Below are 98,329 nucleotides of genomic sequence, written 5' to 3'. Positions count from 1 at the left end.
TCATGGACGCACCCTGAAAAGGCGGTATCCCGCCTTAATTCAGATGCTCTGGTAACTCAGTTGCCGAGTAGTTCACAAAATATTAATCAATTGTTTGACTTCTGTTTGTGAAAAAACAAAAAGAATACGGTATAATAATGCAAAACAGAACAGGCAGAGGAAATCTGGGCGTAATCTTCTGCCTGAAAAAATATAAAAAGTGGGGAAAGAGTATATGAACGCTTTTCTACAGCCAATACAACCTCTGGACGGGGAAATCCTGCTCCAGATCCAGCAGCATCTGCGGGTGGATCCGCTGACTGCAATTATGAAATTTTTTACATTTCTGGGAAACGGAGGGTGGTTCTGGATCGTATGCGTGATAGTACTTCTGTGTATTCCGAAAACAAGAACAACCGGATGTGCGGCGGCTTTGTCGCTGATCTTCGGATTTCTGGTGACGAATCTTCTTCTTAAAAATCTGGTGGCAAGACCGCGTCCGTTTGCAGAGATTGAAGCGTTAATTCCGCTGATAGCAAAGCCCACGGACTTTTCTTTTCCGTCTGGACATACAACGGCTTCCTTTGCGGTAGCGTTGGTCATGGTGCGGATGCTGCCGAAGAAGATCGGAGTACCGGCAGTTGCTGTGGCAGCACTGGTAGCTTTTTCCAGGCTGTATCTGGGTGTACATTATCCGACAGATGTGCTGGCAGGCTTACTGGTAGCAGCAATAGGAAGTTCATTATCTGTGTGGTTTATGAGGAAAAAATCTGAGACAAAATTAAAGTCTTAGTGAGCAGTTAGTCAGTTACTGATTGTAGAATATGAATTGCTGCAGCAGATGTTTTCAATGTGTGTAGTAATACTTACTTACGTTAAATAAATAAAGCATTGACATCTAAAGCTGTAAAGGGTTACACTTGATATAATAATCAGTAAATACTGAGAGGAAATTTACATAAATCTAAACAAAAGGAGCGATAACCACCATGATATCAGAAAAAATGAAACCCTATGTACAGAACAATTCCGCCATCCGCATGATGTTTGAGGAAGGCAACCGTCTTCGTGCGAAATACGGTGCAGATAAGGTATTCGATTTCAGTTTGGGAAATCCCAGCGTACCGGCTCCGGACAGTGTCCGTGAAGCGATCATTGAGATCACCAATAATACAGATCCTACAGTGCTTCATGGATATATGAGCAATGCCGGATTTGAGGATGTACGTCAGACAATCGCAGAATCCCTCAACAGACGTTTTGATACAAAATTTGCTGCAAAGAATCTGATTATGACAGTTGGTGCAGCAAGTGGATTGAACGTAATTCTGAAGACAATCCTCAATCCTGGGGAAGAAGTGATTGTTTTTGCGCCTTATTTCCTGGAATATGGTGCATATGTACGTAACTATGATGGTGTTCTTGTGGAAATCTCTCCGGATACGACAACCTTCCAGCCGAATCTTGCTGAATTTGAGCAGAAGATCACATCAAAGACGAGAGCTGTCATTGTCAACACGCCGCACAACCCGACAGGAGTTGTATATTCAGAAGAAACAATCAAAAAACTTTCCGCAATTCTGGAAGCAAAACAGAAGGAATTCGGTACCGTGATCTATCTGATCTCTGACGAACCGTATCGTGAACTGGTTTACGACGGAGTTGAGGTTCCATACCTTACGAAATATTATGACAACACAGTTGTAGGATACTCCTACAGTAAATCACTTTCTCTTCCTGGTGAGCGTATCGGATATCTGGTAATCCCGGATGAAGCAGACGGAAGTGCAGAGCTGATCACAGCAGCAACGATCGCCAACCGTACACTTGGCTGTGTCAATGCGCCGTCCCTGATCCAGAAGGTGGTTGCAAAATGCGTGGATGCTAAGACAGATGTGGCAGCTTATGACAAGAACCGTCTTGCTCTTTATAACGGACTGACAGAATGTGGCTTTGAATGCATCAAACCACAGGGCGCATTTTATCTCTTCGTGAAGTCTCCGGTTGCCGATGAAAAAGCCTTCTGCGAGGCCGGAAAGAAGTATAACATTCTTATGGTACCGGGAAGTTCTTTTGCATGCCCTGGTTATGTAAGACTTGCATACTGTGTATCCTATGATACGATTGTGAATTCTCTGCCTGAGTTTAAGAAACTTGCTGCAGAGTATGGCCTGAATAAATAATAGAATAAGCAATATAGCTGAGAAAAAGCATAAAAAAGATTCCTGCACAGTTTGAAGAATATGTTGGCAGAACATATTTATAAACTGGTGTCAGGAGTCTTTTTATGCTCTGGAAATTGTAATAGTATGAACGAATAAAAAGCCAGCCGGGAGTATCATAAGCTCCCGGCTGGCTTCATATAAAGGGGGTGTTCCACAGGTTATTTATTTAGCTTTTTTATCTTCTTTCTTTGGAGCTTCGCCGTAGTAAGCTTTGAGATAGATCTCTTTCAGCTCAGATACAAGCGGATATCTCGGGTTAGCGCCGGTGCACTGGTCATTGAAGGCCTGCTCGGACATCTCATCCAGAGTCTCCAGGAAGTATTTCTCATCTACGCCGTAGTCACGGATCGTCGGAAGGATCTCGATAGTTCTCATAAGTTCATCCAGCTTTGCAAGAAGCTTCTCGAATACTTCAGCATCGTCTTTGCCTGTAAGACCTACATAACGTCCAATCTCAGCATAACGTGCAAGTGTCTTTGGATACTGATACTGTGGGAAGGTACCCATCTTAGTAGGAACCTCGGCACTGTTATAACGCATAACATCCAGAAGAACTACTGCATTAGCGATACCGTGTGGCAGGTGATGGAAAGCACCAAGCTTATGAGCAAGAGAGTGGTTTACACCAAGGAAAGCATTGGCGAATGCAAGACCTGCCATGCAGGAAGCGTTAGCCATATGATCTCTGGCTTCTACATCATTGCCGTCTTTATATGCACGTGGCAGGTAGTCGAATACCAGTTTGACAGCCTTCAGCGCAAGTCCGTCTGTGTAGTCAGAAGCCATCATGGAAACATAAGCCTCGATCGCATGTGTCATAACATCGATACCGGAAGCACGAGTCAGTCCTTTTGGTGCACTCATCATATTGTTGGTATCTACGATCGCCATATCCGGAAGGAGCTCATAGTCAGCCAGCGGCCATTTTACGCCGGTATCCTGGTCTGTGATGATGGCGAACGGTGTAACCTCAGAACCTGTACCGGAAGAGGTCGGGATCGCTACGAAATAAGCTTTTTTGCCCATTTTCGGGAAAGTGTAGATTCTCTTACGGATATCCATGAAATCCATGGACATGTCGGAAAAGTCAGCATCCGGATTCTCGTAGAGCATCCACATAACCTTGCCGGCATCCATTGCGGAACCGCCGCCGAGAGCGATGATGCAGTCTGGCTCAAATGCTGTCATAGCTTTTGCACCTGCTTTTGCGGAAGCAAGAGATGGGTCCGGAGCAACATCGGAGAAGCATGTGTGTACAATGCCCATCTGGTCCAGCTTATCCTCGATCGGTTTGGTGTAACCATTCTTGTAGAGGAAAGAGTCTGTTACGATGAAGCAACGTTTTTTGCCCATAACAGTACCGAGCTCATCCAGAGCAACCGGCATGCAGCCTTTTTTGAAGTAAACCTTTTCCGGTGTTCTCATCCAGAGCATATTCTCTCTCCTTTCAGCAACGGTCTTAGTATTGAGAAGATGTTTCACACCAACGTTCTCGGATACGGAGTTTCCGCCCCAGGAACCGCAGCCAAGTGTGAGGGAAGGAGCAAGTTTGAAGTTGTAAAGGTCTCCGATACCACCCTGGGAAGAAGGTGTATTGATGAGGATACGGCAGGTCTTCATAGCGGCCTCGAATTTATCCATCTTCTCTGTCTCGTTTACATTGATGTAGAGAGAGGAGGTGTGTCCATATCCGCCATCAGCAACAAGGCGCTCAGCTTTTGCGATAGCATCGTCGAAGTTCTTGGCCTTGTACATGGCAAGTACAGGGGAAAGTTTCTCATGTGCGAATTCCTCGCTGATATCTACGGATTCAACCTCGCCGATAAGGATCTTGGTATCAGCCGGAACTTTAACACCGGCCATCTCAGCGATAGTAGCAGCTTTCTGTCCTACGATCTTGGCGTTCAGTGCGCCATTGATGATGATTGTCTTTCTGACTTTTTCGATCTCATCTTTCTTGAGGAAGTAGCAGCCTCTGTAGATGAATTCGTCTTTTACTTTTTTATAAATGCTCTCGAGAACAGTTACGGACTGCTCGGAAGCACAGATCATACCATTATCGAATGTCTTGGAATGAATGATGGAGTTAACCGCAAGACGGATATCTGCGCTGTCATCAATAATTACAGGAGTGTTTCCGGGTCCTACACCTACGGCTGGTTTACCGGAAGAGTAAGCGGCTTTAACCATTCCAGGACCACCGGTAGCAAGAATGATATCGGAATTCTGCATAACCATGTTGGTCAGCTCCAGGCTTGGAACATCGATCCAGCCGATGATTCCCTCTGGTGCGCCGGCAGCAACAGCTGCTTCGAGAACGACCTTCGCTGCTTCGATGGTGGATTTTTTCGCACGTGGATGTGGGCTGATGATGATAGCGTTTCGTGTTTTCAGTGAGATAAGAGATTTAAAGATTGCTGTAGAAGTCGGGTTGGTAGTCGGGATAACTGCTGCAACCAGTCCGATCGGCTCAAGGATCTTCTTGATTCCGTATGCTTTATCTTCTTCTACAACGCCACATGTCTGAGTATTCTTGTATGCATTGTAAACGTACTCTGCTGCGTAATGGTTCTTGATAACCTTGTCTTCCATGATTCCCATGCCGGTTTCTTCAACGGCCATTTTCGCAAGGGGAATACGCATCTTGTCAGCTGCGGTAGCAGCAGCCTTGAAGATCTTGTCGACCTGCTCCTGTGTGTAGGTAGCGAAGATCTTCTGTGCTTCTTTCATTGCAGCTATTTTCGCGGTCAGGGCTTCTGGAGTGTTGATGATGGTTGGGATAGTCTCTTTCTTTGCCATGTGGAATCCTCCTGTTATTCATATGATAATGAGTCTGTGGTGCTGTCGGCATATTTTTTTGTCAGCCGGCAGATGCTGCAGAGCTTTTTTGTGAGTCCCCGCACTGCGTTACTGATTCAATCTGATTGAATTTTCTGTTTTGATACTGATATAGTAACAAAATTCAGAAAAAAACGCAAATTCATGGAATTGCCGCTATGGGCAAAATGACGAATCCGAAAGTGTGGGAAAACACGGTAAAAGTTACTTTGCAGTAAACTGAACCTCTTGAAAATCCTTTCAAAAAAATCTTGAAATTCAGCACTATGCACAAAATACATGTTAATTATTTGTCAGTATTGACAATAAACACGCATACATATGAGGGACAGGCAAAAGATAAAACGCTTCAACTGAATAACAAACACACAATTATTCGGTTAAAATATTAACGTTAAACTTTTGTCAAGCGATCATGAACACATTATAGTTTAGCCTTTGCCAGACGTCAATAGAAAAATTCGATAAAAAATTAACAAAAATAATTCAAAAATTTGATAAATAATTCACAAAAACATCATATCGCGTTAAAGTGGAGAATTGAAACATAATATAAAAAAACTGCCACACAGGAAATCTCTTAATCTCCTGTATGACAGTTCATGTCTGATATAATGCAATGATTCATATACCGGAAGCAGAAGCATATGGCAAGAGAACCTTGTAATGTCTGCTTACTTCTGCAATATGAATTTTCAGCTGTACCAGCAGTGCCGGATTATCAGCTCTTACGGAAAGCAGCACGTTTTCTGTCTCTGGAATCCAGAATACGCTTACGGATACGAAGGCTTGTAGGTGTTACCTCAAGAAGCTCATCCTGGTCGATGAATTCGATGGCCTGCTCAAGACTTAAGATTCTTGGCGGAACAAGCTTCAATGCATCGTCAGCGGAAGAGGAACGGGTGTTGGTGAGGTGCTTTGTCTTGCAGACATTAAGCTCGATATCCTCAGCCTTACCGTTCTGTCCGATAACCATACCGCTGTAAACCTTCTCGCCAGGTCCTACGAAGAGTGTACCACGCTCCTGAGCGGAGAAAAGTCCGTAAGTAACAGTCTCGCCAGCCTCGAAAGCGATAAGAGAGCCCTGTTTACGGTATGGAAAATCTCCCTTGTATGGTGCATATCCGTCGAACATTGTGTTCAGGATACCGGTACCTTTGGTGGAAGTAAGGAACTCATTTCTGAATCCGATCAGTCCACGGGAAGGAATTGCGAACTCAAGCCGTACAGTACCATCGCTTGCCGTGCTCATGCCCTGGAGTTCACCTTTACGCTCGCTGAGCTTCTGGATGATCGTACCGGAAAATTCCTCCGGAACGTCAACATATGCGATTTCCATTGGCTCCAGTTTACGTCCACGTTCGTCTGTATGGTAAAGAACCTCCGGTTTGCTGACTGCAAACTCATATCCCTCACGACGCATGTTCTCAATAAGAACGGAGAGATGAAGCTCACCACGGCCGGAAACCTTGAAGCACTCAGTTGTCTCAGTATCTTCTACACGAAGGCTGACATCGGTGTTCAGCTCACGGTAGAGACGATCGCGAAGGTGACGGGAAGTGATATATTTACCTTCCTGTCCTGCCAGCGGGCTGTCGTTAACCAGGAAGTTCATGGACAGTGTCGGCTCGGAGATCTTCTGGAATGGAATTGCTTCCGGGTTGTCTCCTGCACAAAGTGTATCACCGATATGAATATCTGAAATACCGGAAATTGCTACGATAGCACCGATTGTTGCACTCTTGACCTCAACCTTGTTCAGACCGTCAAATTCATAAAGTTTGCTGATCTTTACGCGCTCATGTTTGTCAAGATCATGATGGTTCAGAAGTGTAAGGTCCTGGTTTACGGAAATGGTTCCGCGCTCAACCTTACCGATACCGATACGTCCTACATATTCGTTGTAGTCAATGGTGCTGATAAGAACCTGTGTATCTCCGTCCGGATCACCCTCCGGAGCCGGAATTGCTTCAAGGATGGTTTCAAAAAGCGGAGCCATATTCTCCGGCTTGTCGTTCAGGTTACGGACTGCATAGCCGGCTTTTGCGGAAGCATACAGGAATGGGCAGTCAAGCTGCTCATCAGATGCATCCAGATCCATAAGAAGCTCCAGAACTTCGTCAACAACCTCTTCCGGACGTGCTTCCGGACGGTCGATCTTGTTGATGCAGACAATAACATGCAGATCCAGTTCGAGAGCTTTACGAAGTACAAACTTAGTCTGAGGCATGGCACCCTCGAAGGCGTCCACAAGAAGAATAACGCCGTCTACCATCTTCAGCACACGCTCTACCTCGCCGCCGAAGTCCGCATGACCTGGAGTATCGATGATATTGATTTTTACATCCTTATAATGAACTGCGGTGTTTTTGGAGAGAATCGTAATGCCGCGCTCACGCTCAATATCGTTGGAGTCCATGACACGTTCCTGGACTTCCTGGTTTGCACGGAAAACACCGCTCTGTTTCAAAAGCTCGTCAACGAGTGTAGTTTTACCGTGATCGACATGGGCGATAATGGCCACGTTACGAACATCTTCACGCTTGGTCTTCATATAATCAAAATCCTTTCTTTCCATATATAAGTAATCTTTTTGTTAAAAACGATGTCCAAATTTATAGTCTATCATATTTTCGGAAGATTACAAGAGATAAAAAAATATTTTTGATTTTTGATTTTTCAGACATAATACGGAATACGGGCTCATAAACTTTCTGTATAAATGAAATACACCGCGAGGAAGGAGAGCTACATATTATGGCAGATAAAATTATTGAAAACAATCAGGTATCGGTTATGGGACGCATCGCAACAGGTTTTACTTTCAGCCATCAGGTCTTTGGAGAAGGCTTCTATATGATGGATATTCTGGTAAAACGTCTCAGCGATTCCGAGGACAGGATTCCGGTCATGGTCTCCGAACGTCTGCTGGATATCACGCAGGATTATGTAGGAGAATACATTGAGATCCATGGACAGTTCCGGTCTTATAACCGCCATGAGGAAAAAAGAAACAGGCTGGTGCTTTCTGTTTTTGCGAGGGAAGTGCAGTTTGTGGGAGAGGAAGAGGATTCAGCACCTGTAAACCAGATTTTTCTGGATGGTTACATATGTAAACCGCCTGTATACAGAAAAACTCCTCTCGGAAGAGAGATCGCAGATCTTCTGATGGCTGTAAACCGTCCATATGGAAAATCAGATTACATACCCTGCATATGCTGGGGAAGAAATGCCAGATATGCTTCTGCTTTTGAGGTTGGCGGTCATGTGCTGATCTGGGGCAGGATCCAGAGCAGGGAATATATGAAGCGGCTCAGTGAAACAGAGACGGAAAAAAGGATCGCTTATGAGGTTTCCGTGAGCAAGCTGGAATATGTGGAATGATTTCTGTGTATGGCAAAGTGCATCGCCGGTCATGGAGTGAGCTGTATTGGAGCGGCAAGGTACCACTTGCATTTCTATCCAATCTGCGGTAATATAAAAAAAATTGAAAAAATGGGGAATTACCGGTTTTACTAACAGTAAGAGGAAGAATCATGGAAAGAGAAATAACAGAGGTTTATTACGGGAACGGGAAGGGTAAGACAACACTGGCACTTGGCCAGGGTCTGCGCTTTGCAGCACAGGGAAAAAGTGTGATCATCATACAGTTTCTGAAAGGCAAGGAGCGCAGGGAGCTGGACTTTCTTGAGGACCTGGATAATCTTGATTTCAAGATTTTCCGTTTCGAGAAAATGGACACCTGCTATAATGACCTGAATGAGCAGGAGAAGGCAGAAGAGAGAACCAATATTCTCAATGGCCTTAATTTTGCACGGAAGGTAATTGCTACCGGAGAGTGTGATTTTCTGCTGCTGGATGAGATCCTCGGTCTTATGGATAAAGGAATCGCTCCAGTTGAGACGATCATCGATATGCTTAAGCAGAAGGATGAAAGTATGCACATAGTTATGACCGGACGGTGGCTTCCGGAGGCTCTGAAGCCATATGTGGACAGCGTTACCACACTGACAACAGAGATAACGGACCAGGAACGGGAATAAGAAATATTTTTACAGAAGAAATAAGGAGGAAGACAAATGGCAATTTTTAAAGGGGCAGGCGTTGCGATCGTAACACCGATGCACGAAGACGGTAAGGTAAATTATGAGAAACTTGAGGAGCTTCTGGAGGAGCAGATCGCCAACAGCACAGATGCCATCATTATCTGCGGAACAACAGGCGAGTCTTCTACTCTGACTCATGGAGAGCATCTTCAGACGATCAAGTTTGCAATCGATAAAGTCAACAAACGTGTGCCTGTAATCGCAGGAACAGGTTCTAATTGTACAGAGACAGCAGTCATGATGGCTAAGGAAGCTGCTTCCTATGGCGCAGATGCACTTCTTGTTGTAACACCTTACTACAATAAGGCTACACAGAAGGGTCTTATTGCTCATTACACAGCAATTGCCAATGCAGTTCCGGAAACTCCGATCATCATGTACAATGTTCCGAGCCGTACAGGCTGTAACATCCAGCCGGCTACAGCCGTTACACTTGCAAAGAATGTGAAAAATATCGTGGGAATCAAAGAAGCGACAGGAGATCTTTCCCAGATCGCAAAGATGATGTCCATGGCTGACGGAGCTCTTGAGCTTTATTCCGGAAACGATGACCAGGTAGTTCCGATCCTTTCTCTCGGCGGACTTGGAGTTATCTCCGTATTGTCCAACGTTGCACCGAAATACACACATGACATGGTTATGAAATTCCTTGACGGCGATACCAAGGGTGCAGCAGAATACCAGCTTAAGGCAATCCCGCTGATCAACGCGCTGTTCAGCGAGGTTAACCCAATCCCGGTAAAAACAGCCCTGAACCTTATGGGAAAGAACGTAGGACCACTTCGTATGCCACTCTGTGAGATGGAAGACACCACAAAAGCAGCACTTGCAAAAGCGCTTGAGGACTTCGGTATCAAGCTTGCCTAAAGGAGAAGAATACTATGGTAAAAATTATTATGCACGGCTGCAACGGACATATGGGCCAGGTGATCAGCGATATCGTGGAGAAAGATCCGGACGCTGAGATCGTGGCAGGTATCGACATTGCAGACCAGGGAAAAAACAGCTATCCGGTATTTACAGACATTGATACATGTCAGGTAGAGGCAGATGCGATCATCGACTTCTCCTCTGCAAAAGCAACAGACAAGCTTCTTGCGTACAGCGTAGAGCGCCAGATTCCGGTGGTTCTGTGCAGCACAGGCTTAAGCGAGGAGCAGCTTGCAAAGGTTGAAGAAGCTTCCAAGAAAGTAGCAGTACTGAAATCTGCAAACATGTCTCTTGGTATCAACACACTTCTGAAACTGGTCCAGGACGCAGCCAAGGTTCTTGCGGCAGCAGGTTTTGACATGGAGATCGTGGAGAAGCATCATCGTCTGAAATTAGACGCGCCGAGCGGTACAGCTCTTGCACTGGCTGACAGCCTGAATGAGGCTATGGATAACCAGTATCATTATGTATATGACCGCAGCCAGAGACGTGAGCAGCGTGACGACAAGGAAATCGGTATCTCTGCAGTCCGTGGCGGAACGATCGTAGGTGAGCACGAGGTGATCTTTGCAGGTCAGGACGAGGTCATTGAGTTTAAGCATACAGCATACTCCAAGGCAATTTTCGGAAAAGGTGCTGTAGAGGCAGCGAAATTCCTTGCAGGCAAGCCGGCAGGACGTTATGATATGAGTGACGTGATCGGCTGATCCAGCTGATAATATATGGACGTGGGGAACACGTCATTACATAGGACCGGGGTTCGCAGAAGCGGAGCCCGGTTTTTTGAAAAAGAGGTGAAAAATGGTCACCATTAAAGAAATAGCGAAACGTTGTAATGTTTCTATTGCCACAGTGTCCAATATTATAAACGGAAAGCCTAATGTGGGCAGAGAAACCAGGGAAAAAGTACTTAAGACAATAGAAGAGCTGAACTACACACCCAATTATATTGCGAAAAACCTTAAAACAAGACGATCAAAAACGATTGGTGTTGTTGTGGAGGACATCACGGCATTCTGTGCACCGGATATTGTAGACGGAATCACGAAATGCTGCGAGGAAAAAGGCTATCATATTCTGCTGACGAATCTCCGGCTTTATCGGAAATTCGGTGAAAGCTATTATGAAAACGAGAAGTTTTTTCCGATGATCCAGAAAGAAATAAAGGAGCTTATTGCGAAGCAGGTGGATGGTATTGTCTATGTGACCACACATGAGAGAGTGCTTAAGTGCTTTCCGAAAGAACTGAACGTTCCGGCAGTTATGGCTTATGGCTATACAAGATCTCCGAAATATCCATCGATCGTGGTAGATGACCGGAAAGGTGCGGCAGAGGTGATCCGGTATCTGTTTTCCATGGGGCACAGAAGAATTGGAATTGTCAGCGGACCGGTCAGGAGTCTTCATACCAGAGAACGTCTGCTGGGAGTGCAGGACATATTTACAGAGCAGGGAATCCCTTTTGAAAAAAAATGCGTGGTTGAAGGTGACTGGAGGCGTGGGAGTGGATACCGTGGGACGGATTCTCTTCTGGAACAGAAGGTTACGGCAATCTTCTGCATGAGTGATATTATGGCAGGCGGTGTTTATGACAGACTGGGCGAACTGGGTTTGATCCCGGGAAAGGATATCTCCGTTGCCGGTTTTGATGACCGGGAGCTTTCTACATATTATAAACCGCCACTTACGACCACAGCACTGCCGCTTTTTGAGATTGGCTATACAGCCTGTGAACATGCGATCCGGAAGATAGAAGGCAGTGACTGCGGGGAGGTGCCGGAAGAGCTTCTTGAGATAGCCAGGAGCTGCAGCCTGACAGTGCGTGACTCAGTGAAGGATATTCGGATTCAGTGATGGGGAGTAAGTTTTGTACAAAAAAAGATAGCTGAATTTGTAAGAAATTTATAAAGTTAAACGTTTTATTAATGAGATATTGACGGTGAAATTTAAACGTGGTATAAGAAAGATAACGAAATAAAATAAGACATTACGGAAAAGCAGAGATTGTTTTTCCGTAAATATTTACCCTTTAAGTTAAACGTTTAACTAAAGAAAGTAAGCTATCTGCGAAGTAGAAAAAAGTAATAATAAGAAGAGGGTGCTTATCTGATTTAGTTAAACTGCGAAACAGTTATTTGTTTATGCAGGAGGAAAAAAAATATGGGAAGAGCAGCAAATTCAAGTATTGATCTGAAAAACATCCACATCACAGACAGTTTCTGGAACAAATACGTACATCTGGTAAAGGATGTGATCATTCCATACCAGTGGGACATTTTAAATGACCGTCTGGAGGACGTGGAGACCAGTCACTGTATTGAGAACTTCAAAATTGCAGCAGGAGAAAGCGAAGGCGAATTCCAGGGAGCCGTTTTTCAGGATACGGATGTTGCCAAATGGCTGGAAGCGGTTGGTTTTGCGCTGAGCTGGGAGCGGGATGAGAAGCTGGAAGCACTTGCAGACGAGACAATCGACCTGATCGGACGGGCACAGCAGCCGGACGGATACCTGAACACTTATTTTACGATCAAGGAACCGGGACTTCGCTGGACGAATCTTATGGAAGGTCATGAGCTTTATACAGCCGGGCATATGATCGAGGCTGCAGTGGCATACTACGAAGCAACCGGAAAGAAGAAATTTCTGGATATCGTCTCCAGATTTGCTGATCTGATCTGTGACACCTTCGGAGCAGAGGAGGGCAAGATTCACGGTTATCCGGGGCATCAGGAAATCGAGCTTGCACTTGTGAAGCTTTATCGCGTAACGGGAACACGTAAATATCTGGAGCTTGCGAAATATTTCATTGATGCCCGCGGCGAGGGTGAAAACTATTTTCTGAATGAAGAAAAGAAACCTGCATTTAAGCGGATCTTCCCGGATTTTCATGATTATAACCCGGCGTATTCCCAGTCACATCAGCCTGTAAGAAAGCAGAAAACAGCAGAAGGTCATGCGGTTCGTGCCAATTATATGTATTCTGCAATGGCAGATCTGGCCTGCGAATATGAGGATGACAGACTGAAAGCGGCATGTGAGAACCTGTGGGACAATATGGTGCACAAAAGAATGTATATTACAGGAAGTGTCGGTTCATCCGGAATTCTGGAGCGTTTTACAACGGATTATGATTTGCCCAATGCCAGCAACTATTCAGAAACCTGTGCATCGATCGCACTTGCCATGTTCGGAAAGAGAATGGCAGATATGGAAAAAGATGCTTCTTATATGGATGCAGTGGAGAGGGCTTTGTACAACACGGTTCTTTCTGGAATCGCCATGGATGGAAAAAGCTTTTTCTACGTAAATCCACTGGAGGTATGGCCTGCAAACTGTATTCCGAGGACTTCCATGGAGCATGTGAAGCCTGTAAGACAGAAATGGTTTGGGGTTGCTTGCTGTCCTCCGAACATTACAAGAACCCTGGCATCACTTGGACAATATGTTTATTTCCAGGAAAAAGATCAGATTTATGTAAACTTATATATTGCAAATGAGACAGAGGTTCAGATCGGCGGAAATCCATTTAAGATCACTCTGGAAGGTAATTTCCCATGGGAAAATAATCTGCGGTTCACAGTGGATGGAGAGTGTGAATCAGAGGGTATGATCGCATTTCGTGTGCCATCCTATGCGAAAAATTTTTGTATTTTACATAACGGCCAGAAGGTTGAGATAAAAACGGAAAAAGGTTATGCGAAGATTGCCGGAAAATTTTCTCATGAAATTTTTGAGATCAGCTTTGAGGCACCGGCAGTATTTGTACATGCAAATCCGCAGGTAAGAGCGGACGCAGCAAAAACTGCTGTAGTAAAAGGTCCTCTTGTGTATTGCCTTGAGGAAGCTGACAATGGAGATGACCTTTCTGCACTCCTGATCGATACAGCACAGACACCGGAGGAGATTTATGATGACCAGCTTCTGGGAGGCTGCAGCGTGGTTCATATTTCCGGAAGAAAAATTTCCGGTGAGGGATGGAATGAGCATGTTCTGTATCAGGAAAAGCCGGTCAGCCTTGAAGATGTGAAGCTGACGCTGGTGCCATATTGCTACTGGGGCAACCGCAAGGCAGGAGAGATGCTTGTGTGGATGAAGGAGAGCCTGTAAAAAAATTTTGCTGTTTTTTCATAAGTGATTTTTTCCAGCTTTTTCCGGGATAGAACACCGGAAAAAAGGCCATATTATGAGTACAGAATTTTTTAAAAAAGGAGAAGATCACATGAAAAAATGGAAAGCGATATTTTTCGGAACCCTGTTGACGCTGTCCTTATGTACATTTACAGCCTGCGGTACAGATGTAAACAATGCCGATGAGACGGTGGATGAGAAGGAAAATAATGCAGCAGATAGCAAGAATGATGCTGCGGCTCAGGATGAGATCACAGAGAATGAAGCAGACAACGACGGTGTGATGGATAACGGAGATATTGTGGAGGATTCCGGAACAGACAACAATGAGATGGCCGGAGGAAATGCCACGGTAACACCAGGTGGAAATGCCGCGACAGTGACTCCGGGTACAGGTGATGCCAACGGAAACGGCAATGACGGGACAGTATCCGGTGAGCTGGGAGACAGTGTGAAGGATCTTGGGGATGGTGTCGGAAATGCGGTGGATGATATCGGAAACGCAGTGGGAAATGCTGTAGAAGGACGATAGGATATCTGGCAGAAAAATCCCGGCGTTGCACAAAAATGCCGCGAATGCTATTATCAATGTATGGAAAGAAAACGGAGGATAAATGACTATGAAATTCAGACCATGCATTGATATACATAATGGACAGGTGAAGCAGATTGTAGGCGGAAGCCTGAAGGATCAGGGAGATCAGGCAGCAGAGAATTTTGTTTCTGAGCAGGATGCGGCTTTTTATGCAGAGCTTTACAGGAAATCCGGCTTAAAGGGCGGTCACGTGATCCTACTCAACGGAAAAGATTCTCCTTATTATGAAGCAACGCGTAAGCAGGCGCTTCTTGCACTGGGAAAATACCCTGGCGGACTCCAGATCGGAGGCGGCATCAATCCGGAAAATGCACCGGAATATCTGGAAGCAGGTGCCAGTCACGTGATCGTTACCTCTTATGTTTTTAAGAATGGCGTGATTTCCTGGGACAATCTGGAAAAAATCCGTGACACAGTTGGAAAAGAACATCTTGTGCTGGATTTAAGCTGCCGCAAAAAAGATGGCAGCTATTACATTGTCACAGACAGATGGCAGAACTTTACAGAAGAGATCGTAACTCCTGAGCTTATGAATAAACTTGGAAGCTACTGTGATGAATTTCTTGTTCATGCAGTGGATGTGGAAGGAAAGGCCCATGGTGTGGAAAAAGAGCTCGCCACGATTCTGGGAGGGTACACAGCACATCCGGTTACCTATGCAGGCGGAGTTGGTTCCATGGAGGACATTGAGGTGCTGCGCGAGGCAGGGCAGGGAAGGCTGGATGTGACGGTTGGCAGTGCACTGGATATTTTTGGCGGAAGCATTCCATTTGAGACTCTGGCAGCGATGAAATAGAGGGAATAGTTGCGCATTCATGACAAAAAGATCTTTTTGCAGGAATATAAAGAATGAATTTAGAAAAAATTTGTGAAATTTTTGAAAAGTGATGTTAAAATTCAACTTAATGTGTTATAATAGGCACATAAAACAGCAAAGGGGATGGAAGTCATGAAATTTATTATTAGTGGAAAGAATATAGCAGTAACAGAAGGACTTAAAACAGCTGTTGAGGACAAGCTTGGAAAGCTTGAAAGGTATTTCACTCCTGAAACTGAGATTTCAGTAACCTTAAGTGTTGAGAAGGATCGCCAGAAGATCGAGGTAACAATTCCTGTGAAAGGTAACATTATCCGTTCCGAGCAGGTAAGCAATGATATGTATGTATCCATCGATCTGGTAGAAGAGGTAATTGAACGTCAGCTTCGTAAATACAAGAACAAGATCGTCGACAAACAGCAGGAATCCACGAACTTCCAGAAAGCATACCTTGATAAGGATTATGAAGAGGATGAGGAAGTTAAGATCATCCGTACTAAGAAATTCGGTATCAAACCAATGTATCCGGAAGATGCATGCGTACAGATGGAACTTCTCGGACATAATTTCTTCGTATTTTTCAATGCTGAGACAGAGCAGGTGAATGTAGTTTATAAGCGTAAAGGTAATACTTACGGACTGATCGAGCCTGAGTTCTGATTGTTACATGATGAACGTAAAGTTCACAGATCAAAAAACTGAATATTAAGCGTGTGGCTCCGGAGATTTATATGAAAAACTGTAAATTTCCGGAGCTTTTTAATATGCAGAATAATACCTGCTTTACAGCAATAATTTGATATTTTATAATAAAATCAACAGATAAAGGGAGGAGAAAAACGATGACTCTGGCGCAGCTTAGATACACCATTGCAATTGCAAAAGCCGGATCAATGAATGAGGCGGCAAAAAATCTCTATATTTCGCAGCCCAGTCTTTCTACTGCGATCCGTGAGCTGGAAACGGAGACTGGGGTTGAGATTTTTCGAAGAACGAATCGGGGAATTGCAGTAACACCGGCAGGAGAGGAATTTTTAGGATATGCCCGGCAGGTGGTTGAGCAGTACGAGCTGATGGAGGCAAAATACATTTCCAAAGAGCAGTCCCGCAAGAAATTCAGCGTTTCCATGCAACATTATACATTTGCGGTAAATGCTTTTGTGGAGCTGGTGAAGCAGTTCGGTATGGATGAATATGAATTTGCGGTTCATGAAACGAAGACTCATCAGGTGATTGAGGATGTGAGAAATTTTAAAAGTGAGATCGGAATTCTTTATGTGAATGATTTTAACCGCAAGGTACTTACAAAAATGTTTCACGAATATGGACTGGAGTTTCATGAGCTCCTCAACTGCAGGATCTATGTATACATGTGGAAAGGTCATCCGTTGGCAAAGCAGGAGAAGATCACGCTTGAAGAGCTGAAGGAATACCCATGTCTGTCCTTTGAACAGGGAGAAAATAATTCTTTTTATTTTGCAGAGGAAGTTCTGAGCACGTATGAATACAAACGTCTGATCAAGGCAGATGACAGGGCAACGATGCTGAACCTGATGGTAGGACTGAATGGTTATACATTATGTTCCGGTATTATCTGCGAAGATCTGAACGGGTCAGATTACTGTGCGGTGAAGCTGGATTCGGATGAGATCATGACGATCGGCTATATAGCGAGAAAGGGTGTCAATATCAATGATTTGGGGCAGAAGTATCTCGAGGAAATTTCCAGATATAAGGATAAAGCATTGGAATAATATGGAATAATAAACTCCGCCTGGAAACGCGGTGCATATTACATGAACAGATTGTGTATGTAATATGCCCTGTGGTTCTGGCGGAGTTTTTTGGTCATTGTTGAGTTGTGGGGTCCGGGATTCTTGTGCAGATCACACGCGGATCACAAATCCGTCCTTACGAGGTTTGGCCTGCGGATACTCGCAATCGCGGTAGCCCAGAACACAGTGACCGATACCTACATATTCCTCCGGAACGCCCCATTCTTTTTTGAGCGCCTTGCCTTCTTCGGAGTCAAAAACTTCTCTTGCACGGTGGATCCAGCAGGAATCAATATCAAGAGCGTGTGCTGCATTCATAAGATTTCCCATCACAAGACTTCCGTTCTCCACACATGTGCCCATTTTGCTGTCTGCAAAAACAATGATCACGGTTGGCGCACCATAGAATGGATCAGATGTGGAACCCATGACTGCTGCGTTCATTTTTGAGAGCTTTGCCACAAGGTCAGGATTCTGCGTTACCACCATAAGTGTGCCCTGCTGGCCCATGCCGCTCGGTGCGTACTCACCGGCTTTCAGAATTGTATCCAGTGTTTCCTGTGGAACCAGAGCCTTTTTGTAGGCGCGGATGCTTCTGCGCTCCAGCATGTTTTTGATACTTTCGTTCATAAGATTTACCTCCTTAGATAGTGTGGCTTTTTGGCTTTTGTAAGAAATATTATAGCGCAGATAGGTAGGGTTTGCAAAGAGTCTGGGAGTTATGTATAATTGGAACCAATAGGGACGGGGAAAAGTGGCTTTTTCAAGGTGAACGTTATAAATGAATGGAAATCGGAACTATGGGGACAGTAAAAGTGCCAGAAAACACCGTCCCCAATGGAGGTGCCAGATGGAAAAAATTCGAAAACATTTTTATTTTTCAGGAAGAGTTCAGGGAGTGGGTTTTCGCTATCGCTCTTATTATATTGCACAGGCCATGGGAGTGACCGGCTGGGTGCGGAATCTCTGGGATGAACGTGTGGAAATGGAAATACAGGGAACCAGGGACGAGATCCGGGAGATGGTAGAGCGGCTTTCCCAGCAGAATTTTGTGGAGATCGAGGGAATTGAAGCGAAAGAGATTCCGCTGGAAGAGGAGAGTAGCTTCCGGATTCGTGGATAGTGTGCAGGCGTTCTGTCTGATGAATCTATTCCATTTCCAGTGCCAGATATAACAGAACAGCGTCCCGGAACTTGCGGGGATTCAGACCACATTTTTTATAAATGTGGTTTAATTTATATTGGAGAGTATTTTTATGGAGAAAAAGCTCCTCAGCGGTATCGGAGAGTGACATTTCCCGAGAAAAATATGTGCGAAGCAGATCTTTTTCCTGAGAGGAAAGATCACGTATAGTCTTTCTGGAAAATTCTTCACGGTTTTCTGAAGATACAGAGGAAAGCACGATCTCCAGGGAAAGATCATCAAATACTACAAAATGTTCTGAAATTTCATTATCAGAAAGCCTTGTATGCAGACTCCGCAAGGCGTTTTCCGATGTGCTAAGTGAAAGACTGAGCTGATACAGAGACACAGCTTTTCCGACTGCAATATCCAGTGCACCAACATATTTTATGGCAAAACGGCGTAACTTTTCGGAAATCGCAGAGAAAGAGGCGTTGTCTGCAACTGCGAGAAAATCGCCGGGATAGCGGAAGGTATACAGAGAGGTTCCTATATCTGCAAAAAGGTTCCGGATAGAATATTCGGAAACAGTAATTCCTGCGCCGGATTCCCCTGCATCGGATGTTGATTCTGATGAATCCGGCAGTTTAGAAAAAGATTTCTGGGATTTCAGAGATATCGAGGAGGTGCGGAAAGCCTCTGTGGAGACCGTAGTTCCTGAACTGGAATATGTCCGGATAAGGATCAGTCGTTTTGGCGTATCCGGGTCAATCTGGAATTCTTTTAGGCATTTTTGAAGATATTCCGGATTCTGGGTATCGCCGTGGAGCAGTGTATTGATGACGAACTGTTTTTTATCTGCCTGGTGACGGCTGTACTGACTTAATTCCTGTTCGCGTATCAGAAGACTGGTGATGCGCTGTGCCAGAAAAGCATATTTGCGAACTTTTTCCGGTGCACCGGTGATTCCGATCACAGCCAGAAGCTGATCTTCGTGATAAAGAGGCATATTGATGCCTTGACGGGTTCCGGTAAAGCTGTCAGACTCTGCAACCTCGATAGAGGTTCCGGTAACGGCTGCTTTCCGGCCAATCTCATGAAAAGTACCGATACGGGATGCGTTGGTGCTTGCGATGATGATGCCGGATGGATTGATGAAGTTGATGTCGTAGCTGCAGACATCCTTGATCGTGTTGACGATCTGCTGGGCAAGATTGTTGGAAATGCGGGTTATCATATGGGGACCTCCGGTGGATTTTTTTTGTAAAAAAAATTTAAAATGAGTATTTTTTTGGTTGGTGCTGCTTTGGAAGCAGCGGGAATTTTGCGAGGGGGAAAAACGGGCTTCGCAACTCTGAGAGCTTTCCCCCTCGCAAACTGCCCTACGCTAAGTAGTTCAACTGAAAGGACTAAATTAAAAAAATAATAACATCTATCATCACAAATAACAATTAATAATGAAAAAACATATAAAATATGTTATTCATACCATATACTTTTAGAAGAAATTCCATCATAATAGAATACAGAAAATTTTTTCGTGAAAACAAATTTTATGATTCAGGAGGATAAAAAGATGAAAGTAGTAACCGCAATCGACTCTTTTAAAGGCAGCATGACATCCATGGAAGCCGGTGCAGCCGCAGCAGAGGGCATCCGCCGTGTAGATGCAAATGCCGAAATCAGCATAAGACCACTTGCAGATGGTGGAGAGGGTACCGTAGAAGCTCTTGTGGCAGGAATGAACGGGAAGACAGAGCGTGTGAAGGTTACAGGCCCTCTTGGTGAGCCGGTGATCTGTGAGTATGGTATTATTGAGAGCACGAAAACTGCTGTGATCGAGATGGCAGGAGCAGCAGGAATCACACAGGTTCCGGATGAAAAAAGAAATCCTCTTTATACCACAACCTACGGTGTCGGCGAGGTGATCAAGGATGCGATCGAAAAAGGCTGTCGCAGATTTATCGTAGGAATCGGCGGAAGTGCTACCAACGATGGTGGTGTGGGAATGCTTCAGGCACTTGGATATGCTTTTCTTGATAAAGACGGAAAACAGGTTCTTCCTGGAGCAAGAGGTCTTAAAGACATCACAGAGATCACAGATGCCTATGTGATCCCGGAGCTTGCAGAATGCAAATTCCGCGTTGCCTGCGACGTGACCAATCCTCTTTGCGGAGAACTGGGCTGCAGTGCGATCTACGGACCGCAGAAAGGTGCAACACCGGAAATGATCAAAGATATGGATCAGTGGCTTGGCGCTTATGCAGAGCTTGCCAAAGGACGTTTTCCGAAGGCAGATCCGGAGTATCCGGGAACAGGAGCAGCCGGTGGAATGGGCTTCGCATTCCTTACCTTTACAGATGCGGTTCTGGAATCCGGTATTAATATCGTTCTGGACGAGACGAAGCTTGAGGATTATATTAAAGACGCAGATCTTGTGATCACAGGTGAGGGCCGCATGGACGGTCAGACTGCCATGGGAAAAGCTCCGGTTGGTGTTGCAAAGCTTGCGAAAAAGCACGGCAAAAAAGTCATCGCTTTTGCAGGTGCGGTACAGCGTGACGCAAGAGCCTGCAACGATGCAGGAATCGACGCGTTTTTCCCGATCCTCCGCGGTGTGGTAACACTGGAGGAAGCCATGAAGAATGAGAATGCAAAACAGAACATGGCAGATACTGTGGAGCAGGTTATCCGTTTGATGAAGTAAGCCAGGGTTGATAAATACTGTATGATGCACGATTTACCAGGAAGCGTGTTCAGAAAGTAGACAGTAAACCGACTGAAGATATCAGTTTTATATGCAGAAAAAAGCCAGACACATTTGAGATGATAAGAATCTTATTTAAAGATTCTGCTTACAGTCTCAGTGTCTGGCTTTTTCAGGTTTATAATTTGTGTTCAGACAGAAGTCTCAGTAAATATTTATCCTTCGATCGGCTCGAAGTCAACAGCCCCATGTTTGCACAGCGGGCAGATGATATCTTCCGGAAGCTCGTCGCCCTCATAGATATATCCGCAGACTTTGCATACCCAGCCTTTTTTGCCTTCGGTCTGAGGCTTCGGTTTTACATTTTTCTGATAGTAGGTGTAGGTCATAGTTTCCTGATCACTCATGACGCGGGCCTCTGTAACGCTGCAGATGAACATTCCGTGTGTGCCAAGATCCACATAATTTTCTACTTTCAGAGACATGAATGCGTTGATATATTTATCCAGGAATACCAGTCCATTGTCAGAATGATTCACTTTCTGGCCGGCAAACTTATCTGCGCTTCTTCCGGACTGGAAACCAAATTGCTCAAAAACAGAGAACGGAGCGTCCACGGAGAGACAGTTTACATTCATAATACCGGTCTGCTGGATCACATGATGAGAATAGTTGGCTTTGTTGATATTGACAGCTACGCGGTAAGGATTGTCAGTAAGCTGTGTAACGGTGTTGACGATAAGACCGTTGTCTTTTTTGCCATCGTTTGAGGTTACTACATAGAGACCGTAGCCGATACGGAACAGTGCAGTCATATCATTTTTGTTTGCAAGACTGTCGTTTTTTGCGATATATTCCTGGCAGAGCTCATCAGCCATTACATCCATCTGTTTGCGGTTTTCCTCGTTTACTGCAGACATGATCTTTACAGTAGTGTTCAACCAGTTGATCTTTTTGCATTTGGAAAGCATTTCTTTCATAACCTTGGCGGCCAGTGGTGCCCAGCTTCCATTTTCGATAAGACCTACGGTACGGTTCTGGAAATTATGCTCCACCAGACGGGTAATAAAATCATTCATAAACGGATAGATGCTTGCGTTATAGGTAGTGGTTGCCAGAACCAGCTTGGAGTAGCGAAAAGCATCGCTGAGTGCCTGGGACATGTCATCTCTTGCCAGGTCATAGATCAGCACTCTCGGACATCCTTTGGCACGGAATTTGTCGGCAAGCTGCTGAACCGCTGTTCTTGTGTGTCCGTACACGGAAGTATATGCGATCACGATTCCGTCATCCTCCGGTGTGTAGGAAGACCAGGTATCGTAAAGCCCGATATAATGTCCGAGGTTTTCATTAAGAACCGGTCCGTGAAGCGGGCAGATGGTCTGGATATCCAGAGCTGCAGCAACCTTGAGAAGCTTCTGTACCTGTGCGCCGTATTTGCCGACAATGCCGATAAAATATCTTCTTGCCTCATCATCCCATGGCTCATCCACATCCAGAGCACCGAATTTTCCGAAACCATCTGCGGAAAAAAGTACTTTATCTGTGCTGTCATAAGTAACCATAACCTCCGGCCAGTGTACCATCGGGGCGAATACGAAGGTCAGGTTATGATTTCCCAGAGAAAGGCTGGAGCCATTATCTACGACAATTTTCTGACCTTCCAGATCCAGATCAAAAAAGTTCTGGATCATAGCAAAAGCTTTCTGATTGGAGACAACAGTAGTATCTGGATAAACCTTCATGAAGTTTGCAATATTAGCTGCATGATCCGGTTCCATATGCTGTACGATGAGATAATCAGGTCTTCGGTTTCCGAGAACCTGCTGGATATTATCCAGCCATTCGTGGGTAAAATTGGCATCTACAGTATCCATGACTGCGATCTTTTCGTCTAGGATCACGTAGGAATTGTAGGACATGCCGTTTGGCACTTTATACTGTCCTTCAAAAAGATCGACCTGATGATCATTAACGCCTACATATTTGATAGTATCTGTGATTTTCATGAGCATTTCCTCTTTTCTTTCTATGGTGGATTTATGTGAGCTGTTTTATTTGCTGTTTTTGACTTGATAAAAATATAACAGATTTTACGAAATAAAACTGTTGCAAATACAACAAAAAGTAAAAACATGGAAATTAACTTAATCAGGTAAGTTCCCTGCGGAAGGCGAAGAGTAATGAACTGTAGATCGAACATCTTTACAATTCATATTCGCTGGTATAAAATCATGAACAGAAAATACGCAGAAACAAAAAATTCTGCGTCTGATCAGGAGATGAAAGATGGAACACATCACATTATTTACAGATATTTTGCCCGAAGAACAGGAAAGAATGCGTGTCTGCTTCAAAGTCAGGGAGGCGGTTTTTCAGAATGGGGAGACGATCATGGAATATGCCAGCTCCATGAAGAAGATTGGACTCATACAGGAAGGACGTGCAGTTCTTTACTGCTGTGATGAGGATGGAAACGAGTATGTGATCGATGAACTGAATAAAGACAGTGTATTTGGGGAACCTTTCCTTCTTCCGTCGGATTCCCAGCATTATTATGTATGCGCCACTACAGAGACGAGGGTGCTGTTCATGGATTATGAACATGTGATCAAGCGCTGTGAGAATGCCTGTCACCATCACAGCCAGATGGTCAGCAATTTACTGCAGATGACAGCACTCCGTTCCAGACAGCAGACAGACCGGATCTACATGCTTTCCAGATCCACCACCAGGAAAAAACTGATGGCGTATCTTCATGCGCTGTCTACTGAGAAAAATGAGGAAAAGTTTAAGCTGCCGATGTCGTATACAGCACTGGCACAGTACCTCAGTGTAGATCGCAGCGCCATGATGCGCGAGCTGAAAAATCTGGCAGACGAAGGTGTGATCCGGCGTGACGGGCGGAATATAGAATTGACCGGGATAAAATAAAAGTGAGCCAAAACAGCGAAACTTAATGGTTACAGATGGGATTCCCGAAAAAAGCAGCAGATATAAGAAAGCTTTACAGAGAGGAGTGAATTATCATGAATATCACAGTAAGAAAATATGAGGAAAAAGATCTCCCGGATCTGATCCGGATCTGGAATGAGGTCGTGGAGGATGGCGTGGCTTTTCCGCAGGAGGAGTTTTTGAATACTGAGACGGGAAGAGATTTTTTTGCGGAGCAGACGTATACAGCTGCAGCAGTTGATGAGGAGAGCGGTAAGGTCTATGGCCTTTACATTCTGCATCCGAATAATATCGGAAGATGCGGGCATATCTGCAATGCCAGCTATGCAGTGAGCAGAGATTCCAGGGGACTTCACATCGGAGAAAAACTGGTATCTGACTGTCTGGTTCAGGGAAAGGCGCATGGTTTTGGTGTTTTGCAGTTTAACGCGGTTGTGGCATGTAATGTTCACGCAAGACATCTGTATGAGCGGCTTGGTTTCATGCAGCTGGGGGTGGTCCCGAAGGGATTCCGGATGAAGGATGGTCATTACGAAGATATCTGCCCGTACTATCATGAACTGTAGGAACGAATGCGATAAGGAGAAAAATCAGAAATGAAAAATCTTCAGATCACTGCGTATACGCAGCATTTTATCCGGCAGCAGGTCATGCCCGGAGATCTCTGTATTGATGCCACTATGGGAAATGGTAATGATACTGCACTTTTGAGCAGGCTCGCGGGTGAGAAAGGTAAGGTGCTGGCTTTTGATATACAGGAGTTTGCGCTTGTACATACGGAAGAACGTTTGAAAAGAGAAAAATGTCCTGAGAATTACCGGCTGATACTGGATTCACATGAAAATATGGCATCCTATGCGGAACCGGAAACTGTGTCCTGCATTACCTTTAATCTGGGGTATCTTCCAGGCGGAGATCATCACATTGCAACCAAGGCAGAGAGCAGCAGAAGAGCAGTAGAAAGCGGGCTTACACTTCTGAAAAAAGGCGGTCTTATGACACTGTGTATTTATAGTGGCGGGGATACTGGATTTCAGGAAAGAGATGAAATGCTGGAATTTATTCGGGAACTGGATCCACATCAATATCTGGTGATTCAGTCTGAATATATAAACCGGCCGAACAATCCGCCGATTCCGGTGTTGATCATTAAGCTGTAAATTCTGGATGTGTCATAAATTCGCAACATGCGTTTATGTGTCTGTGAACATTTTCTTTGTGATTCAGATCTGGAGATACTGTTTTTTTGATACATTAAGTTCGTATGATACAGTCCTGAATATGGGATAGTAAACGAGGAAAGATCATGAATAATTACGTATATTATTATCTGCTGGCCGTTAATATCCTGGCCTTTGTGCTCTTCGGTATTGACAAGCAGAAAGCACGACGCAATGCCTGGAGGATCCCGGAGAAAACGCTGATCCTGAGTGCGGTTATCGGCGGCAGCGCAGGAGCAATACTCGGCATGCGCTTTTTTCGCCATAAAACCCGAAAACCGAAATTCGCAGTGGGTGTACCTGTGATATTGCTGGTACAGATTGCTGCGGTGTGGCTGGTAAGTTATAAATTATAAAAAACAGCTGCCCAGGGCAGTGGAGCTTAATACTCCACGCCTGCGGCAGCTGTCATTTTTTCCATAAAGAAATGATTGAAGATAGCAACAACACGCCCGACGGCAAGAACTGCGATAACAGTTCCTATGCCAATTCCCACCAGTCTGTGGGCAAAGATCAGGCCAATTGAAGCTGTAAGACAGATATTGCAGAGATCAAAGCAGTTTTTGGTAAGACCGACAGGTTTTCCAACACAGTCAGCGATAGCCTGCACGATTCCGTCTCCTGGATTGGGGACGATACGCATATCCAGTGACATGGCAGCACCGATTCCAGTGAGGATGATTCCGGCGGCAAGAAAGAGAAACTGGGCTGCGATATGTCCGGAAGGATCCGGGAGCAGCGCAGAAAACAGATTCATAAAACGCGTAAATACAAGACTCAGGGGCAGCTGCAGAAGATCCATGATGATCACCAGCTTCAGATCCCGGTGTGCGGCAGGTGCAACTGCAGCGTTGGCTGTCCGGGAATATCTGCGGTTTCGAATAATATGAAGAATAATCTCTGCCACAACAAAAACAGCATATAAAAGGAAAGTAACATTTCCGAAATTTGTTTTACTTATGATAGAAATACTGTAGGCCACCGAGATGATCGCGGAAACACCAAGCCCTGATTTGGTATTAAGCATAATTCCCATTGCCAGGATCAGAAGACTGGCGATATAAAAAAATGCCCGTAAAAAAGTTTGTTTTTTCATTTTCTGTTATTCACTTCCTGTAAAAAATCTATAATTTATCATAGCACAAAGTTTCCAATATATACAATACGCTGGACAGTAAATGCGAAACATCTATCAATCCGGCAAAGATATTTATAATTCCCGGAAATGATTTCCGGGAAAATATTCTACCTTGACAAATGGTTTTATAATGATATAATTTGATAATCAAAATATTTTAAGGTAAATATAATTCAGAGGACAGCAGTACAGATTACATCAGAGCTGTCCGGTACAGATATATGGAGAAAAATATGACAGGTAAAATATGTGGAACAGGCTCCTGGGCACCGGATAAAGTGTGGGATAACAATGATCTGGCGCAAATGGTAGAAACCAGTGATGAATGGATCCGGGAAAGAACCGGTGTGGTGAAAAGACACATTGCAGAAGAAAAAGAGGATACGGTAACGATGGCTGCAGAAGCAGCGCGGAGAGCGCTGGAGGATGCAGAAATAAAGGCAGAAGAGATCGACCTTATCATTGTTGCGACGATATCGCCGACAGAGATCATGCCATGCGTAGCATGTGGAGTACAGGAACGCCTTGGTGCAGACAATGCAACCTGTTTTGATCTGAACGGAGCCTGCACAGGTTCACTTCTGGCTCTGAATACAGCCCAGGTTTATCTTGCCCAGAGCATATATCAGACGGCACTTGTGATTGGTGCAGAGAAGCTGTCCGGTTTAACGGACTGGACAGACAGAGGCACCTGCATTCTTTTCGGGGATGGAGCCGGAGCAGTTGTACTGAAAGCTGCAGAAAACGGAAGATATGCCCAGATTACACATTCCATTGGAAAAAGAGGTAGCGCGCTTACTTTGAAAAGCAGAAATCAGGTCTGTTATGAAACGGATCCGAAAGCGAAGGAAACCTACATACAGATGAATGGAAAAGAGGTTTTTACATTTGCCGTATCAAAGGTGCCGGAAGCAATAAAAACACTTCTTAAAAGAGAAGAGATTTCCTGTGAAGACATTCGTTATTACCTGCTTCATCAGGCGAATGAAAGAATTATCCGTTCTGCGGCAAGACGGATCGGGGATGACATTTCCAAGTTTCCCATGAATATGGCAGAATACGGAAACACCTCTTCGGCCAGTCTTCTGATCCTTCTGGATGAGGTGAAAAAAAGCGGAAAGCTGAATCGAGGTGACAAGCTGATTCTGGCAGGATTCGGCGGTGGACTGACATATGGAGCAAGTCTGATCGAGTATTAAATGAATATTGCAAGGAGAATCATAAATAACCGATTTATTATAGAAAAGTCCTCTTTAATGGACTGATAAAATTTTTCCGGAGGTAAAACAATGAAAACAAGAGTTACAGAATTACTTGGAATCGAATATCCGATCATCCAGGGCGGTATGGCCTGGGTGGCAGACCATCATATTGCAGCAGCTGTATCAGAAGCTGGCGGACTTGGACTGATCGCAGCAGCCAATGCACCGGCCCAGTGGGTACGTGAGCAGATCCGTGAGGCGAAAAAGCTCACGGATAAGCCTTTTGGTGTAAATATCATGCTGATGAGTCCAAGTGCAGATGAGGTTGCGAAGATCGTGATCGAAGAAGGAATCAAGGTTGTAACAACAGGTGCCGGAAGCCCGGAAAAATACATGGAAGCATGGAAGGCAGCCGGAGTAAAAGTCATTCCTGTGGTTGCATCTGTAGCACTTGCAAGAAGAATGGAACGTTGCGGTGCAGATGCAGTTGTGGCAGAAGGAACTGAATCCGGCGGACATATCGGAGAGACAACAACCATGGCACTGGTACCGCAGGTGGTGGATGTTGTGAAAATTCCGGTGATCGCAGCCGGAGGAATCGCAGACGGACGTGGAATTGCAGCAGCTTTTATGCTGGGTGCAGAGGCTGTGCAGATGGGAACCCGTTTCGTTGCAACAAAAGAGTGCAATGTTCATGAAAATTACAAGCAGTTTGTACTGAAAGCAAAAGATATTGATACCAGAGTGACCGGCCGTACAACCGGACATCCGGTGCGTACCTTGAGAAACCCGATGACAAAAGAATATCTGGAAAAGGAAGCAGCAGGGGCTTCCTTCGAGGAGCTTGAACTTCTTACTCTTGGTGGCCTTCGAAAAGCAGTTGTTGAGGGCGATGTGAAAACAGGAAGTGTGATGTCCGGACAGATCGCAGGAATGGTGAAGGATGTACCGACCTGCAAAGAATTAATGGAAAGACTGGTCCGTGAGACAAAGGAAACAGTTCGAAGAAATCAGTTTCTTGAAAAAGAATAAACAGTTACGAAGGGAATATCAAATGGGAAAAACAGCATTCATCTTTCCTGGACAGGGTGCACAGAAAGCCGGAATGGGAAAAGATTTTTATGAAAAATATGATACTGCAAAAAAGGTTTTTGATTCTGCCAGCGAGTGGCTTGAACTGGACATGAAAGCCCTCTGCTTTGAGGAAAACGACAAACTGGATCTCACGGAATATACACAGGCAGCTCTTGTTACGACCTGTCTTGCAATGGAAAAGGTTGTGGAGGAAATGGGACTTCATCTGGATGTAACTGCAGGATTAAGCCTTGGAGAATACTGTGCTATTGAAGCAGCGGGCGGCATGGAGCTTAAGGATGCCATTACCACAGTGCGAAAAAGAGGAATCCTGATGGAGCAGGCTGTTCCGGCAGGGAAGGGCAGCATGGCAGCGGTAATGGGAATGGAAACAGAGAAGATCGAGGAAGTGATCCGGGATATTCCGGACGTGAGCATTGCCAACTATAATTGTCCGGGACAGATCGTGATCACAGGACTTGCAGAAGCAGTAAAGGAAGCCTCCGAAAAACTGAAAGAAGCCGGAGGAAGAAGAGTGATTCCGTTAAATGTCAGCGGTCCTTTTCATTCCGCAATGCTGAAGGATGCAGGAAAGGAACTTGCAAAGGTTCTGGAAAAGGTTACACTTTCTGAACTTCAGATTCCATATGTGACGAATGTAACCGCAGAGTATGTAGAGAGTACAGACGAAACAAAGGCACTTCTGGAAAAACAGATCTCATCTTCCGTGCGCTGGCAGCAGAGTGTAGAGAAGATGATCGCCCAGGGAGTTGATACCTTTGTGGAAATCGGTCCGGGAAGAACGCTGGCAGGCTTTATGAGAAAGATCAACAGAAATGTAAAGGTATATAACATCCAGACAACAGAAGATGCAGAAAAAGTCTGCCAGGAACTGGTATAAAAGAGAAAGGAATCCATATGTCAGATAAAAAAATCGCAGTAGTAACAGGCGGTGCCCGCGGAATCGGAAAAGCTATCGCCCTGGAGCTTGCAAAAGCAGGAAATCTTGTAGTGATCAATTATAACGGATCTGCAGAAAAAGCAGAGGAAACAAAAAAAGAGATCGAGGTGGCCGGTGGCGAGGCAGCGGTCATGCAGTGCAATGTGGCCGATTTTGGCGCATGCGAGGATTTTTTCAAAACCATTGCAGAACGTTATGGACGGGTTGATATTCTGGTAAACAATGCCGGTATCACAAAAGACGGACTTCTTATGAAGATGAGCGAAGAGGATTTTTCCAGAGTAATTGAGGTCAATCTGAAAGGCGCGTTCAACTGCATCCGTCACGTGTCCAGAATGATGCTGAGACAGAGAAGCGGCAGGATCATCAGTCTTTCCTCTGTTGTCGGTTTAAGAGGAAATGCAGGGCAGGCCAACTATGCAGCGTCCAAGGCAGGAATCATCGGACTTACAAAATCTGCGGCAAAGGAGCTGGCCTCCAGAGGAATCACAGTAAATGCCATTGCACCAGGCTTCATTCAGACCGATATGACAGATGTACTTTCTGATAAAGTAAAGGAAAATATCGCAGCCTCTATTCCTATGGGAAGTATGGGAACTGCAGAGGATGTGGCAAAGGCAGCTGCATTTCTGGCATCGGACGGCGCACGCTATATCACAGGACAGGTACTCCGCGTAGACGGCGGAATGGCAATGTAGAAAAGACTCCCGGGAGTCAGGAGGAAGATCGATGAAGAGACGAGTAGTAGTAACAGGACTTGGTGCAGTGACACCTATTGGTAATGATGTGGAGAGCTTCTGGAACGGAGTAAAGGAAGGCAAGGTGGGAATCGGACCGATCACCCGTTTTGATACAACTGGCTATAAGGCAACACTGGCAGCAGAGCTTAAGGATTTTGTGGCAAAGGATCGTATGGATCCTAGAACAGCAAGAAGAATGGAGCCGTTTTCTCAGTATGCAGTGGCGGCTGCACTTGAGGCAGTGGAAAATGCAGGACTGAACATGGAGACAGAGGATCCGTATATGGTAGGCGTGATCATTGGCTCCGGTGTGGGAAGCCTTCAGGCTACAGAGCTGAATGAGAAAAAGCTTGTGGAAAAAGGACCGGCAAGAGTAGATCCGCTTCTTGTGCCGAAGATGATCACAAATATGGCAGCCGGAAATGTCTCCATTGCAATCGGTGCAAAAGGAAAATGCACCAACGTGGTAACTGCCTGTGCCACAGGAACACACTGTATCGGAGATGCGTTCCGTGCCATTCAGTACGGAGACGCGGATGTGATGCTGGCCGGTGGTACAGAAGGTGCCATCTGCCCTATCGGAATCGCAGGCTTTTCCAGCCTGACAGCCTTAAGCACCAGTGAGGACCCGCTTCGCGCCTCCATTCCGTTTGATAAGGACAGGGGCGGCTTTGTCATGGGCGAGGGAGCAGGCGTTGTTGTTCTGGAGGAGCTGGAGCATGCGAAAAAGAGAAATGCCAATATCCTTGCAGAAGTTGTGGGATATGGTGCGACTGCAGATGCTTTTCATATCACTTCTCCGGCAGAGGACGGAAGCGGCGCTGCACGTGCCATGGAAAATGCCATGAAAGAGGCTGGTGTGGCACCGGAGGAAATTGACTATATCAATGCACACGGAACCGGAACACATCACAATGATCTTTTTGAGACAAGAGCCATTAAGCTTGCATTTCAGGATGCTGCAAAAAATGTGAAGATCAACTCCACAAAATCAATGGTAGGACATCTTCTGGGAGCAGCAGGAGCTGTGGAATTTATCGTATGTGTGAAATCCATTCTGGACGGCTTTATCCATCAGACAGTGGGAACCAGGGAAACAGAGGAAGAACTGGATCTTAACTACATGATCGGTGCACCTGCAAGCCAGGAGATACGTTATGCGATGAGCAATTCCCTTGGCTTTGGCGGCCATAACGGAACATTGCTTGTGAAGAAGTATGAGGAGGACTGAACATGGAATTTAACCAGATCCTTGAGCTGATCGATCACGTGTCAGCATCAGAGCTTACTGCTTTTACATATGAGACTGCAGATCTGACCTTAAGTATGGAGCATGGAAAACCACAGATTATCCAGGGTGTTATGGGGGAAACTGTGGAAAACATTCCGGTAGCAGGAAATGCAGGTGGAAAAGTCCACAGCGCAGCAACAGTGCCAACTGTAGCAGAATCTCGGAGCGGACAAGTAGCATCTGTACAGTCAGTTCAAACAGAAGAACCTGCTTCGGCAGCTATATCAGAGAAAGAGGACCAGTCCGGCAACTTTGTAACTTCTCCGTTAGTGGGAACTTTTTACGCGGCACCATCCCAGGATCTTCCGCCATATGTACAGGTAGGCGATAAAGTAAAAAAAGGTCAGGTTCTTGCTATTGTGGAAGCCATGAAGCTGATGAATGAGATCGAAAGTGATTTCGATGGAGAGATTGCGGAGATTTATGTGGAGAACGGAAAACCGGTAGAATACGGACAGAAGCTTTTTCGCATTAAATAAGGCTTATAAAAAATAATAACAGATACAGCTTCGGATAAAAAGCATAACGGTCTTCAGACAGGCTGTTTTACCCGGAGCTTTTCAGGAGGATATGAAATGAGACATCTTGATGTGAAACAGATCGAGGAGATCATCCCACACAGACATCCGTTTCTGCTTGTGGATTATATCGAAGATTATGAACCGGGAGAATTTGCTGTGGGATACAAATGTGTGACTTTCCGGGAGGACTTTTTCAGAGGACATTTTCCACAGGAGCCGGTAATGCCGGGAGTTCTTATGGTGGAAGCACTGGCACAGGTTGGTGCGGTTGCGATCCTTTCCCTGGAGGATATGAAGGGAAAAACAGCGTATTTCGGCGGTATCAATAAATGTAAATTCCGCAGAAAAGTAATTCCGGGAGACAAGCTTCGCCTGGAAACAAAGATCATCCGCAGAAAGGGACCTGTAGGAATTGGTTCCGCAGTAGCATCTGTGGACGGAGAGGTTGCGGTAGAAGCAGAGCTTACATTTATGATCGGGTAAGGTGATTGTATGATTCGAAAGTTACTGATCGCCAACAGAGGCGAGATCGCGGTGCGTATTATCCGTGCCTGCAGGGAAATGGGAATTGCAACGGTGGCTGTTTATTCAGAGGCAGATGAGGAAAGCCTTCACACGCAGCTGGCAGATGAAGCGGTCTGCATCGGACCGGGACCTTCCGCGCAGAGTTATCTGAACATGGAACAGATTATCAGTGCGACAATGGTTTCCGGGGCAGATGCCATTCATCCTGGTTTTGGGTTTCTCTCTGAGAACGCCAGGTTTGCAGAGTTCTGCGAAAAGTGCGGCATCACATTTGTGGGACCGCCATCGAAGGTTATCCGTATGCTGGGAAACAAGCAGATTGCAAGAAGCACCATGATCGCGGCAGGTGTGCCAGTAATCCCCGGAACCGATGGCTCAATCGATGATATTGAGACAGGGCTTAAAGAAGCAGAACGGATCGGATATCCGGTAATCATCAAGGCGGCTCTTGGAGGCGGCGGAAAAGGCATGCGTGTGGCAAACACACCGGAGGAATTTCCGGAAGCTTATGCAACCGCCAGAAAAGAAGCTGAGATTGCTTTTGGTGATGGTACTATGTATATCGAACATTTTGTGGTAAATCCAAGACATATTGAGTTTCAGATCCTTGCAGATAATCAGGGAAATGTGATCCATCTGGGAGAACGTGACTGTTCGATCCAGAGAAATCATCAGAAGATGATCGAGGAATCACCAAGTGCAGCTGTTTCTCCGGAACTCAGAGAAAAGATGGGTCGTGCAGCGGTAACAGCGGCAAAAGCAGCAGGCTATGTCAATGCCGGAACCATCGAGTTTCTTCTTGAGCCGGACGGAAAATTCTGGTTCATGGAGATGAACACCAGAATCCAGGTGGAGCATCCGGTAACAGAGTGGGTCACAGGAATCGACCTTGTGAAAGAGCAGATAAAGATTGCATCCGGTGAGCCACTTACGATCACCCAAAAGGATGTCCACATTATGGGACATGCGATCGAGTGCAGGATCAATGCAGAAAATCCCAAAAAGAATTTCCGGCCGTCACCGGGAATCATCAAAGGAGCACATTTTCCGGGAGGAAACGGGATCCGTGTTGATACCTGTGTGTACAACGGCTGCAAGATCCCACCGTATTACGATTCCATGCTTGCCAAGCTGATCGTTCATGCAGACAACCGGAAGGAAGCCATTGCACGTATGCAGAGTGCGCTTGGTGAGGTGATCATTGACGGAATCGACACCAATATCGACTATCAGTATGAGATTCTGAAAAATGAGGATTACCAGTCAGGAAATTTTGATACCGGCTTTCTCGCAAGCCATACCATTGCAGGAGTGAAGATCAATGAGAATTAAGCACATGTTCAAAAAGACTATCATGGATATCCGGGGAGAGGAACAGGAAAACACACCCGAGGTTCCGGATGGACTGATGCGTAAATGTAATGCCTGCAAGGCAGCAGTTTTTGTAGATGAGGTAAAACGGAATCATTATATCTGCCCGCATTGCGGAAATTATTTTCACATGCCGGCCTATAAGCGGATCAAAATGCTTGTGGACAAAAACAGCTTTGAAGAGTGGGATGCCCATATGGAAGAGAAGAATCCGCTTTCGTATAAGGGCTATGGAGAAAAGCTTCGTGCACTGCGCGAAAAAACAGGACTTGACGAGGCTGTAGTCACAGGAAAGGGCTTCATCATGGGAATGCCTGTGGCGTTAGGTGTATGCGACTGCCGTTTTCTGATGTCCAGTATGGGTGAGGTCGTAGGGGAAAAGATCACCCGCGTTTTTGAACGTGCAACGAAAGAACAGCTTCCGGTGATCCTCTACATCTGTTCCGGGGGTGCCAGAATGCAGGAAGGCCTGGTATCTTTAATGCAGATGGCAAAAACAAGCATGGCGCTCAGAAAACACAGTGATGCAGGACTTCTCTATGTACCGGTTCTGACAGATCCTACGACCGGTGGTGTGACAGCAAGCTTTGCCATGCTGGGAGATATTATTCTGGCGGAGCCAAAAGCACTGATCGGTTTTGCAGGCCCCAGAGTCATCGAGCAGACCATAGGCCAGAAGCTGCCGAAAGGATTCCAGAGAGCAGAGTTTCTTCTGGAGCATGGATTTGTTGACAGGATCGTGGAGCGGGAAGATCAGAGGCTTGTTCTGGCAGATATTCTGAAACTGCATCAGCCGGAAGAAAGCAAAGACCATAAAAACGGACAGTCCAATAAACTGGACAGTAACGATGGAGATGCCGGAATCCGAAAGACAGATATCTGGCCGGAATTTACACCATCCGATGAATTTACGCCCTGGGAGCATGTGCAGACGGCCAGAGCCAAAACACGTCCCACGGGGAAAAATTATATCGAAGAAATTTTTGATGATTTTATGGAATTTCACGGCGACCGTCACTGTGGTGATGACCCGGCTGTGATCGGCGGTGTGGCATTTTTCCATGGAAAACCGGTAACAGTTCTGGCACAGGAAAAAGGCGAAGGCACAAAGGAAAACATTGCCCGGAATTTCGGTATGGTATCTCCGGAGGGCTACTGGAAATCCCTGCGTCTGATGCAGCAGGCAGAGAAGTTTCACCGTCCGGTGATCTGTCTTGTGGATACGCCGGGTGCTTTCTGCGGCCTGGAGGCAGAAGAACGGGGACAGGGCGAAGCAATCGCAAAAAATCTCTACACACTGTCCGGCCTTAAGGTTCCGGTATTGTCCATTGTGATCGGAGAAGGCGGAAGCGGCGGAGCCCTTGCGTTTGCAGTGTCAGATGAAGTATGGATGCTGGAACATTCCGTCTATTCTATTTTGTCTCCTGAGGGTTTTGCGTCGATTCTCTGGAAAGACAGTAAAAAAGCAAAAGAGGCTGCAGCTGTGATGAAGCTGACAGCAGGTGATCTTCTGGAAATGGGGATGATCGAGCATGTGATTCCCGAAACAGAGCCGGTAAGCCGTGAGAATATGGCAGAGGTTTCGGAATATCTGGAAAAGGGAATTGCAGATTTTCTCGGGAAATACAGTGGAAAAGCATGCGAAGAGCTTCTGGAACACCGTTATGAACGCTTCCGCAGAATGTAAAAAACGAAACATTTCGTGTACGGTTATGGATAATATTTCGCACCTGATAAGCAAAAATCCAGTGGAAAAAATATAGTATTTATGTTACGATGACTTCATACAGAGAATCGGAGAAGAATAATAGTCTCCGGAGAAACAGGAGCGGGGTAGGAGTGGACAATCGGGAAGTTATAAATGACGTGCTGGTGCATCTGTTCAATGAGATCCTCCGGCTGGAGGAAGAAGCCATCATCACAGATAAATATAAAGATATTTCCAACAATGATATGCACATTATCGAGGCAGTGGGACTTGGCGGGGGAAATATGTCCTCTATCGCAGCCAAGCTGAACATTACAGTGGGATCTCTTACGACTTCCATGAACAGTCTTGTGAAGAAAGGCTATGTGAAGAGAGAACGAAGCGAAAAGGATCGCCGTGTTGTCTTTATCCAGCTTACCAATAAGGGACGTATGGCATATCATCACCATGCGGAATTCCACAGACAGATGACAGATGCAGTGCTTGCAGAGCTGAACGAAGATGAGGCAGATGTACTTGTGAAGGCACTGGACGGACTGCGTAGATTTTTCAGACAGTATCACGACCAATGAAAAATAAAAGCATCAGGATCGATCGAACCTCAATAGTAAGGCAGCGACCGATCCCGGTGCTTTTTGTGTTTCAGAGAAATGTTTTATTCATCCCATCCATCCTGGAAACGGATATTGACGGAAATATTGCGGACAACATCGCCTTCTTTCAGATCCAGATCGCTTTCCTCGGAAACAGGAGGAAGCTTGCCCTCGAACTCCATAAGCTCTGTGTAGATCCAGTCATAGGCAGCTGCATTGGCATTCTCAATGGCATCATCCAGAGTATCACCTTTTGCTTCGCAGCAGGCAAGATCCGGGAAAAAAGCGTTGTATTTTTTGTCCTCGGTGGGACGGAAAACTGCGGGATATATAAATTTCATAGGTTCAGGTTCCTTTCTTTTCTGGAATGGGATAAGTTTCGGACATTATCAATAACAGGATTCTGCCCGGATGAAATTAAGTATATACCAATTTCAGGATGAGGGCAAGACTGCAGGATTCGATATAAGAAGAAATGATAGACATATAAGAGTTATTGTCCTTGTGGGAAAGACAGTCAGATGATATAGTATATTAACAGAGTACAAAAAAGATTGCTGTAAACGGAGTAAACAGTGATCATAACGGCGGTTCGGCGGAACCGGACGGGAGGCGCGGATATGATTTATACAGCTTTGACGAAAAAAGCTATGAAGGTGGCATATGAGGCACATCATGGACAGACAGATCGAAGCGGGGTTCCTTATATTTTTCATCCTTTTTATGTGGCTGAGCAGATGGACGATGAGCTCAGCACCTGTACGGCACTTCTCCATGATGTTGTAGAAGATACGGAAATTTCTTTTGAGGATTTGGCGAGAGAATTTCCGGAAGAGGTTGTGGAGGCTCTGCATTTTCTCACGAGAGATAAGAGCATGAATTATTTTGACTATATCCGGAATCTCCGGAAGAATTTAATTGCAAAAAAAGTGAAGCAGGCTGATCTGCTCCACAATTCTGATGTAACACGTCTCGCTGACTGTGAAAATATATCTGACCGACAGATTTCCCGTTTACAGGGAAGATACAGACGGGCACTTGAGATTCTTTCTGAGTCCACGTGATTTCAGACATCATTGTGGACATTTTTAGCGGAAGCAGTATGGGTATCTTCCACACATCTCCATGTAGCTTCTAAATGCTTCTTTCAGAAATTCTTTGATTTTTCTCATTTTGTTTTCCTCCTCTTTTCTTTAACTTACAAATGCATTATAATAAACCCTTGGTAACATTACGTGCCAAAAATACAGAAAAAGTAGCCAAATCTTGCAGGAGATAAAAAAGACATGCTTCCAATATACGAAGAAAAAAAGAAGGATCTGCATATTCATCTTAAGACATCTGCACATGCTTCGCCCCATCTTCACAACTCTACGGAATTTATTTATATTACCGAGGGGAGTCTGGAGCTGGGAATGGGACAGGAGCTTTTTCACATGGAAGAGGGAGATTTCGCAGTGATCTTTCCGGATGTGATCCATCACTATCAGGTTTTTTCCCAGGGAAACAACAAGGCCTGCTATCTTTGGGCGAAGCCTGCACTGAATGGACAGTTTACGGAGATCATACAGAACAGCTGCCCGGAAGACCCGGTGATAAAGAAAGAAGATGTACATCCGGATATTGTCAATGCAGTCAGCTGCCTGCTGGCAAACCGGAAGGCGAAGGACGATGATTTTGCCGTGGAGCAGGCTTATGTGCAGATACTGCTGGCCAGAAGCATTCCGCATTTTCAGCTTACAGAGAAGAGCCGTGTGGAAAGCAATGATATTATTTATCAGACAGTGTCCTATATAGCTAGGCATTTCAAAGAGTCAGTTTCGCTGGAAAGCATGGCCCGGGATCTGGGAATCAGCAAGTTTGCATTGTCCAGAGTTTTTTCCGGAACCTTTCACCGGAACTTCAATCAGTTTCTGAATGAGCAGAGACTGAATTATGTGGTCGTTCATCTGGAATGTACAGAGGACAGCATTACGGATATCTGCATGGATGCCGGATTTGAAAGCCAGAGGACTTTCAACAGGGTATTTCGCGAGCGGTACCGGATGACGCCAAGAGAATACCGGAATTCATATAAAGAAAAATACTTACGAGAGGAATTAACATGATCACAGTAGAGCTGGAACATTTCAGCCTTGACAAAATATGCGATTCCGGACAGTGTTTCCGGATGCAGAAGCTTGGAAACGGACATTTTTCCATGGTAGCAGGAGATCAGTATCTGGAAATGCACCAGGAAAAAGGAGTTGTGGATTTTTACTGTTCGCAGGAAGAGTTTGTCTGTTACTGGGTGCGGTATTTTGACCTGGATACAGATTATGAGGAGTATATGAAGGTCGCCAATCCGCGGGATAAATATTTAAATGCAGCCATAAAAGCAGGCGACGGGATACGGATCCTGAGGCAGGATCTGTGGGAGATGATCGTCACATTTCTGATATCACAGCAGAATAATATCAAGCGGATCCGGAAATGTATCGAGACGATTTGCCGCACATATGGGGAGAAAAAAATCTCTTCAGGAGGCGTGGAATATTATGCTTTTCCGACTGTAACTGCGCTAAGCGGAGCCACAGAGGAGGAACTGCGGGGGTGTGGTATGGGCTATCGTGCGAAATATATTGCAGTGACAGCGCGGATGATCGAATCCGGAGAGGTTTCTCTGGAAAAAATTTATGATATGCGTTATCACCGGGCAAAAAAAGAGCTGTTAAAGCTGTGTGGTGTGGGAGAAAAAGTGGCAGAGTGTATCTGTCTTTTTGCACTGCACCATATGGACGCTTTTCCGGTGGATACCCATATTCATCAGGTAATGGCAGCGCATTATAAGAGGGGATTTCCCAACCGGAGATACAAGGGGATGCGTGGGATCATGCAGCAGTATATTTTTTACTATGACTTGTACTCATAAGCGGCGGATGCTATCATAGGTGAAGACATAACAAAACTTCGCGGAGGTGAGAAAAAAATCAGAAAGCATTTACTGAGACTGAGAAGACCACACATAAAAAAGAAAGAAAACAGCTATTATATCCTGGGATATAAGGGAACGGAAGTGATCATCCGTACAGATCATGAGATCCTGAAGCGGCTGCATTATGAACGAACCTGTGTGAAACACATCCGGATCATGGCGAAATATAATACAGAAACAAAATATATATACACAAGAAAAGGAAACAGACGAAGCCGTCAGATCATCATTCCGGGAATACCGGAAAAAAATGAAAATACCATGCCGCGTGCTGTAAAAACGGTTCTGCAGGCACTTTCCTACGGAGGGATCGAACTGGAAGCCTCCAGAAAGCTGGCAGATATCAAGAAGATGGATCCAATGAGGATCTTTTACAAAACCCTGGATGCGGAAGTTTATAATGGAGATTATAAGGTTCCGATCCGGCTGTTCTTTCCAACAGAGGAGGCCATGGAAAACGGGGCCGCCTCCGGCAAAAAGCCTTCGGTCATTCTGTTTTTTCACGGGGGTGGCTGGGTCACAGAGAGCGTGGAGAATTACGAACGTGTCTGTGCCAGAATGGCACAGTCCACAGGACAGATCGTGGCGTCTGTGGAATACAGGCTGGCACCGGAGCATCGTTTTCCGGTGGGATTAATGGACTGCTATGCTGCGGCGAAGGTTTTTTATACGAACCGTTTTCTGCTGAATACAGATCCGGACCGCATCACCATCATGGGTGACAGCGCAGGTGGCAATCTGGCATCAGCGGTGTGCATGATGGCCAGGGACAGGGGAGAGTTTTTTCCAAAGAAGCAGATCCTGATCTATCCGGCACTGAATAACTGTTATACAGAGGCGTCCCCTTTTGAATCTGTGAAGACGAACGGAACAGGCTATCTTCTCACTGCGGAGAAGATGGAGGATTATCTGAAGCTTTACGAGAGAACTCCGGAGGACCGGCAGAATCCGTATTTTGCACCGATCCTTGCGGGAGATTTCCGGAATATGCCGGATACACTGATCCTCACGGCGGAATTCGACCCGCTGCGTGATGAGGGGGAAGCATTTGGCAGGAAACTTGCGGAAGCAGGCAATTACGTGGAGACGCACCGTATCGCAGGTGCTTTTCACGGATATTTTGCACTGGGGATCAAGTTCCTTCATGTGCAGGAAAGCTTCGAATATGTGAATCGTTTTCTTGAGAGAGAGGAAGCAGGAAGAAGGTAATTAGTATCATGAAGAACGAATATGCACAGTGGAGAAAACTGGATAATGCAGCACTGGCTTTCCCTGCGGCAACAGGAAAAAATGACACCAGGGTATTTCGTTTTTACTGTGAACTGAAAGAAGAGATAAAAGAAGAAACATTGCAGGCAGCACTGGATCAGACCCTGGAAAAATATCCGCTGTTCCGTGCAGTCCTTAGAAAGGGACTGTTCTGGTTTTATCTGGAGCGGCGGGATATTCCGGCCATTGCGGAAAAGGAGAAGGGAGCACCATGCAGCGGACTTTATATTCCGGATAAAAAAACGCTTCTTTTACGGGTGAGTTATTATAAGAACCGGATCAATTTCGAGGTATTTCATGCGCTTACGGATGGAACCGGTGCTATGCATTTTCTGATGGAGCTTGTGAAAAATTACATCAGGAAGGCTCATCCGGAGGCCGATCTGCCGGAGCTTTTTTCTGAAGAGAATGTTACAGGCAGAGATATGGAGGAGGACAGTTTTTCCCAGTATTATTCCTCTGATGCGCCACGGAAACGTGAATCCAAGAAGCCAGCCTTTCAGCTGAAAGGCGAGAAGCTCCGCCAGGAGGATATGAGCATCACGGAAGTCTGTATTCCGGTGAAGGAGATCCATTCCAGGGCAAAAGCCGCCGGGGTATCGATCACGGTTTTTCTGACCGCTGTCATGCTGTGGGCGATTCATGAGGAGGTGCCGAAAAATCAGGTGAAAAAACCGATCGGCCTGATGATTCCGGTAAATTTAAGAAACTATTTTCCTTCACAGTCCATGGCGAATTTTTTCGGCTGGATCGAGATCAGCTGCTATTTTTATCCAGATACCACGTTTGAGGATATCCTGAAATCAGTAAAAGAACAGTTCGAAAAAGAACTGAGCAGGGATGTGATCGCCGCGAAGCTGAACGATCTGGTAAGCCTGGAAAAAAATCCTGTGCTGCGTCTGGTGCCGTTGGAGATCAAGACACCGTTTCTTCTGGCAGGAACCACGCTTGGGGGAAGATCCATTACTGCGATTTATTCCAATGTAGGTATTATCCGGATGCCGGAGGAATACCTGGAATATATTCAGCGATTCGGACTTTTTGCAAGTACGGACAGTCTGCAGTTATGCTCCTGTTCTTTCGGGGATGAAATGGTATTAAGCTTTACATCGAAGATCCCCAATGGAAATATTGAGCGGAATTTTGTGGAAAAACTGAAAAAAGAGCAGGTGTCCTGTGAGATCCGTGAGAATGATTTTCCGGGACAGAAAGAGGAGCGGAAGCAGCCGGTGAAGGTTTTTGAGAGCTTTACGTTTCTGTGCATTCTGCTTGCGGTTGTCTGCAATCTGGTGGATTTTATGACAGATAAATGTATCGAATGGGCCTGGTTTGTAACTGCCGGAGCATTTTGCAGCTGGCTGATGGTTTCGGTGGCTTATGTGAAACGAAGGAATCTTCTGAAGAATGAGATGTGGCAGCTGGTGATCGTAGCGATTGCCGGAGTTCTCTGGGATGTGTTTACCGGCTGGCGTGGCTGGTCTGTAGATTATCTGCTTCCTCTGGCAGCGCTTGCGGTGATCTGCTCCATGTGGGTGATCACGGCTGTGCAGAAGCTTGAAACAGCAGAATATATGATCTATCTTCTGGAAGCAGGAACGTTTGGACTGGTGCTTCCGCTGATCTTAAGTGTGACCGGTGTGGTAAAGATTCTGTATCCGTCACTGATCAGCATGTGCGTAAGTTTTCTGATGCTGGTGTGGCTGCTTCTGTTTAAGCGCAGGGATACGATCCGGGAGATGCAGAAGAAGTTTCGGGTTTAAAACCCGAAATCTTCATAATCTTCTGGGGTGAATTTGTGATAGATCATATGCTCACCTTCAAGAGAGAGACAGTACCGGTAATCGTCCGGGATTCCGTCTTCAAAATATACGAGATAATCAAAGCCAGTGCCGGTAGTTTTTTCCATGTGTACATGCTTGGAGTACGCGTGAAAAACTTCCATCACTTCATCCAGCGTACAGCCATGGCGGGCTACCGTATTTATGAATCGTACCAGAAATTCACTGGGTTTCCGGTTCTCGTGAACATAGTCGGAGGCCTGTGGAGGCAGTGTGATGCAGAAACGCTCGTTTTTGGAAGAAGCTTTTATTTTTCCGAGGCGTTCGCAGGCATAGTCGGAGAATTTCTCCATTGCGTGAAGCATTTCGGATTCGCTGAGCTCTGTGCCCAGAAGACGGTTCAGAGACTGCAGCGGATAATAGAAGCGGGTCACACCACTCATATATCCGATCTTGACCTGCTGTTCCTGGATCATGTCCAGAAGATTATTTTCCAGTTTTTTGAAATTCATAAAGTTAGTCCTTTCCGGAATCTGGCTCAGGTCAGATTCCATTTTTTTCGCAGATATCCTTAAGACAGCAGCGGTCGCAGTAAGGCTTCGTCCGTGCTGTACAGACTTCTCTTCCATGATAAACAAGGCGGTGGCAGAGATCGTTGCCTTCTTCCGGCGGAATGATCTTCCACAGCTCCATTTCTACTTTTTTCGGATCCTTCAGATCATGGACAAGACCAATGCGGTTGGAAAGACGGATGCAGTGGGTATCGGTTACGATAGCCGGTTTGCCGAAAACGTCTCCCATAATGAGGTTGGCACTTTTTCTTCCGACACCGGGAAGCTTGAGAAGCGCATTGAAATCCTCCGGAACCTTGTCATGATACTGCTCGTGGAGGATACGCATGCACGCGCTGATGTCACGGGCTTTACTTTTTCCCAGGCCGCAGGGGCGGACAATTGCTTCAATATCCTCCGGTTCGGCAGCTGCCAGTGCGGCAACATCCGGATATTTTGCGTAGAGATCCTGGACAACAACATTGACGCGGGCATCGGTACACTGTGCTGCCAGACGGACGCTTACCAGAAGCTTCCAGGCATCGTCGTAATCCAGAGTGCAGTCTGCGTCAGGATATTCTTTTTTTAAACGGCTGATGACTTCATAAGCCAGTTCCTGTTTTGTCATTTGTATATCACCGATCCTTTCGATGGATTATTATCACAAAGTATTTCTGGTAGGATGATACCACAGTAAATAAAGAATTACAACAATCCAATCCCCCCCAGGGGCTTGTTAAAACAATGACGATTTGATACATTAAACGTAACCCATGGGGGTATAGAAAGAGTTAGGAAAACCTTACCGGAAAGTCCCCTGAAGAAATAAAAAAAAGCGGAGGAATCAACTTGGAAAAACTTCTTGATGAAATCGAATCTTACTGGAGTACCCGCACGGAAGGGTATTCCGAGGTTAATCATAAAGAGCTAGCGGGAACACAGAAAAATGCCTGGCTTAAGGTGCTGACCAGTCAGTTTCCGGATAAACCGAAGGAAGAGATCCGGATACTGGATATCGGAACAGGTCCAGGATTTTTCCCGGTGATCCTGGCAGAAGCCGGATACAAAGTAGATGCTGTGGATTACACAGAGGGAATGCTGGAAAAAGCAAAGGAAAACGCGGGAGAACTTTGCCGGAACATTCACTTTCAGCGCATGGATGCACAGAAGCTGGATTTTGCAGACAATACCTTTGATGTGGTGATATCACGAAACCTTACCTGGAATCTGGAGCATCCGGAGGTGGCTTACAGAGAGTGGGTACGAGTATTAAAAGTAGGCGGAAGACTTTTGAATTTCGATGCCAACTGGTACGGCTATCTCTATAAGGAGGAGCAGAGAAAAGCATACGAAAATGACCGTAAAAATGTGGAAAGCAACAGCCTGGATGATCATTATCTCTGTACAGATATTGAACGTATGGAGCGGATTGCCCTGCAGGTTCCGCTGTCAAAGATCCACCGTCCGCAGTGGGATGTGAAAACACTTCGTGAGGCAGGACTTCTTGGGATCCGTACAGATACAGAAATCTGGAAAACGGTGTGGAGTGAGGAAGAAAGACTGAACTATCAGTCCACACCAATGTTCATGGTAACTGGTGTGAAACCGGATCATTTCCTGAATCTTCCGGTGGCAGAAGGGGAAAAAACAGAAGGCTTTCTTGAAATCGGCGATGGAGAGTTTTCCCTTCCTGCGACCATTATCCGCGGAAAAAATCCGGGAAAAACCATTCTTGTCACAGCAGGTCTCCATGCAGGAGAATATGTAGGAATCCAGACACTGATCGAGCTTTCCAGGAAACTGAAACCGGAAAAGGTGAACGGTCAGCTGGTTCTGGTAAAGGTTCTGAATCGAGAGGACTTCGAGAAGCGCGCCGGCAGTATCAGCTGGGAGGATGGAAAAAATCTGAACCGTGTTTTTCCGGGCAAAAAAGACGGTACAAGGATGGAACGTCTGGCAGCAGCCATTACAGAATCCCTGATCCGCAAAGCAGATTATTATATTGATCTCCATGGCGGAGATGATTATGAGGAGCTGACACCTTATGTATATTTTGCAGGTGTGGCGAAGCCGGAGGTTTCGGAAGCCTCCCGGAAAATGGCAGAGCAGGTTGATGTCCCATATATGGTACAGTCAAATGTAAGCACAGGAGGCGCCTACAATTATGCGGCAAGTGCCTGTGATATTCCGGCAGTTCTTCTGGAAAGAGGCTGTATGGGAACCTGGCAGAGAGAAGAGGTAGATTCCATGCGCCGCGATGTGCGGAATATCCTGTGCAGTATCGGAGCATACAACGGAGTTCGTTCCCACAGCACGTACTATCCGCTGAAGATGGATGATGTGCGTTACCAGTGTGCCAGCGTTAACGGCCTCTGGTATCCGGTGAAAAAGCCGGGCGATATTATCCAGAGAGACGAATACCTGGGTGAGATCCGTGATTATGAGGGGAATGTGCAGGAAATCTGCCGTGCAGACATGGATGGTGTGATCCTGTATCAGGTGTCCAGTCTTCAGGTCGTGGAAGGCGGACCTGTTGTAACCTACGGAAATATTGTCCGCGAAAAAGATGAGCGAAAAACAAGGATTGCGGAATACTGGACGAAACGAAGTGACAGCTTCTTGGAGCAGAGAAGAGCAGAGCTTCACAGTGCGCTGGCAGGAAGATGGATGACAGAGCTTAAGAAACATCTGCCGGAGAAAAGGAAGCTTAGGATCCTGGATGTGGGATGCGGAACAGGATTTTTTACCATTCTTCTTGCAAAAGAAGGCCACGAGGTAACCGGTATCGACCTGACACCGGATATGATCGCCCATGCAAAAGAGCTTGCGGAGGAAGAGAACACGGTCTGCCGGTTTGCAGTGATGGATGCTGAGAATCCGGATTTTCCGGATGAGGAATTTGACGTGATCGTATCCCGAAATCTGACCTGGACGCTGCCGGATGCAGAGCATGCTTATCAGGAGTGGTTCCGTGTGCTGAAACCAGGCGGAGTGATGATCAATCTGGATGCCAACTACGGTGCAGCAGATTTCGCAGATACTGCGGATCTTCCGGAAAACCATGCACATCATCAGATCCAGGATGATCTGATGCAGGAGTGTGAAGACATCAAACGCCAGCTTCCCATCAGCTCGTTCCTTCGCCCTGCCTGGGATCTGGAAACTCTGGGACGCATGGGAGTTGAGGAGTTTTCTTTTGACCTGGGAATCAGTAAACGTATTTATATAGAAAAAGATGAGTTTTACAATCCTACCCCGATGTTTCTGATTTTTGCGAAAAAACAGGGGTAGAAATATGCTGAATATAAAACAGATCCAGTATTTTGCAGCCTGTGCCAAAACAGGTTCTTTCAGCCAGGCTGCGGAACTGCTTTTTACGACCCAGTCCAATGTAAGTAAGGTGATCCGCTCCATGGAGGATGACATGCGGACTCAGCTTTTTGTCCGCCATGCAAAAGGTATCGAGCTGACTCCGGAGGGAGAGCGTGCATATGGTCATGTGCAGAAGATCCTGGAAAATATGAATGAACTGGAAATGCAACAGCAGCCTCTTGCAAAAAGCAGTCTGAGTGTATGCTTTCATCCCAGTTCCTGGTTTGCGGATACTTTTGTAGAATATTATGAAACACACAAAAAGGACGATCTCCATTATCAGGTTTATGCAGCAGATACACACGAGATCGTAAGAAGAGTGAAATCGCGCCAGGATGATATGGGCTTTGCTTATGTGATGCAGAACCAGCTGGCAGCCTTTCAGTATTTTCTGTTACGGAATTATCTGGAATTTGAACCGCTGACTGAGACGGAGGTAAATATATATACCGGGAAAAAAGATTCAGCGTCAGAGGTGGGAGAGTTTAAGATGTCCCAGCTGAGACTGATACAGAGATTCCCGGATGAATTTTCATCGGATAATTATCGGAATCTTGTGGAGGAAAACGGACATTCCGCAGTGGAAGCAGAGATGGTAGTGGTGACCAACAGTGATTATATCGTAGAACGTCTTCTGGGTTCCGGTGAGCTGTGCAATATAAGTGGAGCCGATCTTTCAGGCCGTGATCCCGGGTATTCCAGAGTGAAGTATACATTTCCGGGAGAAGGCCAGAGACTTGTTTATGGATGTATCAGAAGACGAGGTGAGACACTCAGTGACCAGGGAAAAGATTTCCTGAAATTTGTAAAGGGAAGATTTTAAACGTTATAAGCTGCAATAAAAATAAAGAAAAGACCAGCCGGGATTTTTCTGTGCAGAATAAGATTCTGCTGCAGGAAGATGCCGGCTGTTTTGTGTTTAACGGTATGGCATAAGAAAAATTGAAATGCACATCTATGCCAAACCCGACTGTCCCAATATCCCCATACCGGGGTTGTTCAAATATCATTAAATGATAAAATAATATCAACAGCACAATCCGTGTGCTGCATATAAACACTGTAATGCACACAACCTCCGCGCACTCCTGTTTGTGCATACAAATGTTTTGTCGAATAATAACACGACCCTTTCAAAAGCAGTTATGGTTTTTGATACCATAACTGCTTTTGAAATATGAACGTAAATCGCGAAGCGATTGCGTGCGTGAGCATGCAGCAGAATGGAATGAGAATATCTGTCTCACATGTAAGTAATGGGACGTGGGAAAGGGAAATTATGAACAAAGGAAATAAGATAGGTGCCCGGATCCTGAAACGGATCATTTTGCTTGCAGTAGTTATGTTTCTGCTGTCTGTCGTGGTTTTCTGGATGGCAAGACTTGCGCCGGGAGATCCTCTGCAGTCCTTTTACGGGGATTCTCTTGAGATGATGACCAGCGAAGAGATAGCTGCTGCCAGGACAAGACTGGGACTTGATCAGGGAATCGCAGTACAATATGTAAAATGGCTTACCAATGCAGTTCATGGAGAGTTCGGACTGTCTTTGAAGTACAGGCAGCCAGTCATGAATGTGATAAAACCGCTGATCGGGAATACTCTGGTACTGGGAGGAGTCGCCTATGTAGTGATCTTTACACTGGCAATCCTGATCGCAATATTCTGTACTCTTCATGAAGATCAGTGGATCGACCGTCTGATCTGTAAGATAGGAACAGTAGCCTTTTATGTGCCGGCTTTCTGGCTGGGGGTGGTATTGATACTGATCTTCAGCGTAAATCTGGGATGGTTTCCGAGCAGTGGCGCTTATGATGTCGGAATGGCAGACAGCATTGGCAATCGTATCAGACATATGGTACTTCCGCTTGTGGTTATGATCTTAAGTCATCTGTGGTATTACGCATATATGATACGGAACAAATTTCTGGATGAGGTACGGAAAGATTATGTATTGCTTGCCAGGGCCAAAGGGCTTTCCAAAAGAAAAATTTTGTGGAAACACTGTCTCAGAAATGTAATGCCTACCATTGTAAGTATTATGGCGGTTTCAGTCCCTCACGTAACCGGTGGAACAGTGACGGTCGAGGCAGTATTCAATTATGCAGGTATTGGAAATCTGGCAGTGGAATCTGCCAAATATCATGACTATAATCTTCTGATGATAGATGTGCTGATCACGGGCTTTATCGTATTTTTAAGCAGTTTTATTGCACAGACTGTTAATGAGGAGATTGATCCGAGAATGAAGGATTCAGAGGTGAGAGTATGGTAGATAACAGTATGATTTCCGAAGAAGAGCTTTTCCAGGTGGTAGGTTCTGGGTGGAAAACGTATGAAGTTCAAAAAAGAAAGATAACATTCAGGGAAAAGCTCAAAGGAAAACCGGTTTTCTCCATGATCCTGCTGCTGATAGTTGTGTTGGGATGTGTATTTGCGAATCTTGTAGCAAATCATGATCCTTCAGGATTTTATCTCCGGAATCTGAATACACCGCCTGGAAGGGAATTTATTTTTGGAACGGATTCTCTTGGAAGAGATATCTACTCCCTGATCTGGTATGGAGGAAGAGTATCTCTGGTGATCGGAATTTCAGGAGCAGCGATCATTACTGTGATCGGTGTTACCTACGGATGCATCAGCGGAACTGCAGGACCAAAGGTTGATTCGGTCCTGATGCGATTTACGGAAATGTGTGGAAGCATTCCGACACTTCTTATGATACTGATCTTATCTGCTGTTTTTCAGGCAGATGATGTGATCGGCATTTCCGTTATCATTGGTATTACCGGATGGTTCGCACTGGCCCGTATCGTAAGAAGTGAAGTGCGGCAGATACGGAACAGCGATTATGTGATGTATGCAAGACTCTGCGGAGGAGGCTTTGGATATGTGATGTATTATCATCTGATACCGAATTTTGTTTCAGCGATCATGTTTGTGGTGATCTCATCTGTCAGCAGCTGTATCACTATGGAATCTACTTTAAGCTTTCTGGGACTGGGACTTCCGGCAGATGTAGTTTCCTGGGGAAGCATGCTTTCCCTGGCTAATAAAGCACTGATCATGAATACCTGGTGGGTGATCGTGATACCGGGAGTTTTTCTGGTGGTTACTCTGATGTGTATTACCAATGTGGGAAGCTTTGTAAGAAGCGAAGTGAATAATAAATACAGCAATCTTTGATGGAAAATGATGTGTGGAATGGTGCCGGTATCTGACAGGATATGGATAAATCCAGACGAAGTGTGGATAACCGGTTCGAAAATAAGGAAAGATGAGGAAAACAAAAATGAAAAAGAGAACAGGGAACAGTTACGGAAAGAAATGTGCAGCAGTAACGCTTGCGGCAGTGACAGCAGTATGTACAGGAGCTGTAACAGGGGGAACAATAACTGCATTTGCAGCAGAAGAAAACAAAACACTGGTTTATGCAGGAGAGTCGGAAAGTACGATCAATCCGCTTTTGAACAATCATGATGAGCTTCCGGATCTTATTTTTTCCGGGCTGATGAAGTATGATGCAAATGGAAAACCTGTAGAGGATCTTGCAGAGAGCTATACCTTTGATAAAGATACCAATACTTATACTTTTAAACTTCGTGATGGTGTGAAGTGGCATGACGGAGAAGATTTTAATGCTGAAGATGTTGTATATACTTACAAAGAGCTTACAGAGGATGAAACTCTGGGTGCAAGCATTACCAGCAATTATCAGGATATCACAGATATCGAGGCACCGGATGATAAGACCGTAGTATTCACCCTTGACCAGTATGATGCGGCAATGCTGGATTATTTTACCATGGGAATCCTTCCGGAGCATCTTCTTGAAGGTGAAGATATAAATACAACATCTTTTAACCAGAATCCGGTAGGAACAGGACGTTATAAATTCGAAGACTGGGATGCCACAGGTGGAATGATCACATTGAAACGAAATGAAGACTACTATGGAAAAGTTCCGAATATTGAAACAGTAGTATACCGTACCGTATCTGATGAGACTACCAAGGCAACTATGCTCCAGTCCGGAGAAGCTGATCTTGCATGGCTGAATTCCAACTATGCTTCCCAGTTTAAGGACAAGGACGGATATAATTACTGGGAGTTCACAACAGCAGATTACCGTGGAGCTGCCATGGATATGAGCACGGATTTCTGGAAAGAAAATGGAGATTCCATTGGCGTTCTGAACTATGCACTGGATAAAGATTCAATTATCGCGGGTGTTCTGGCAGGTCAGGGAGAGCCGGCGTACAGCCCGATCCAGAGAAATCCTCTTGGAACTGACAAAGAAGCAAATATTTATTCCTATGATCTGGATACTTTTGCAAAGAAGATGGAAGAGCTTGGCTGGAAAAAAGGTGATGATGGCATCTATGAGAGAAACGGGCAGAAATTCCATTTCACTATTCAGGTCCGTGACTATGAAGAGGAGCGTGTGGATATTGCCAATGTTATGTCAGATATGCTGAAACAGGCTGGCGTGGAGATGGAAGTAAAACTGGTGACAAAATTTGACTGGGATGCAGGATATAATGGATTCCTTGCAGGCTATTCAACACAGTTTGATCCGGATATGGCATATGTAAATTTTGTGACAGATGCAAGTGGAAACAATATGCATTATTCCAATGCAGATGTCGACAAATATCTTGAAGAAGGACGTCACGGTGAAACAGAGGAAGCACGAAAAAAATCCTACGGTGAGTTTGAAAAGGCTTATGCGCAGGCACCTGGAATTCTTCTGGTAGCTTATCTTCAGGGTGATTATGTAGGTGTTTCCGGAATTTCCGGACTGGATACCACACGTGTTCTCGGACATCATTCCGTAGGTGTTATGTGGAATATTGAAGACTGGACTATTACAAAATAAGGGAAAAAATATGCAGGAAACCGTTTTGGAATTAAAAAACTATTCGGTAAGCTTTGACACACCGGACGGCGAGGTACAGGCCGTCCGGAATGTGGATCTTTCTGTGAAAAAAGGAGAGATTCTTTGTATCGTAGGTGAATCCGGATGCGGAAAAACAGTGATGTGCCGCAGTGTGATGAAACTGTTGCCGCCAAATGCCAGGGTGAAAAATGGAGAAATCCGGCTATGCGGAGAAAACATTACAGATTATAAAAGAAAAAAGATGGAGAAGCTGTGCGGAAGCAAGGTAAGTATGGTGTTTCAGGATCCTATGCTGACTCTGAATCCTACGATCCCTGTCGGAAAACAGATCACAGAAGCGATCATCAAAAATCAGAAAGTATCCAGAGGTAATGCTGAAAAGAAAGCGATAGAAATGCTGAAGCTGGTAGGAATTTCAGATGCAGAGCAGCGATATGGACTTCAACCTCATTTTTTTTCAGGCGGAATGAGACAGAGATGTGTTCTTGCTATTGCGCTGGCATGTAATCCACAGATTTTGTTTGCGGATGAAGCTACCACAGCTCTGGATGTAACTGTGGAAGCCAAAATCCTGGATCTGCTTCTGGAAATTCGGGAAAAAACAGGAGTCAGCATCGTATTTGTATCACATGATCTGGGAGCTGTTGCAAGGATCGCAGACAGGGTTGCCGTAATGTATGCAGGAAAGATCGTTGAGATCGGAACAGCAGAAGAAGTTTATTATGATCCAAGACATCCGTATACATGGGGACTTCTTTCTTCCCTTCCATTTTTTACAAATGAAAAAGGTGTGTTGAATCCTATTCCGGGAATGCCACCATCACTTCTGAATCCCCCACAGGGGGATGCTTTTGCTGTCCGGAATTCTCAGGCACTTGCCATTGATTATGAAAAAGAGCCGCCGATGTTTAAGGTCAGTGAAACTCATTATGCTGCGACATGGCTGCTGGATGAAAGAGCTCCGAAAGTAGAAAACCCTTCATTTCTGAAAAAAAGACAGCAGGAGCCTTGCGCCTATGTTCAGGATAACCGGACATGGGAAAAAGCAACGCCTGATTTAAAAAGAAAAGATTATGCGCAGAAGGAAATACTCATAGAAGCTAAAAATCTGAAACAATACTTCCAGGTTCGTTCAGATTATACTATACGGGCAGTAGATGATGTTTCTTTTGGAATCCGGGAAGGCGAGATCATGGCACTGGTTGGCGAGACCGGATGCGGAAAATCCACAACAGCCAGAACCCTGGCTGGAATTTATCACCCCACAGGTGGAGAACTCTTTTACAGGGGAGAGGAGCTTTCGGATAAAAAAAGTCCTTTCGGACTGAGGCGAACAGGTGACAACGATATCAGAAAACGGATGCAGGGAGAAATCCAGATGATTTTTCAGGATTCTGGTGCGGCTTTAAACCCAAGAATGAACATCCGGCAGATCATGCTGGAACCGATAAAAATCAGCCGAAGGATCAGGGATCGGGAGCTTCTGGAAAATAAGCTTCAGGAAATTCTGAAAGAAACCGGACTGGATGAAAGCATCCTTTCCAAAAGATCCGGAGAGCTTTCCGGAGGCCAGAGACAGAGAGTGGCGATCGGAAGAAGCCTTCTTATGGAGCCACGCCTTATTATTGCAGACGAACCAATTGCCTCTCTGGATATTTCCATTCAGGCGCAGATCGTTATGCTGTTTAAAAAGCTTCAGAAAGAAAAGATGTTTTCATTTTTGTTTATTGCCCATGATCTGTCGATGGTGCGGTTTTTGAGTGATACGGTTGGTGTAATGAAAAACGGGAAACTGGTTGAGATGGCACCAACGGAGGAGCTTTTTGGAAATCCGTGTCATCCATATACAAGATCTTTGCTTTCGGCAATACATGTTCCGGATCCGGTGTCAGAGCGTGGACATGCACTGATTGAATACAATGAGATACAGAGGCAGGAAGAAAACTGGCTGGAAATATCACCGGGACACAGAGTACGAGGTGAAGTATGCAGTGGAGCAGAATGTTATTCGTAAAAAAGGAATACATATACATGACAGAATGGAATAGGTGAAATCCCCCCACGGGGGTTGTGACAGAGCAGGAGGATTGTTAAACTTTTATTATCTGAACATTTAAAATGCGGAAAGGAAGAAAATGAGAAGATATATTTTTAAAAGACTTCTGCAGCTGATCCCGGTCCTGATCGGGATCACATTTCTGTCTTTTGCCATGATGAGGCTGGCCGGTGGAGATGCAGTGACGTATATGTATGAAAATGCAGGCTCTGCAGTATCACAGGAAATTATCGATAAGACAAAGGCGGAATATGGTCTTGATAAGCCGTTTCCTGTTCAATATGCAAACTGGTTTGCAGGGATGGTCACAGGTGATATGGGAGAGAGTTATGTTTCCCACAGAGATGTTTACGAAACTTTCACTTCAAAGCTTCCGGCAACGATCATGCTGACATTGTCATCTATCATTCTAACTGTTCTTCTTGCGGTTCCCCTTGGAATTTTATCAGCGGTGAAACATAATAAATGGATCGATTATGTGATCCGGTTCTTAAGTTTTGTGGGAAATTCCATGCCGAATTTTTTTGCGGCAATGGTTCTGATGTATTTTTTATCTGTTAAACTGGGAATTTTGCCGGTAGTGACGAATTCTGATCTTGGACAGAGCATCATCCTTCCTACACTGACGCTGGCTGTTTCCATGGCTGCCAAGTATACAAGGCAGGTACGTGCCACAGTTTTGGAAGAGCTGAACAAGCCGTATGTGATGGGGGCAAAGGCTCGGGGAATCAGAGGAAGCGTGATCATATGGAAAAGTGTTATGAAAGCATCAATGCTGACGATCATCACTCTTCTGGCCTTATCCATCGGAAATCTTCTGGGAGGAACAGCTATTGTAGAGAATATTTTTATGTGGGACGGAGTTGGAAAGCTGGCTGTAGATGCCATCAATATGCGGGATTATCCCATTATACAGGCTTATGTGGCATGGATGGCGGTTATTTATGTACTGGTAAATCTTGTGACAGATATCGTTTACCACTATCTTGATCCGAGAGTAAGGCTTGGAGGTGACAGAGCATGAGTGGAGAAAAGAAGATAACTGTCCGGAAACAGAAGATCAGGAAAAATCATACCAGGGCCAAACTGATATTTTTTCTGATACTGACTGCAGTACTTTTGCTGATCGCAGCGTTCGCAAAATATCTTTGCCCTTATGATCCTTATGCGCAGGATCTGACACTGGCACAGAAGGCACCATGCCCGGAGCATCTTCTGGGGACAGACCGTTATGGCAGAGATATGCTGTCAAGAGTGATTACAGGAAGTACTGTGAGTATTTACGGAACATTGATCCTGGTAGCTGTGATCACGGTTGTGGGAACTGTGATCGGAATTTTATGCGGCTGGAGAGGCGGAAAAATAGAGGCAGTCCTTATGCGTATTTCCGACCTTTTTCTTGCATTCCCGGGACTTGTTTTTGCACTGGCAGTAGCTGCTGTGCTGGGAGGAGGGATCCAGAATGCGATCATCGCCCTGGCTGTGATCAGCTGGCCGAAATTTGCAAGGCTTGCCAGAGGACTTACTCTGACACAGAAAGCTTCTCCGTATCTGATGGCAGCGAAGCTTTCCGGCAGCAGTACAGGAAAACTTCTGATAAAACATATTTTACCCAATATTGCAGGACCGATTCTTGTGACAGCAGTTCTTGATATCGGAACCATGATGATGGAGCTTGCAGGACTTTCCTTCCTGGGACTTGGAGTGAAGCCGCCAATGGCTGAGTGGGGAAGTATGATCAATGACGGAAGAAGTATGCTGCAGATCGCACCGTGGATGGTGCTGGCTCCGGGAGCCGCGATTTTTATTACAGTTATGATATTTAATCTGCTGGGCGATACAGTCCGGGATTATATGGATCCAAGAGAACGGAACAGAGGAAAATGACATCAGAGTAAAAGAAAGCGAGAGAGAAAAAATATGAAGAAAAAAATAATGGCAGCGACACTTGCGGCAATGCTGGTTATGGGCATGACAGGAGTGTCTGTAAATGCGAAAAGTGAAAATAAGGATAAAACAGAAGGGACAACTTTTGTTTACGGAACAACCGGATACAGTGAGGAGATGGGAGATGCAGGCCTGAACCCACATGATAATTATTCCGGCTGGAGCTGCCTGCGTTATGGTGTAGGTGAGACCTTGTTTAAGTATAATGACAACATGGAGATCGAGCCGTGGCTTGCTACAGATTATGAATTTACAGATGATAATACTGTGAAAATTACGCTTCGTGATGGCGTGAAATTTTCCAGTGGCAGAGATATGGACGGAGAAGCAGTTAAAGAATGTCTGGATGATCTGATCGCGAATCACGACCGGGCACCGTCAGATATGAAGATTGACAAGATCGAGGCAGACGGAATGATGGTGACGATCCATACAACAGAAGCATGTCCTGCGATCATCAATTATCTTGGAGATCCATATGGGGCTATCATAGATATGGATTATGGTGTGCAGGGAGAAGGCGGTTCCGCCAATGTTGCAGGTACAGGACCTTTTATTGCAACAGAGGTTTCCCCTACAGAAATTAAGCTGGTGAAGAATGAAAACTACTGGGGCGGAGAGGTAAAGACTGATAATGTGATCGTGAAATCTTTTTCTGACGGAAGTGCACTGACAGCAGCTCTGCAGACAGGAGATATCCAGGGAACTTACGGACTTCAGTATGACAATTATGCCTTATTTGACGGAAATCCTGATTATCAGATCAGTTCTGTTGCAACAAGCCGCTGCTTTTTCGGTCAGTTTAATATGGAATCTGAACTGATGCAGGATAAGAATGTAAGGGAAGCCATAGAGATGGGAATTGATAAGGACGGCTTCTGTAACGTGATCATGGAGAATCGCGGCGTTCCGGCAGTGGGAGCTTTTCCGAGCAGCTTTTCTTATGGAAATGATGCAGTGAAAGCACCGTCCTATGATCCGGAAGAGGCAAAAAAACTTCTTGAGGAATCCGGATGGAAGGATACAGATGGTGATGGATATGCAGATAAGGATGGAAAAAAACTTTCTATTACATGGCTGACTTATCCGACACGTCTGGAACAGCCGAAGCTTGCTGAATATGCACAGTCTACTTTAAAGGATATTGGAATTGAGGTTAATGTAAATAATACGGCAGATCATGCAACCTATGCGAAGAATGGAGATTTTGACGTATATGTAAGTTCTCTTACAACTGCACCGACCGGTGATCCGGAGTACTTTTTCACAAGCACAGTTGTATCCGGGGCAGCAAAGAATTATGGCAAATACAGTAACTCAAGTCTGGATGATATCATAGCAAAAATGCATGAGACCTTTGACGCAGATGAGAGAGGAAAGCTTGCCATTGAAGCACAGCAGACAATTCTTGATGATGATGCGTATTTCTTTGTTTCTCATCTGAATATGGGACTGGTATCAAAATCCAATGTGTCAGGGCTGACTGCACATCCATGTGATTATTATGAGATCACGGCGGATCTGGAAGTGAAATAACGGCTGGGAGATTTTAAATGGAAGCATTGCTGAAACTTGATCATGTGACGATCTGTTATAATGGAGAACCGGTTGTTCAGGATATAAATCTGGAGCTGAATAAAGGAGAGATCCTTGGAGTGGTAGGTGAATCCGGAAGTGGAAAAAGTACCATTATTAAGGCTGTTATGGGACTTCTGGGAAATGAAGGCATGGTTACGGAAGGTGATATCTGGTACATGGGAAGGAATGTAGTGGATATGTCGGAAAAAGAACTCCGAACACTCCTGGGACCGGAGATCGCCATGGTTTTTCAGGATTCCGGTGCTGCGCTTTGCCCGATCCGTACAGTTGGTGATCAGATTTACGAAAGTATGCGGGAACATGAAAAGATCAGCCGCAGGGAATGTGAAGAACGTACAATAGAAATGATGGAAAAGATCGGGCTGAAGGATGGCAGGCGTGTCCTTAGGAGTTATCCTTTTGAACTGTCCGGTGGTATGAACCAGCGTGTGGGAATCTGTATTTCCATGCTGCAGCATCCATCTCTCCTGCTTGCAGATGAGCCGACCAGTGCTCTTGATGTGATCGTGCAGAAACAGGTTGTTGAGGAAATGCTGCTTCTGCGTCAGGAATATCATACAGCCATGATTATTGTCACGCATAACATCGGAGTAGTTGGAAAAATGGCAGATAAGGTTCTGGTGCTGAAGAACGGCAAAGTGATGGAATACGGAGATACCAGGCAGATACTGGACGATCCGCAGGATCCTTATACAAAAGAGCTTATGAATTCTGTGCCGCGTCTGAACAGAGGCAAGCTGGAGAGCATTTGTACAGGCTGAAACAAGGAATGGAGAGAAGAAGTGGCAGAATATATACTGGAAGTACGTCATTTAAAAAAGAATTTTATATCAGGGAAAAAATCCTTTACAGCTGTGGAAGATGTGAGCTTTTTTCTGAAACAGGGAGAATGTCTTGGAATCGTAGGTGAGTCCGGATCAGGAAAAAGTACGGTTGCAAAGATGATCACTCATCTGACGGAACTGACCGGTGGAGAGATTTTTCTTCTGGGAAAAAATATTACACAGGTAAAGGGAAAAGAACTGCGGGAAACGTATAGAGAAATCCAGATGGTATTCCAGACTCCGGGAGAATCCTTTGATCCAAGATGTACACTTGGGGATGGAATCGGGGAAAGTCTCCGGAATATGGGGATAAGTAAGAAAGAAACCAGGAAACGTGTGGAAAATCTTCTTATTAAATATGGACTGAGTGCAGATTATGCAGACCGGTATCCTCATCAGGTCAGCGGCGGGGAATGTCAGAGAGCAGCCATTGCGAGAGCTTTGGCTGTGGAGCCGAAAATTCTGATCTGTGATGAAGCCACCAGTGCTCTTGATGTGACTGTACAGAAACAGATTATGGAGCTTCTCATGAAGCTGAAAAAAGAAAAGAATCTGGCGTTTATTTTTATCTGCCACGACCTGGCTCTTGTTCAAATGTTCTGCGACCGGGTGATCGTGATGCACGACGGACATGTAGAGGAAGAAGGAACACCGGAGGAAATCATTGAGAGACCGAAGACGGAGTATACGGAGAGGTTGATCGAGTCGGTGTTGTGAGACGTTAAAATTAATTTTCAGTGAGAAGTATATTGCTCTGCCTCAAAGCACATGCTATAATGCCAACAGGCAAAAGAAAGAATAAGTCTGGCAAGACGAAAGAATGAAGCCCTCAGTAGCGCGAATACTGGGGGCTTTTCGATATCTGGCTATTTATCTCACCTTCTCTCGCTGCCGGGTTCCGGATGGACAACATCGTCAGCATATTACAGTTTACGATAAACTGGATTATAAAAAAAGCCTGAGGTTGAACGTTGACGCATTTTCATTCAGCCGATATAATTAAAGAAATATTGATTTTAAAAGATTGTATTAGTTTCAGGAGGAAATATACATGGCAGAGAATTTACAGATCAGACTGGCGCATCCAGAAGAAGCAGACAGGATGGCCGAGATCGAGGCAATCTGTTTCCCGCCGGCGGAAGCAGCAAGCCATGAGGATGTAGTGAACCGTATGGGAGCATTCCCGGAGAATTTCGTAGTAGCAGTGAAAGATGATAAGATCGTAGGATTTATCAACGGAGGAACCACAGATAAACCGGTACTTCCGGATGAATTTTATCACAACATCACACTTCATAAGAAAGACGGAGAGATCCAGACTGTATTCGGACTGAACGTGATCCCGGAATACCGTCATCAGGGAATTGCCGGAGAGCTTGTGGAATACTTCAAGGATCTTGCGAAAGAACGTGGAAAAAAAGCTCTTATCCTTACCTGCAAGGAGCATATGATCCCGTTTTATGAAAGCCACGGAATGAAGAAACTGGGAGTTGCAGATTCCTGCCATGGCGGAGCCACCTGGTATGATATGCAGATCTGGTTTTAAGAACTAATGAGATAACCTGAGAGAAAAACTGCTGCCGGGAATGCAGCAGATAAACAGAAAACCAGAGGGAAAGTAAATGAGAATACGAATGTACAATGTAGGATTCGGAGACTGTTTCTGCATCCGCGACAGAAAAAGCAGCCTGCTTGTGGATTTCGGTGCAGCAAACAGTAAGATCGAGGGAAGACCGCGAAGGGAAGTTTTTGACGTGATCATCTCAGATCTTACCACCATCCGCAAAAAAAATCTCCTTCTCACACATTTTCATCCGGATCACGTATCCGGGCTTCTTTATATGATGAGATACAGGAGAGATGCCTACGAATTTGAAAAAATTTATCTCCCGGATGTATTTTCAGATCCGGAAATGAAATATACATTGACACTGCTTCTCCTTGCAGATGTCACGAAAAAAGCCAGCCTGCCGGGAAGACGTGTCAGCCTTTTTGCCCTGGCAGAGGCACTTTGCGCTAGAAAAGTGAAGATCGATCTTCTGTCAAGAGGATCAGAGTTTGAAGGGAAATATACAGCACTCTGGCCGGATGTGAGAACTGTGAGCAGTGAAACAGAGGATGTGTTTAACTCTCTTATTGAAAACAATGAAAAAGCCATGACCGAGCTTGTGAATATCGCAGAGGAAGTACGTCAGCTGTTTATGTCTATGACTGAGGATGAAAATGAAGCAGACGTAAACCTGGGAGCAGAGAAAGAAGTTGTGGATGCAGCTGGAAAGCAGACAGATAGTGACAGTGCAGGAAGTGTGCAGGGAAATAATGGCACACAGGAGTATGCACAGGCAGAACTCCGGAACCGTCTGAAACCAGAAAAACTGGAAAAGAAATTCCGCGAGCTTCAGGCGACAGCGGAATTTCAGGCATTGCTGGAATGTGCGGAAAAACAGGGTCATCTTTTACGCCAGTTCCGCCACAAGATCAGTCTTGCATTCCAGAATACAAGAGACGGAGAGCTGAACCTTCTGTTTACCGGAGATGTGCAGCCTCAGTACATGAAGCTGATCGTGGAAGATTATGATGGAAAGATTCCGCTTCATGAGCATTACTGGTGCATCAAGGTACCTCACCACGGAACGGAATCACATTTCTTTGATTTCAGCAGATTTTCCCCGGAAAACATGATGATCCCGAATGGTGCCTATTACGACAACAGCAAGAAAAAATCGAAAAATCAGCGGACATCCATGCAGTACGGCGGACTGTTTTATATCAGCGATGCACATATGTACTGCTCCAACTGTGACTGCTGTGACAGCTATGAAAACGGCTGCTCCTGCAGAGAATATGATGTGATCTCACCGTCCTATTATAAGGACATCTGACAAAAGTGCTCTTTGAGAGAAAAATAAATCTCTTAAAGATGATTTCCAACGTTCGATTATCCACGTATCCTTTTGAAAAAAGGAGTGGAATACGAATGAAGGATAGATTATTGGGCGATACGATCCGGCAGGCGCGGATGGACAATAAGATGACTCAGGAACAGCTTGCAGAAGCGATCAACATCAGCCCTACACATATGAAGCACATTGAAAGTGAACACAGGAAGCCATCTGTAGATGTACTTTTTTCTCTGGCTGATGTGCTGAATTTTTCCATGGATGCCATGCTCATGGAGACGCAGTCCACTGACCATGCGAAACGGGTGAATGAAATAAATCTTATGATGAGCAAATGCACCGACGAGGAGCTGGACGTGTTCCTGGCTGCTCTGCGGGAGCTGATGAAGCAGAAGAGGTGAAGAGAAATCCCCACGACATTTCTTTGGAGTGTCGTGGGGATTTGAGGTTTGGAATCACAAATCAACAGACCATATCTTGACTTTCGAAAAAAAATCATATATAATCCACTCATTAACGCAGACAAAGGAGTCTATAAATTCCTTTGCCTGCGTTTTTTTATTTGGACAAAATTAGTAAAGACTAACAGGAGGAAAAGGAGGAAGAAACAATGAGACTTACCCCGAAAGAACAGGAAAAACTCATGCTCCATATGGCCGGAAATCTGGCTAAGGAGAGGAAGGAACGCGGACTGAAACTGAACTATGTGGAAGCACTGGCGTACATAAGCTCCGAGCTTCTGGAGCTTGCACGTGACGGGAAGACCGTTGTGGAGCTGATGCAGCTTGGAACAAAGATCCTCACAAAGGATGATGTGATGGATGGCGTGGCTGATATGCTTGGCGAAGTGCAGGTAGAGGCAACTTTTCCTGATGGAACAAAGCTTGTGACTGTACACAATCCGATTCAGTAAGGAGGAATTGACATGAAGATTGGTGAAATCATTCCCGCAGACAGAGAGATCGTACTTAATGAAGGGAAAAAGACCACAAAAGTTCTGGTTGCCAACAAAGGTGACCGTCCTGTACAGGTAGGCTCTCATTTTCATTTTTTTGAAGTAAACAAATGCCTTTCATTTGACCGCGAGGCTGCGTATGGATATCATCTGGATATTCCGTCCGGTACATCTGTGCGTTTTGAGCCGGGCGAGGAAAAAGAAGTACAGCTCACGGAGATGGGCGGCAGAAAACGCGTATTTGGTCTGAACGACCTGACAAGAGCAAGAGCAGCAGAGGACACAAAGAAGGCCTCCATGGAAAAGGCAGCATTAAAGGGATTCTTATAAGGAGGGACACAAATGAGCGTAAAAATTTCCGGTGAAAAATATGCAATGATGTACGGCCCTACAGTTGGTGACAAGGTAAGACTTGCAGATACCAGCCTGGTAGTAGAAGTAGAAAAAGATTACACCACATATGGCGATGAGGTGAAATTCGGCGGCGGCAAAACTATCCGAGACGGAATGGGCCAGTCTGTAAAAACCTGCAGCCGTGACGGAGATCTGGATCTTGTGATCACAAACGCCCTGATCGTGGATACCACAGGTATCATAAAAGCAGATATCGGAATCAAGGACGGAAAGATCGCAGGCATCGGAAAAGCAGGAAATCCGGATATCATGGATGGGGTAACTCCGGGAATGACCGTAGGAGCTTCCACAGAAGCACTTGCCGGAGAAGGTCTGATCCTTACAGCCGGCGGAATCGATACCCATATCCATTTCATCAGCCCGCAGCAGATCGACTGTGCACTGTACAGCGGTGTGACAACTATGATCGGAGGAGGAACAGGGCCTGCAGACGGAACAAATGCCACAACCTGTACTCCGGGACCATGGAACCTTAAGATGATGCTGAAAGCAGCAGAGGAATATCCCATGAACCTTGGTTTCCTTGGAAAAGGAAACTGCTCCGATGAAGCTCCGCTGATCGAGCAGGTAAAAGCAGGAGCTATGGGACTGAAGATCCATGAGGACTGGGGTGCAACACCTGCAGTTATCAATCACTGCCTGAATGTTGCCGATGAGTACGATGTGCAGGTTGCTATCCACACAGATACTCTCAATGAAGGCGGCTGTGTAGAGGATACCCTTGCAGCCATCGGTGGAAGAACAATCCATACTTATCACACAGAGGGAGCCGGCGGCGGACATGCACCGGATATCATCCGTGCGGCAGCAGCAGGAAATGTTCTGCCGTCCTCCACAAACCCGACCATGCCATACACCGTAAATACACTGGATGAGCATCTGGACATGCTCATGGTATGCCATCACCTTGACAAAAAGATCCCGGAGGATGTGGCTTTTGCAGACTCCCGTATTCGCCCGGAGACCATCGCGGCAGAGGATGTTCTTCATGACATGGGAATCTTCAGTATGATGAGCTCTGACTCTCAGGCCATGGGTCGTGTAGGCGAGGTCATCACACGTACCTGGCAGACAGCCAGCAAAATGAAGGATGAGCGTGGTGCCCTTCTGGAAGATGAAGGCAAAGGAAATGATAATTTCCGTGTAAAACGTTACATTGCCAAATACACCATCAATCCGGCCATCACACACGGAATCTCCAGCTATGTAGGCTCTGTGGAAGAAGGAAAGCTTGCAGATCTTGTTCTGTGGAATCCTGCATTTTTCGGCGTAAAACCGGATATCATCATCAAAGGCGGAATGATCATCGCCTCCAAGATGGGAGATGCCAACGCGTCCATTCCGACCACACAGCCTGTTATGTACCAGCCGATGTTTGCAGCTCATGGAAAAGCAAAGAACGAGGCATGCCTTACCTTCGTTTCTCAGGCTGCATATGAAGCAGGAATCAAAGAGGCTTATGGTTTGGAAAAAACAGTAGTTCCGGTAAAGGGCTGCAGAAATATCGCAAAGAAGGATATGGTATTTAACAACCGTACACCGAAGATCACCGTTGATCCGGAAACATATGAGGTAACAGTAGACGGTGAAACTGTCACATCAAAACCTGCGGAAAAATTGCCGCTTACTCAGCTGTACAATCTGTTCTGATAATTATACTGGCAGCGAAAATTGTAATAACTGAAAAAAATGAAGATCAGCAGTCCGGTAAACGGTGTGTCCGTTATTCCGGACTGTTGTAAAAGATAAAACTGAAAAACGAGGAGGAAGACAGATGCTGGGAGTATGCCTTTTATTTGTGGGAATCGTACTGATCAACAACGGAATGTGTACCTTATATAATGTAGATGGAAAATCGGCAGCTGTTATGAATATTTTTACAGGCGGCCTGTCACTGTTTATCAATTTTGTAAATCTGGTTCAGGGTAATTACTATGCAGCAGGAACAGGGCTTCTGTTCTGCTTTACATACCTGTTTGTAGCTTTTTCCAAGATTCTGAAGCTGAATCCGATCCCTTTTGCATGGTTCTCTACTTTTGTGGCGGTGAATGCACTTGTATTCGGAACGATTGAAGGCTTTCTGGGAAGCACAGCACTTGGAATCACACCGGATATCCGCTGGGCAGGGATCTGGTATCTCTGGGCAATTCTCTGGGGAACTTCTTTTGTGGAAGATATCATGGGGAAAAAACTGGGCAGATTCGTACCGGTGCTTCAGGTTGTAGAAGGAGTCATCACGGCATGGATCCCTGGTGTGATGATGCTTCTTGGAGTATGGTAAAAACAGAGGAGAAGAATTATGCTTTGTGAAAAAATTCTGGGAAAACTGAAAAGTTTTGACCTTACCGGAAAAACCGTGGAATATGTGGACATCGAGTGGCATGAGGCCTTCAAAAAGATCCACAGAAAGACAACAGATAAAGGTCGTGAAGTCGGGATTCGCCTGGATGATTCGGTACTTACGAGAGGACTTTTTCAGGATGATGTGATCTATGAGGATGACGGATTAGTGATCGCGGTAAATACACCACCCTGTGAAGTGATCGAGGTATCTCTTGAGCCGGGGCATGAGAAATATGTGGCAAAGGTCTGCTATGAGATCGGAAACCGCCATGCACCGCTTTTCTGGGGTGACCGGGAAAATACTTTTATTACGATCTACAACGAACCGATGATGATGCTGCTGGAAAAACTCCATGGAGTAAAAGCGGAGAAAAAGACCGTTAAACTGGACTTTGACCGCAGGATCTCGGCAGCGATCCACAATCATCATCACTGAGGCTGTGATATGGATAAAAAGAATGAGATCCGCCGTTTTTTTCTTCTGCAGGTAAATGATGCTCTTTTTCCCATAGGAGGATATTCACACTCACAGGGACTTGAGACCTATATCCAGCAGGGACGCGTGCACGATGAAAAAACAGCGGCAGAATATATCAGAAAAAAACTGAAGTACAATCTGGCTTATACGGACCTTCTGGGAGTGCGCCTGGCCTATGAGTATGCGCTGAAGGAAGATGTAAATGCACTGGATATGCTGGAGGAAATCCTGGGGGCGTCCAGGATTCCCATGGAGCAGAGAGAAGCATCCAGAAAAATGGGCTCCCGTTTTACCAAGACGATCCAGAAACTTCCTGAAAAAAAGCTTCCTATGAAAAAGAAGGAAATTTTTGACGGATACATGGAAGCACGTAAGGGCAAGCCTGTCAGCCATTGCTGTGCGTATGGCGTATTCTGTGCGGCACTTGGACTGGAGGAAGAAGAGACGCTTTCACACTATCTCTATGCCCAGACCTCTGCCATGGTGACAAACTGTGTAAAGACGATCCCCTTAAGTCAGAGCGCAGGTCAGAAGCTTCTCTGCGGATGTTATGAGGAATTTGAGGAGATACTGTCCCATATCCGGGACTATACGGAAGAGGATCTCTGTCTGTCAGCACCTGGATTTGATATCCGTGGAATTCAGCATGAGAAGCTTTATTCCAGACTTTATATGTCGTAGGAGAGGAGATTTTTTTATGTCATATGTAAAAATCGGTGTTGCCGGTCCGGTAGGCTCCGGCAAGACTGCACTGATCGAAGCCTTGTCAAGAAAAATGGCAAAGGATTACAGTATCGGCGTTATCACAAACGATATCTATACAAAGGAAGACGCGCAGTTCCTTGCAAAAAACAGTGTTCTTCCCATTGAGCGTATCATCGGTGTGGAGACTGGTGGATGCCCTCATACAGCCATCCGTGAGGATGCTTCCATGAATCTTGAGGCGGTGGATGAGATGATGGAGCGCTTTCCGGATATTCAGCTGCTTTTTATTGAAAGCGGCGGAGATAACCTTTCCGCAACTTTCAGTCCGGAGCTTGTGGATGCTACCATTTTTGTGATTGATGTGGCTGAGGGCGACAAGATCCCGCGAAAAGGTGGCCCGGGAATCACAAGATCGGATCTTCTGGTGATCAATAAGATTGATCTGGCACCTTATGTAGGCGCAAGTCTTGAGGTTATGGACCGTGATTCCAGAAAAATGAGAGGGGAAAGACCTTTTGTTTTCACAAACATCCGTGGTGATGAGCATGTGGACACAGTTGTGGAATGGATCAAAAAGAATGTACTCCTGGAGGATATGTAGGAAAGGTGGTTGACCAGTGGCAGAAAATAAATTCGGAAAGCTTTCCAGGCTGTCTCTGAAAACCGGCCTGCGAGATGGAAAAACGATCATAGAAGATATTGCTTTTACAGCTCCCTATAAGGTTATGAATCCTTTTCCGAAGAAAAACGGGGGAATCTCGGTAATGCCTCTGTGTGCTTCTGCAGGGATCATGGAGGGGGACAGACAGGAATTTGATTTTCTTGTGGCAGAAGGGACAGAGCTGGAATTTCTGTCTCAGTCCTTTGATAAGGTTCATAAGATGAAAGAAGGGGAGGCTGTCCGCCATGTGAAAGCCTGTGTGGAGAAGAACGCAGTTTTTTACTATTATCCTCAGCCGGTGATCCCATATGCACAGTCGGCTTTTGACAGCACCATGGAATTTGCCCTGGAGAATGAACACTCCGGGCTATTCCTGCTGGAGATCATTTCCTGCGGAAGAAAAGCTTCCGATGAGCGTTTTCAGTATCGAAGATTTTCTTCCAGAGTGAACATCCGCCGTGGCGGAAAACTGATCTACAGGGATAATACCCGCTATGAGCCGGAGAGGATGGGTATGGAAGGGATTGGCATGTATGAAGGCTACACGCATATGGCCAATATTTTCTTAAGCGCTCCGGCGAAGGATATGCAGGAAAAGATATGGGAAATCCTTGAGATGGAAAAAGAATGTGACGGTGGCGTGACAGAACTGGTTCATGGAGATCTTGCTGTCCGTATTCTGGGACAGCGGGCACAGAAGCTGCAGGAAGTGGCAGAGAAGATCAAGGCGGTGTTTGAGAATAACCGTGAGGAGACCAGGTTAGAAAACCAAAGTGAATAAGCGAGTCTGTTTTTGGAAAAAGGAGAATCTCTTATGCGGCAATGCTGTTTTATCTAAATGGCATTGTCTGGTGAGGGATTCTTTTTTTGACTGTACAGGATGTTTGTGGGAAATTATAATACAGATACAGAGTGATATTATGGCAACTCGGAAATAGTGTTTTGGAGGAAAAAAATTGAAGCAGATCGCAGATTTACACATACATTCCAGATATTCTATGGCAACAAGTAAAGACGGTACACCAGAGATGCTGGATCTCTGGGCGAGAAAAAAAGGAATCTCGCTGATCGGTACCGGAGATATGACGCATCCCGTCTGGCGGCAGGAATTAAAGGAGAAGCTGATTCCCGCAGAGCAGGGGCTGTTCCGGTTAAAAGACGAGTATGTTTTGCCGGAGGCGGGGCGTTATCCGGGAACTGCACCTAGATTTGTGCTGTCTGGGGAAATCAGTTCTATTTATAAAAAAGGCGGAAAGACGAGGAAGGTGCACAGTCTGATCCTGCTTCCCGGATTCGATGAGGCGGATGCTTTTGCCGCAAGGCTGGAAAAAATCGGAAATATTCATTCTGACGGACGTCCAATTCTGGGACTGCCCTGTCATGATCTTCTGGAAATGATGCTGGAGGTCAGCGAAGAGGGAATGTATATTCCGGCACATATCTGGACACCACATTTTTCCCTGTTCGGGGCGAAGTCCGGATTTGATACGATAGAAGAGTGTTTTGAGGAGCTGACGCCGTATATTCATGCGCTGGAGACGGGATTGTCCTCGGATCCGGTGATGAACTGGCAGATCTCTGCTCTGGATGGGTATCAGCTGGTGTCACATTCCGATGCACATTCTCCGTCAAAGCTTGGCAGGGAGGCGGATCTTCTGGATATCGAGCTTTCCTATCAGGGATTATTTCAGGCAGTACAGAGTGGCAAAGGTCTTAAAGGAACCATCGAGTTTTTCCCGGAGGAGGGAAAATATCATTATGACGGGCACCGGAAATGCGGTGTGTGCTTAAGCCCGCGGGAAGCGGAAGAATATAAGGGCATCTGTCCGGTTTGTGGAAAGAAGCTGACTATGGGCGTGGATCACAGGATCCTGCAGCTTTCTGACAGGGATGAGAGTGAGGTTTCCATGCCGGAGAGCGGACGCCCCTACGAAAGTCTGGTGCCGCTGCCCGAGGTGATCTCAGCCTGTGTGGGATTTTCCACAGCAAGTAAAAAAGTTCAGGGGCAGTATGAGCGGCTTCTTGAGAAGCTGGGAGCGGAATTTTCCATATTAAGGGAAGTGCCGGAGGAAGATATCCGGGCAGCAGGCGGTGAAGTCCTGACAGAGGGAATCCGGCGGCTGAGAGCCGGTGAGGTGGTACGGAAGCCTGGATTTGACGGAGAGTATGGAAAGATCGAGTTGTTTTGAGGAAATCTGGCAATTATAGAATTTATGATAAGAGGGAATAAAACATGAAAGAAAAAATCGGTATCATATCAGACACCCACGGTCTTCTGCGGCCGGAGGTTCTGGAAATCTTAAAGGACTGCAAATACATCCTCCACGCGGGAGATGTGAACAAAGATGAGATCCTGGATAAGCTGCGTGCCATGGGAAATCTTTATGTAGTCCGCGGAAATAATGATAAGGACTGGGCGGAAAATCTGCGGACCAGTCTTCGATTCACTATTGGTGGCGTGAGATTTTTTATGGTACACAACAAAAAAGATGTGGACTGGGAGCTTGGAGATACCCAGGTGGTAATTTTCGGGCACAGCCATAAATATTTTGAAAAAGAGATCGATGGCCGGCTGTGGCTGAACCCGGGCAGCTGCGGAAGAAGCCGTTTTGGCGGAGAAGTGACCATGGCGGTGATGACTGTGGAGGATGGAAGCTGTCAGGTGGAAAAAATAATTCTGCCGTAAATTAACGGACTTTCTGCTCATTTTTACGGGAATACGCTGGTGTATAAAAGGATTTTTTGTATTTTATGAGAAACAATCCTTGTAATTTGGGATATGGAGCGTATAATTAGAAAACGTTTAAAACAAAAAGTGGTCTTACCACTTTTGAGAACGGAGAATATAATTATCCGCTTAAAATGAGTCAGGAGGGATGAGACATGAAGTATGTACAGCAGTTCAGCATCATCCTGCTGATTTCCGTCATTGGCGAAGTGCTGAAAACCTTTCTTCCGCTTCCGGTACCGGCCAGCGTATATGGTCTGGTGATCATGCTTGTGGCACTGCTTACAGGTATCTTGAAGCTGGATCAGGTAAAAGGCGCGGCAGATTTTCTGGTTGAGATCATGCCGGTAATGTTTGTTCCGGCAGGTGCGGGACTGATCACCGCGTGGAGTACACTGAAACCGATCTGTGTGCCGGTTCTTGTTATGACGTTTATCAGTACGGTGATTGTAATGGTAGTTACGGGAAAAGTAACACAGGGAGTGATCCGAATGGGAAAGAGAGGAACTGAAAAATGATGGAATTCATAAAAAACTCCGCATTTTTCGGAGCGATGATAAGTCTGATCGCTTATGAGATCGGTCTTATCCTGAAAAAGAAATTCAAAATGGCAATCTTTAATCCTCTTCTGATCTCCATCATCTGTGTGATCGGAGTTCTTCTGATCTTCCATATTGATTATGAAGATTATAATGAAGGCGGAAAATATATCAGCTATCTTCTGACACCGGCAACGGTCTGTCTGGCAGTTCCTTTGTATGAGCAGATCCATCTGCTTAGAAAGAATCTCAAGGCAGTGGCAGTGGGAATCATTTCCGGAACTCTGGCCGGACTTTGCAGCATTCTTCTGATGTCAAAGCTGTTCGGCTTTAATCATCAGGAATACGTTACCATGCTTCCGAAATCGATCACAACAGCCATTGGAATGGGCGTTTCCGAGGAACTTGGCGGTATCGTGACGATCACAGTTGCAGTGATCATTATCACAGGAGTGCTGGGAAATATGATCGCAGAGGTTGTTTATAAGATCGCAAAGATCGAGGAACCGATCGCAAGAGGTCTTGCGCTTGGAACCTCCGCCCATGCCATCGGAACAGCAAAAGCCATGGAGCTTGGTCCTGTAGAGGGAGCCATGAGCAGTCTTGCCATCGCGGTAGCCGGTCTGCTTACAGTTATCGGTGCATCCGTATTTGCTGGAATGATGTAGAAAAGTTAAAAATCCATAGAAATAAAATGTGTGAAAGGTCTGTCGTTTACGGCAGGCTTTTTTAGTTTCGCTTTTATATAAGAAGACTCGAACGTATTTTTGTATAAAATAAACAAATGTTCGAAAAACGATTGTTTGTACCGTTTTATCGGACTTAATATACGATATAATACCAGTGAATCGAAAATATGTTTGGAAAATATGTTCGATAAATCGTGAGCCGGACATATGACAGGGAGGAAGATCTTATGTGGAATACAGAGAACAACAGGAAGGCAGTACTGGCAGATGGAAGATATGTGGAGACAGAAAGCAGGCATTCAGGGAAACAGAAGCTTTCTTCGGGCATGGCCATGATACTGGGGGCAGTTCTTACCTTGGAGATTATGATCGGCGGAGCAATGCTTTTTAATTTTGATTTCCACGGAGCAGATATCATTGCTGTTGTACTGGCTTTCATGGTATTATATTTTGCAGTAGTAGCATCACTGACGGATAAATAGGAACGGAGGAATCGGGATGCCGAGGGTTTTTAACCAGAAAATAAAAATTTTATATCTTATGCGTGTTTTTCTGGAACAGACCGATGAAGAACATCCCATGTCAGTGAAGGAGCTGATTACCTATCTTAATAATCTGGGGATCAGCGCAGAGCGGAAGACCGTGTATGATGATATTGAGACGCTGCGGAATTTCGGAATGGATATCCTGAATCGCAGGGAGAAACCGGCAGGGTTTTATCTGGCCAGCCGGGAATTTGAGCTTCCGGAGCTGAAGCTATTGGTAGATGCAGTGCAGTCCTCCAGATTTATCACCAGCAGGAAATCCCGACAGCTGATCGGGAAGCTGGAGAGTCTTGCCAGTGTTTATGAGGCGAGACAGCTGCGGCGGCAGGTTTTTGTGGAGAACCGGATCCGCACCATGAATGAGAGTGTATATTATAGTATTGATGAGATCCAACGGGCGCTGAACGAAGACAGGCAGATCTCTTTTCAGTACTGTGAATGGACTGTGGAGAAGGAATTACGGCTGAAGAAGAACGGGGAACGTTACCTGGTCAGTCCATGGGGACTGGTATGGCAGAATGAGAATTACTATCTGGTTGCCTACGATGAGAAATGCGAAAAGGTGAAGCATTACAGAGTAGATAAGATTTTGCAGATACAGATCGAGAACCAGCCCCGCGATGGTAAGGAGATCTTTAAGAATTATGATACAGGAGAGCTGACATCCAGAACCTTCGGGATGTTTGGCGGCAGAGAAGAAACGATATGTCTGGAGGCACATAACCGGCTGGTGGGAGTTGTGTTGGATCGTTTTGGCAGAGATATTATGATACACAGGAAGGATTCGGAACATTTCAAAACGCTGATTCGTGTAAACGTCAGCGGTCAGTTTTTTGGCTGGATAGCCAGTCTTGGACCGGATGCTGTAATCGCGTCACCGGAGGAGGTGCGCGAGGAGTACCGGGAATTTCTTGAGAAAAGTCTTTCTAATTACAAATGATAAATAATAAATAATAACAGATTACAGGCAATTTTCATATCAGATATACAGGAATGATAGGGGAATTGCCTTTGTGATAACGGTTTTTGATAATATAAATGAGAAAAAATGAATAACAATGACTCTGGAAATACAAAATTGATATGGAAGATATATGTAAAAAAGATAATAGACATCGCGACGTTTAAGTGCTATAATAGCTCACGTCTCTTAGAAGGGAACATTTTGCCGATAGAAAAAACGGCGGAACATGGACGGTGAAGATATGACTGTAAAAGCAAGAATGCTGAAGCTTCTGGAGCAGCACGAGAATGAGCTGATATCCGGAGAAGCGGCAGCAGCAGAACTGAATTGCACAAGGGCAGCCATCTGGAAAGCTGTGAAATCCCTTCGGGAAGAGGGATATACCATAGAAGCAGGACCAAACAAGGGTTATGTGCTTCGGGGTGGCAGCCGGTTATCCGAAGAAGGGATACGGCTTTACCTTGAGCATCCGGATGTATCGGTAAAGATATACCGGGAACTGGATTCTACGAACAGAGCAGCCAGGGAGGCTGCATTTTCCGGAGAAGCAGGTCATGGTGCACTGATACTGGCACGCAGACAGAAAAGCGGAAGAGGCCGCAGAGGCCGGAGTTTTTATTCCCCTGAAAATGCAGGAATCTATATGAGTATCGTTCTAAGACCAGAGCGGACTTTAAAGGAGGGACTCCTGATCACAACGTCAGCAGCAACTGCGGTACATCGTGCAGTGAAGAAGATCTGCGGGATCGACCTGGGTATTAAATGGGTCAACGATCTGTACTTTCATGATAAGAAAGTATGCGGGATACTGACAGAGGCTTCCACAGATTTTGAGAGTGGAAACATAGAGTTTGCGGTCGTTGGAATCGGACTGAATCTGTATCAGCCGGAGGGAGGCTTTCCGGAGAATATACAGGAAACAGCCGGAGCATTGTTTGGAAGCAGGAAGGAAGCGGAACATATAAACTGTAGTCTTCTTGTGGCGGAGATCGTCAATCAGCTTCTTGTGGAAGTGGAAACTCCGGAACTTTCCAGAGAATATACAGAAAATAATATCATTCCTGGAAATATGATCGTCATTACAGACGGACAGCGTACACGTGAGGCTTATGCGAAAGAGATCGCCTCTGATGGGCGTCTGCTTGTAAGAGAACAGGATGGCTCAGAAACCCTGCTTTCTTACGGGGAAGTATCTGTACGCAAAAAGTCCGAATAGGAACTGTCAGTACTGAATTGTCTATTTTGTATAAAAAAAACATTCTTTTTTGTGCAAAACAGGCAAAAATAATATTGACATTCTGGAAATGCGGAGTAAAATAAAGTCAACTACAAGGCGTGGTCATACCAATTATAAAAAGATGCGATCAGCGCCAAGAGAAAAGGAGGGAGAAAAACGGGAGATTTATCAAGTACACTGGCAGAAGAACTAAACAGTAAGACAGCCTTCACCATTCCGGCGTTTGGTGGAATACCAATTGCAGAATGCGTGGTAGTCACATGGGTCATCATGGCGGTTCTTGTGATTCTGTCTCTGATCTTAGTTCGGAATCTCAGTGTGGAAAATCCGGGTAAGAAGCAGCTGCTTCTGGAGACCGGGGTAAGTTTTCTTCAGGATTTCTTCATGGGTATCCTTGGAGAAGAAGGCAAACAGTATGTGCCTTATTTGATGTCAACCGTAATTTACATCGGAATAGCCAATATCGCAGGCGTATTTGGTTTTACACCACCAACGAAGGACATGAACGTTACCATTGCGCTGGCGCTGATGAGCATTATTCTGATCGAGTATGCAGGCTTTCATAAAAGGGGACTGAAGGGTTTCCTGAAAAGCTTTGCGGAGCCGGTTCCGATCATGCTTCCGATCAACATTCTGGAAATAGCGATCAGACCTACATCTCTCTGCATGCGGTTGTTCGGTAATGTTCTGGGAAGCTTCGTAGTTATGAAGCTGCTGGAGTTTGTTTGTCCGGCCATTCTTCCCATACCATTCAGCCTGTATTTTGATTTCTTCGACGGATTCATACAGGCGTATGTATTTGTATTCTTAACATCCTTGTTCATTAAGGAAGCAATTGAGTAGTGAAGCGGAAGATCCGCTTGATCTAAAAATGAAAAAAATGTATTTTACAGGAGGAAAAAACTATGTTAATCGCAATTGGTGCAGCTATCGCAGTTCTTACAGGTATTGGAGCAGGTATTGGTATCGGTCTTGCAACATCTAAAGCAGTAGAAGCTATCGCAAGACAGCCAGAGGCAGAGAGCAAGATCAGTAAAGCACTTCTTCTTGGATGTGCTCTTGCAGAGGCAACAGCTATTTACGGTTTCGTAATCGGTCTTCTGATCATCATCATGCTTGGCTAATAGGTAAAGACGAGATACTAATTCAGGATTAAGAGAGGCAGGTGGACCAGGTGATTAAAATTGATATCAACCTTGTCTTTACTATTATAAACCTGATCGTTCTTTATCTTTTAATGAAGAAGTTCCTTTTCGGCCCGATCATTGGTGTTATGGAGAAGAGAAAAGCCATGATCGATGAGCAGTTTGCTTCAGCAGAGAAGACAACCACTGAAGCAAACCAGCTGAAAGGACAGTATGAGGATGCACTGAAATCTGCGAAGGAGGAATCCTTCAGTATTGTAGAGCAGGCTAAGGACGAGGCAAAAGTACAGGCAGACAGCATCGTGAAGAGAGCTAATGATCAGGCTGGTCAGATTCTTGAGAAAGCAAGAAGAGATATCAGCACTGAGCAGGAAGCTGCTATGAAAGCGATGGAAGGCAAAGTGGCTGAGCTGGCAATGGATGCAGCATCCAGAATCATGGGAAAAAAGAACGACGAAGCACAGGATATGTCCCTATATGACCAGTTTTTAGAAGGAGCAGGTGATCCTCATGACAGAGACGTCCATTAATTATGCAAAAGCATTATACGGTCTTTCTGTCCCGGGGGAGGCAATCTGCGAAACAGGAAGGATTTTTAAGAATACACCTGAGATAGGTAAGATGCTTGAAAATCCACTTGTTTCCCTCAAAGAAAAAGAACAGGTAATAGAGCGGATTTTTCCGCAGGAAATGAAGAGCTTTCTTAAAGTAACGTGTAAGTATCAGAAGATTGACAGAATCGGAGAGATCCTTGAAGCTTATGATGCTTACAGCCGGGAACAGAAAGGAATTCTCAAGGCAGAGCTTCTTTATGTAACACGTCCTGCCGAAGAGCAGGAAAATAAGATGAAGGAGTTTCTCCGTAGCCAGTTTTCTGCCAGAGAAGTGGAACTTACCCTTACAGAGGATAAAAGCCTTGTAGGTGGATTTGTTCTCAGGGCAGGAGATCGTGAGTACGACTGGAGCCTCATCGGACGTTATAAGAAACTGAAACAGAAATTAACCCGGAGGTGAAATTGAATTGGGTGCAATAAATCCAGATGAAATCATTTCGATTCTCAAGGAAGAAATAAAGAACTATGACGAAATCAGCAAGGACCAGGAAGTAGGCACTGTCATCTCCGTGGGAGATGGTATCGCAACTGTTTATGGCATCGATCATGCCATGTACGGTGAGGTCGTGACCTTCGAGAATGGTCTGAAAGGTATGGTACAGGATGTCCGTGCCAACAGCATGGGATGTATTCTTTTCGGAAAGGATACAGGAATCAAGGAAGGCACCAAGGTTGCCAGAACTGGCAAGCAGGCAGGTATTCCGGTAGGGGATAAATTTATCGGAAGAATCGTGAACGCACTTGGTGAGCCTATTGATGGAAAGGGAGAGATCCAGGCAGAGGAATACCGCCCGATCGAGAACCCGGCTCCTGGAATCATCGACCGTAAGTCTGTAACTGTACCTCTGGAAACAGGAATCCTTTCCATTGATTCCATGTTCCCGATCGGCCGTGGACAGCGAGAGCTGATCATCGGCGATAGACAGACAGGTAAAACATCCATCGCAACCGATACGATCATCAACCAGAAAGGTAAGGATGTGATCTGTATCTATGTTGCCATCGGACAGAAAGCTTCTACCGTTGCAAAGGTAGTTTCCAATCTTGAAAAATACGGTGCAATGGAGTATACAACTGTATTCTCCGCAACAGCCAGCGACTGTGCACCGCTTCAGTATATTGCTCCTTATGCTGGTACTGCTCTTGCAGAGTATTTCATGTATCAGGGTAAAGACGTACTGATCGTATATGATGATCTTTCCAAGCATGCAGTGGCATATCGTGCATTGTCACTTCTGCTTGAGCGTTCTCCGGGACGTGAGGCATATCCTGGTGACGTATTCTACCTTCATTCCAGACTTCTGGAGCGTTCCAGCCGTCTGAGTGAAGAGGCAGGCGGCGGATCCATTACGGCACTTCCGATCATTGAGACACAGGCCGGTGATGTATCTGCATACATTCCTACAAACGTAATTTCCATCACAGATGGTCAGATCTTCCTGGAAAGTGATCTGTTCTTCTCAGGTATGCGTCCGGCAGTCAATGTTGGTCTTTCCGTATCCCGTGTTGGTGGTGCTGCACAGACCAAGGCTATGAAGAAAGCTTCCGGTAGTGTACGTATCGACCTGGCACAGTACAGAGAGATGGAAGTGTTCACCCAGTTCAGTTCAGATCTGGATGAGGCTACAACTGCACAGCTGAAATACGGAAGCTGTCTGATGGAGCTTCTGAAACAGCCGCTCTGCAGCCCGTTAAGTCTTCATCAGCAGGTAATTACTCTCTGCGTTGCGACTCACAAGCTGATGGTAGATGTAGAAAAGAAAGAGATCAAGAAATATCAGAAGGATCTTCTGGAGTACTTTGATAATGTATATCCTGAGATCGGCAAAGAGATCGAGACTACAAAGCAGCTCTCTGATGAGCTTGTAGAGAAAATCGTAAAGGCGGCAGAAGAATTCAGAGATAAGAGCAGGTAGGTGTTGATATGGCAAATGCAAAAGAAATACAGACTCGTATGAAAAGCATTCAGGACACCATGAAGATCACCAATGCGATGTACATGATTTCTTCTTCCAAGATGCAGAAGGCCAAGAAGATCCTGCAGGACACGGAACCATATTTCTATAATATGCAGGCTGCCATTGCCAGGATCCTCCGTCATATGCCGGATATCCAGCATCCTTTTTTCAGTGAGCGTCATCTTGTTCCGAAAGAAGAAAGAAAAGTAGGAACTATCGTCATTACAGGCGATAAAGGTATGGCTGGTGCATACAATCATAATGTACAGAAAATGACAGAAGACTTCATGGAAGAAGTACCGGGACATCATAAACTGTATGTCCTGGGTATGGTAGGGCGTCAGTATTTCGGCAAGAGAGATGTGGACATGGACGGTAGTTTCCACTATACTGTGCAGAAACCGACCATGCACAGAGCACGCCTTATCACTGAAGAGATCGTACGGGCATTTCTGGAAAGAGAGCTGGATGAGATTCACATTGTTTATACACAGATGCAGAATGCAATGGCAATGGAGAATGTGAATATGCAGCTTTTACCGCTGAAAAAAGCTGATTTTAAAATGGGTCAGGTTCCGGCAGATATCTATCAGGAGGAGATTGTGTTATCTCCGTCTGCAGATGTGCTTCTGGATACCATGATCCCGAACTACCTTACAGGTGTGATCTATGGATGTCTTGTAGAGGCATATGCCAGTGAGAACAATGCGAGAATGACAGCAATGCAGTCCTCTACAGATAATGCGAAGGCGATGCTGAAGGATCTTTCCATTCAGTACAACCGTGCACGTCAGGCTGCGATCACGCAGGAGATCACAGAGGTTATCAGCGGTGCTAAAGCACAAAAAAGGAAGTGATGACTATGAATAAAGGTAAGATTGTACAGGTTATGGGACCTGTTGTAGACGTTGTTTTTGAAGACGGACAGCTTCCTGATATCAAGGATGCCCTTGAAGTAGAAAACAACGGTAAGAGATGCGTTATGGAGGTGTCCCAGCACCTTGGAAATAATATCGTACGCTGCATTATGCTGGGAGCCAGTGAGGGCCTGCAGCGAGACAGAGAAGTAACAGCTACCGGAAGTGGTATCAAGGTTCCGGTTGGAGATAAAACACTTGGTCGTCTGTTCAATGTTCTCGGAGATACCGTAGACGGCGGAGAATCCCTGGACGGAGAAGAGCATTGGGTCATCCACCGTGATCCGCCTTCATTCGAAGAGCAGAAACCGGCTGTAGAGATTCTGGAAACAGGTATCAAGGTTATCGACCTTCTTGCGCCATATGCTAAAGGTGGTAAGATCGGTCTGTTCGGTGGTGCCGGTGTTGGTAAGACAGTTCTTATTCAGGAGCTGATTCAGAACATCGCAACTGAGCATGGCGGATATTCTATTTTTACCGGTGTCGGAGAGCGTTCCCGTGAAGGTAATGACCTTTGGACCGAGATGAAAGAATCAGGCGTTCTCGAGAAGACAGCCTTAGTGTTCGGACAGATGAACGAGCCGCCTGGAGCACGTATGCGTGTTGCCGAGACAGGACTTACTATGGCAGAGTATTTCCGTGATCAGGAGCACAGAGACGTACTTCTTTTCATTGATAATATCTTCCGTTTTGTACAGGCAGGATCTGAGGTTTCCGCTCTGCTTGGACGTATGCCGTCCGCAGTAGGATATCAGCCTACACTGGCAACTGAGATGGGTGAGCTTCAGGAACGAATCGCATCCACCAAGGAAGGATCTGTTACATCTGTACAGGCTGTATATGTACCGGCCGATGACTTAACTGACCCGGCTCCGGCAACAACATTCGCCCATCTGGATGCAACAACCGTTCTTTCCCGTAAGATCGTTGAGCAGGGTATTTATCCGGCTGTAGACCCACTTGAGTCTACTTCCCGTATCCTGGAGGCAGATATTGTCGGTGAGGAACATTACGAAGTAGCACGTAGAGTACAGGAGATTCTTCAGAAATATAAAGAGCTGCAGGACATCATTGCTATTCTTGGTATGGAAGAGCTCTCAGAGGAAGATAAGCAGACTGTATTCCGTGCAAGAAAGATCCAGAAATTCCTTTCCCAGCCATTCCATGTAGCTGAGAACTTTACCGGTATCAAAGGTAAATACGTACCGCTGAAAGAGACGATCCGTGGATTCAAGGCAATCATTGATGGTGAGATGGATGAGTATCCGGAGAACGCATTCTTCAACGTCGGAACCATTGACGATGTAATTGCAAAAGCAAAAGCCGAGGAGAACCGGCAGTAAGGAGCGGCTATGAGTGAGACATTTGGCCTGGAGATCTATGCCAGTAATAAACGGGCTTATGCAGGACGTGCTCAGAAGCTTGTAATCCCGGCTGTAGATGGTGAGGAAGGATTCCTTGCTCACCATGCCAATGTGGTAGCAGCGATCATTCCGGGAGAGATGCGTTTTGAGGATGCAGAAGGCAAGGAGCATGTTTTTGCTGTGAGCAGCGGATTTGTTGAGATGATCAACAACCGTGCCAAGCTGTTCTGCCTCAGTGTAGAGAGTCCGGAGGAGATCGATATCCGCCGTGCCCAGGAAGCAAAGGATCGTGCAGAAGAGCAGCTTCGCCAGAAACAGAGCATCATGGAATATCACAGAAATCAGCTGGCTCTTGCAAGAGCGATGACACGTCTTAAGGTTACACATAAGCAGTAAATAGTTAAAATTATAAATACAAAAAACACCTTTTAGGTGCTATACTGTTTATACAGAAAGCATGTAAAGGGTGTTTTTTTATAAGAAAAAGAAGGGGAAAAGAAAATGAATAGAAAAAAGATGAAAAAGCTTATGGGAAGCTGTCTGTTGCTGTTAAGTCTGATGCTGATTTCTACATTTTCAGTAAGCGCAGCAACGAAAAATCCAACAAAGGTCAATCTTAGAATAGGAAGCAGCAGACAGAATGTTTACAAATCCTATGATGTTACAGGAGACAGCAAGGTAGATCAGTTTAACATTGCACTTGGACTGAATGGTAAGATTGACAAGAAGGACAGCAACGGATATTACAACAATATTTTTATCAGTATCAATGATAAAACATACATCATGAAATCAGCAACTTATTTCTATGGTGCAAAAGCCAGTCTCTATACACTGGCAAATGGTAAACCGTATCTTTATATTGATGCGATAACAGATAATGATTATCATGCAGTATGTGGACTTTTTAATTACGATAAAAGTAAGAAGAAAATGGTAACAGCTGTTAATTTTACGACATTATTTAACGGATATGCCGCACGCTGCAGTGGCGATATTGTAAAGATCAGTGGAAATACAATAAAAGTTCGCTATGGACTGATGTGCTATTCTCTCGGTGGATGTACAATCACTTATAATTATACATACAAAAATGGAAAATTATTACGTACATCCTACTACGGAACTCTTGTGAATATTTCCAAAGGACAGCACCTGACGAAACTTCTTACTGCAAAAAGGACTCTGACAGCTTACAAAGCTCCGGGAACTACCCAGAAAGCCTTTACGATCAAAAAAGGTGCTCCAGTGAAGATCATGCAGGTCTGGAGAAAAGGTAACAGTATGTACATTAAGCTTATGTACGGCGGCAGCTATGGATGGATCAAAGCAGCAACTGCCAATACATCACAGCAGTTTTCAGATGTAGTGTATGCAGGCTGAGAATCATAACTGACTGAAAGTAAATATAATAAAACACCCTTAAAATAAAAAACGCTATCAGTAATCTGCAGAACTGAATGTATATTCAGTGTATTACAGAGAGGGCTGATAGCGTTTTTTATTGAATTAAGTAAGTCTCATGCCGGATTGCAAATATCCGCTGGACTTGTGTGGCTGCAATATTTATTGTAATGAGGAATCTGGAGTATTTTCTTTATCAGAGGTATCATCGTTTTTATGAGCAGCTTCTGTACGGGAAGTTGGAACAACATTTCCAGGGAGAGCTTCAGCAGAATTTCCGGCTGTCTGGTCAGGGGCAGTATTAACGTCAGAATCTGCTGGCTGCTGATAAGGCCGGTACGGTTCCCAGTAATGTTCATCTTTATCTGACCCATCCTCGCTCAGGTTTTTCTTCTGCTGGGAAAGAAGATAAACACCGGCAGCAATGATACCTGCGGCAATGACCATCTGTGGAAGACCGTGACAGATCTCATATACATAGTCAGCAAATTTATTCGGTACGATGATGCACAGGAGACTTGAAAAACGGCTCCACAGAATGCTGACACCGAAGATGATCAGAATCCATGCAGTGAGGGAACGATGCTGCTTGAGAAGCGTTCCGACATCACCGGAAAGCTGATCCATATGAAGAATGTAATTATCTTCTACAGAATAAAACTCATCCTCAGAAAGTGACTTCAGGTTATGAACATTGAAGAAACTGTAAAACCATACGATCGGCAGGATCATAGTGAGCCATCCCATACCGGATATGGAAGCCAGAGCAATGGAACCCCAGAACAGCGTCATAATGCTGATTCCCTGTTTTTTGAATCCCATGTACATTTCCCCGGCACCGGGGATCAGAGAAAAAATAAATACCCAGAAACCATGTTTTTGTTTTTTCATATATTATTTGCCTCCGTTTATAATTTTATTCGTAAGTTCACCGAGATTATCACTGATCTTCCGGGAATTTGCGGAAAGATGAATGCCTACCTGGTTTGAGAATCGATTTAATTCGGAACCGATATTAAAGGACGAAGAAATTTTTGTCTGCGTCTCCGGTGTTGGTTTTAAAGCAGTAAAATCTGCCTGTGATACAGAAAAAAGCATGATCAGAGCAATACCCATTCCAACTGCTGTACGAAGTCCGGCACAAAACAGGTTCATCCAGTAAGCAGTTTCGTGGATTTTTCTGGAAGCTCTGATTTCCGGTGAGGAAGCTTTTTTGAGGATTTCTGCCTGCAGGTAAGATGGTGCACGTTCGGAAACGGTATTTTCATCTTGAAGCAGCTGATCCAGACAGAAATCACATTGCTCCATATGTTTCAGAAACCGTGTCATTTCTTCGGTATTCATAGTTCCGTTCTGAAATTTTTTTAGTTCGTTATCAGTTACATGCATCTAATCACTCCTTTCCAGCAGTGCCTTTAACATGGAGCGGGCACGGTAGATCTGCGTCTGTATGGTTTTTGTATTTTTGTTTTGGGCTTCTGCGATTTCTGAAGCGGTTTTTTCTTCACAGAAATGAGCGGTAGCCACTTCCTTATAGGGACTTTTCAGATTAGAGCACAGACTGCGGATTCGATTCTGAAAATCTTTATCCAGACAGGTTTCTTCAGGAGATGCCTCGTTGTCATGGAGTTGATTGAAATAAGTGTCCTCAGTAGGAATGGTACGTCTGCCCGCAGCTTTGAGATGATCCAGACATTTGCGGACTGCGATCTTGCTGAGCCAGGCCTTTTCGTAGGTACCGTCAAAACGGGACAGATTTTTGTAAGCGGAAAGAAAAACATCCTGGGTCAGATCCTCAGCATCAAACGGATTGCCTACAGATTTCAGACAGATCGAATATATTAAATTTTGATAAGTGTGGATCAGGTATTCCAGATATTCTTCCCGTGAGATATAATCAGCTCCTTTCTCTTCCCGTTCACCTATTATAACGCGGGAGTCAGAAGAAAGACTTCAGCTTTTTTACAAAAAAATAGGAATTTTTATAGCAGGGTCGGAAAAATTGTTCTATACTATTAACGAAAAAAAGGAACAGCGACAGAAAGCGAGGATGAGACAGATGACAGAGACGAGACGCTTATATTACGAAGATGTATATAAAAAAGAATTTACGGCAAAGGTTCTGGAATGCAGGGAAGCGAAAAAAGGCTTTCACATTATTCTGGATGAGAGTGCTTTTTACCCGGAGGGTGGCGGACAGCCAAGTGATACCGGATATCTGAATGATGCAAAGGTCAGCGAAGTACATGAAAAAGACGGGGAGCTTCTTCATTATACAGATAAACCGCTGGAGCCGGACAGCGAAGTGACAGGAAAGATTGACTGGGCAAAGCGATTTGACCTGATGCAGCAGCACTCCGGTGAGCATATGGTCAGTGGCCTGATCCATGCGGCTTATGGTTATGATAACGTAGGCTTCCATATGGGAAGTGATACGATCACAGTAGATCTGAATGGTCCTTTGGATGAAACACAGCTGGCAGAGATCGAGCAGAAGACCAATGAGAAGATCTGGGAGGATTTCGAGGTAAAAATCTTATATCCGACACCAGAGGAACTGGAAAAAATTGATTACCGCAGCAAAAAAGAGCTTACAGGACAGGTACGTATCGTGGAGTTTCCAGGTGTGGATATCTGTGCATGCTGCGGAACACATGTGACACATACCGGAGAGATCGGTATGGTGAAGCTCCTTTCTGTGGAAAAATTCCGCGAGGGTGTCCGAATTGAGATGATCTGCGGAAAACGTGTTCTCGATTATCTCAACATGGTCAATGAACAGAATCATCAGATTTCAGTGAAGCTTTCTGCAAAAATGGACAAGACTGCCCAGGCTGTATCCCGACTTCAGGAAGAGAATTTCCGTCTGAAAGGTCAGGTAGGACAGCTGGTAGACGATATGTGCAAAAAAGAAGCAGAGCGTTATGCAGGAAGTGGCAGTGTGTTGATCTTTATGGACGGGCTTGACGCAGACAGTGTGCGTAAGCTGGCAGATGCAGTGACACAGACCTGTGCCGGATGCTGTGCGGTATTTTCCGGAAATTCGGACGGAACCTATAAGTATGCAATGGGTGAAAAGGATGGAGATCTCCGTCAGTTTACCAAGGATATGAATGCTGCATTAAATGGACGTGGCGGTGGAAAACCGTTCTTTGTGCAGGGGTCTGTACAGGCAACGGAGAAAGAAATTCGAAGATTTTTTGAGCAGTGATGGAAATGTTTGGAGAATGTCATGCACATATATTTCTCAATGGATATGACTACAGAAAAGCTGTTGAGGAACAGAAAAATGGTCCAAGGGACGAACTGATACGTTTACATCTGGAAGAATACCGGAAAAGAGGAATTCGTTTTGTACGGGACGGAGGAGACCATTATGGCGTATCGAAGCGCACGGCCGAGCTGGCACAGGAATATGGAATCGATTACCGTACGCCGGTTTTTGCCATTTATAAAGAAGGCCATTATGGCAGGATCGTGGGAAAAAGCTTCTCAAATATGAAGGAATATCACAGAAGAGTTTTGGAAGCAGCAGAAGCGGGCGCAGATTTTATCAAGATCATGACGACCGGTTTGCTGGATTTCTCGGATCATGGAAAGATCACGGGAACACCTCTGGAAGTTTTGAAAGTAAAAGAAATGGTACATATTGCCCATGAGGAAGGTTTTGCTGTGATGAGCCACACCAATGGTATATATGGTGTGCAGGCGGCTATAGAGGCTGGTGTTGACAGTATTGAGCATGGGAATTATATGAATAAAGAAACGCTCACTATGCTGGCAGACAGTAACAGTGTGTGGGTGCCTACACTTGTAACTGTCCGGAATCTGATGGGCTGTGGAAGATTCGAGGATGCAGTTTTAAGAACAATCACTGAGACCGGAGAACGGAATCTTAAGATGGCTTTTGAGAAAAAAATCCACGTAGCTGTGGGAAGTGACGCCGGTGCATACCGGGTTCTGCACGGCAAGGGTGTGGAGGATGAGTGCAGAGCCTTTTTTGACATACTGGGTGATACACCGGAGGTACGAAGATGGATGGAAGACGGAGAAAAAAGAATCCGGAACGTCTTCCGTCACGGGTCTTCGAATTTAATACAGGAATAAATATTGGAGGTGCGGGATTTCGCAGGGTTAAAAGTGACCTTGAGATCCGCACCTTTTTCCATTGCACTGGAAGAAAGATCCTGAGCGTTTTCACGGTCACAGAGGATATTCACACCATCATAGGTCTGGATCAGCACTGTGTTGGCAGTTGTTCCGAGGATGGTGCCGGTCACGGTGGAAGTAATATTGCGGACGGAAAGCGTATCGGGATCTTCGCCTGTGATACCGCGGATTTTCATGCCGCTTGTGGATTCGCTGTTAAATTTACCAGTATAAATGATATTTACATAGGAACCGGGAGCCATGCCGCCTTTAAAATATACGGGAGCAGAAGAAAGCGGGATGTTAAGCTCGGAACCGGTAGTCTGTGGAATAACGGTCATGGTATTTGTGCTGACACTTACGATCCGGGCACGAAGATGGTGTTCTTTTTTCTTCGGTTCCGGAGATGGTGTCGGAGTTGCCTCGGGAACATTCAGAGGTTCTGTATCAGAAACGCTGATCACTTTGGTAAAGCTTCCGTCGTATTGTTTGTCATCGACCATAGAGGTATTGATGAATTTGCCGCGGAAATGAACATAGACCCATCTGCCAGCCTTGATGCCTTTTTTGTAGTACTGATTTACACCGGTTACAGGGAATGTTACGGTGTTACCCTTCTCTGTTACCATAACAAGCGCATTAGCTGTGAGTTTTTTTATTTTTCCCTTCAGGGTGCGGTCTTCCAGAGGGGTTTCGTTGTGATACTGATCGGTTACTTTTACAGGGGAGATCGTGCTGATATCTGTTCCGGAAAGCTGTCCCTCGTAAATCACGCTGACATTATCGCTGAGAACGATGCCATATTTGCACTCCAGTCTTGTCTGTGAAACATCGAAAACATAGGTTTCACCGTTGCTGGAAATCGTAAGATTTGTTCCGTCAAAGTCCTGAAGACTGCCGGAAATCTCATCCATATAAACACGTTCTTCCTGAGAAGAAGCCTGTTCATCCTGACCGGAAGCCTGTGAAGCAGCAGTGTCTGAAATTTTGTCCTGAAGGGAAATAATATGATCATCAACATGATCGATGCTACAGCCGCCCGCAAAAAGAGAGAGGCCGAGAATCATACATGCAGCAGAGAGTTTTTTCATTTGTTTGTGTCCTCCGACCTGGAATAACGGTCAGTCCTGTTTTTCTGTAGAGCTATGGGATTCCGGTACCGGTGCAAAATCAAAGATCTGGCGAAAAGAATCCCATTGCTCACGGCTGTCTATTCCATGGTTGATCAGGCCGGTGCATTCAGTACAGGCATTAGTATCCAGATAATTCTTATAATAAATATGATAGGGATTTTTGTCGTTTGTTTCCTGTGGATCGTTCATCTGATAGGTCTCCTTATATTTGATAAGGATTAGTATATGAAGACAGGAAAGATATTATGTAAGATACAGGTATTATAGCAAAAAGAAATCGGGATTTCTACAGGGATTTACAGAAAATCCCTGTAATTATTGATGAGGCGGCCGGTTTACTGAAAACGTGTTCCCATAGGCTGGACGCGGAACCAGTAAGTATAAAAATAGCGAAAACCAAGAGAGTGGTACAGTTTTTCTGCGGAATCGTTATTTTTTACAACCTGAAGATAAGCATGGCTTGCACCTCTTTTTTTGCCTTCGCGAAGAAGTCCTGTGCAGATCTGGCGCGCATAGCCTCTGCGTCGGTAATCCTCCCGCACATGAATCGCGTAGATACCGATATAGTCACGATCCAGAATACCAAGACCGGTGGCAATGATCTGACCGTTTTTTGTGATGGAGGCACAGACAGTTTCCTTGAGAATCGCGCGGTACATGGACGGAACGACACTTCTGTGTACAGGATTCGTGGTTCCCTTGAGGTCAAAAAGACTGTGAATCCAGAAATCAGGGATCTCATTGGTAAAAAGAACATCTGTGACAGGGGCATCCAGGACTGCATCATCCAGATCAACGGTCATAACATTGGTAACGTGTTGGATTGAGTAGCCGCGGTTTTCCAGCATATAGTCAAAATCAGAAGAAACAAGAGGGCTGATCTTGAAGATCGCGGGAGTTCCGAGACGCCGATAGACCTGCTCGCAGTAGGGGATTTTTTCCCGCCATGGGAGAGTGGAGGTGCCGAACTGCTCCACACTGTTGGTTCTGTGTGTATAAAAATAAGAAAAACGGAGGATCCAGCCATCGTAAAGCTCCATTTTATGAGATGGCCATGCGTTCAGTGACATATCCTCGATTTTTTTGATTGCTTTTTCCATAGTATGATATCACCTTTCTGATGTAATTGACGAATAAAGTTTCCCGGCAAGTATCTGGTGACCACGTGGTGTGAGATGAATCCCATCCGTGGTTATGGAATCTGCACCGGAACGGGAGGCTTCCTGAGCCAGGGCATCCTGCAACGGGACAAAAACAGCTCCATGCTTCTGGCTGATCTTTTGGATCTGACCGGACATTTGTAAAAGAAGTGGTTTCCAGGCAGCGTAATATTGTGGACACGAAAAGATAAACGGTTCCAGAAAAAAGAGCCTGCGGTATCGGGCACCGGTATTTTTTCTGTCAGAAAGCAGACGGGCAAGCTGTTCGTACTGCTCAGAAAATTTCTGCATCAGAAGCTGCTGCTGTCCGGATGTGCGGCGGGTGTTCATCATAATGCCAATGTCGTTGATTCCAATAAGAACTGTGATGATATCAGGATCGGTCGCCTGAAGCCAGGAAGGAGCATGATGCAAAAGCTTCTCCAGGGTAAGGCCGTCGATTCCTTTGTTTATAACAGAAAAATTCTGACTGGTATCTGAAAGCATCCGGGAAAGTTCTTTCACATATCCGTTTCCCAGCGGATTAGGAAAGAAAAGCCGGCCGCAGTCTGTAATGCTGTCGCCCAGGCATAAAAGCTGAGTCATAGGAGTTCCTTCTTTCGCATTTTGTGATTTGATAGTAGCACTTACAACCACTGTGGTCAAGCGCATGAAATCCCGGAAAATGCGTAAAAAACGAATAAACATGAAAAACATGAAATTTTTTAAAAAAAATTAAAAAAAGTACTTGCATTTTGAAAGAAAGTGTTATATACTAACGAAGTCGGTTGAGGGAAACAACAAAAAACGAAATCAAACGACAGAAACAAATGAATATGGCCAGTTGGTCAAGGGGCTAAGACGCCGCCCTCTCACGGCGGAAACACGGGTTCGATTCCCGTACTGGCTACTAAGCGAAAGCAGTTGGAAGTCGCATTCCTACTGCTTTTTTCGTTGCCTGGAAAAACGTGAAATATGCAGGTGTAATCAAAACAAATGTTCCGGATTGCTTTTGCGGAGAATTTCAGGGCGTGTCAGAATTTGTCGAACGAAAATGCTGGACAAAGCGCAGACAGACATCTATAATAAATTTTACCAGAGATCTTCTGGTATCGATCACCGCCAGATCAGGCGGGAATTTCCACTTTTATTATAACTGAATCATTATTTTTGTGGGAAGGGGGCGCGTATGTCTTTTTACAGAGCTTTACCCGTGGTAATTTCTGCAATGGCAGTCTGGATGGACTTTAAGAGTGCATCGGTGGACAATGGCTGGATTCTTTTTTCTTTTGTGACAGGATTTCTTATTCAGTTTACAGAAAAAGGTCTGAGAGGTGGATTTGTATTTCTGGCAGGAGCTTCGACTCCGGTTATCATTCTTGGGATATTATTTATATTCCGGATGCTTGGTGCCGGGGATATCAAGCTTTTATGTGCACTTGGTGGGATCATGGGTCCACGGACAGTTGCAGAATGTATTTTTTATTCGTTGCTTGCAGGAGCAGGCATTTCTATGGCAATTCTTATTTCTACAGGCGGTATCCGCCAGAGATTCCTTTATTTTTTTCGGTATATGAATGAATTTTATGTGACAGGGGAAATGCATCCTTATTACAGGAAGGGAACAGAATTTCCGGAAAATTTTCATTTTACGGTACCGATATTCTTAAGCGCAGTGCTTTATGCAGGAGGTGTGTATTGAAGAAAAACATATTTGCAGTCTGTGATCTGGAAGTAGATTATGCTTTTAACTTTATGGACTATCTGAACCAAAAGAAGAATCTTCCCTTTGAGATTCAGGCATTTACCACGGCGGAGAGTCTGATCGCCTACGGAAAAGAAAATCATATTGAGTTGCTGCTGATTTCTGATAAGGCGATGAGGAGAGAAGTTCGTGAGCTTGGAATCGGAAAGATCATTATTCTTTCGGAAGGAGTACATCCGCCGGAACTGGATCAGTATTCAAGTGTGTACAAATATCAGTCATCTTCTGATGTAATACGGGAAGTGATGGCCTGCTATGGAGAAGAGAAAGCACTGAATCCGGTGGATTTTCCTGCATTAAAAAAGACAATGGATATTATAGGTGTTTATTCACCGCTTGGCAGATGTCTGAAAACCTCTTTTGCGCTTGCACTTGGACAGATACTGGCTAAGGAACGGGCCGTTCTTTATCTGAATCTTGAAGAATATTCCGGATTTGAGGAACTTCTGGGAAAGAAATTTCCTACAAATTTAAGTGACCTTTTTTATTACGTGAGACAGGGAAATGAAAATCTTATTCACAGAATGAACGGAATGATCCAGACTGTAAATAATCTGGATTTCATACCACCTGTACGGACTCCTTCGGATATTCGTACAGTATCCTGGAAAGACTGGGAACAACTTTTGCAGGAGATAACACTGCACAGCTCTTATGAGGTGCTGATCTTGGATATCGGAAGCGGTGTAGATGAGGATTTTCAGCTTCTGGAGCTGTGCGGAAAAATCTATATGCCGGTTCTTAAGGATGCAGTATCTGTGTGTAAGATGACGCAGTTTGAAAATCTTCTGCGTATCTGGAATAAAGATACGATACTGGAAAAAACAGAGAAGCTGCACCTGCCTTTTCACATGAAGAATATATCTTCGGAATCTTATGTAGAACAGCTTGTATGGAGTGAACTTGGTGATTATATACGCAAACTTCTGAGAAAGGACTGACCATGAACAGAGAAAAATTCCGGGAAATACATGATCTTCTTATGGAACAGCTGGATGTGTCCAGAGAATTGTCCGATGACGAGATTCTGGAGGTGATCGATGATCTGATACTGAATCAGACAAGAAAAGAATTTTTTTCGCTGAAAGAGAAAGTGGAGCTTCGGCAGGAACTGTTCTGTTCCGTGCGAAAGCTGGATGTACTGCAGGAGCTGATCGAAGATGAAAGCGTTACAGAGATTATGGTCAATGGACCGGATGCGATCTTTGTGGAACGTAACGGAAAACTGACCAGATGGAATAAGACATTTACCTCCAGGGAAAAGCTGGAAGATGTAATCCAGCAGATCGTTGGAAGGTGTAATCGTGTTGTGAATGAATCTTCGCCGATTGTGGATGCAAGACTGGAGAATGGGGCGCGTGTCAATGCAGTTGTGTATCCTGTGGCTCTGAATGGACCAATACTGACAATCCGGCGTTTTCCGGATGATCCCATTACGATGGAGAAGCTGATCTCCCTGGGGAGTATCACAGAGGAGTGTGCGGGATTTCTGAAAAAGCTGGTACAGGCTCGGTACTCCATGGTGATCGGCGGAGGAACAGGAAGTGGAAAAACAACTTTCCTGGGAGCTGTTGCAGAATACATTCCCAAAGATGAACGTCTGATCACAATCGAGGATAATGCAGAGCTGAAGATCCGGGAAATTGATAACCTGGTCTGCCTGGAGGCAAAAATGGCAAATATGGCAGGCGCAGCGGCGGTAACGATCCGTGACCTGATCAAGTCGGCTTTGAGAATGAGACCGGACAGAATAATTGTGGGAGAGGTGCGTGGCGGAGAGGCGGTAGATATGCTGCAGAGTCTGAATACAGGGCATGACGGGAGTCTTTCTACATTGCATGCCAACAGCAGCAGAGATATGCTTTCCAGGATCGAAACGATGACACTTATGGGAATTGATCTGCCCCTGGAAGCAATACGGAGACAGATTGCATCGGGAGTAGATATTCTGGTACATCTTGGACGAATGCGGGATAAGAGCAGAAAATTGCTGGAGATCACAGAGGTGTGCGGATTTGAGAACGGAGAGATCCTGACGCGTCCGTTATACCGGCGTGAAGGAGACAACGGACTTATAAAAACAGGAGAACTTTTACATTGTGAAAAAATGGAACGGGCAGGGATCAGGTTATGAAAGGACAGAAAGGAAAGAAACAGAAGTGGGAAGCTACGAGGAAAGATTACAGGACGTATCATTTTACGGCGAAGGAAGCAGCAAAATATCTTCTGGAGGGAGTTGCCGTGTGCGCTGTCGCCGATTATCTGTTTTATCAGAACCTTCTGGTACTGCTGTTTATGCTTCCAATGTCGGTTCTTTTTCTGAAAATGCAGAGAAAAAAATGTATTATACGGCAGAAACGGGATCTGAATTATCAGTTCCGGGATGCACTGACAGCAATGAATGTGGCAGTTCAGGCAGGATACTCTGCGGAGAATGCAGTGCGGGCCAGTGTGAAGGATCTGGGAAGGCTTTATGAGAATGGAAGTGATATTTTAAATGAGTTTCGCTATATTGAGAGCCAGCTTCGTCTGAGTGTTCCTGCGGAAGAGCTTTTTATGGATTTGGGAAAAAGAAGTGGCGTGGAGGATATTGAGAATTTTGCTGCAGTGTTTTATACGGCGAAACGAACCGGTGGCGATATGACACAGGTGATACAGAAGGTAGCTCGTATGCTGGGCGATAAAATAGAGGTGAAAAAGGAGATTGAGGCAACACTGGCAGCAAAAAAATCAGAGCAGATGATCATGAGTATTATGCCGGCAGGTATCATCTGTTATCTGAAGCTGACTTCGCCGGGATTCCTGGATGTACTGTATGGAAATCCTTTTGGAATCTGTGCCATGACTGCGTGTATGGTGGTCTATGGAGTGTCTTACTGGCTGGGTACTAAAATTGTGGATATAGAAGTGTAGGTGTATGTGATGTGGATACATATTGTGATATTTATGGTGATCCTTGGTGCTTTTCTTGCCGGAAAGCTGGGACGGCTGCCTCCGTGGGCAGGTAATGCAGAGGGACAGAAGCTTTTTATCCTGGTGGCACTTGCCGGAAATATCATAGGAATGCTTCTGACGCTTCAGAGCAGCGGAGGTACGGTGTATTCATCCGGATACCGTATGGAAAAAGAGGAGACAGGTGCTTATGAAAAGAAATTCATGGTATCTGTAGACGGGCAGGAATCCGGTTCCCTGTATGTGCAGGTGCCGGAAAAAGAGACGGAAGAAACGGGCGAAAAACCGGAAACGAAAAAAGAACTGAGTGAGGAGCAGCAGCGCGGGAAAGAGCTGCAGGATATGATCGTACAGTACAACCAGAAAAAGAATGACCCGAAGTACTATTATCTTCCAGAGGAATGGAACGGAAAGCATCTGGAATGGCAGCAACCGAAGGATACAACGGGAAACCTGATCTCTGGTATGGGACTGATCGCGGCGGCAGCACTGGTGATAGCAAAAAAACGGGAGGAAGAGACTGTTCAGATCAGAAGAAGGGAACAGATGCTGATGGATTATCCGGGGCTGATCATGAAATTTACGCTTCTGGTACAGGCAGGCTTAACTGCCAGAAAGGCATTTCAGAAAATCGCCTTTGATTATGGAAAGAGAGAAGAAGGACAGAAACGGGCAGCTTACGAGGAAATCCGGATGACATGCTTTGAGATGGACAGTGGAATTTCTGAGTCTGAGGCTTACCGGAGATTCGGAGAGCGGTGCGGGCAGGTAAAATATAAGACCCTTTCCACACTTTTGATACAGAATCTTCAGAAAGGAAGCCGGTATTTATCAGACCTGCTGGAAAAAGAGGCTGTGGAGGCGTGGGAGGAAAGAAAAAGAAAGGCAAGAGTACTGGGAGAGGCGGCAGCCACCAAGCTGCTTTTGCCGATGATCCTCATGTTGCTGGTTATAATGGCAGTGATCATGCTGCCGGCCTGTCTTTCCTTTTACAGTGGGTAAATACAATGAAAAAACCTGAAAACAAGAGAAATGAGAGGTGACAAATGAAAAATCTGTGGAGATATGTAAAAGAATTTGCAGTGGAGGAGGATGCAGTAGGAGTTGTGGAGATTATCCTGATTCTGGTGGTTCTGATCAGTCTGGTCGTCATCTTTAAGGAACAGCTCACAGCTCTTGTAAAGAAAATCCTTGCAAAAATCACAAAACAAAGCAATGCAATTTGAGAAAAATAAAAAACAACGGGCATTGATCTGATGTTTTGGAAAGGAGATGTACCTCTTGGCAAAAACAGTGAAAAAAGGCAGCATTACCATTTTTCTGGCATTAGTCTTAAGCGTTATTCTGTCGCTTGTAAGTGCAAGTATCGAATCGGTACGGATGGCTGCTGCCAGAACGCAGATACTGAACAGTATGGATATAGGGCTCTATTCTCTGTTCGGGCAGTATGACAGGACACTTCTGGAAGATTATGATCTGTTTGCGCTGTATGCAGGCGGAATGGAAGAGCTGGATATGGCTTCTGTATATGATAATTTTGAATCTTATATGAAGCCTGTACTGAAGCAGAACAGTCAGAAACTGAAGCTTGTCCAGGGAGGATTTAATGGATACCAGCTGCTGACAGACGGAAACGGAGAAGTTTTTTATCAGCAGGCAGTGAAGTACATGCGGGAGACACTGGGAAGCCAGGGGGTACAGAACCTTTTGAACAGGATGAGGGAGCGACAGAAAAAAACGGATCAGGCAGAGCAGCAGGGGCAGCAGGCAGAGAATGGAGGAACTTTGAAATCTTATGATTCTGCGATCTCGGATGCGGCAAAAAAGAGTGAGGAAGAAGAAAAACGGCAGGAACAGGGTTCAGTAAATGACTTAGGAAATGGCGGAGATGTGGATGATCTTACCGGTGGAGTAAATACGGAAGTGAAAAATCCGATTCCCATTATTCGCAAGGTCCGAAAAATGGGACTGTTAGACCTTGTTGTTCCGGCTGAAAAAGGAATTTCTGATGCATCGATAAACAGAAAAATGATGGCATCTGAAAGAAAGCTGCAGGAAGGAATGGAAAATAATATACAGTCCAATAATTCGTACACATCAGGAATCCTTTTCGGACAGTACCTCCTGAATAAACTTGGAAATTATACATATCCGGCATCAGCAGGACTTAAATATCAGGTGGAATATATTCTTGGAGGAAAAAATAGTGACAGAGAAAATCTGAATTCGGTGGCAAAAAAACTTCTCCTTATAAGGCAGGGCGTAAATATGGCATACCTGATCGCTGATGGAGGAAAACGTATTCAGATCGAAGCTCTTTCACTGGCAATTGCTTCCAGTTTTCTGATTCCACCGGCAGCAGTTGTGATCGAAGCAGCGCTGATGTTCTGCTGGGCATTTGCAGAGAGTATTCTGGATGTGAGAGAGCTTTTTGCAGGAGGGAGAGTACCACTTGTCAAAACAGCAGCAGACTGGCAATTGTCTCTGGAAAATTTAGGTGAGCTTTTGAAAAAATTGGATTCATCAAGAAGAAATTCAGCCGGAGGAATGTCCTATGAGGATTATCTTCAGGTGATGCTTATGACAAAAAACAGACAGCAGAAAGTTCTGCGGGGGATGGATATGATCGAATGTACAATCCGGGATAAAGGAAATAGACCACATTTTCGTCTGGATCACTGTATCGTTGCGCTGGAAGCTTCGGCAGACGTGCTGGCAAATAAAAAGAAAACATTTACAGTTACAAGATTATACGCATATGAGTAGAAAGAGAGGTGCACAGGGATGCTTTTTCAGAAAGAAAAAAACAATAACGATCAGATAGACAGACTGGACCAAAAAAGAGAAAGGCGCTCTCCGAGAAGAAGATTTTTCCTGTTTCCCCCGATACTCAGGAATTTACTTTCTGGAAAAGTATCCCTGTGTGCCTTCAGAAAAAAACTCAAAAAAGCAAGTCTTACAGTTGAAACGGCACTGGTGCTGCCGATGTTTTTCTTTGGCGTGATAACCATGCTTTCTTTTATGGATATTTACCGGATACAGACAGAGCATCTGACCAAATTGTGTCAGAATGCAAAAGAGGCAGGCATGTATGCTTATGGAGCCGGTGGCTCACAAAGAGCCAATATTGTATTACCGGATGTATATGGTTATCAGCCTGTTGGTGGTCTGGTTCCGCTGCCAAAGATCTGGTTTCACAACACGGTAAAAGTCCATGCCTGGACAGGGATTTTGTATGAAGATGGTAAAAATCTGGTGGAGAGTCAGCCAATGGTTTATGTGACGGAATCAGGAACTGTTTATCACAGAAACTTAAGCTGCAGTTATCTGAATGTTTCTATGCAGCAGATATCAGGATCAGCTGTAAAAAGTATGAAAAATGCTTATGGAGAAAAATATCAGGCCTGTGAGTTATGCAGCCGTGGACAGGAACCGGCAGGAGTAGTGTATATCACGAAAAAAAGTAATCGCTTTCATAACCAAGAGAGTTGCAGTGGTCTGAAGCGTTCCATACGTATGGTAAAAGAGTCAGAGGTTTCCGGCAAAATGGGCGCATGTGGACGCTGTGGATGAGAGGAGATGTGGAATGTATGAGCAGAGGTGAAATCTGCGTAACAATATTTCTGGTGATTAATACATGGACGGATATCAGGAAAAGGGAAATCTGTCTTCCTGTGCTTGGTTTGTTTCTTGCAGGTGGAATCTTATGGAGAATAATAGAGGGAACCTTGTATCCACAAGGGCTTATTGCAATGGGCATTGGGGGTGCTGCAACAATAATATCTGTAATGAGTCGAGGGGGCGTCGGAGCAGGGGACAGCCTTCTGATCCTGGCTATGGGAACGGTATTGAATGCAAGAACACTTATGGGAATTCTTTGCATGGCAATGCTTCTCTGCGGAATCTATGCGGGACTCCAGCTTTGCGTATTCAAAAAGGCACGAAATGAAGAAATACCTTTTGCGCCTTTTCTTCTAGCTGGATATATGGGAGGGATATTTTTGTGACAAAAATAAAAAAAGGCAGTTTTACGATAGAAGCAGCGCTGCTTATGCCGCTGATTCTTCTGATACTGATGGGGCTTTTATATCTGAACTTTTTTGTGCACAACAGAGCCTGGCTGACTGCTGCAGCTTACGAAGCAGCAGTCAGTGGAAGCATGGAAGGATACAGTAAAAATGGTAATGTATACGAAAAAGCAGATATGCAGGGCAGAATGCTTGGAAGCACCGGACTGCCCGGAGGAGAAAATCTCAGTATATATACAAGTGCAGGAAAAAATGTACAGTTAACTTATCGAATGGAAATTCCGGCAGGATTTCTGGGGCTGACGTGGAATATAAAGGTAACCGGAAAAGCGGTGTGTTTACGTCCGGTTGGATGGATACGCAAAATAAAGAGCGCCAGGGAGACGGTGGAAGAGGTGACATTAAAATGAGAGCAGAATATAAAAGAGATATGAATCATAATTATCTAATTCTGACAGGAGAAGAGATGATCGATACAGATTCCTATCAGGTACGTATGATTGTGGCAAATGTAGTTCCGGATCTTCTTCAATGCAGAATTCAGGGCATGGATGGGAAATTTATGGTGTATTATGATGTGACCTCCAGGCAGCCTCTTACAACTTTGTACGAAAACAGAAAACTGGGAATAGAGGAACTTCAGGTGATTTTATCCGGGTTTATACAGGTGATGGAGGAAATGTCGGAGTATCTTTTGAATCCATGTCAGTTGATTCTGGAGCCGGAGTACATTTATATGGATGCAGAAAAGAAAAATGTACGTTTTTGTTATCTTCCGGGATTCCAGGGAGAAGTACAGAAGCAGTTTCAGAGTCTGGCAGAGTATTTTCTTCCAAGACTGGATCATGAAGACGGAAGAGCAGTAATGCTTGGATACGGCGTGTATCGTCGTGCCCTGGAGGATAGTTTTCATCTTGAACATATTAAGGAAGAACTGTATAAAGTGAGAGAAGGAGCAGCATCTGATTTTGAGGATTATGAAAAGAAGCCGGCTACAGTTCCAGAAGAAAAAAATACATTGCAGAATGATTCACAGAAAGAGCTCTGGCAGATGGAAAGCTGGGAACGTGAAAAGCCCAAGGAGACGAAAAAAACTTCCCGCAGAAACTGGAAGAAAAATAATTCTGAAACAACAGAAACAGGAAAAGTATGGAAACCGGTTATCGGATTTATGGGAGCGCTTTTCATATTGCTTGCAATTACGACAGGAATGACTATGGGATATATTCCAAGGGTAAGTGTGGAAGTTTTTCTGGGAATCGTGTTGCTTTTGATGTCCCTTGGAATGTTAAGCTATGTTTTGCTGAAAAAAATCACAGAAAATAAAAAGAATAAAAATATTGTTGAGAAAGATCCGAAAAGAGCGGAAGAAAATTATGATGCGGATGTCAGTCGGAAGAATAAGCATTTGTCATATGAAGAAGAAAGATGGGAAAAGGAAAATATTGAAAATAAAGAAAATATGACGGTAAGTGGCGGTATAGACACAGATATCAATGAGAACGTAAAAGAAAAAAAGCAGGAGATTCTGCCCAAAAGAAAAAAGACAGAAAAGTTTACAGAAGAGTTTGGTGAAACAGTCGTTCTTTCTTCTGGTGCGGTAAAAGGTCCGGCGACACTGGTAAGCAGGGAGCCGGGAGAACTTGCAACAATCTATCTAGAACAGGATATTACCGTGATCGGTAAGCTGGAAACAGCAGCAGATGCAGTGATCAATATTCCTACCGTGAGCCGTATTCATGCCAAGATCCGTAAACGAGCCGGAGAATACTATCTGACGGATCTGAATTCAAGAAATGGAACATGTATAAACGGACAGATATTAAAAACGGGAGAAGATCATCTGCTGGAAAATGAAGATGAAGTAGATTTTGCACAGGCCCGTTATATTTTTCTGAAATAATAGAGAGAAAATGGAGCGCTTTTATCGTATTATATAAAGGACCCAGAGACGCAGGTTGTATATGCTTTCCAAATCTGTTAAAATAATCCAAAATCTGTTTGATGAACAGTTGATATGTCAGAATTTTTGGGACTGTTAACTGTGAATCGAAATAATCTGATTGGAAAAGAGGTTACACGTGGAAGAAATAAAAAAAGAACCTGTGACAGCCGGGCTGATTTTTTTAAACACACTGATCTTTCTGATAGTGGAATTTACAGGTGGTTCAGAAAATGGTCCGCATATGCTGGAATGTGGAGCTGCTTATGCTCCGTTAATTTTGGAACAGGGAGAATGGTACCGGATCTTTTCGAGCATGTTCCTACATTTTGGCTTGCCGCATCTGGTTAATAATATGTTGGTATTATTTGTTATGGGACAGCGTCTGGAACCTGCTGTGGGGAGAATGCGGTTTCTGCTGATCTATCTGGCCGGTGGTATTGGAGGAAACATTGTTTCACTGTGCTGGGATATGCACACAGGCGTTTTTGCGGTGTCGGCAGGTGCTTCAGGGGCGGTCTTTGCGGTAATAGGTGGGATGATTTATGTAATCATCCGCCACAAAGGAAGAGTCGCAGATCTTACTATGCGGCAGATGATCATTATGGCTGCTTTTTCACTTTACTTCGGATTTGCCAGTGAAGGTGTGGATAATGCTGCACATGCCGGTGGAATGTTATGTGGTTTTCTGGTGGCAGTTTTTATTTATCATCCGAGGAAAATATGGAAGACAGTTCCATGATCCGGAGCGCTTTCTACGGAAATAGAACCATCATGTGCTTCAACGACCTGTTTTACTACAGGAAGTCCAAGCCCGGTGCCGGATTCTTTTGTTGTGAAGAACGGCTGAAAAATTTCTGCCTGTTGTTCTG

The 98,329-nt window shown here is 45.1% G+C and carries 101 protein-coding genes, 1 tRNA gene and 1 pseudogene (1 of these 103 running past the window's edge); 86 read left to right on the top strand and 17 right to left on the bottom strand.

Translation table 11 applies throughout. The annotated features are described in order from the left end of the window. The first annotated feature begins 214 nt into the window (after positions 1-214). Together WMO28_RS09285 and WMO28_RS09280 are read left to right on the top strand one after the other, a co-directional pair. Positions 215-772, top strand: a complete 558-nt coding sequence (locus WMO28_RS09285; RefSeq protein ID WP_178642514.1) for a phosphatase PAP2 family protein — start codon at positions 215-217, stop codon at positions 770-772. Positions 773-968: 196 nt separating this feature from the next. Next, positions 969-2,162, top strand: coding sequence for a pyridoxal phosphate-dependent aminotransferase (locus WMO28_RS09280; RefSeq protein ID WP_349056764.1), 1,194 nt, complete (start codon positions 969-971; stop codon positions 2,160-2,162). A gap of 204 nt (positions 2,163-2,366) precedes the next feature. On the opposite strand, the gene adhE is transcribed toward WMO28_RS09280, so the two are convergent. Continuing rightward, the gene (gene adhE, locus WMO28_RS09275) at positions 2,367-5,003 is read right to left on the bottom strand and encodes a bifunctional acetaldehyde-CoA/alcohol dehydrogenase (RefSeq protein ID WP_349056762.1); all 2,637 of its coding nucleotides are present in this window, start codon (positions 5,001-5,003) and stop codon (positions 2,367-2,369) included. Positions 5,004-5,763: 760 nt separating this feature from the next. Then, positions 5,764-7,596, bottom strand: coding sequence for a translational GTPase TypA (typA, locus tag WMO28_RS09270; protein ID WP_178642222.1), 1,833 nt, complete (start codon positions 7,594-7,596; stop codon positions 5,764-5,766). A gap of 203 nt (positions 7,597-7,799) precedes the next feature. On the opposite strand from typA, the gene WMO28_RS09265 reads away from it, so the two are divergent. The 10 genes from WMO28_RS09265 (at position 7,800) to WMO28_RS09220 (ending at position 17,372) form a co-directional block, all read left to right on the top strand. Next, complete coding sequence (locus tag WMO28_RS09265; RefSeq protein WP_178642195.1) at positions 7,800-8,426, top strand: single-stranded DNA-binding protein; 627 nt, start codon at positions 7,800-7,802, stop codon at positions 8,424-8,426. Positions 8,427-8,578: 152 nt separating this feature from the next. After that, positions 8,579-9,085 carry a cob(I)yrinic acid a,c-diamide adenosyltransferase gene (locus WMO28_RS09260; protein ID WP_178642198.1) on the top strand — a complete coding sequence of 169 codons (507 nt, stop codon included), beginning with the start codon at positions 8,579-8,581 and terminating at the stop codon, positions 9,083-9,085. Between the two features lie 36 nt (positions 9,086-9,121). After that, the gene (gene dapA, locus WMO28_RS09255; protein ID WP_178642201.1) at positions 9,122-10,015 is read left to right on the top strand and encodes a 4-hydroxy-tetrahydrodipicolinate synthase; all 894 of its coding nucleotides are present in this window, start codon (positions 9,122-9,124) and stop codon (positions 10,013-10,015) included. 14 nt (positions 10,016-10,029) lie between these two features. Beyond that, positions 10,030-10,785, top strand: a complete 756-nt coding sequence (gene dapB, locus WMO28_RS09250) for a 4-hydroxy-tetrahydrodipicolinate reductase (RefSeq protein WP_178642204.1) — start codon at positions 10,030-10,032, stop codon at positions 10,783-10,785. Between the two features lie 94 nt (positions 10,786-10,879). After that, positions 10,880-11,932: a LacI family DNA-binding transcriptional regulator gene (locus tag WMO28_RS09245; RefSeq protein ID WP_349056761.1), complete on the top strand. Its 1,053-nt coding sequence runs from the start codon at positions 10,880-10,882 to the stop codon at positions 11,930-11,932. 306 nt (positions 11,933-12,238) lie between these two features. Then, positions 12,239-14,185: a glycoside hydrolase family 127 protein gene (locus WMO28_RS09240; protein ID WP_349056760.1), complete on the top strand. Its 1,947-nt coding sequence runs from the start codon at positions 12,239-12,241 to the stop codon at positions 14,183-14,185. Between the two features lie 112 nt (positions 14,186-14,297). Next, positions 14,298-14,738, top strand: coding sequence for a hypothetical protein (locus WMO28_RS09235; protein WP_178642213.1), 441 nt, complete (start codon positions 14,298-14,300; stop codon positions 14,736-14,738). A gap of 88 nt (positions 14,739-14,826) precedes the next feature. Further along, positions 14,827-15,597 carry a phosphoribosylformimino-5-aminoimidazole carboxamide ribotide isomerase gene (gene hisA, locus WMO28_RS09230; protein WP_349056759.1) on the top strand — a complete coding sequence of 257 codons (771 nt, stop codon included), beginning with the start codon at positions 14,827-14,829 and terminating at the stop codon, positions 15,595-15,597. A gap of 153 nt (positions 15,598-15,750) precedes the next feature. Beyond that, positions 15,751-16,278, top strand: a complete 528-nt coding sequence (hpf, locus tag WMO28_RS09225; RefSeq protein ID WP_015526242.1) for a ribosome hibernation-promoting factor, HPF/YfiA family — start codon at positions 15,751-15,753, stop codon at positions 16,276-16,278. 182 nt (positions 16,279-16,460) lie between these two features. Further along, positions 16,461-17,372, top strand: coding sequence for a LysR family transcriptional regulator (locus WMO28_RS09220; protein WP_349056758.1), 912 nt, complete (start codon positions 16,461-16,463; stop codon positions 17,370-17,372). Positions 17,373-17,504: 132 nt separating this feature from the next. Here the strand turns inward: WMO28_RS09220 and WMO28_RS09215 are convergent, their stop codons facing one another. Beyond that, positions 17,505-18,023, bottom strand: coding sequence for a nitroreductase family protein (locus tag WMO28_RS09215; RefSeq protein ID WP_349056757.1), 519 nt, complete (start codon positions 18,021-18,023; stop codon positions 17,505-17,507). A 220-nt stretch (positions 18,024-18,243) separates the two neighbouring features. On the opposite strand from WMO28_RS09215, the gene WMO28_RS09210 reads away from it, so the two are divergent. Further along, positions 18,244-18,516 (top strand): acylphosphatase, encoded by a 273-nt coding sequence (locus WMO28_RS09210; protein WP_178644863.1) that lies wholly within the window; start codon positions 18,244-18,246, stop codon positions 18,514-18,516. A gap of 25 nt (positions 18,517-18,541) precedes the next feature. On the opposite strand, the gene WMO28_RS09205 is transcribed toward WMO28_RS09210, so the two are convergent. Then, positions 18,542-19,753 carry a CdaR family transcriptional regulator gene (locus WMO28_RS09205; RefSeq protein ID WP_349056756.1) on the bottom strand — a complete coding sequence of 404 codons (1,212 nt, stop codon included), beginning with the start codon at positions 19,751-19,753 and terminating at the stop codon, positions 18,542-18,544. A 339-nt stretch (positions 19,754-20,092) separates the two neighbouring features. Between WMO28_RS09205 and WMO28_RS09200 the strand changes: the two genes are divergently transcribed. Beyond that, positions 20,093-21,223, top strand: a complete 1,131-nt coding sequence (locus WMO28_RS09200) for a glycerate kinase (RefSeq protein WP_178644858.1) — start codon at positions 20,093-20,095, stop codon at positions 21,221-21,223. A 215-nt stretch (positions 21,224-21,438) separates the two neighbouring features. Here WMO28_RS09200 and WMO28_RS09195 read toward each other — a convergent pair whose 3' ends face one another. Next, entirely contained in the window at positions 21,439-23,232 is a 1,794-nt protein-coding gene (locus WMO28_RS09195) for a flavin reductase (protein ID WP_349056755.1), read from the bottom strand. Positions 23,233-23,512: 280 nt separating this feature from the next. On the opposite strand from WMO28_RS09195, the gene WMO28_RS09190 reads away from it, so the two are divergent. From WMO28_RS09190 to WMO28_RS09175, 4 genes are all read left to right on the top strand, one after another. After that, complete coding sequence (locus WMO28_RS09190) at positions 23,513-24,157, top strand: Crp/Fnr family transcriptional regulator (RefSeq protein ID WP_349056754.1); 645 nt, start codon at positions 23,513-23,515, stop codon at positions 24,155-24,157. A 95-nt stretch (positions 24,158-24,252) separates the two neighbouring features. Further along, positions 24,253-24,744: a GNAT family N-acetyltransferase gene (locus tag WMO28_RS09185; protein ID WP_178644852.1), complete on the top strand. Its 492-nt coding sequence runs from the start codon at positions 24,253-24,255 to the stop codon at positions 24,742-24,744. Positions 24,745-24,774: 30 nt separating this feature from the next. After that, positions 24,775-25,338 (top strand): tRNA 5-(aminomethyl)-2-thiouridylate-methyltransferase MnmM, encoded by a 564-nt coding sequence (gene mnmM, locus WMO28_RS09180; RefSeq protein ID WP_349056753.1) that lies wholly within the window; start codon positions 24,775-24,777, stop codon positions 25,336-25,338. Positions 25,339-25,484: 146 nt separating this feature from the next. Continuing rightward, positions 25,485-25,754: a DUF1294 domain-containing protein gene (locus WMO28_RS09175; RefSeq protein WP_349056752.1), complete on the top strand. Its 270-nt coding sequence runs from the start codon at positions 25,485-25,487 to the stop codon at positions 25,752-25,754. 26 nt (positions 25,755-25,780) lie between these two features. Here WMO28_RS09175 and WMO28_RS09170 read toward each other — a convergent pair whose 3' ends face one another. After that, a complete protein-coding gene (locus tag WMO28_RS09170; RefSeq protein WP_178642397.1) occupies positions 25,781-26,494 on the bottom strand; it encodes a DUF6198 family protein in 714 nt (237 codons plus the stop codon). 275 nt (positions 26,495-26,769) lie between these two features. Here WMO28_RS09170 and WMO28_RS09165 point away from each other — a divergent pair, with 275 nt between their 5' ends. The 10 genes from WMO28_RS09165 (at position 26,770) to WMO28_RS09120 (ending at position 36,501) form a co-directional block, all read left to right on the top strand. Beyond that, positions 26,770-27,735: a beta-ketoacyl-ACP synthase III gene (locus WMO28_RS09165; RefSeq protein WP_349056750.1), complete on the top strand. Its 966-nt coding sequence runs from the start codon at positions 26,770-26,772 to the stop codon at positions 27,733-27,735. Between the two features lie 90 nt (positions 27,736-27,825). Then, complete coding sequence (fabK, locus tag WMO28_RS09160; RefSeq protein WP_178642421.1) at positions 27,826-28,770, top strand: enoyl-[acyl-carrier-protein] reductase FabK; 945 nt, start codon at positions 27,826-27,828, stop codon at positions 28,768-28,770. Between the two features lie 22 nt (positions 28,771-28,792). Further along, a complete protein-coding gene (gene fabD, locus WMO28_RS09155) occupies positions 28,793-29,713 on the top strand; it encodes an ACP S-malonyltransferase (RefSeq protein WP_349056749.1) in 921 nt (306 codons plus the stop codon). 17 nt (positions 29,714-29,730) lie between these two features. After that, positions 29,731-30,471, top strand: coding sequence for a 3-oxoacyl-[acyl-carrier-protein] reductase (gene fabG / locus WMO28_RS09150; protein WP_178642426.1), 741 nt, complete (start codon positions 29,731-29,733; stop codon positions 30,469-30,471). A 31-nt stretch (positions 30,472-30,502) separates the two neighbouring features. Beyond that, complete coding sequence (gene fabF, locus WMO28_RS09145; RefSeq protein ID WP_178642429.1) at positions 30,503-31,744, top strand: beta-ketoacyl-ACP synthase II; 1,242 nt, start codon at positions 30,503-30,505, stop codon at positions 31,742-31,744. 2 nt (positions 31,745-31,746) lie between these two features. Next, on the top strand, positions 31,747-32,283 hold the full coding sequence (gene accB / locus WMO28_RS09140) for an acetyl-CoA carboxylase biotin carboxyl carrier protein (RefSeq protein WP_178642432.1): 537 nt from the start codon (positions 31,747-31,749) through the stop codon (positions 32,281-32,283). A gap of 96 nt (positions 32,284-32,379) precedes the next feature. Beyond that, positions 32,380-32,808 (top strand): 3-hydroxyacyl-ACP dehydratase FabZ, encoded by a 429-nt coding sequence (gene fabZ / locus WMO28_RS09135; protein ID WP_178642435.1) that lies wholly within the window; start codon positions 32,380-32,382, stop codon positions 32,806-32,808. A 9-nt stretch (positions 32,809-32,817) separates the two neighbouring features. Further along, positions 32,818-34,182 (top strand): acetyl-CoA carboxylase biotin carboxylase subunit, encoded by a 1,365-nt coding sequence (locus WMO28_RS09130; RefSeq protein ID WP_349056748.1) that lies wholly within the window; start codon positions 32,818-32,820, stop codon positions 34,180-34,182. Continuing rightward, the gene (gene accD / locus WMO28_RS09125) at positions 34,172-35,908 is read left to right on the top strand and encodes an acetyl-CoA carboxylase, carboxyltransferase subunit beta (protein ID WP_349056747.1); all 1,737 of its coding nucleotides are present in this window, start codon (positions 34,172-34,174) and stop codon (positions 35,906-35,908) included. The genes WMO28_RS09130 and accD overlap by 11 nt, the downstream gene beginning before the upstream one ends. A 152-nt stretch (positions 35,909-36,060) precedes the next feature. After that, positions 36,061-36,501: a transcriptional regulator, SarA/Rot family gene (locus tag WMO28_RS09120; protein ID WP_178642446.1), complete on the top strand. Its 441-nt coding sequence runs from the start codon at positions 36,061-36,063 to the stop codon at positions 36,499-36,501. Between the two features lie 83 nt (positions 36,502-36,584). Here the strand turns inward: WMO28_RS09120 and WMO28_RS09115 are convergent, their stop codons facing one another. Then, a complete protein-coding gene (locus tag WMO28_RS09115) occupies positions 36,585-36,863 on the bottom strand; it encodes a type II toxin-antitoxin system HicB family antitoxin (protein WP_119239261.1) in 279 nt (92 codons plus the stop codon). 279 nt (positions 36,864-37,142) lie between these two features. On the opposite strand from WMO28_RS09115, the gene WMO28_RS09110 reads away from it, so the two are divergent. The 5 genes from WMO28_RS09110 (at position 37,143) to WMO28_RS09090 (ending at position 42,525) form a co-directional block, all read left to right on the top strand. Then, positions 37,143-37,586: an HD domain-containing protein gene (locus WMO28_RS09110; RefSeq protein WP_178642449.1), complete on the top strand. Its 444-nt coding sequence runs from the start codon at positions 37,143-37,145 to the stop codon at positions 37,584-37,586. A 222-nt stretch (positions 37,587-37,808) separates the two neighbouring features. Continuing rightward, positions 37,809-38,630 (top strand): helix-turn-helix domain-containing protein, encoded by an 822-nt coding sequence (locus WMO28_RS09105; RefSeq protein WP_178642452.1) that lies wholly within the window; start codon positions 37,809-37,811, stop codon positions 38,628-38,630. After that, complete coding sequence (locus tag WMO28_RS09100) at positions 38,627-39,433, top strand: DNA-3-methyladenine glycosylase family protein (protein ID WP_349056746.1); 807 nt, start codon at positions 38,627-38,629, stop codon at positions 39,431-39,433. The genes WMO28_RS09105 and WMO28_RS09100 overlap by 4 nt, the downstream gene beginning before the upstream one ends. Before the next feature lie 324 nt (positions 39,434-39,757). Next, on the top strand, positions 39,758-40,705 hold the full coding sequence (locus tag WMO28_RS09095; RefSeq protein ID WP_349056768.1) for an alpha/beta hydrolase: 948 nt from the start codon (positions 39,758-39,760) through the stop codon (positions 40,703-40,705). Between the two features lie 8 nt (positions 40,706-40,713). Continuing rightward, on the top strand, positions 40,714-42,525 hold the full coding sequence (locus WMO28_RS09090) for a DUF6320 domain-containing protein (protein WP_178642458.1): 1,812 nt from the start codon (positions 40,714-40,716) through the stop codon (positions 42,523-42,525). Here the strand turns inward: WMO28_RS09090 and WMO28_RS09085 are convergent. Both WMO28_RS09085 and WMO28_RS09080 read right to left on the bottom strand, forming a co-directional pair. After that, positions 42,522-43,055: a DUF3877 family protein gene (locus WMO28_RS09085; RefSeq protein WP_178642461.1), complete on the bottom strand. Its 534-nt coding sequence runs from the start codon at positions 43,053-43,055 to the stop codon at positions 42,522-42,524. The two genes, WMO28_RS09090 and WMO28_RS09085, sit on opposite strands and share 4 nt — an antisense overlap. 31 nt (positions 43,056-43,086) lie before the next feature. Further along, positions 43,087-43,722: an endonuclease III gene (locus tag WMO28_RS09080; protein WP_178642464.1), complete on the bottom strand. Its 636-nt coding sequence runs from the start codon at positions 43,720-43,722 to the stop codon at positions 43,087-43,089. Between the two features lie 221 nt (positions 43,723-43,943). Here WMO28_RS09080 and WMO28_RS09075 point away from each other — a divergent pair, with 221 nt between their 5' ends. The 38 genes and pseudogenes from WMO28_RS09075 (at position 43,944) to WMO28_RS08890 (ending at position 80,328) form a co-directional block, all read left to right on the top strand. Beyond that, a complete protein-coding gene (locus tag WMO28_RS09075) occupies positions 43,944-46,385 on the top strand; it encodes a methyltransferase domain-containing protein (RefSeq protein ID WP_349056744.1) in 2,442 nt (813 codons plus the stop codon). 4 nt (positions 46,386-46,389) lie between these two features. Next, complete coding sequence (locus tag WMO28_RS09070) at positions 46,390-47,289, top strand: LysR family transcriptional regulator (protein WP_349056743.1); 900 nt, start codon at positions 46,390-46,392, stop codon at positions 47,287-47,289. 456 nt (positions 47,290-47,745) lie between these two features. Then, complete coding sequence (locus WMO28_RS09065) at positions 47,746-48,738, top strand: ABC transporter permease (RefSeq protein ID WP_349056742.1); 993 nt, start codon at positions 47,746-47,748, stop codon at positions 48,736-48,738. After that, entirely contained in the window at positions 48,732-49,649 is a 918-nt protein-coding gene (locus WMO28_RS09060) for an ABC transporter permease (protein ID WP_349056741.1), read from the top strand. The genes WMO28_RS09065 and WMO28_RS09060 overlap by 7 nt, the downstream gene beginning before the upstream one ends. A gap of 106 nt (positions 49,650-49,755) precedes the next feature. After that, positions 49,756-51,342: an ABC transporter substrate-binding protein gene (locus WMO28_RS09055; RefSeq protein ID WP_349056740.1), complete on the top strand. Its 1,587-nt coding sequence runs from the start codon at positions 49,756-49,758 to the stop codon at positions 51,340-51,342. 25 nt (positions 51,343-51,367) lie between these two features. Beyond that, a complete protein-coding gene (locus WMO28_RS09050; RefSeq protein ID WP_349056739.1) occupies positions 51,368-53,377 on the top strand; it encodes a dipeptide ABC transporter ATP-binding protein in 2,010 nt (669 codons plus the stop codon). Positions 53,378-53,498: 121 nt separating this feature from the next. After that, positions 53,499-54,443, top strand: coding sequence for a nickel ABC transporter permease (nikB, locus tag WMO28_RS09045; RefSeq protein ID WP_119239273.1), 945 nt, complete (start codon positions 53,499-53,501; stop codon positions 54,441-54,443). Further along, on the top strand, positions 54,440-55,306 hold the full coding sequence (gene nikC, locus WMO28_RS09040; RefSeq protein ID WP_349056738.1) for a nickel transporter permease: 867 nt from the start codon (positions 54,440-54,442) through the stop codon (positions 55,304-55,306). The genes nikB and nikC overlap by 4 nt, the downstream gene beginning before the upstream one ends. Before the next feature lie 33 nt (positions 55,307-55,339). Further along, complete coding sequence (locus tag WMO28_RS09035) at positions 55,340-56,902, top strand: ABC transporter substrate-binding protein (protein ID WP_349056736.1); 1,563 nt, start codon at positions 55,340-55,342, stop codon at positions 56,900-56,902. A 17-nt stretch (positions 56,903-56,919) separates the two neighbouring features. Next, positions 56,920-57,726, top strand: a complete 807-nt coding sequence (locus WMO28_RS09030; protein ID WP_349056735.1) for an ABC transporter ATP-binding protein — start codon at positions 56,920-56,922, stop codon at positions 57,724-57,726. Between the two features lie 21 nt (positions 57,727-57,747). Then, positions 57,748-58,506, top strand: coding sequence for an ABC transporter ATP-binding protein (locus WMO28_RS09025; protein WP_349056734.1), 759 nt, complete (start codon positions 57,748-57,750; stop codon positions 58,504-58,506). Between the two features lie 334 nt (positions 58,507-58,840). Then, entirely contained in the window at positions 58,841-59,335 is a 495-nt protein-coding gene (locus tag WMO28_RS09020) for a GNAT family N-acetyltransferase (RefSeq protein WP_173758763.1), read from the top strand. 76 nt (positions 59,336-59,411) lie between these two features. Continuing rightward, a complete protein-coding gene (locus WMO28_RS09015) occupies positions 59,412-60,671 on the top strand; it encodes an MBL fold metallo-hydrolase (RefSeq protein ID WP_349056733.1) in 1,260 nt (419 codons plus the stop codon). Positions 60,672-60,766: 95 nt separating this feature from the next. Next, positions 60,767-61,090 (top strand): helix-turn-helix domain-containing protein, encoded by a 324-nt coding sequence (locus WMO28_RS09010; protein WP_178644055.1) that lies wholly within the window; start codon positions 60,767-60,769, stop codon positions 61,088-61,090. Between the two features lie 209 nt (positions 61,091-61,299). Further along, positions 61,300-61,602, top strand: a complete 303-nt coding sequence (gene ureA, locus WMO28_RS09005; protein WP_349056732.1) for an urease subunit gamma — start codon at positions 61,300-61,302, stop codon at positions 61,600-61,602. A gap of 12 nt (positions 61,603-61,614) precedes the next feature. Continuing rightward, complete coding sequence (ureB, locus tag WMO28_RS09000; RefSeq protein WP_349056731.1) at positions 61,615-61,974, top strand: urease subunit beta; 360 nt, start codon at positions 61,615-61,617, stop codon at positions 61,972-61,974. 12 nt (positions 61,975-61,986) lie between these two features. Then, on the top strand, positions 61,987-63,708 hold the full coding sequence (gene ureB / locus WMO28_RS08995) for an urease subunit beta (RefSeq protein WP_178644053.1): 1,722 nt from the start codon (positions 61,987-61,989) through the stop codon (positions 63,706-63,708). A 124-nt stretch (positions 63,709-63,832) separates the two neighbouring features. After that, positions 63,833-64,339, top strand: coding sequence for an AmiS/UreI family transporter (locus WMO28_RS08990; protein WP_178644051.1), 507 nt, complete (start codon positions 63,833-63,835; stop codon positions 64,337-64,339). Between the two features lie 18 nt (positions 64,340-64,357). Next, positions 64,358-64,837: an urease accessory protein UreE gene (locus WMO28_RS08985; protein ID WP_178644049.1), complete on the top strand. Its 480-nt coding sequence runs from the start codon at positions 64,358-64,360 to the stop codon at positions 64,835-64,837. A gap of 9 nt (positions 64,838-64,846) precedes the next feature. After that, complete coding sequence (locus WMO28_RS08980) at positions 64,847-65,560, top strand: urease accessory protein UreF (protein ID WP_178644047.1); 714 nt, start codon at positions 64,847-64,849, stop codon at positions 65,558-65,560. 16 nt (positions 65,561-65,576) lie between these two features. Further along, a complete protein-coding gene (gene ureG, locus WMO28_RS08975) occupies positions 65,577-66,185 on the top strand; it encodes an urease accessory protein UreG (RefSeq protein WP_178644044.1) in 609 nt (202 codons plus the stop codon). 16 nt (positions 66,186-66,201) lie between these two features. Continuing rightward, entirely contained in the window at positions 66,202-67,026 is an 825-nt protein-coding gene (locus WMO28_RS08970) for an urease accessory protein UreD (RefSeq protein WP_349056730.1), read from the top strand. 217 nt (positions 67,027-67,243) lie between these two features. Further along, a pseudogene (locus WMO28_RS08965) lies at positions 67,244-68,431 on the top strand (endonuclease Q family protein); the annotation flags it as partial. Between the two features lie 47 nt (positions 68,432-68,478). Then, positions 68,479-68,931, top strand: a complete 453-nt coding sequence (locus WMO28_RS08960; protein ID WP_178644038.1) for a YfcE family phosphodiesterase — start codon at positions 68,479-68,481, stop codon at positions 68,929-68,931. 197 nt (positions 68,932-69,128) lie between these two features. Then, positions 69,129-69,491 (top strand): CidA/LrgA family protein, encoded by a 363-nt coding sequence (locus WMO28_RS08955; RefSeq protein ID WP_178644036.1) that lies wholly within the window; start codon positions 69,129-69,131, stop codon positions 69,489-69,491. Beyond that, positions 69,488-70,180 (top strand): LrgB family protein, encoded by a 693-nt coding sequence (locus WMO28_RS08950; RefSeq protein WP_178644034.1) that lies wholly within the window; start codon positions 69,488-69,490, stop codon positions 70,178-70,180. The genes WMO28_RS08955 and WMO28_RS08950 overlap by 4 nt, the downstream gene beginning before the upstream one ends. Before the next feature lie 248 nt (positions 70,181-70,428). Then, a complete protein-coding gene (locus WMO28_RS08945) occupies positions 70,429-70,683 on the top strand; it encodes a hypothetical protein (RefSeq protein ID WP_178644032.1) in 255 nt (84 codons plus the stop codon). Between the two features lie 16 nt (positions 70,684-70,699). Then, the gene (locus WMO28_RS08940) at positions 70,700-71,686 is read left to right on the top strand and encodes a WYL domain-containing protein (RefSeq protein WP_178644030.1); all 987 of its coding nucleotides are present in this window, start codon (positions 70,700-70,702) and stop codon (positions 71,684-71,686) included. Between the two features lie 265 nt (positions 71,687-71,951). Further along, positions 71,952-72,926 (top strand): biotin--[acetyl-CoA-carboxylase] ligase, encoded by a 975-nt coding sequence (locus WMO28_RS08935; protein WP_178645447.1) that lies wholly within the window; start codon positions 71,952-71,954, stop codon positions 72,924-72,926. A gap of 198 nt (positions 72,927-73,124) precedes the next feature. Then, positions 73,125-73,790: a F0F1 ATP synthase subunit A gene (locus WMO28_RS08930; protein WP_084449196.1), complete on the top strand. Its 666-nt coding sequence runs from the start codon at positions 73,125-73,127 to the stop codon at positions 73,788-73,790. A 62-nt stretch (positions 73,791-73,852) separates the two neighbouring features. Beyond that, positions 73,853-74,071, top strand: a complete 219-nt coding sequence (atpE, locus tag WMO28_RS08925; protein ID WP_021652814.1) for an ATP synthase F0 subunit C — start codon at positions 73,853-73,855, stop codon at positions 74,069-74,071. A gap of 50 nt (positions 74,072-74,121) precedes the next feature. After that, complete coding sequence (gene atpF / locus WMO28_RS08920; RefSeq protein ID WP_022427145.1) at positions 74,122-74,622, top strand: F0F1 ATP synthase subunit B; 501 nt, start codon at positions 74,122-74,124, stop codon at positions 74,620-74,622. Continuing rightward, entirely contained in the window at positions 74,603-75,106 is a 504-nt protein-coding gene (atpH, locus tag WMO28_RS08915; protein ID WP_119239285.1) for an ATP synthase F1 subunit delta, read from the top strand. The genes atpF and atpH overlap by 20 nt, the downstream gene beginning before the upstream one ends. Before the next feature lie 7 nt (positions 75,107-75,113). Next, positions 75,114-76,622 (top strand): F0F1 ATP synthase subunit alpha, encoded by a 1,509-nt coding sequence (gene atpA / locus WMO28_RS08910; protein ID WP_021652816.1) that lies wholly within the window; start codon positions 75,114-75,116, stop codon positions 76,620-76,622. Between the two features lie 8 nt (positions 76,623-76,630). After that, entirely contained in the window at positions 76,631-77,521 is an 891-nt protein-coding gene (gene atpG, locus WMO28_RS08905; protein ID WP_178645445.1) for an ATP synthase F1 subunit gamma, read from the top strand. Positions 77,522-77,526: 5 nt separating this feature from the next. Beyond that, on the top strand, positions 77,527-78,924 hold the full coding sequence (gene atpD, locus WMO28_RS08900; protein ID WP_349056729.1) for a F0F1 ATP synthase subunit beta: 1,398 nt from the start codon (positions 77,527-77,529) through the stop codon (positions 78,922-78,924). A gap of 9 nt (positions 78,925-78,933) precedes the next feature. Next, a complete protein-coding gene (atpC, locus tag WMO28_RS08895; RefSeq protein ID WP_178644876.1) occupies positions 78,934-79,341 on the top strand; it encodes an ATP synthase F1 subunit epsilon in 408 nt (135 codons plus the stop codon). A 105-nt stretch (positions 79,342-79,446) separates the two neighbouring features. Continuing rightward, positions 79,447-80,328 (top strand): hypothetical protein, encoded by an 882-nt coding sequence (locus WMO28_RS08890; RefSeq protein ID WP_349056727.1) that lies wholly within the window; start codon positions 79,447-79,449, stop codon positions 80,326-80,328. A 183-nt stretch (positions 80,329-80,511) separates the two neighbouring features. Here WMO28_RS08890 and WMO28_RS08885 read toward each other — a convergent pair whose 3' ends face one another. The 3 genes from WMO28_RS08885 to WMO28_RS08875 are packed head-to-tail and all read right to left on the bottom strand — an operon-like array spanning position 80,512 to position 82,176. Further along, positions 80,512-81,240 (bottom strand): hypothetical protein, encoded by a 729-nt coding sequence (locus tag WMO28_RS08885; protein ID WP_349056726.1) that lies wholly within the window; start codon positions 81,238-81,240, stop codon positions 80,512-80,514. Positions 81,241-81,243: 3 nt separating this feature from the next. Beyond that, positions 81,244-81,738 carry a hypothetical protein gene (locus tag WMO28_RS08880; protein WP_349056725.1) on the bottom strand — a complete coding sequence of 165 codons (495 nt, stop codon included), beginning with the start codon at positions 81,736-81,738 and terminating at the stop codon, positions 81,244-81,246. Then, positions 81,739-82,176, bottom strand: a complete 438-nt coding sequence (locus WMO28_RS08875; protein ID WP_349056767.1) for an RNA polymerase sigma factor — start codon at positions 82,174-82,176, stop codon at positions 81,739-81,741. Between the two features lie 175 nt (positions 82,177-82,351). On the opposite strand from WMO28_RS08875, the gene WMO28_RS08870 reads away from it, so the two are divergent. Further along, the gene (locus WMO28_RS08870) at positions 82,352-83,560 is read left to right on the top strand and encodes an alanyl-tRNA editing protein (RefSeq protein ID WP_349056724.1); all 1,209 of its coding nucleotides are present in this window, start codon (positions 82,352-82,354) and stop codon (positions 83,558-83,560) included. A 5-nt stretch (positions 83,561-83,565) separates the two neighbouring features. Further along, positions 83,566-84,456: an amidohydrolase family protein gene (locus WMO28_RS08865; protein ID WP_349056723.1), complete on the top strand. Its 891-nt coding sequence runs from the start codon at positions 83,566-83,568 to the stop codon at positions 84,454-84,456. Here the strand turns inward: WMO28_RS08865 and WMO28_RS08860 are convergent. The 4 genes from WMO28_RS08860 to WMO28_RS08845 form a co-directional block, all read right to left on the bottom strand. Beyond that, complete coding sequence (locus WMO28_RS08860) at positions 84,426-85,589, bottom strand: hypothetical protein (RefSeq protein ID WP_349056722.1); 1,164 nt, start codon at positions 85,587-85,589, stop codon at positions 84,426-84,428. The genes WMO28_RS08865 and WMO28_RS08860 overlap by 31 nt on opposite strands. Positions 85,590-85,619: 30 nt before the next feature. Then, positions 85,620-85,820: a hypothetical protein gene (locus WMO28_RS08855; protein WP_349056721.1), complete on the bottom strand. Its 201-nt coding sequence runs from the start codon at positions 85,818-85,820 to the stop codon at positions 85,620-85,622. A gap of 146 nt (positions 85,821-85,966) precedes the next feature. Next, positions 85,967-86,731 carry a GNAT family N-acetyltransferase gene (locus tag WMO28_RS08850; protein WP_178641432.1) on the bottom strand — a complete coding sequence of 255 codons (765 nt, stop codon included), beginning with the start codon at positions 86,729-86,731 and terminating at the stop codon, positions 85,967-85,969. Positions 86,732-86,740: 9 nt separating this feature from the next. Then, positions 86,741-87,376 carry an SGNH/GDSL hydrolase family protein gene (locus tag WMO28_RS08845; RefSeq protein WP_349056719.1) on the bottom strand — a complete coding sequence of 212 codons (636 nt, stop codon included), beginning with the start codon at positions 87,374-87,376 and terminating at the stop codon, positions 86,741-86,743. Between the two features lie 232 nt (positions 87,377-87,608). Between WMO28_RS08845 and WMO28_RS08840 the strand changes: the two genes are divergently transcribed. The 13 genes from WMO28_RS08840 (at position 87,609) to WMO28_RS08780 (ending at position 98,199) form a co-directional block, all read left to right on the top strand. Continuing rightward, a tRNA-Glu gene (locus WMO28_RS08840) sits at positions 87,609-87,680 on the top strand. 279 nt (positions 87,681-87,959) lie between these two features. Next, positions 87,960-88,472, top strand: a complete 513-nt coding sequence (locus WMO28_RS08835; RefSeq protein ID WP_178641438.1) for a prepilin peptidase — start codon at positions 87,960-87,962, stop codon at positions 88,470-88,472. Continuing rightward, positions 88,469-89,476, top strand: coding sequence for a P-loop NTPase family protein (locus tag WMO28_RS08830; RefSeq protein ID WP_349056718.1), 1,008 nt, complete (start codon positions 88,469-88,471; stop codon positions 89,474-89,476). The genes WMO28_RS08835 and WMO28_RS08830 overlap by 4 nt, the downstream gene beginning before the upstream one ends. Positions 89,477-89,478: 2 nt before the next feature. Beyond that, on the top strand, positions 89,479-90,669 hold the full coding sequence (locus WMO28_RS08825) for a TadA family conjugal transfer-associated ATPase (RefSeq protein ID WP_349056717.1): 1,191 nt from the start codon (positions 89,479-89,481) through the stop codon (positions 90,667-90,669). Then, positions 90,666-91,448, top strand: a complete 783-nt coding sequence (locus WMO28_RS08820; RefSeq protein ID WP_178641458.1) for a type II secretion system F family protein — start codon at positions 90,666-90,668, stop codon at positions 91,446-91,448. The genes WMO28_RS08825 and WMO28_RS08820 overlap by 4 nt, the downstream gene beginning before the upstream one ends. A 9-nt stretch (positions 91,449-91,457) precedes the next feature. After that, complete coding sequence (locus WMO28_RS08815; RefSeq protein WP_178641461.1) at positions 91,458-92,489, top strand: type II secretion system F family protein; 1,032 nt, start codon at positions 91,458-91,460, stop codon at positions 92,487-92,489. 44 nt (positions 92,490-92,533) lie between these two features. Further along, positions 92,534-92,713 carry a Flp1 family type IVb pilin gene (locus WMO28_RS08810; protein ID WP_178641464.1) on the top strand — a complete coding sequence of 60 codons (180 nt, stop codon included), beginning with the start codon at positions 92,534-92,536 and terminating at the stop codon, positions 92,711-92,713. A 55-nt stretch (positions 92,714-92,768) separates the two neighbouring features. Beyond that, complete coding sequence (locus WMO28_RS08805) at positions 92,769-94,253, top strand: DUF5702 domain-containing protein (RefSeq protein WP_349056715.1); 1,485 nt, start codon at positions 92,769-92,771, stop codon at positions 94,251-94,253. A gap of 243 nt (positions 94,254-94,496) precedes the next feature. Continuing rightward, a complete protein-coding gene (locus WMO28_RS08800) occupies positions 94,497-95,060 on the top strand; it encodes a hypothetical protein (protein WP_349056713.1) in 564 nt (187 codons plus the stop codon). A gap of 17 nt (positions 95,061-95,077) precedes the next feature. Further along, on the top strand, positions 95,078-95,494 hold the full coding sequence (locus tag WMO28_RS08795; RefSeq protein WP_349056711.1) for a prepilin peptidase: 417 nt from the start codon (positions 95,078-95,080) through the stop codon (positions 95,492-95,494). Beyond that, a complete protein-coding gene (locus tag WMO28_RS08790; RefSeq protein ID WP_349056709.1) occupies positions 95,491-95,925 on the top strand; it encodes a TadE/TadG family type IV pilus assembly protein in 435 nt (144 codons plus the stop codon). The genes WMO28_RS08795 and WMO28_RS08790 overlap by 4 nt, the downstream gene beginning before the upstream one ends. Beyond that, on the top strand, positions 95,922-97,418 hold the full coding sequence (locus WMO28_RS08785) for a DUF6382 domain-containing protein (RefSeq protein ID WP_178641508.1): 1,497 nt from the start codon (positions 95,922-95,924) through the stop codon (positions 97,416-97,418). Before WMO28_RS08790 ends, WMO28_RS08785 begins: the two co-directional genes overlap by 4 nt. Before the next feature lie 178 nt (positions 97,419-97,596). Then, complete coding sequence (locus tag WMO28_RS08780; RefSeq protein ID WP_349056708.1) at positions 97,597-98,199, top strand: rhomboid family intramembrane serine protease; 603 nt, start codon at positions 97,597-97,599, stop codon at positions 98,197-98,199. Here the strand turns inward: WMO28_RS08780 and WMO28_RS08775 are convergent. Beyond that, a protein-coding gene (locus tag WMO28_RS08775) for a sensor histidine kinase (protein ID WP_349056707.1) crosses the window boundary here: on the bottom strand, positions 98,166-98,329 show its 3' end. Its footprint extends 511 nt past the window's final position; 164 of the gene's 675 nt are visible here — the last part of the coding sequence; the start codon falls outside the window, past its right edge; the stop codon is at positions 98,166-98,168. The two genes, WMO28_RS08780 and WMO28_RS08775, sit on opposite strands and share 34 nt — an antisense overlap.

The organism is Blautia aquisgranensis (assembly GCF_040096615.1).
GTDB lineage: Bacteria > Bacillota > Clostridia > Lachnospirales > Lachnospiraceae > Blautia_A > Blautia_A aquisgranensis.
This window is presented reverse-complemented; position numbering and strand designations above follow the sequence as displayed.

What these genes read in the sequence shown, in the direction of transcription:
- WMO28_RS09265 (WP_178642195.1), top strand. Translation starts at nt 7,800, where the DNA reads ATGGCAGATAAAATTATTGAAAACAATCAGGTATCGGTTATGGGACGC.
- WMO28_RS09235 (WP_178642213.1), top strand. Translation starts at nt 14,298, where the DNA reads ATGAAAAAATGGAAAGCGATATTTTTCGGAACCCTGTTGACGCTGTCC.
- WMO28_RS09065 (WP_349056742.1), top strand. Translation starts at nt 47,746, where the DNA reads ATGAACAAAGGAAATAAGATAGGTGCCCGGATCCTGAAACGGATCATT.
- fabK (WP_178642421.1), top strand. Translation starts at nt 27,826, where the DNA reads ATGAAAACAAGAGTTACAGAATTACTTGGAATCGAATATCCGATCATC.
- WMO28_RS08815 (WP_178641461.1), top strand. Translation starts at nt 91,458, where the DNA reads ATGTGGATACATATTGTGATATTTATGGTGATCCTTGGTGCTTTTCTT.
- atpG (WP_178645445.1), top strand. Translation starts at nt 76,631, where the DNA reads ATGGCAAATGCAAAAGAAATACAGACTCGTATGAAAAGCATTCAGGAC.
- WMO28_RS09020 (WP_173758763.1), top strand. Translation starts at nt 58,841, where the DNA reads ATGGCAGAGAATTTACAGATCAGACTGGCGCATCCAGAAGAAGCAGAC.
- WMO28_RS09190 (WP_349056754.1), top strand. Translation starts at nt 23,513, where the DNA reads ATGGAACACATCACATTATTTACAGATATTTTGCCCGAAGAACAGGAA.
- WMO28_RS09115 (WP_119239261.1), bottom strand. Translation starts at nt 36,863, where the DNA reads ATGAAATTTATATATCCCGCAGTTTTCCGTCCCACCGAGGACAAAAAA.
- accD (WP_349056747.1), top strand. Translation starts at nt 34,172, where the DNA reads ATGAGAATTAAGCACATGTTCAAAAAGACTATCATGGATATCCGGGGA.
- WMO28_RS09105 (WP_178642452.1), top strand. Translation starts at nt 37,809, where the DNA reads ATGCTTCCAATATACGAAGAAAAAAAGAAGGATCTGCATATTCATCTT.
- WMO28_RS09215 (WP_349056757.1), bottom strand. Translation starts at nt 18,023, where the DNA reads ATGAACGAAAGTATCAAAAACATGCTGGAGCGCAGAAGCATCCGCGCC.
- WMO28_RS09260 (WP_178642198.1), top strand. Translation starts at nt 8,579, where the DNA reads ATGGAAAGAGAAATAACAGAGGTTTATTACGGGAACGGGAAGGGTAAG.
- WMO28_RS08845 (WP_349056719.1), bottom strand. Translation starts at nt 87,376, where the DNA reads ATGACTCAGCTTTTATGCCTGGGCGACAGCATTACAGACTGCGGCCGG.
- dapA (WP_178642201.1), top strand. Translation starts at nt 9,122, where the DNA reads ATGGCAATTTTTAAAGGGGCAGGCGTTGCGATCGTAACACCGATGCAC.
- WMO28_RS09070 (WP_349056743.1), top strand. Translation starts at nt 46,390, where the DNA reads ATGCTGAATATAAAACAGATCCAGTATTTTGCAGCCTGTGCCAAAACA.
- hisA (WP_349056759.1), top strand. Translation starts at nt 14,827, where the DNA reads ATGAAATTCAGACCATGCATTGATATACATAATGGACAGGTGAAGCAG.
- WMO28_RS08940 (WP_178644030.1), top strand. Translation starts at nt 70,700, where the DNA reads ATGCCGAGGGTTTTTAACCAGAAAATAAAAATTTTATATCTTATGCGT.
- WMO28_RS08985 (WP_178644049.1), top strand. Translation starts at nt 64,358, where the DNA reads ATGCTTTGTGAAAAAATTCTGGGAAAACTGAAAAGTTTTGACCTTACC.
- WMO28_RS09240 (WP_349056760.1), top strand. Translation starts at nt 12,239, where the DNA reads ATGGGAAGAGCAGCAAATTCAAGTATTGATCTGAAAAACATCCACATC.
- WMO28_RS09080 (WP_178642464.1), bottom strand. Translation starts at nt 43,722, where the DNA reads ATGACAAAACAGGAACTGGCTTATGAAGTCATCAGCCGTTTAAAAAAA.
- accB (WP_178642432.1), top strand. Translation starts at nt 31,747, where the DNA reads ATGGAATTTAACCAGATCCTTGAGCTGATCGATCACGTGTCAGCATCA.
- atpE (WP_021652814.1), top strand. Translation starts at nt 73,853, where the DNA reads ATGTTAATCGCAATTGGTGCAGCTATCGCAGTTCTTACAGGTATTGGA.
- ureB (WP_349056731.1), top strand. Translation starts at nt 61,615, where the DNA reads ATGAAGATTGGTGAAATCATTCCCGCAGACAGAGAGATCGTACTTAAT.
- WMO28_RS09205 (WP_349056756.1), bottom strand. Translation starts at nt 19,753, where the DNA reads ATGATAACCCGCATTTCCAACAATCTTGCCCAGCAGATCGTCAACACG.
- WMO28_RS09210 (WP_178644863.1), top strand. Translation starts at nt 18,244, where the DNA reads ATGGAAAAAATTCGAAAACATTTTTATTTTTCAGGAAGAGTTCAGGGA.
- atpH (WP_119239285.1), top strand. Translation starts at nt 74,603, where the DNA reads ATGACAGAGACGTCCATTAATTATGCAAAAGCATTATACGGTCTTTCT.
- atpC (WP_178644876.1), top strand. Translation starts at nt 78,934, where the DNA reads ATGAGTGAGACATTTGGCCTGGAGATCTATGCCAGTAATAAACGGGCT.
- WMO28_RS08785 (WP_178641508.1), top strand. Translation starts at nt 95,922, where the DNA reads ATGAGAGCAGAATATAAAAGAGATATGAATCATAATTATCTAATTCTG.
- WMO28_RS08990 (WP_178644051.1), top strand. Translation starts at nt 63,833, where the DNA reads ATGCTGGGAGTATGCCTTTTATTTGTGGGAATCGTACTGATCAACAAC.
- WMO28_RS08825 (WP_349056717.1), top strand. Translation starts at nt 89,479, where the DNA reads ATGAACAGAGAAAAATTCCGGGAAATACATGATCTTCTTATGGAACAG.
- WMO28_RS09100 (WP_349056746.1), top strand. Translation starts at nt 38,627, where the DNA reads ATGATCACAGTAGAGCTGGAACATTTCAGCCTTGACAAAATATGCGAT.
- WMO28_RS08955 (WP_178644036.1), top strand. Translation starts at nt 69,129, where the DNA reads ATGAAGTATGTACAGCAGTTCAGCATCATCCTGCTGATTTCCGTCATT.
- ureA (WP_349056732.1), top strand. Translation starts at nt 61,300, where the DNA reads ATGAGACTTACCCCGAAAGAACAGGAAAAACTCATGCTCCATATGGCC.
- adhE (WP_349056762.1), bottom strand. Translation starts at nt 5,003, where the DNA reads ATGGCAAAGAAAGAGACTATCCCAACCATCATCAACACTCCAGAAGCC.
- WMO28_RS09085 (WP_178642461.1), bottom strand. Translation starts at nt 43,055, where the DNA reads ATGAATTTCAAAAAACTGGAAAATAATCTTCTGGACATGATCCAGGAA.
- WMO28_RS08810 (WP_178641464.1), top strand. Translation starts at nt 92,534, where the DNA reads ATGAAAAATCTGTGGAGATATGTAAAAGAATTTGCAGTGGAGGAGGAT.
- WMO28_RS08795 (WP_349056711.1), top strand. Translation starts at nt 95,078, where the DNA reads ATGAGCAGAGGTGAAATCTGCGTAACAATATTTCTGGTGATTAATACA.
- typA (WP_178642222.1), bottom strand. Translation starts at nt 7,596, where the DNA reads ATGAAGACCAAGCGTGAAGATGTTCGTAACGTGGCCATTATCGCCCAT.
- ureB (WP_178644053.1), top strand. Translation starts at nt 61,987, where the DNA reads ATGAGCGTAAAAATTTCCGGTGAAAAATATGCAATGATGTACGGCCCT.
- ureG (WP_178644044.1), top strand. Translation starts at nt 65,577, where the DNA reads ATGTCATATGTAAAAATCGGTGTTGCCGGTCCGGTAGGCTCCGGCAAG.
- WMO28_RS08880 (WP_349056725.1), bottom strand. Translation starts at nt 81,738, where the DNA reads ATGCATGTAACTGATAACGAACTAAAAAAATTTCAGAACGGAACTATG.
- WMO28_RS08890 (WP_349056727.1), top strand. Translation starts at nt 79,447, where the DNA reads ATGAATAGAAAAAAGATGAAAAAGCTTATGGGAAGCTGTCTGTTGCTG.
- WMO28_RS08855 (WP_349056721.1), bottom strand. Translation starts at nt 85,820, where the DNA reads ATGAACGATCCACAGGAAACAAACGACAAAAATCCCTATCATATTTAT.
- atpD (WP_349056729.1), top strand. Translation starts at nt 77,527, where the DNA reads ATGAATAAAGGTAAGATTGTACAGGTTATGGGACCTGTTGTAGACGTT.
- WMO28_RS08945 (WP_178644032.1), top strand. Translation starts at nt 70,429, where the DNA reads ATGTGGAATACAGAGAACAACAGGAAGGCAGTACTGGCAGATGGAAGA.
- WMO28_RS09245 (WP_349056761.1), top strand. Translation starts at nt 10,880, where the DNA reads ATGGTCACCATTAAAGAAATAGCGAAACGTTGTAATGTTTCTATTGCC.
- dapB (WP_178642204.1), top strand. Translation starts at nt 10,030, where the DNA reads ATGGTAAAAATTATTATGCACGGCTGCAACGGACATATGGGCCAGGTG.
- WMO28_RS09200 (WP_178644858.1), top strand. Translation starts at nt 20,093, where the DNA reads ATGAAAGTAGTAACCGCAATCGACTCTTTTAAAGGCAGCATGACATCC.
- WMO28_RS08885 (WP_349056726.1), bottom strand. Translation starts at nt 81,240, where the DNA reads ATGAAAAAACAAAAACATGGTTTCTGGGTATTTATTTTTTCTCTGATC.
- WMO28_RS08950 (WP_178644034.1), top strand. Translation starts at nt 69,488, where the DNA reads ATGATGGAATTCATAAAAAACTCCGCATTTTTCGGAGCGATGATAAGT.
- WMO28_RS08980 (WP_178644047.1), top strand. Translation starts at nt 64,847, where the DNA reads ATGGATAAAAAGAATGAGATCCGCCGTTTTTTTCTTCTGCAGGTAAAT.
- fabG (WP_178642426.1), top strand. Translation starts at nt 29,731, where the DNA reads ATGTCAGATAAAAAAATCGCAGTAGTAACAGGCGGTGCCCGCGGAATC.
- hpf (WP_015526242.1), top strand. Translation starts at nt 15,751, where the DNA reads ATGAAATTTATTATTAGTGGAAAGAATATAGCAGTAACAGAAGGACTT.
- WMO28_RS08860 (WP_349056722.1), bottom strand. Translation starts at nt 85,589, where the DNA reads ATGAAAAAACTCTCTGCTGCATGTATGATTCTCGGCCTCTCTCTTTTT.
- WMO28_RS09175 (WP_349056752.1), top strand. Translation starts at nt 25,485, where the DNA reads ATGAATAATTACGTATATTATTATCTGCTGGCCGTTAATATCCTGGCC.
- WMO28_RS08835 (WP_178641438.1), top strand. Translation starts at nt 87,960, where the DNA reads ATGTCTTTTTACAGAGCTTTACCCGTGGTAATTTCTGCAATGGCAGTC.
- WMO28_RS09015 (WP_349056733.1), top strand. Translation starts at nt 59,412, where the DNA reads ATGAGAATACGAATGTACAATGTAGGATTCGGAGACTGTTTCTGCATC.
- WMO28_RS09170 (WP_178642397.1), bottom strand. Translation starts at nt 26,494, where the DNA reads ATGAAAAAACAAACTTTTTTACGGGCATTTTTTTATATCGCCAGTCTT.
- WMO28_RS09185 (WP_178644852.1), top strand. Translation starts at nt 24,253, where the DNA reads ATGAATATCACAGTAAGAAAATATGAGGAAAAAGATCTCCCGGATCTG.
- WMO28_RS09095 (WP_349056768.1), top strand. Translation starts at nt 39,758, where the DNA reads ATGCCGCGTGCTGTAAAAACGGTTCTGCAGGCACTTTCCTACGGAGGG.
- WMO28_RS09220 (WP_349056758.1), top strand. Translation starts at nt 16,461, where the DNA reads ATGACTCTGGCGCAGCTTAGATACACCATTGCAATTGCAAAAGCCGGA.
- WMO28_RS09090 (WP_178642458.1), top strand. Translation starts at nt 40,714, where the DNA reads ATGAAGAACGAATATGCACAGTGGAGAAAACTGGATAATGCAGCACTG.
- WMO28_RS09060 (WP_349056741.1), top strand. Translation starts at nt 48,732, where the DNA reads ATGGTAGATAACAGTATGATTTCCGAAGAAGAGCTTTTCCAGGTGGTA.
- WMO28_RS08865 (WP_349056723.1), top strand. Translation starts at nt 83,566, where the DNA reads ATGTTTGGAGAATGTCATGCACATATATTTCTCAATGGATATGACTAC.
- WMO28_RS09030 (WP_349056735.1), top strand. Translation starts at nt 56,920, where the DNA reads ATGGAAGCATTGCTGAAACTTGATCATGTGACGATCTGTTATAATGGA.
- WMO28_RS09035 (WP_349056736.1), top strand. Translation starts at nt 55,340, where the DNA reads ATGAAGAAAAAAATAATGGCAGCGACACTTGCGGCAATGCTGGTTATG.
- WMO28_RS08820 (WP_178641458.1), top strand. Translation starts at nt 90,666, where the DNA reads ATGAAAGGACAGAAAGGAAAGAAACAGAAGTGGGAAGCTACGAGGAAA.
- fabZ (WP_178642435.1), top strand. Translation starts at nt 32,380, where the DNA reads ATGAGACATCTTGATGTGAAACAGATCGAGGAGATCATCCCACACAGA.
- WMO28_RS08850 (WP_178641432.1), bottom strand. Translation starts at nt 86,731, where the DNA reads ATGGAAAAAGCAATCAAAAAAATCGAGGATATGTCACTGAACGCATGG.
- nikB (WP_119239273.1), top strand. Translation starts at nt 53,499, where the DNA reads ATGAGAAGATATATTTTTAAAAGACTTCTGCAGCTGATCCCGGTCCTG.
- WMO28_RS09280 (WP_349056764.1), top strand. Translation starts at nt 969, where the DNA reads ATGATATCAGAAAAAATGAAACCCTATGTACAGAACAATTCCGCCATC.
- WMO28_RS09130 (WP_349056748.1), top strand. Translation starts at nt 32,818, where the DNA reads ATGATTCGAAAGTTACTGATCGCCAACAGAGGCGAGATCGCGGTGCGT.
- WMO28_RS08935 (WP_178645447.1), top strand. Translation starts at nt 71,952, where the DNA reads ATGACTGTAAAAGCAAGAATGCTGAAGCTTCTGGAGCAGCACGAGAAT.
- WMO28_RS09195 (WP_349056755.1), bottom strand. Translation starts at nt 23,232, where the DNA reads ATGAAAATCACAGATACTATCAAATATGTAGGCGTTAATGATCATCAG.
- WMO28_RS09285 (WP_178642514.1), top strand. Translation starts at nt 215, where the DNA reads ATGAACGCTTTTCTACAGCCAATACAACCTCTGGACGGGGAAATCCTG.
- WMO28_RS08960 (WP_178644038.1), top strand. Translation starts at nt 68,479, where the DNA reads ATGAAAGAAAAAATCGGTATCATATCAGACACCCACGGTCTTCTGCGG.
- fabD (WP_349056749.1), top strand. Translation starts at nt 28,793, where the DNA reads ATGGGAAAAACAGCATTCATCTTTCCTGGACAGGGTGCACAGAAAGCC.
- WMO28_RS09055 (WP_349056740.1), top strand. Translation starts at nt 49,756, where the DNA reads ATGAAAAAGAGAACAGGGAACAGTTACGGAAAGAAATGTGCAGCAGTA.
- fabF (WP_178642429.1), top strand. Translation starts at nt 30,503, where the DNA reads ATGAAGAGACGAGTAGTAGTAACAGGACTTGGTGCAGTGACACCTATT.
- mnmM (WP_349056753.1), top strand. Translation starts at nt 24,775, where the DNA reads ATGAAAAATCTTCAGATCACTGCGTATACGCAGCATTTTATCCGGCAG.
- WMO28_RS09010 (WP_178644055.1), top strand. Translation starts at nt 60,767, where the DNA reads ATGAAGGATAGATTATTGGGCGATACGATCCGGCAGGCGCGGATGGAC.
- nikC (WP_349056738.1), top strand. Translation starts at nt 54,440, where the DNA reads ATGAGTGGAGAAAAGAAGATAACTGTCCGGAAACAGAAGATCAGGAAA.
- WMO28_RS09110 (WP_178642449.1), top strand. Translation starts at nt 37,143, where the DNA reads ATGATTTATACAGCTTTGACGAAAAAAGCTATGAAGGTGGCATATGAG.
- WMO28_RS09165 (WP_349056750.1), top strand. Translation starts at nt 26,770, where the DNA reads ATGACAGGTAAAATATGTGGAACAGGCTCCTGGGCACCGGATAAAGTG.
- WMO28_RS08800 (WP_349056713.1), top strand. Translation starts at nt 94,497, where the DNA reads ATGCTTTCTTTTATGGATATTTACCGGATACAGACAGAGCATCTGACC.